Source organism: Lacihabitans soyangensis (assembly GCF_024343775.1).
GTDB lineage: Bacteria > Bacteroidota > Bacteroidia > Cytophagales > Spirosomataceae > Leadbetterella > Leadbetterella soyangensis.
In genome coordinates, this window is record NZ_RJUF01000177.1 from 1 (window position 1) to 108,529 (window position 108,529).

109 protein-coding genes and 5 tRNA genes are annotated in these 108,529 nt (G+C 37.8%); 38 read left to right on the forward strand and 76 right to left on the reverse strand.

All coding sequences use genetic code 11. From position 1 onward, the window contains the following. Window positions 1–221: 221 nt before the first annotated feature. Together EGI31_RS17845 and EGI31_RS17850 are read left to right on the forward strand one after the other, a co-directional pair. The gene (locus EGI31_RS17845; protein ID WP_255037274.1) at window positions 222–908 is read left to right on the forward strand and encodes a hypothetical protein; all 687 of its coding nucleotides are present in this window, start codon (window positions 222–224) and stop codon (window positions 906–908) included. A 152-nt stretch (window positions 909–1,060) separates the two neighbouring features. Further along, entirely contained in the window at window positions 1,061–1,516 is a 456-nt protein-coding gene (locus tag EGI31_RS17850; protein WP_255038517.1) for a DUF2147 domain-containing protein, read from the forward strand. Between the two features lie 48 nt (window positions 1,517–1,564). Here the strand turns inward: EGI31_RS17850 and EGI31_RS17855 are convergent, their stop codons facing one another. The 8 genes from EGI31_RS17855 to EGI31_RS17885 all read right to left on the reverse strand — a co-directional run bounded on the left by EGI31_RS17855 (window position 1,565) and on the right by EGI31_RS17885 (window position 8,101). Then, on the reverse strand, window positions 1,565–2,602 hold the full coding sequence (locus tag EGI31_RS17855) for a DUF6268 family outer membrane beta-barrel protein (protein WP_255038518.1): 1,038 nt from the start codon (window positions 2,600–2,602) through the stop codon (window positions 1,565–1,567). A 204-nt stretch (window positions 2,603–2,806) separates the two neighbouring features. Continuing rightward, a complete protein-coding gene (tsf, locus tag EGI31_RS17860) occupies window positions 2,807–3,640 on the reverse strand; it encodes a translation elongation factor Ts (RefSeq protein ID WP_255038519.1) in 834 nt (277 codons plus the stop codon). A 105-nt stretch (window positions 3,641–3,745) separates the two neighbouring features. Then, window positions 3,746–4,654, reverse strand: coding sequence for a 30S ribosomal protein S2 (gene rpsB, locus EGI31_RS17865; RefSeq protein ID WP_255038520.1), 909 nt, complete (start codon window positions 4,652–4,654; stop codon window positions 3,746–3,748). A gap of 172 nt (window positions 4,655–4,826) precedes the next feature. Next, on the reverse strand, window positions 4,827–5,213 hold the full coding sequence (gene rpsI / locus EGI31_RS17870; RefSeq protein ID WP_255038521.1) for a 30S ribosomal protein S9: 387 nt from the start codon (window positions 5,211–5,213) through the stop codon (window positions 4,827–4,829). A 25-nt stretch (window positions 5,214–5,238) separates the two neighbouring features. Continuing rightward, window positions 5,239–5,685, reverse strand: coding sequence for a 50S ribosomal protein L13 (gene rplM / locus EGI31_RS17875; RefSeq protein ID WP_255038522.1), 447 nt, complete (start codon window positions 5,683–5,685; stop codon window positions 5,239–5,241). A gap of 730 nt (window positions 5,686–6,415) precedes the next feature. Next, window positions 6,416–6,712, reverse strand: coding sequence for an O-methyltransferase (locus EGI31_RS25335; RefSeq protein ID WP_310586227.1), 297 nt, complete (start codon window positions 6,710–6,712; stop codon window positions 6,416–6,418). A gap of 6 nt (window positions 6,713–6,718) precedes the next feature. Then, window positions 6,719–6,907 (reverse strand): hypothetical protein, encoded by a 189-nt coding sequence (locus EGI31_RS25340; RefSeq protein ID WP_310586228.1) that lies wholly within the window; start codon window positions 6,905–6,907, stop codon window positions 6,719–6,721. Window positions 6,908–6,940: 33 nt separating this feature from the next. Continuing rightward, a complete protein-coding gene (locus EGI31_RS17885) occupies window positions 6,941–8,101 on the reverse strand; it encodes a 2-isopropylmalate synthase (RefSeq protein WP_255038523.1) in 1,161 nt (386 codons plus the stop codon). A gap of 256 nt (window positions 8,102–8,357) precedes the next feature. Here EGI31_RS17885 and pyk point away from each other — a divergent pair, with 256 nt between their 5' ends. Further along, window positions 8,358–9,812: a pyruvate kinase gene (gene pyk, locus EGI31_RS17890; protein ID WP_255038524.1), complete on the forward strand. Its 1,455-nt coding sequence runs from the start codon at window positions 8,358–8,360 to the stop codon at window positions 9,810–9,812. A 138-nt stretch (window positions 9,813–9,950) separates the two neighbouring features. Next, window positions 9,951–10,970 (forward strand): hypothetical protein, encoded by a 1,020-nt coding sequence (locus EGI31_RS17895; RefSeq protein WP_255038525.1) that lies wholly within the window; start codon window positions 9,951–9,953, stop codon window positions 10,968–10,970. Window positions 10,971–11,005: 35 nt separating this feature from the next. Here EGI31_RS17895 and EGI31_RS17900 read toward each other — a convergent pair whose 3' ends face one another. The 21 genes from EGI31_RS17900 to EGI31_RS17995 all read right to left on the reverse strand — a co-directional run bounded on the left by EGI31_RS17900 (window position 11,006) and on the right by EGI31_RS17995 (window position 26,538). After that, window positions 11,006–11,440 carry an NUDIX domain-containing protein gene (locus EGI31_RS17900; RefSeq protein ID WP_255038526.1) on the reverse strand — a complete coding sequence of 145 codons (435 nt, stop codon included), beginning with the start codon at window positions 11,438–11,440 and terminating at the stop codon, window positions 11,006–11,008. A 6-nt stretch (window positions 11,441–11,446) separates the two neighbouring features. Further along, window positions 11,447–11,893, reverse strand: coding sequence for a hypothetical protein (locus EGI31_RS17905; protein WP_255038527.1), 447 nt, complete (start codon window positions 11,891–11,893; stop codon window positions 11,447–11,449). Between the two features lie 9 nt (window positions 11,894–11,902). Then, window positions 11,903–12,367: a MarR family winged helix-turn-helix transcriptional regulator gene (locus EGI31_RS17910; RefSeq protein WP_255038528.1), complete on the reverse strand. Its 465-nt coding sequence runs from the start codon at window positions 12,365–12,367 to the stop codon at window positions 11,903–11,905. A 95-nt stretch (window positions 12,368–12,462) separates the two neighbouring features. Then, window positions 12,463–12,954, reverse strand: a complete 492-nt coding sequence (locus EGI31_RS17915; protein WP_255038529.1) for a DUF6702 family protein — start codon at window positions 12,952–12,954, stop codon at window positions 12,463–12,465. Between the two features lie 3 nt (window positions 12,955–12,957). After that, window positions 12,958–14,289, reverse strand: a complete 1,332-nt coding sequence (gene rseP / locus EGI31_RS17920; protein WP_255038530.1) for an RIP metalloprotease RseP — start codon at window positions 14,287–14,289, stop codon at window positions 12,958–12,960. 231 nt (window positions 14,290–14,520) lie between these two features. Continuing rightward, window positions 14,521–15,273, reverse strand: a complete 753-nt coding sequence (locus tag EGI31_RS17925) for a succinate dehydrogenase/fumarate reductase iron-sulfur subunit (RefSeq protein ID WP_255038617.1) — start codon at window positions 15,271–15,273, stop codon at window positions 14,521–14,523. A gap of 37 nt (window positions 15,274–15,310) precedes the next feature. After that, window positions 15,311–17,290: a fumarate reductase/succinate dehydrogenase flavoprotein subunit gene (locus EGI31_RS17930; RefSeq protein WP_255038618.1), complete on the reverse strand. Its 1,980-nt coding sequence runs from the start codon at window positions 17,288–17,290 to the stop codon at window positions 15,311–15,313. Between the two features lie 30 nt (window positions 17,291–17,320). After that, entirely contained in the window at window positions 17,321–18,100 is a 780-nt protein-coding gene (locus EGI31_RS17935) for a succinate dehydrogenase cytochrome b subunit (protein ID WP_255038531.1), read from the reverse strand. A 250-nt stretch (window positions 18,101–18,350) separates the two neighbouring features. Next, window positions 18,351–18,632, reverse strand: a complete 282-nt coding sequence (locus tag EGI31_RS17940) for a Txe/YoeB family addiction module toxin (RefSeq protein WP_255038532.1) — start codon at window positions 18,630–18,632, stop codon at window positions 18,351–18,353. Then, on the reverse strand, window positions 18,608–18,826 hold the full coding sequence (locus EGI31_RS17945; RefSeq protein ID WP_255038533.1) for a DUF2683 family protein: 219 nt from the start codon (window positions 18,824–18,826) through the stop codon (window positions 18,608–18,610). Before EGI31_RS17945 ends, EGI31_RS17940 begins: the two co-directional genes overlap by 25 nt. 93 nt (window positions 18,827–18,919) lie before the next feature. Beyond that, window positions 18,920–20,191, reverse strand: coding sequence for a serine--tRNA ligase (gene serS, locus EGI31_RS17950; RefSeq protein ID WP_255038534.1), 1,272 nt, complete (start codon window positions 20,189–20,191; stop codon window positions 18,920–18,922). Continuing rightward, window positions 20,179–20,352 carry a DinB family protein gene (locus EGI31_RS25345; RefSeq protein ID WP_310586231.1) on the reverse strand — a complete coding sequence of 58 codons (174 nt, stop codon included), beginning with the start codon at window positions 20,350–20,352 and terminating at the stop codon, window positions 20,179–20,181. Before EGI31_RS25345 ends, serS begins: the two co-directional genes overlap by 13 nt. A 23-nt stretch (window positions 20,353–20,375) precedes the next feature. Further along, complete coding sequence (locus EGI31_RS25350; RefSeq protein ID WP_310586229.1) at window positions 20,376–20,621, reverse strand: hypothetical protein; 246 nt, start codon at window positions 20,619–20,621, stop codon at window positions 20,376–20,378. Between the two features lie 2 nt (window positions 20,622–20,623). Beyond that, a complete protein-coding gene (locus tag EGI31_RS17960) occupies window positions 20,624–21,955 on the reverse strand; it encodes an aspartate kinase (protein ID WP_255038535.1) in 1,332 nt (443 codons plus the stop codon). Between the two features lie 75 nt (window positions 21,956–22,030). Further along, window positions 22,031–22,510 carry a 6,7-dimethyl-8-ribityllumazine synthase gene (ribH, locus tag EGI31_RS17965; protein WP_255038536.1) on the reverse strand — a complete coding sequence of 160 codons (480 nt, stop codon included), beginning with the start codon at window positions 22,508–22,510 and terminating at the stop codon, window positions 22,031–22,033. Between the two features lie 79 nt (window positions 22,511–22,589). Next, window positions 22,590–23,285: a tetratricopeptide repeat protein gene (locus tag EGI31_RS17970; protein ID WP_255038537.1), complete on the reverse strand. Its 696-nt coding sequence runs from the start codon at window positions 23,283–23,285 to the stop codon at window positions 22,590–22,592. Window positions 23,286–23,427: 142 nt separating this feature from the next. Next, entirely contained in the window at window positions 23,428–24,447 is a 1,020-nt protein-coding gene (gene pdhA, locus EGI31_RS17975; protein WP_255038538.1) for a pyruvate dehydrogenase (acetyl-transferring) E1 component subunit alpha, read from the reverse strand. A 47-nt stretch (window positions 24,448–24,494) separates the two neighbouring features. Continuing rightward, complete coding sequence (locus tag EGI31_RS17980) at window positions 24,495–24,779, reverse strand: 4a-hydroxytetrahydrobiopterin dehydratase (RefSeq protein WP_255038539.1); 285 nt, start codon at window positions 24,777–24,779, stop codon at window positions 24,495–24,497. 12 nt (window positions 24,780–24,791) lie between these two features. Further along, window positions 24,792–25,460: a hypothetical protein gene (locus tag EGI31_RS17985; protein ID WP_255038540.1), complete on the reverse strand. Its 669-nt coding sequence runs from the start codon at window positions 25,458–25,460 to the stop codon at window positions 24,792–24,794. After that, entirely contained in the window at window positions 25,457–26,209 is a 753-nt protein-coding gene (locus EGI31_RS17990) for a hypothetical protein (RefSeq protein WP_255038541.1), read from the reverse strand. Before EGI31_RS17990 ends, EGI31_RS17985 begins: the two co-directional genes overlap by 4 nt. Beyond that, window positions 26,206–26,538 carry a PadR family transcriptional regulator gene (locus EGI31_RS17995; protein ID WP_255038542.1) on the reverse strand — a complete coding sequence of 111 codons (333 nt, stop codon included), beginning with the start codon at window positions 26,536–26,538 and terminating at the stop codon, window positions 26,206–26,208. The genes EGI31_RS17990 and EGI31_RS17995 overlap by 4 nt, the downstream gene beginning before the upstream one ends. Before the next feature lie 94 nt (window positions 26,539–26,632). On the opposite strand from EGI31_RS17995, the gene recF reads away from it, so the two are divergent. Next, window positions 26,633–27,742 carry a DNA replication/repair protein RecF gene (gene recF, locus EGI31_RS18000; protein WP_310586230.1) on the forward strand — a complete coding sequence of 370 codons (1,110 nt, stop codon included), beginning with the start codon at window positions 26,633–26,635 and terminating at the stop codon, window positions 27,740–27,742. Between the two features lie 100 nt (window positions 27,743–27,842). Here the strand turns inward: recF and EGI31_RS18005 are convergent, their stop codons facing one another. Both EGI31_RS18005 and EGI31_RS18010 read right to left on the reverse strand, forming a co-directional pair. Next, window positions 27,843–28,625: an L-fucose dehydrogenase gene (locus tag EGI31_RS18005; RefSeq protein WP_255038543.1), complete on the reverse strand. Its 783-nt coding sequence runs from the start codon at window positions 28,623–28,625 to the stop codon at window positions 27,843–27,845. A gap of 3 nt (window positions 28,626–28,628) precedes the next feature. Further along, window positions 28,629–28,970, reverse strand: a complete 342-nt coding sequence (locus EGI31_RS18010) for a Dabb family protein (RefSeq protein ID WP_255038544.1) — start codon at window positions 28,968–28,970, stop codon at window positions 28,629–28,631. A gap of 181 nt (window positions 28,971–29,151) precedes the next feature. Between EGI31_RS18010 and EGI31_RS18015 the strand changes: the two genes are divergently transcribed. After that, a complete protein-coding gene (locus tag EGI31_RS18015) occupies window positions 29,152–30,657 on the forward strand; it encodes a ComEC/Rec2 family competence protein (RefSeq protein ID WP_255038545.1) in 1,506 nt (501 codons plus the stop codon). A gap of 5 nt (window positions 30,658–30,662) precedes the next feature. On the opposite strand, the gene trpB is transcribed toward EGI31_RS18015, so the two are convergent. The 4 genes from trpB to EGI31_RS18035 all read right to left on the reverse strand — a co-directional run bounded on the left by trpB (window position 30,663) and on the right by EGI31_RS18035 (window position 34,002). Further along, window positions 30,663–31,859 carry a tryptophan synthase subunit beta gene (gene trpB, locus EGI31_RS18020; protein WP_255038546.1) on the reverse strand — a complete coding sequence of 399 codons (1,197 nt, stop codon included), beginning with the start codon at window positions 31,857–31,859 and terminating at the stop codon, window positions 30,663–30,665. Window positions 31,860–31,921: 62 nt separating this feature from the next. Next, entirely contained in the window at window positions 31,922–32,557 is a 636-nt protein-coding gene (locus EGI31_RS18025; protein WP_255038547.1) for a phosphoribosylanthranilate isomerase, read from the reverse strand. Between the two features lie 40 nt (window positions 32,558–32,597). Further along, window positions 32,598–33,389 (reverse strand): indole-3-glycerol phosphate synthase TrpC, encoded by a 792-nt coding sequence (gene trpC / locus EGI31_RS18030; RefSeq protein ID WP_255038548.1) that lies wholly within the window; start codon window positions 33,387–33,389, stop codon window positions 32,598–32,600. A 34-nt stretch (window positions 33,390–33,423) separates the two neighbouring features. Further along, complete coding sequence (locus tag EGI31_RS18035) at window positions 33,424–34,002, reverse strand: Crp/Fnr family transcriptional regulator (protein ID WP_255038549.1); 579 nt, start codon at window positions 34,000–34,002, stop codon at window positions 33,424–33,426. Between the two features lie 74 nt (window positions 34,003–34,076). Here EGI31_RS18035 and EGI31_RS18040 point away from each other — a divergent pair, with 74 nt between their 5' ends. The 13 genes from EGI31_RS18040 (at window position 34,077) to EGI31_RS18100 (ending at window position 43,142) form a co-directional block, all read left to right on the forward strand. Next, window positions 34,077–34,637 (forward strand): RNA polymerase sigma factor, encoded by a 561-nt coding sequence (locus EGI31_RS18040; RefSeq protein WP_255038550.1) that lies wholly within the window; start codon window positions 34,077–34,079, stop codon window positions 34,635–34,637. Between the two features lie 12 nt (window positions 34,638–34,649). Beyond that, the gene (locus tag EGI31_RS18045; protein WP_255038551.1) at window positions 34,650–35,489 is read left to right on the forward strand and encodes a hypothetical protein; all 840 of its coding nucleotides are present in this window, start codon (window positions 34,650–34,652) and stop codon (window positions 35,487–35,489) included. Between the two features lie 5 nt (window positions 35,490–35,494). Then, on the forward strand, window positions 35,495–36,571 hold the full coding sequence (locus EGI31_RS18050) for an outer membrane beta-barrel protein (RefSeq protein WP_255038552.1): 1,077 nt from the start codon (window positions 35,495–35,497) through the stop codon (window positions 36,569–36,571). 418 nt (window positions 36,572–36,989) lie between these two features. Further along, a tRNA-Tyr gene (locus tag EGI31_RS18055) sits at window positions 36,990–37,075 on the forward strand. 16 nt (window positions 37,076–37,091) lie between these two features. Beyond that, a tRNA-Gly gene (locus EGI31_RS18060) sits at window positions 37,092–37,164 on the forward strand. A gap of 13 nt (window positions 37,165–37,177) precedes the next feature. Next, window positions 37,178–37,249, forward strand: a tRNA-Thr gene (locus tag EGI31_RS18065). A gap of 116 nt (window positions 37,250–37,365) precedes the next feature. Next, window positions 37,366–38,553: an elongation factor Tu gene (tuf, locus tag EGI31_RS18070; RefSeq protein WP_255038553.1), complete on the forward strand. Its 1,188-nt coding sequence runs from the start codon at window positions 37,366–37,368 to the stop codon at window positions 38,551–38,553. A gap of 688 nt (window positions 38,554–39,241) precedes the next feature. Further along, window positions 39,242–40,174: a sugar phosphate isomerase/epimerase family protein gene (locus tag EGI31_RS18075; protein WP_255038554.1), complete on the forward strand. Its 933-nt coding sequence runs from the start codon at window positions 39,242–39,244 to the stop codon at window positions 40,172–40,174. 111 nt (window positions 40,175–40,285) lie between these two features. Further along, the gene (locus tag EGI31_RS18080) at window positions 40,286–41,509 is read left to right on the forward strand and encodes a TCR/Tet family MFS transporter (protein ID WP_255038555.1); all 1,224 of its coding nucleotides are present in this window, start codon (window positions 40,286–40,288) and stop codon (window positions 41,507–41,509) included. Between the two features lie 48 nt (window positions 41,510–41,557). After that, window positions 41,558–41,628 (forward strand) — tRNA-Trp (locus tag EGI31_RS18085). Between the two features lie 40 nt (window positions 41,629–41,668). Beyond that, a complete protein-coding gene (gene secE / locus EGI31_RS18090) occupies window positions 41,669–41,860 on the forward strand; it encodes a preprotein translocase subunit SecE (RefSeq protein WP_255038556.1) in 192 nt (63 codons plus the stop codon). A gap of 15 nt (window positions 41,861–41,875) precedes the next feature. Further along, complete coding sequence (gene nusG, locus EGI31_RS18095) at window positions 41,876–42,427, forward strand: transcription termination/antitermination protein NusG (RefSeq protein WP_255038557.1); 552 nt, start codon at window positions 41,876–41,878, stop codon at window positions 42,425–42,427. Window positions 42,428–42,776: 349 nt separating this feature from the next. After that, entirely contained in the window at window positions 42,777–43,142 is a 366-nt protein-coding gene (locus EGI31_RS18100) for a T9SS type A sorting domain-containing protein (protein WP_255038558.1), read from the forward strand. 51 nt (window positions 43,143–43,193) lie between these two features. On the opposite strand, the gene gldG is transcribed toward EGI31_RS18100, so the two are convergent. Next, window positions 43,194–44,843 (reverse strand): gliding motility-associated ABC transporter substrate-binding protein GldG, encoded by a 1,650-nt coding sequence (gene gldG / locus EGI31_RS18105; RefSeq protein WP_255038559.1) that lies wholly within the window; start codon window positions 44,841–44,843, stop codon window positions 43,194–43,196. A 58-nt stretch (window positions 44,844–44,901) separates the two neighbouring features. Between gldG and EGI31_RS18110 the strand changes: the two genes are divergently transcribed. From EGI31_RS18110 to EGI31_RS18125, 4 genes are all read left to right on the forward strand, one after another. Then, window positions 44,902–45,402 carry a cupin domain-containing protein gene (locus EGI31_RS18110; RefSeq protein WP_255038560.1) on the forward strand — a complete coding sequence of 167 codons (501 nt, stop codon included), beginning with the start codon at window positions 44,902–44,904 and terminating at the stop codon, window positions 45,400–45,402. Window positions 45,403–45,463: 61 nt separating this feature from the next. Continuing rightward, complete coding sequence (locus EGI31_RS18115) at window positions 45,464–45,931, forward strand: DUF4293 domain-containing protein (RefSeq protein WP_255038561.1); 468 nt, start codon at window positions 45,464–45,466, stop codon at window positions 45,929–45,931. Window positions 45,932–45,944: 13 nt separating this feature from the next. Next, entirely contained in the window at window positions 45,945–46,871 is a 927-nt protein-coding gene (gene fmt, locus EGI31_RS18120; RefSeq protein WP_255038562.1) for a methionyl-tRNA formyltransferase, read from the forward strand. A 117-nt stretch (window positions 46,872–46,988) separates the two neighbouring features. Next, a tRNA-Pro gene (locus EGI31_RS18125) sits at window positions 46,989–47,062 on the forward strand. Window positions 47,063–47,201: 139 nt separating this feature from the next. Here EGI31_RS18125 and kbl read toward each other — a convergent pair. Next, window positions 47,202–48,386 (reverse strand): glycine C-acetyltransferase, encoded by a 1,185-nt coding sequence (gene kbl / locus EGI31_RS18130; protein ID WP_255038563.1) that lies wholly within the window; start codon window positions 48,384–48,386, stop codon window positions 47,202–47,204. Window positions 48,387–48,390: 4 nt separating this feature from the next. Further along, entirely contained in the window at window positions 48,391–49,341 is a 951-nt protein-coding gene (locus tag EGI31_RS18135; RefSeq protein WP_255038564.1) for an NAD-dependent epimerase/dehydratase family protein, read from the reverse strand. 186 nt (window positions 49,342–49,527) lie between these two features. Between EGI31_RS18135 and EGI31_RS18140 the strand changes: the two genes are divergently transcribed. The 3 genes from EGI31_RS18140 (at window position 49,528) to EGI31_RS18150 (ending at window position 50,837) form a co-directional block, all read left to right on the forward strand. Beyond that, window positions 49,528–49,989 (forward strand): Lrp/AsnC family transcriptional regulator, encoded by a 462-nt coding sequence (locus tag EGI31_RS18140; RefSeq protein ID WP_255038565.1) that lies wholly within the window; start codon window positions 49,528–49,530, stop codon window positions 49,987–49,989. Between the two features lie 420 nt (window positions 49,990–50,409). Continuing rightward, complete coding sequence (locus EGI31_RS18145) at window positions 50,410–50,634, forward strand: DUF8507 family protein (RefSeq protein ID WP_255038566.1); 225 nt, start codon at window positions 50,410–50,412, stop codon at window positions 50,632–50,634. After that, window positions 50,634–50,837, forward strand: a complete 204-nt coding sequence (locus EGI31_RS18150) for a PIN domain-containing protein (protein WP_255038567.1) — start codon at window positions 50,634–50,636, stop codon at window positions 50,835–50,837. Before EGI31_RS18145 ends, EGI31_RS18150 begins: the two co-directional genes overlap by 1 nt. 75 nt (window positions 50,838–50,912) lie before the next feature. On the opposite strand, the gene EGI31_RS18155 is transcribed toward EGI31_RS18150, so the two are convergent. From EGI31_RS18155 to EGI31_RS18210, 12 genes are all read right to left on the reverse strand, one after another. Then, window positions 50,913–51,368 carry a hypothetical protein gene (locus EGI31_RS18155; RefSeq protein WP_255038568.1) on the reverse strand — a complete coding sequence of 152 codons (456 nt, stop codon included), beginning with the start codon at window positions 51,366–51,368 and terminating at the stop codon, window positions 50,913–50,915. 193 nt (window positions 51,369–51,561) lie between these two features. After that, a complete protein-coding gene (locus EGI31_RS18160; RefSeq protein ID WP_255038569.1) occupies window positions 51,562–52,746 on the reverse strand; it encodes an MFS transporter in 1,185 nt (394 codons plus the stop codon). 193 nt (window positions 52,747–52,939) lie between these two features. Next, entirely contained in the window at window positions 52,940–54,046 is a 1,107-nt protein-coding gene (locus EGI31_RS18165) for an AEC family transporter (RefSeq protein ID WP_255038570.1), read from the reverse strand. An 81-nt stretch (window positions 54,047–54,127) separates the two neighbouring features. Beyond that, entirely contained in the window at window positions 54,128–55,303 is a 1,176-nt protein-coding gene (locus EGI31_RS18170; RefSeq protein WP_255038571.1) for a pyridoxal phosphate-dependent aminotransferase, read from the reverse strand. A gap of 22 nt (window positions 55,304–55,325) precedes the next feature. Next, window positions 55,326–55,799 (reverse strand): hypothetical protein, encoded by a 474-nt coding sequence (locus tag EGI31_RS18175; RefSeq protein WP_255038572.1) that lies wholly within the window; start codon window positions 55,797–55,799, stop codon window positions 55,326–55,328. A gap of 14 nt (window positions 55,800–55,813) precedes the next feature. After that, window positions 55,814–57,271 carry a SusD/RagB family nutrient-binding outer membrane lipoprotein gene (locus EGI31_RS18180; protein WP_255038573.1) on the reverse strand — a complete coding sequence of 486 codons (1,458 nt, stop codon included), beginning with the start codon at window positions 57,269–57,271 and terminating at the stop codon, window positions 55,814–55,816. 20 nt (window positions 57,272–57,291) lie between these two features. Further along, a complete protein-coding gene (locus tag EGI31_RS18185) occupies window positions 57,292–60,462 on the reverse strand; it encodes a SusC/RagA family TonB-linked outer membrane protein (protein ID WP_255038574.1) in 3,171 nt (1,056 codons plus the stop codon). A 748-nt stretch (window positions 60,463–61,210) separates the two neighbouring features. Continuing rightward, window positions 61,211–65,947, reverse strand: a complete 4,737-nt coding sequence (locus EGI31_RS18190) for a hypothetical protein (protein ID WP_255038575.1) — start codon at window positions 65,945–65,947, stop codon at window positions 61,211–61,213. A 10-nt stretch (window positions 65,948–65,957) separates the two neighbouring features. Further along, complete coding sequence (prmA, locus tag EGI31_RS18195) at window positions 65,958–66,782, reverse strand: 50S ribosomal protein L11 methyltransferase (protein WP_255038576.1); 825 nt, start codon at window positions 66,780–66,782, stop codon at window positions 65,958–65,960. 66 nt (window positions 66,783–66,848) lie between these two features. Next, window positions 66,849–68,018, reverse strand: coding sequence for a type IX secretion system outer membrane channel protein PorV (porV, locus tag EGI31_RS18200; RefSeq protein ID WP_255038577.1), 1,170 nt, complete (start codon window positions 68,016–68,018; stop codon window positions 66,849–66,851). 72 nt (window positions 68,019–68,090) lie between these two features. After that, window positions 68,091–71,396 carry a type IX secretion system sortase PorU gene (gene porU / locus EGI31_RS18205; protein ID WP_255038578.1) on the reverse strand — a complete coding sequence of 1,102 codons (3,306 nt, stop codon included), beginning with the start codon at window positions 71,394–71,396 and terminating at the stop codon, window positions 68,091–68,093. Window positions 71,397–71,453: 57 nt separating this feature from the next. Then, a complete protein-coding gene (locus tag EGI31_RS18210) occupies window positions 71,454–72,155 on the reverse strand; it encodes a SprT-like domain-containing protein (RefSeq protein WP_255038579.1) in 702 nt (233 codons plus the stop codon). A 119-nt stretch (window positions 72,156–72,274) separates the two neighbouring features. Between EGI31_RS18210 and EGI31_RS18215 the strand changes: the two genes are divergently transcribed. Together EGI31_RS18215 and EGI31_RS18220 are read left to right on the forward strand one after the other, a co-directional pair. After that, on the forward strand, window positions 72,275–72,544 hold the full coding sequence (locus EGI31_RS18215) for a hypothetical protein (protein WP_255038580.1): 270 nt from the start codon (window positions 72,275–72,277) through the stop codon (window positions 72,542–72,544). A gap of 1,092 nt (window positions 72,545–73,636) precedes the next feature. After that, complete coding sequence (locus EGI31_RS18220; protein WP_255038581.1) at window positions 73,637–74,155, forward strand: hypothetical protein; 519 nt, start codon at window positions 73,637–73,639, stop codon at window positions 74,153–74,155. On the opposite strand, the gene EGI31_RS18225 is transcribed toward EGI31_RS18220, so the two are convergent. From EGI31_RS18225 to EGI31_RS18280, 12 genes are all read right to left on the reverse strand, one after another. After that, the gene (locus EGI31_RS18225) at window positions 74,152–74,718 is read right to left on the reverse strand and encodes an anthranilate synthase component II (protein ID WP_255038620.1); all 567 of its coding nucleotides are present in this window, start codon (window positions 74,716–74,718) and stop codon (window positions 74,152–74,154) included. The genes EGI31_RS18220 and EGI31_RS18225 overlap by 4 nt on opposite strands. Window positions 74,719–74,723: 5 nt before the next feature. Then, window positions 74,724–75,176 carry a hypothetical protein gene (locus EGI31_RS18230; RefSeq protein WP_255038582.1) on the reverse strand — a complete coding sequence of 151 codons (453 nt, stop codon included), beginning with the start codon at window positions 75,174–75,176 and terminating at the stop codon, window positions 74,724–74,726. 74 nt (window positions 75,177–75,250) lie between these two features. After that, window positions 75,251–76,672, reverse strand: coding sequence for an anthranilate synthase component I family protein (locus tag EGI31_RS18235; protein WP_255038583.1), 1,422 nt, complete (start codon window positions 76,670–76,672; stop codon window positions 75,251–75,253). A gap of 472 nt (window positions 76,673–77,144) precedes the next feature. Then, on the reverse strand, window positions 77,145–77,492 hold the full coding sequence (locus EGI31_RS18240) for a c-type cytochrome (protein ID WP_255038584.1): 348 nt from the start codon (window positions 77,490–77,492) through the stop codon (window positions 77,145–77,147). Between the two features lie 129 nt (window positions 77,493–77,621). After that, entirely contained in the window at window positions 77,622–78,236 is a 615-nt protein-coding gene (locus tag EGI31_RS18245; protein ID WP_255038585.1) for a superoxide dismutase, read from the reverse strand. 544 nt (window positions 78,237–78,780) lie between these two features. Beyond that, window positions 78,781–79,221, reverse strand: coding sequence for a nucleoside deaminase (locus EGI31_RS18250; RefSeq protein ID WP_255038621.1), 441 nt, complete (start codon window positions 79,219–79,221; stop codon window positions 78,781–78,783). Window positions 79,222–79,402: 181 nt separating this feature from the next. Further along, on the reverse strand, window positions 79,403–80,311 hold the full coding sequence (locus EGI31_RS18255) for an ROK family protein (RefSeq protein ID WP_255038586.1): 909 nt from the start codon (window positions 80,309–80,311) through the stop codon (window positions 79,403–79,405). 44 nt (window positions 80,312–80,355) lie between these two features. Beyond that, complete coding sequence (gene yihA / locus EGI31_RS18260; protein ID WP_255038587.1) at window positions 80,356–80,958, reverse strand: ribosome biogenesis GTP-binding protein YihA/YsxC; 603 nt, start codon at window positions 80,956–80,958, stop codon at window positions 80,356–80,358. A gap of 11 nt (window positions 80,959–80,969) precedes the next feature. After that, window positions 80,970–81,386: a Fur family transcriptional regulator gene (locus EGI31_RS18265; RefSeq protein WP_255038588.1), complete on the reverse strand. Its 417-nt coding sequence runs from the start codon at window positions 81,384–81,386 to the stop codon at window positions 80,970–80,972. A gap of 1 nt (window position 81,387) precedes the next feature. Beyond that, complete coding sequence (locus EGI31_RS18270) at window positions 81,388–83,202, reverse strand: ABC transporter ATP-binding protein (protein WP_255038589.1); 1,815 nt, start codon at window positions 83,200–83,202, stop codon at window positions 81,388–81,390. Then, a complete protein-coding gene (locus EGI31_RS18275; RefSeq protein ID WP_255038590.1) occupies window positions 83,202–84,173 on the reverse strand; it encodes a gliding motility protein GldB-related protein in 972 nt (323 codons plus the stop codon). Before EGI31_RS18275 ends, EGI31_RS18270 begins: the two co-directional genes overlap by 1 nt. A 54-nt stretch (window positions 84,174–84,227) precedes the next feature. Further along, on the reverse strand, window positions 84,228–85,274 hold the full coding sequence (locus EGI31_RS18280) for a hypothetical protein (RefSeq protein ID WP_255038591.1): 1,047 nt from the start codon (window positions 85,272–85,274) through the stop codon (window positions 84,228–84,230). Window positions 85,275–85,335: 61 nt separating this feature from the next. Here EGI31_RS18280 and EGI31_RS18285 point away from each other — a divergent pair, with 61 nt between their 5' ends. Then, a complete protein-coding gene (locus tag EGI31_RS18285) occupies window positions 85,336–85,707 on the forward strand; it encodes a DUF3127 domain-containing protein (RefSeq protein ID WP_255038592.1) in 372 nt (123 codons plus the stop codon). A 56-nt stretch (window positions 85,708–85,763) separates the two neighbouring features. Here EGI31_RS18285 and EGI31_RS18290 read toward each other — a convergent pair whose 3' ends face one another. Continuing rightward, window positions 85,764–86,648 carry a carboxypeptidase-like regulatory domain-containing protein gene (locus EGI31_RS18290; protein WP_255038593.1) on the reverse strand — a complete coding sequence of 295 codons (885 nt, stop codon included), beginning with the start codon at window positions 86,646–86,648 and terminating at the stop codon, window positions 85,764–85,766. Window positions 86,649–86,899: 251 nt separating this feature from the next. Then, window positions 86,900–87,667, reverse strand: coding sequence for a triose-phosphate isomerase (tpiA, locus tag EGI31_RS18295; protein WP_255038594.1), 768 nt, complete (start codon window positions 87,665–87,667; stop codon window positions 86,900–86,902). 203 nt (window positions 87,668–87,870) lie between these two features. Here tpiA and EGI31_RS18300 point away from each other — a divergent pair, with 203 nt between their 5' ends. Next, window positions 87,871–88,293, forward strand: a complete 423-nt coding sequence (locus EGI31_RS18300; RefSeq protein WP_255038595.1) for a DUF4890 domain-containing protein — start codon at window positions 87,871–87,873, stop codon at window positions 88,291–88,293. 122 nt (window positions 88,294–88,415) lie between these two features. On the opposite strand, the gene EGI31_RS18305 is transcribed toward EGI31_RS18300, so the two are convergent. The 3 genes from EGI31_RS18305 to EGI31_RS18315 form a co-directional block, all read right to left on the reverse strand. Beyond that, window positions 88,416–89,138: a YebC/PmpR family DNA-binding transcriptional regulator gene (locus tag EGI31_RS18305; RefSeq protein WP_255038596.1), complete on the reverse strand. Its 723-nt coding sequence runs from the start codon at window positions 89,136–89,138 to the stop codon at window positions 88,416–88,418. 80 nt (window positions 89,139–89,218) lie between these two features. Then, window positions 89,219–89,842 (reverse strand): hypothetical protein, encoded by a 624-nt coding sequence (locus EGI31_RS18310; RefSeq protein ID WP_255038597.1) that lies wholly within the window; start codon window positions 89,840–89,842, stop codon window positions 89,219–89,221. Window positions 89,843–89,888: 46 nt separating this feature from the next. Further along, window positions 89,889–90,890, reverse strand: a complete 1,002-nt coding sequence (locus EGI31_RS18315; protein WP_255038598.1) for an NADP-dependent oxidoreductase — start codon at window positions 90,888–90,890, stop codon at window positions 89,889–89,891. A gap of 167 nt (window positions 90,891–91,057) precedes the next feature. On the opposite strand from EGI31_RS18315, the gene rpmG reads away from it, so the two are divergent. The 4 genes from rpmG to ftsY all read left to right on the forward strand — a co-directional run bounded on the left by rpmG (window position 91,058) and on the right by ftsY (window position 93,069). Then, window positions 91,058–91,240 carry a 50S ribosomal protein L33 gene (gene rpmG, locus EGI31_RS18320; RefSeq protein ID WP_255038599.1) on the forward strand — a complete coding sequence of 61 codons (183 nt, stop codon included), beginning with the start codon at window positions 91,058–91,060 and terminating at the stop codon, window positions 91,238–91,240. 58 nt (window positions 91,241–91,298) lie between these two features. Continuing rightward, complete coding sequence (locus EGI31_RS18325) at window positions 91,299–91,451, forward strand: DUF4295 domain-containing protein (RefSeq protein ID WP_255038600.1); 153 nt, start codon at window positions 91,299–91,301, stop codon at window positions 91,449–91,451. Window positions 91,452–91,628: 177 nt separating this feature from the next. Further along, the gene (locus EGI31_RS18330; RefSeq protein WP_255038601.1) at window positions 91,629–92,024 is read left to right on the forward strand and encodes an acyl-CoA thioesterase; all 396 of its coding nucleotides are present in this window, start codon (window positions 91,629–91,631) and stop codon (window positions 92,022–92,024) included. An 88-nt stretch (window positions 92,025–92,112) separates the two neighbouring features. Then, the gene (gene ftsY / locus EGI31_RS18335; protein ID WP_255038602.1) at window positions 92,113–93,069 is read left to right on the forward strand and encodes a signal recognition particle-docking protein FtsY; all 957 of its coding nucleotides are present in this window, start codon (window positions 92,113–92,115) and stop codon (window positions 93,067–93,069) included. Between the two features lie 86 nt (window positions 93,070–93,155). Here ftsY and EGI31_RS18340 read toward each other — a convergent pair whose 3' ends face one another. From EGI31_RS18340 to rocD, 3 genes are all read right to left on the reverse strand, one after another. Continuing rightward, window positions 93,156–94,115 carry a sugar phosphate isomerase/epimerase family protein gene (locus EGI31_RS18340; protein ID WP_255038603.1) on the reverse strand — a complete coding sequence of 320 codons (960 nt, stop codon included), beginning with the start codon at window positions 94,113–94,115 and terminating at the stop codon, window positions 93,156–93,158. A 65-nt stretch (window positions 94,116–94,180) separates the two neighbouring features. Further along, complete coding sequence (locus EGI31_RS18345) at window positions 94,181–95,452, reverse strand: DUF5690 family protein (RefSeq protein WP_255038604.1); 1,272 nt, start codon at window positions 95,450–95,452, stop codon at window positions 94,181–94,183. Between the two features lie 149 nt (window positions 95,453–95,601). Then, entirely contained in the window at window positions 95,602–96,843 is a 1,242-nt protein-coding gene (gene rocD / locus EGI31_RS18350; protein WP_255038606.1) for an ornithine--oxo-acid transaminase, read from the reverse strand. 136 nt (window positions 96,844–96,979) lie between these two features. Here rocD and EGI31_RS18355 point away from each other — a divergent pair, with 136 nt between their 5' ends. Further along, window positions 96,980–97,432, forward strand: coding sequence for an Lrp/AsnC family transcriptional regulator (locus EGI31_RS18355; RefSeq protein WP_255038607.1), 453 nt, complete (start codon window positions 96,980–96,982; stop codon window positions 97,430–97,432). Window positions 97,433–97,483: 51 nt separating this feature from the next. After that, entirely contained in the window at window positions 97,484–98,626 is a 1,143-nt protein-coding gene (locus tag EGI31_RS18360; RefSeq protein ID WP_255038608.1) for a cysteine desulfurase family protein, read from the forward strand. Window positions 98,627–98,757: 131 nt separating this feature from the next. Here the strand turns inward: EGI31_RS18360 and EGI31_RS18365 are convergent, their stop codons facing one another. Continuing rightward, entirely contained in the window at window positions 98,758–101,157 is a 2,400-nt protein-coding gene (locus EGI31_RS18365) for a penicillin acylase family protein (protein ID WP_255038609.1), read from the reverse strand. Window positions 101,158–101,407: 250 nt separating this feature from the next. Between EGI31_RS18365 and EGI31_RS18370 the strand changes: the two genes are divergently transcribed. Further along, on the forward strand, window positions 101,408–101,713 hold the full coding sequence (locus EGI31_RS18370; RefSeq protein WP_255038610.1) for an isoamylase early set domain-containing protein: 306 nt from the start codon (window positions 101,408–101,410) through the stop codon (window positions 101,711–101,713). Between the two features lie 88 nt (window positions 101,714–101,801). Here EGI31_RS18370 and EGI31_RS18375 read toward each other — a convergent pair whose 3' ends face one another. From EGI31_RS18375 to EGI31_RS18395, 5 genes are all read right to left on the reverse strand, one after another. Next, entirely contained in the window at window positions 101,802–102,938 is a 1,137-nt protein-coding gene (locus EGI31_RS18375; protein ID WP_255038611.1) for an ATP-binding protein, read from the reverse strand. Between the two features lie 335 nt (window positions 102,939–103,273). Continuing rightward, the gene (locus EGI31_RS18380) at window positions 103,274–104,629 is read right to left on the reverse strand and encodes a deoxyguanosinetriphosphate triphosphohydrolase (protein WP_255038612.1); all 1,356 of its coding nucleotides are present in this window, start codon (window positions 104,627–104,629) and stop codon (window positions 103,274–103,276) included. A gap of 3 nt (window positions 104,630–104,632) precedes the next feature. Beyond that, window positions 104,633–105,298, reverse strand: a complete 666-nt coding sequence (locus tag EGI31_RS18385; protein ID WP_255038613.1) for a TVP38/TMEM64 family protein — start codon at window positions 105,296–105,298, stop codon at window positions 104,633–104,635. A 1-nt stretch (window position 105,299) separates the two neighbouring features. After that, complete coding sequence (locus tag EGI31_RS18390; protein ID WP_255038614.1) at window positions 105,300–106,028, reverse strand: SAM-dependent methyltransferase; 729 nt, start codon at window positions 106,026–106,028, stop codon at window positions 105,300–105,302. Window position 106,029: 1 nt separating this feature from the next. After that, entirely contained in the window at window positions 106,030–106,959 is a 930-nt protein-coding gene (locus EGI31_RS18395) for a GDP-L-fucose synthase family protein (protein ID WP_255038615.1), read from the reverse strand. 67 nt (window positions 106,960–107,026) lie between these two features. Here EGI31_RS18395 and EGI31_RS18400 point away from each other — a divergent pair, with 67 nt between their 5' ends. Next, the gene (locus EGI31_RS18400) at window positions 107,027–108,001 is read left to right on the forward strand and encodes a toxin-antitoxin system YwqK family antitoxin (protein WP_255038616.1); all 975 of its coding nucleotides are present in this window, start codon (window positions 107,027–107,029) and stop codon (window positions 107,999–108,001) included. The last annotated feature ends 528 nt before the right edge of the window (window positions 108,002–108,529 follow it).

The window sequence follows — 108,529 nt, forward strand, 5'->3', positions numbered from 1 at the left end:
AGTAGTAGCTCAGATTACACATCTGCAAGATGAAGATTTAGACGACTTCATGGTTTTCTGTAAACCCACACAAGATTTTATACTCAACGCCACCGATTATGAGCTCACTTTTAAAATCCTTAAATGTCTAGGCGATTTCCGCAATACCCGAATTATCAGACGGTTGCGGTAGTGCTTTCTGAATTCTTTTTGCTAAATTTATGGTTTAAACACTATAAAATATGAAATCAAAAATTTACACTGTAGCATTTATTATGCTCATTTCCTTTGTGTCTTATTCTCAAAGCTTTATGGAGGGTTTTGACAGATTCTCTTCCAAGAAAATCGCCTACCTGACCTTGGCCGATGGTTCAAAAGTGGAGGGGGATATTGAAGATTTGGATAGAAAGAAAGGAAACATCTCCGAAATTACCATAAAAGTAGATGGAAAGAAAAAGACCTATAAGCCAGAACAAATAAAGGAAATGTATTTGCCAGCCTCGGGCTTGGATAAGTTCAGCAAACAAATGGAAGTTGGCACCAACCTTTCAAAAGATCTGAATAACGACAGAATTACCGATGGTTATGGATTTTTTGAATATACACAAGTTGATATTAAAGGAAAAGTACAGCCATTATTGATGCAGTTGGTAAATCCAGGATTTCATAACAAAGTGAGAGTTTATTTTAACCCTTTCGCAAGTGAAACCATGTCTGTAGGAGTGGGACCAATGAAAGTGGGTGGATTGGATAAGTCTTATTTTGTAAAAGTTGGAGATAAGCCAGCTTACAAAATTACAAAGGGTGATTATGACGAACAATCAAAAGAACTGTTCAAAGGCTGTGCTGCGGCTATGGCGGCTCTTAAGAAAGATCCAGACTGGAACAAGTTTGAGAGAATCGTTTACGTGCATTTTGGGTGCAAATAGATTCTCAAATTTGGATGTTTTGGAAACCTTCAAATTTTGTATTTCAAAGTTCTTATTAATTTTTAGGACAAATTTGCCATTAGAAATAGACACTTTTAAGGCAAAACTAAATGATACTAATTTACGTTTAGATTAAAACAAAATTTAAAATTATGCGATACACTTTAAAAACATTATTAATTACCACTTTATTTTATTTAACATCTTCTGTGCTTTTTGCCCAAAATGCCGATGCTGTTTTGGGTGTTTGGAAAAATGGTGAAGGCACTGGAATGGTGCAGATTTACAAGAAAGGCGAAAAATATTATGGAAAAATAGTTTGGTTAAAAGTTCCGAACGACGCTGATGGAAAACCAAGAACAGATGTAAATAATCCTGAGCCAAAGTTACAGTCAAGAACCTTAAAAGGTCTTGAAAACCTTAGGGATTTTGTGTACAAAGGTCAAAATAAATGGGAAGATGGTAGAGTCTATGACCCTAAAAATGGAAATGACTACTCTTGTGAAATGAAACTCATTGATGATAATACTTTAGAGGTTCGAGGTTTTATAGGTGTTTCGCTTTTTGGCCGAACAGACGTTTGGAAAAGACAAGTGAAAAAAAGCTAGTCTCACATAAATATTCATAAAAAAAGGGCAGATATTTTCTGCCCTTTTTTATGGACTTACAAAATTCAAACTCAAGTTGAAATATAAAGGATTTCCGAGGGTGTTAGTGAAGGTTGGAATTTCGTTTTTTACAGGATTTTGGGTCAAAAATCCGTCATATCTCCAGTTGTATCTCCAACCCGCTTGAGCTGCTAACCAAATAAAACCCTTAATTTGTCTTTCGAACGATATCCTAGGTTTCATTTCACCTCTTCTAAGATAGGTTTCTTTGTTGTTTATCTGTCCAACATAATATGTGTTTCCTTCTATTTCATAGCCCAGCATAATAAACGAACTTGGGCTGAAGTTTCTTCTTAAGTTGGCTTTTGCAGGTAAAACAGCTTCTACTCCCCAGTTTTTATTGAAGGTTTTGTTATACAGTATCGCCGGAACATGAATAACTTGTCCAGCTCGGTAAGTGCGGCTTACACCCAGTCCCCACATCAGATTATCGTCTTTTTTCCATCCATAAATGGCCACTCCACTATAGGTTAATCCCTTAGAGTTTAATTCACTAATATTTTTATAATTACCATTTAAGTCTGCACTTGCTTGCACAATTAGAAAATTCTTATTGTTGAAAGGCTTAAATATAGTGGTGTTTATGCCTGTGCTATTGAGGGTTTCTGTATTTTTAAAAAAATTAGAACGTTCTGGGTTTTCATATCTAATGCCTGTATTCCAGTACGTCAAGCCAAGGCTGACAATAACGTTAGACCGTGAAATTACTGGAGTATTAAAGGCTGCTCTCAGACCTGAAAATCTATTCACGTGGGTCTCAACCATGCGTTGGTTTGGGTTAGCTGAGGAACTTAGGTGTGTACCATTTGACTCAATATGGAATGGCAGCACTTGCTCATAACCTATCGAAACAAATCTTGTTGGTGACAAATAGTTCACTTTTTGTGTGCAGTAGGTTTTTATTACTTTTTCATCTGCATTGCCGAAATCATCAAAGTTAAAATCTTCCGTTTTGGTACTGTCTGTTTGTGCAAAGGATGAAAGCGAAATCGATGTAAAAAAAAAGAGCCCAATAATTTTATTCATTTCTATATGTTTTGGTTAGTATTTGTTGAAACACACTAAATTAATAGTTGTTTTCATTTTATTTTAAAATTCTGCTACGAAAAATGAATTTTTATATGTAATCGATGCAATTTTTGTTGTAATTCGGCAATCAAAAAAATGACCCCACAAAAAAATTTGCGGGGTCTACCATAAAATATAAGCTATCAGCCAAAAGCTAAAATATTATCCAATTTGAATTCTTTTGAAAGAAGAGATAGTCAATCCTTTCACAGTTTTTTCAAGCAACTGAGCGATAGTTACCGAACCGTCTTTCACGAATTCTTGGTTAAGCAAAGTTTGTTCTTTGTAGAATTTGTTCAATTTACCCAAAGCAATTTTCTCCAACATAGCCTCAGGCTTGCCTTCAGCACGAGCTTGCTCTTTACCGATTTCGATTTCTTTCTCTACGATAGTTGGGTCAACACTGTCTTTGTCTAAACCTACTGGCTTCATAGCTACAATTTGCATCGCTACGTCTCTTCCAAGTTCGGTTACGTCAGTGCCTCCTGTGTTTTCGAAAGAAACTACACCAGCAGCCTTTTTATTGCTATGGATATAAGCCACTACTTGCTCACCTTCTACGTGGTTGTAAGCTGCTACAACTATTTTCTCACCAATTTTACCGATCAACTCAGTGATATTCTCTTGAACTGATTGTCCGTTTTCAAGAGAAAGACCCAACAATGTTTCAGCGTCTTTAGCATGGTGTTTTACACCAGCTTGAAGAATCGCATTCGCAAGGTTTTTGAAGTCCTCAACGTTAGATACTGGCTCAGTTTCACAAGCTAAAGCCAATACTTTTGCACTTTTTCCGCTATCGCTAACATCTACCAATACAACACCTTCTGAAGTCTCGTTGTCAGCACGTTTTGCTGCTACTTTTTGTCCTGCTTTACGCAATACTTCCACGGCTTTGTCAAAATCTCCCTCTGCTTCTGTAAGGGCTTTTTTGCAATCCATCATTCCGGCTCCTGTTAATTGACGTAGTTTGTTTACGTCAGCTGCAGTAATATTCATTTTATATTATTTTTATGTAAATAAATTTTTTAGTCTTTTTTTAAAACGAACAGCCCAAAGCTATGCTTCGGGCTATTCTATTATCTTATCGAAGCGATCCGTATATTATGCCTCTGGCTCTTCGCTTGGTGCAGCAGCTTCCACTTCTGGAGTGGCCTCTGCTTCAACTACTGGAGCTGCTTCTTCAGCAACCTCAGCTGTTTTTACTCTTTTTCTTTTGCCCTCAGCAGCCTCGTCATCTCCTCTTGAAACTACTTCTCTAGCTGTATCAACTGCTCTTTTAGCATCTTCTTCTTCTTGCAAAGCAGCAGATTCTTTGTCAGTTTTTCTCTCAAGGATACCTTCTTCTATGGCTTTACCAATAGCAAGGGTAATCAATGAAATAGATTTGTATGCATCGTCATTAGAAGGGATAGCGAAATCTACAATCTCTGGGTTTGAGTTAGTATCACACATGGCTACTACTGGAATACCCAATCTCTTGGCTTCAGCTATAGCAAGGTGTTCTCTTTTGATATCAACAACAAACAAAGCAGCTGGAAGTCTTGAAAGGTCAGCAACGCCACCCAACAATTTCTCCAATTTAGCCTGCTCACGACCCAACATCAATTTCTCTCTTTTAGCTATGTTGCTAGCAGTAGTTTCGTCAGAAAGCATTTTGTCGATGTTGGTCATTTTCTTCAACGACTTTTTGATTGTCGAGAAGTTAGTCAACATACCACCTAACCATCTTTCAGTAACGAAAGGCATTTTTAGGCGTTTTGCTTCTTCAGAAACGATTTCTTGAGCTTGTTTTTTTGTAGCAACAAACATGATTTTACGACCTGAACGAACTACGCTTTTTACAAAAGCTTGAGCAGCTGCAAGGTTTTCAAGAGAGTGATTCAAATCGATGATGTGAATCCCGTTTTTTTCCATAAAAATATATGGAGCCATTCTTGGATCCCACTTACGAGTAAGGTGACCAAAATGTACGCCTGCATCTAACAGGTCTTTGTATTGAATTTGTGCCATTTCTTTTGTTTAAAAATGTTTTGAAAAAAATTGAATTTGCAGCACAGTACATCGGGCACGATAAGCACTGTCTGGACCAGTTTATTTTTGATTAATCCGATTTTAGATTTACGATTAAGTAAAAGTCAAATAGACCAATCTGCAATCGTAAATCCAAAAAATCGTAAATCGATTAACGTTTCGAGAACTGGAATCTCTTACGAGCTTTACGACGTCCGTATTTCTTACGCTCAACCATACGTGAGTCTCTTGTAAGGAATCCTTCTTTCTTAAGCGGAGGTCTGTTCTCAGTGTCGGCTTCGCACAATGCACGAGCAATAGCCATTCTGATAGCTTCTGCTTGTCCGGCGATACCACCACCTCTTACGTTAACTTTAAGATCATATTTTCCCGTAGCGTTAACTACACCAAAAGGTTGGTTCAAAATAATTTGAAGAACCTCTGTTGGGAAATAATTTGCCATCTCACGACCATTGATGGTCACGTCGCCTTTACCAGGCTTCATATAGATACGGGCAACTGCTGTTTTTCTTCTACCAACGGTATTGATTACCTGCATTTTATTTTAAGTTTTTTCGTTCTTATTAATTGATTTCGATAGTGGTTGGTTGCTGTGCTTGATGCGGATGCTCGGCTCCTTCGTATACATAAAGATTTGTATACAATTTGCTTCCCAAACGATTCTTAGGCAACATACCTTTTATAGCCATTTCTACTACTTTTCTACCATCCTTAGCCATAAGCTCTCTTGGGGTAGCGAAACGTTGACCACCTGGGTGACCAGTATGACGGGTATAAACTTTATCCGTCATTTTTTTACCTGTCAAACGAACTTTCTCTGCATTAATCACAATCACGTTGTCTCCACATTCAACATGAGGTGTAAACGAAGGCTTGTTTTTGCCTCTTAAAATATTTACAATCTGACTAGAAAGACGACCCAATATTTGATTGCTGGCGTCTATCACAACCCATTTTTTTTCTACTGTTTGGCGATTAGCCGATACAGTTCTATAACTTAATTGATCCACGAGTACTAATTTTTAACGTTAATTAATCAATTTATGAATTCAAAAAGAGGACCTTACCCAATCAGTTTGCTCTGTTTCAATTCAAATCTTTTCTAATTATAAGATGCTAATTTTAAGCACATAAAGCAGGTCGGAACTCCTACTTTTCATATAATTTGCTGGGCCTTATGAGAGCGGGCAGCACCCACAAGGCGGTATTTGGGGCTGCAAAGTTATGAAAAAATATTTACGAACCAAAATTTGTTACTGATTTAGTGGAGATTATGACTTTTTTTGATAAAATATTCAAGTCTAGGGAATTGATTTTAGTTCAAGAAGTATTTTGAACGTTTTGAATTTTACAAATATCTTTTTTAAATGTCGCCCTGCTTGGGCTTTAATTTGGAAGTTAGGTTTTCATTTTTACCAATATGCCGCCTCGATGAGGCTTAAATCCATCTCACAAAATTTTAAAAATGAAAAACCATAAAGTTAAAGCCCAGAGGGCTGATATTTTGGTAAAACAAAATTACAGCTAGATATCCAAAAGCCCCATCGGGGTGACATTATTTTCCTACAATTATTATCGAAATTTTGAGGAAAATAAAAGTCAATTTGAAATGGCAATGACTGTTTGGAGGCAATCTTTTTAATCAATAAAAATACCATTAACACTTTACACAAATAAGAATCCCCGTAGCCCATTGCAATTTGGTTAATTTCAGGTCAGTTCTTCTCTCCTAATAGTTTTCTAAATGCAGGGCCTTTTCGCGTGTCCTTCCGGCCAATTCTCCTGCGGAAGCATGTCGTCAATAATATATAAGCCACCGATGTTTAGCATTTCTAAAACTTCATCGAGCATCAGGTATTTTCCATGCCAAGTATCTGCAAAAATATAATCGAATTTTTGACCTAAGTTTTGGTTTACTCTAGCTTCCCCATCTACACATTCTAGGCTTAGGCGTGTATCGCTTGCAAGGAGTTTTTGAGCTATCTCTAGAAGTTTTGAATTATAGTCAATAGAAATCAGGCTGGAGTTTTTGTCCATCCCATCCTAAATCCAAGCAGTAGATAGGCCCGTTCCTGTACCGAGCTCTAGATATTTACCATTTGGTTTTGACGCTGCCAATGTTTTTAATAATGAACAAGTAAGTATGTCCGAAGGCATCGTAAAGCCCATATCCTTTGTGGCTGCATCTATGGTATAGTAAGCCACTGGAATATTCTGTATGTCAGATTCCATTATTTTTCTGAAGAAATGTGATAGGAGTTTTTTCTAAACCTCAGCCTCAGTAAGTTGTTTCATCAAAACCACCAAGTCTTTGTCATTTACTTCCTTGATTTTGTCGGCGAGCTCAAGAAACTGATCGTAGGTTTCGTCGATTTTGTCTTTGCCTACATTAAATCCTAGCAATGAAAGACGGTGTTTCAGTGCATGTCGGCCACTACGGGCTGTCAAAACAATGTCAGATTTATTAATGCCCACTTCTTGCGGGGTCATTATCTCGTAGTTTTGTGAGTGCTTCAAGAAACCATCTTGGTGTATGCCTGATGAATGTGCAAATGCATTTCGACCGACTATGGCCTTGTTGGCCTGTACAGGCATACGCATGGTTTTGGATACCAATTGGCTCAGCGGATAGAGCATCTCGGTATTTATATCTGTATGTAAACCCAAGTCTTTGTGAACCTTTAGGGTCATTACTACTTCTTCCAAAGACGTATTTCCAGCTCTTTCGCCTATACCGTTTATAGTTACTTCTACTTGCCTAGCTCCCGCTCTTATACCTGCTATGGTATTGGCAGTAGCCATACCTAGGTCGTTGTGGCAGTGCATAGAAAGTATGGCTTTGTCGACATTTGGCACGTTGTTCATTAAATAATCCACTCTGTCGTACATTTGGTGAGGCAACAAATAACCAGTAGTATCCGGAAGGTTCACAACGGTAGCTCCAGCTTTTATAACAGCTTCGGTCAATCTGGCTAAAAACTCCAAATCTGCCCTTCCTGCATCTTCAGCATAAAATTCTACGTCTTCTACAAAGCTCTTAGCATATTTTACTGCATCTACGCCTCTTTGTAGAATTTCGTCACGATTGCTATTAAACTTATGTAATATATGTATGTCTGAGGCACCTATTCCTGTATGAATTCTTGGTTTACGAGCGGGTTTAAGTGCCTCCGCAGCCACTTCAATGTCTTTTTTAACCGAACGGGTCAGTCCACAAACGGTTGCATTTTGTACGACTCTAGCTATGCCCTCAACAGACTTAAAGTCACCAGGGCTGGAGATTGGAAATCCCGCTTCGATAATATCCACTCCAAGTTTGTCGAGTTCTTGAGCTATCATTAGCTTCTCGTCAAGGTTTAGCTGGCAACCCGGAACTTGTTCGCCATCGCGTAGTGTGGTATCGAAAACATAGATTTTCTCGCTCATAGTTTTATCTTAAAATGTTTGGTACTCGTTCATAATGGAATACAAAATTAATTAAAATAGACATGCAGATATATTTTGTAGGGCCGTTATGGACAAAATAGGAATAATATGCTATTCAAATCAGAACAAACTGAAATTTTATTCTGTAAGTGTAAACTAATATTTTTAATTTTGTGGTTGAAACATCGAAATGTGGCGAATACCGAATCTTTTATCCAAAAAAGCATTCAATTCTCCGAAATTATTAATCTATTATATGAATAAAAGAACAAAAATTGTAGCAACGGTAGGTCCAGCTTCTGAATCCGAAGAAATGTTGGTGGCTTTGGCTCAGGCGGGTGTAAATGTATTTCGATTGAATTTTTCGCATGGCACGCATGAGGATCACAAACTAAGAATAGAGAAAATTAGAAAAATAAATACAGAATACGGTTTCAACTGTGCCATTTTGCAAGATTTGCAGGGGCCAAAAATCCGTGTTGGAGAGATGGTAGGAGGCAATGCAGGTGTGGATTTGATTGCTGGCAATAAGTTTGTTTTTACAAATGAAGATATCGTTGGAAATGCTGAACGTGCTAGTACGCCATACAAGGGTATGTTTCAAGACGTTAGCCTTGGTGACAGAATATTGATGGATGACGGTAAGCTAGAGGTAAGAGTAGTAAGTGTAGATAAAGATAAGCAGGAAGTTACTACTGAGGTAGTTTATGGTGGTCTTTTGAAACAAAAGAAAGGCGTTAACTTACCTAATACCAATATTTCGCAACCATCTGTAACTGACAAAGACTGGGCGGATTTGGATTTTGGCTTGGCAAATGATGTGGATTGGATTGCTCTTTCGTTTGTAAGAACTGCTAAAGAGATATTGGATATAAAAGAATATATCAAATCAAAGGGTTCATCGGCCAAGGTTATTGCTAAAGTTGAAAAACCCGAGGCCATTACTAATATGGACGAAATCATAGCCGCTACAGATGCAGTTATGGTAGCTAGAGGTGACTTAGGGGTAGAAATGCCAGCTGAAGAAGTGCCAATTATACAGAAAGTATTGATTCACAAGTGTCATTTGGCGGCTAAGCCTGTTATAGTAGCAACACAAATGTTGGAGAGCATGATAGAAAGTCCTAGCCCAACTAGAGCGGAAGTAGGTGATGTGGCCAACGCTGTATTGGACGGAGCTGATGCCGTTATGTTAAGTGCGGAAAGTGCATCTGGAAAGTATCCGGTGCTTTCGGTAGAAACAATGGCCAAAACTATTGCACATGTAGAGAAATTTGGAGATCCGTCTCGATTGTATTTCCGTCATCATACCAGAGTAACGGAGGCTGACTATGTTTCTGACGATAAAGACAACGATACAGTTATCATGATGGGTTGTAGAATGGCTCGCGATTTGAATGTGAAAGCCTTGATCGGTATCACCTCTTCGGGTTATACTGCGGTGAGACTTTCTCACCACAGACCAAAATCCAATATTTATATCTTTACATCAAATACTAAGCTTATGACGCAGTTAAGCTTGTATTGGGGCGTAGAGGTTATTGCATTAGAAAAAATAAAATATGCCAATTCTGGTGATATGCTCGAAGAAGCCAACAAATATTTGGTAACCAAAGGTTTGTTGCAAACTGGCGACAAATATATCAACACCATGAGTTTCCCTCTTACCGAAAACAACAGAACCAATACGGTTAGATTGAGTGTGGTGTAAGTAATTAAGCATTGATTCTTAAGCCCTCATTTTCATAGAAATGGGGGCTTTTTTATTATTAAATTTTCATTAACAATTCCTGAGTAAACCTTCCGCTACTTTTATGCATCTAATGTTCAAATTTAAACTTCTACAATTATGAGAGCTTTGGTGGTTTTTTTCGGAATGTTACTATGTGGAGCTTCAGCAACGGCTCAATATGACTATAACGACGAATATGGTTCTTCTTTTGATGGGCCTGACAGATATTTTTATGAGGATAACTTTGACTGGCGTTGGGACATCAGGGTGAGAATCTCAGACGGAATAGACAATGGTAGTCTTACTCGTAGAGAAGCCGACAGACTTTATAATAAGCTTGAGCGGATAGAAAGAAAAGAGTATGCTTACCAATCTGACGGTTTTCTGAGTGCTTTTGAGCAAGATGAAATCTGGGAGGATGTGGTTGACCTTAACAGATTGATTGGTATAGAACTTCGTGATTGGGACAGAACCTATTATGGCTACAGTCCTCGTGGTTTGAGTTTCAACGGATATTTACCTTGGTACTTTGGTTCTACCTACGATTTTTACCGTTTTGACAGAAGAGGTTATGGAAGCATCTCATTTGGATATCGTCCGAGAGCGTTTTTCCCAAGAAGCCATGTCTATTACAGAAACAGAAGCTACACTAGCAACTGGAACCATAGAAACAACAACTGGAATAGAAACGATAACTGGGACAGAGACAGAAGCTGGAATAGAAGTAACAATAGCAACAGAGATTGGAATAGCAGCCGTAGCAGAACCGAGGATAGGAACAACAACAGAAATAATAACTACAGCAGAGGTTCAAGATCTTCGGATAATAGAAACAACAGCAGTAGTAGAGATTCGAGGTCAAATGATAACAGAAGCAACTCAGGTAACTGGGGAAGTGGTAGCTCAAGAAGTGATGTTCCTAGCACAACACCTCAGAGAAATGGAAATAGTAGAACAGAAGCTCCAAGCACCTCATCGAGAGGACGTGAGAACAATAGGAGGGAGGAAATACTAACTCCGAGACCATCTACCAAAAGCTCGGACAATGGATCAAGCAGAGGCAATGATAGCGGAAGAAGGAGCCTTCCAGATAGAGGTAAATCAAACGATTCGGGTAGAAGAGGAAATAATTTCTAATAATAAAAATGGCGACTTTCGGTCGTCATTTTTGTTTAAAGCCAAGGCTGATTAATTTCTCCCAAAAATACTTGGTGGTCTTTTCCTTCTAAAAAATGTTCTTTTATTTGGGTTTTTATATTGGGGTATAGATTATAATTTTCTATGGTCTCAATTGGTAACCAACAGATTTCGAGAGCAGTTGTTTCGTTTGGATTGAGTTGTGGTGTACCAGAAACTACTTTGGCCTTGAAGACACAGTGCAAGGTATCTTTGTTTTGTTGATGGACCTCTGCCAAGAATAGTAAATTCTGGACCTCAATCTCCAAACCAATTTCTTCCTCCAATTCTCTTTTTAAGGCAACTTCTAGTTTTTCGCCAAATTCTAGATTACCACCTGGAATTGCATACAACAAATTGCCATTGTAATTGTATTTCAGCGTAAGTAGTTTATTGTCAGCTAGAATGATAGCCGAAGGTCTGGTTTTCATCAAAGCTTATCTTGAAAAATTATAACCTATTCCAAAGTTTGTTCTGAATACCCCGATGTCGAACTTTCTGCCTGCGTAGGGTGAGATTTCGAAGGCTATCTGAACCTTTTTATATTTCTCAAAAGGCATTAATCTCACCCCGAAGTTCATAAAATAACCTTCTAAAATATTGTTATTTTCTATGGCATTCAGATAATTCATCTTTACGCCTCCTCCCAAATAGGTTATGGACTTCGGTGTTTTTTTTAGATTTATTTCTGGAGAAATATCTGTGCTTAACGAAGAAAAGTAAGAGTTGGTTTGAAATTTAACATCTAACCAAACCGCCTTGGAGGGATTGGTACTAAGTCCTAAAATAGAATTGAATGGATAGTAAACCACACTTTGTGCATAGCTTGTGATACTCATACCGAACATCAAACCTGTAATATATAAACTGATTCTTTTGGGCATAATAAAAGATTAGTCAACAATGGCCAATTCAGTGTTCTTGGCGTCTGCAGCTGTTTTTTCTACGATTTCGTTGATTTGTTGAATCACCTCAAAAAAGGTTTTCAATTGTTCCTTAGACAAAGTCTCACTAAGTTTATTATTGAATTCAATTACCCCTAATCTCGCAAAGTTTCGTTTCTCTTTGCCTAAATCAGTTAAAAAAACGTTTACAAAGCGTTTGTCCACCGGATCTGTTTCTCTATAAATCCAACCTTTTTCTTCGAGTGATTTGAGCATTCTGGTTAAGCTTCTTGGTTCCATACCAATAGATGGACCAATTTTAGTAGCTGGAGTGCCTTTTTCTAAATCAATGTTGAGCAAAACATAGCCAATAGACATGGTCATATCCTCGCTGGCAGCATATATATTATACATGCGAGATATAGCATGCCAAACCCACTTTATATGAAAGTCTATGGTTTTCTCTTTTTTCATTTTACTCAAAGAATTCTAAATCTATAGTTTTGCAAAACTAAACATTTTTAATGTTATGCAAGCATACTATAAAGTTTTTGTAACGAAATAATTAATTAAAATGGCCAGGTGGAAATTCTGGTCTTAGAGTCAAAAACGATGGTTCTTTTATCGCTTCCAAAAATGATATTTACAAGATTGGTTTGGTCAGAAAACATCTCTTGCATGATATTATTATAAATTGTGTAGTTTTTAATGTTCTTACAATCAAATATTTCTAAATAAAGCCAAGTGGCGTTAGCTTCTTTTTCTTTCCCATAAAACTTTCCGAATTTTACGTCTTTGTCAGGCGATACTAGGGCCAAATTTTTGCGAAGATATTGTTCAATAAGTGGATCAACAACGTTTTCTGGGTCCTCTATTTTGACTAATTTACCTTTGTTAAAATTCGTCAACGTTAACTCTAAATCATCCGTAAATACTCGAACTGATAGTTCCAAAGACCCAGATTTTGGGTTATAGTTGATTTCGGTAAGTGATGTATGAAAATCGTGCTTAGGACTCCAATTTGTGTTCAGAAAACAAACAAGAAGTAGAATCCTAAGCATTTTTTAGAATAGTAGTTTTAGGGTGTCATTGAACAACACGTACACCATCAAGGCCAAAAGAATAAATGTTCCTATTTGTTGGGTGCGTTCCATAAATTTCTCTGAAGGCTTGCGGCCACTGATCATTTCATAAAGCAATACGATGACATGGCCACCATCTAATGCAGGAATCGGTAGAGCATTCATAAATGCCAAAGCCATAGAAAGCAATCCGGTAAGTGCCCAGAATTTTTCCCAATCCCATTTCGGAGAAAACATTTGTGCTAAACCTACTGGTCCAGTAAGTGCATTTTTAGGCGAAATATGTCCTTTGAAAATTCTTGCAAAACCATTGATTTGTTGAGGAATTACTCCTAATGCTTCTACTGAGCCAACTTTGAAAGCCTCTGGTAAAGAGTACATAGCCTTCGTTGAAGTTAGGAGACTTTTTGGGTAAAAACCTATGGCTGAATCTGCCGTAACTACTGGATGTATAACAAGGCTTGTGCCTTTTCTTTCAATTCCTAAGTCAACTTTTTTGTTGGCCGATTTCTTTATTAGTGGTTGTATTTGTTGATAATATGTAATTGGTGTACCATTAAAACTCACTATTTTGTCTCCACTTCTTAGTCCAGACTTTTCTGCTGGCATGCCTTTGGTTACGCGGTCAACTTCAAAAGGAATGATGGGATCTATAAAGTAGTTTTTCTGAGCAACTTTGTCTATTAGTTCGTTGGGTATTGGTATTTCTAAGGTTGTACTATCTCTTTCAACAGTAAACAGTACATTTTCATTGGTAATTGAGCCTCGCAATTCACTAAGCGTTTCATAGTCTTTACCATTTATTTTAGTGATTTTATCTCCTGTTTTTAGGCCAATTTTCTCGGCCATTGGGTAGGCAAATATTCCTCTTTTGTTTATTTCCTCTTTGGTGTAGTCTTCATCTCCCCAAACGTATTTTACGCCAGAGAATATCAGTATACCAAGAATTACGTTTACAATGATTCCTCCCAACATTACAAAAAGTCTCTGCCAAGCTGGTTTTGAACGAAATTCCCACGGCTCAGGCGTAGAAGATAGCTGTGAAGCGTCTTTGGTTTCGTCAATCATACCGGCTATATCTACGTAGCCACCCAATGGAAACCAACCTAGGCCGTATTCGGTATCGCCTTTTTTCTTTTTCCAAAGAGCAAAGTTTAGGACGTTGGGAAGTGGAAATAAAAAGTCAAAGAATATATAAAATTTATTAACTCGGATGTTGAAGATTCTGGCAAATATAAAATGTCCAAATTCGTGTAGTCCAACTAAAATCGTAAGTGCCAGCAAAAGCTGAGCGGCCATAATTAATCCTTCCATATTTTTTGGCTAAGCCTGATAGTTTGTCTTTGGTATCTAAAACGCAAAATTCGTTATAAAATTCAAATAATGTAGTATTTAGGAGCAAAAATGAGCGTATTTTCCTAGAATTTATACATAAAAAAACACCCACACCGGAAACCGACGTGGGTGTCTCGCTACTAAATCCACACAACTTTGATACAAAGTTAGTAAAAGATTTTAATGTAGCAACAGTTTTTAATTATTTTTTTAAACGCCTGTACTGCTTATACTTGCACCTAAAAATTCTCTATTTAATCTAGCAATATTCTCTAGAGAAATCTCTTTTGGACACTCTGCCGCACATGCTCCAGTGTTTGTACAAGCTCCAAATCCTTCGGCATCCATTTGGGCAACCATATTGAGGGCTCTTGACTCTCTTTCTGGTTGGCCTTGAGGTAACAATGCCAATTGAGAAACTTTGGCAGATACAAAAAGCATCGCTGAAGCATTTTTACAAGCGGCTACGCATGCCCCACAGCCTATGCAAGCCGCTGCAGCAAATGCCATGTCTGCTTTGTCTTTTCCAATAGGCAGACTATTGGCATCTTGGGCATTTCCTGTGTTTACAGATACATAACCACCTGAGGCTATTATTCTATCAAACGCCGAGCGATCAACCACTAAGTCTTTGATAACTGGGAATGCTTTTGATCTCCATGGTTCTACAACTATGGTGTCGCCGTCATTAAAGGTTCTCATGTGTAGCTGACAAGTGGTAACACCTTCAAGCGGTCCATGAGGTTGGCCATTGATATACATGGAGCACATTCCACATATTCCTTCACGGCAATCGTGGTCAAATGCTATCGGTTCTTTGTTTTCTTGTACAAGTTTTTCGTTTAGTACGTCAAACATCTCCAAAAACGACATGTCTGGCGAAACGTGATCAACTTTATATGTTTCTAAACTACCTGAAGTTTTGGCATTTTTTTGCTTCCAAACTTTCAGATTAATGGTCATATTACCTGTGCTCATAATTCAAAAAAAATTGAAATAATTATTTATAGTTACGTTGAGCTATTTTGATGTTCTCATATTTAAGCTCTTCTTTGTGCAGCTCCCATTGGCTTTCACCTTTGTGTTCCCAAGCTGCCACATACATATAGTTTTCGTCGTCACGCATGGCTTCACCACCGTCTTCTTGGTATTCTTCTCTGAAGTGTCCACCACAAGATTCGTTTCTATTCAATGCATCTATACACATCAACTCTCCTAACTCTATAAAGTCAGCCACACGGCCAGCTTTGTCAAGCTCAGGGTTGAATCCGTCTATATCACCCAAAACTCTAAGATCGCTCCAGAACTCTTTTTTCAAGGCTTGGATTTCAGCAATGGCTTCTTTCAAACCTTTTTCGTTTCTGGCCATTCCGCATTTTTCCCACATGATTTTTCCTAATCTTTTGTGGAATGATTCTGGTGATTGTTTTCCTTTGATATTTAATAATTTCTCAATTCTCTCACGTGTTGCTTTCTCAGCTTCTACAAATGCTTCATGATCAGTAGGAATTGCCTTGGTTTTAATTTCGGCCGACAAGTATGCACCAATGGTATAAGGAATCACAAAATATCCATCTGATAAACCTTGCATCAGAGCAGAAGCTCCCAATCGGTTGGCTCCGTGGTCAGAGAAATTGGCCTCACCTAAACAATATAGACCTGGAACGGTAGTCATGAGGTTATAATCTACCCAAACACCACCCATGGTATAGTGTACTGCTGGATATATCATCATAGGAACTTCGTAAGGATCTTCTCCCGTAATTTGTTTGTACATGTCAAACAAGTTACCATACTCCTCTTTTACAACTTCTTTTCCTAGGCGAATCAAAGTATCCAAATCAGGGTTTTCGATACCCAATTTTGTAGCCTCTGCTCTACCGTATTTGTTGATTAAGTTTGATTTAAAATCTAGATATACCGCCATTTTAGTAGCACCTACACCATAGCCAGCATCACATCTTTCCTTGGCTGCACGTGAAGCGATGTCTCTTGGCACTAGGTTACCAAACGCAGGGTAACGACGCTCTAAGTAGTAATCTCTTTCCTCTTCTGGAATATCGTTGGCTGCACGTTTGTCGTCTTTTTGTTTTGGAACCCAAATACGTCCGTCATTACGCAAGGATTCAGACATCAAAGTTAGCTTTGACTGATGATCGCCAGAAACCGGTATACATGTGGGGTGAATCTGCGTGAAACAAGGATTTGCAAATAATGCTCCTTGTTTGTGGGCTTTCCAAGCTGCAGTTACATTACTTCCCATGGCGTTGGTAGATAGATAAAATACGTTTCCGTATCCACCAGTACACAATAACACTGCATGTCCGAAATGTCTTTCAAGTTCTCCAGTGATAAGATTTCTTGCAATAATTCCTCGTGCTTTGCCGTCGATTTTAACAACATCAAGCATTTCATGACGAGAATAATTTACAACAGAACCCTTACCTATTTGTCTCTCAAGTGCCGAATAAGCTCCTAAAAGTAATTGTTGACCAGTTTGTCCGGCAGCATAAAAAGTACGTTGTACTTGTGTACCACCAAAGGATCTGTTTCGCAACATACCACCATAATCACGTGCGAAAGGTACACCTTGAGCCACACATTGGTCAATAATATTGGCTGAAACTTCAGCTAAACGGTGAACGTTTGCTTCTCTTGCTCTGTAATCACCACCTTTGATGGTGTCGTAGAACAATCTGTATGTAGAGTCTCCGTCGTTTTGATAATTTTTAGCTGCGTTGATACCTCCTTGAGCCGCAATGGAGTGAGCTCGACGTGGAGAATCTTGAAAACAAAATGTTTTGACCTTATAGCCCATTTCGGCCAATGACGCCGCAGCCGAAGCTCCGGCAAGTCCTGTACCTACCACTATAATTTCCAGACTACGCTTGTTGGCTGGGTTTACCAAAGGTACGGATGATTTATATTTCGTCCATTTTTCGCCTATTGGGCCTTCAGGCACCTTTGCGTCCAATTTTATTGTTGCCATTTTTTTATAATTAAGCTGAAATTATTTTAAAAAATAAAAATATAAAGGCATTGCTGCATATCCGATAGGAATCAAAACCGCAAAAACCCAAACTCCAATTCCTTTGATAAGTGGCGTATATTTTGGGTGACTCCACCCCAAAGTTTGAAACGCACTTTGGAAACCATGAAACATGTGGAACGCTACAGCAAACATAGATAGCACATAGAAAAGTACTAATAAGATGTTTTGAAATGAGAACGAAACTACACTGTATAGGTCCTTAACTATGATGGTTTTTGTTCCCGCAGCCTCATTTAACGATTCCACTTTTTTGGCTTCTTGAGTATAACCCGTTTCCATCATAGTTGTTTCAATATTTCCACTTGAAATTTGCTCAGTGTACTTTACGTATGGTAGTGCCTCATTGTGGTATTTGTACCAGAAGTCACTCATGTGTACCGCCAGATAAACCAAAAGAATGGTTCCCAAAACGGCCATGTTACGACTAAAAACATTCGATGAATTTTTAACTACCGCATATCCAACTGGACGAGCTTGACGGTTTTTGTAGGTTATGTACAATCCCCAAAAAGCATGGAATAGTATAAGTGCGTAGTTTACGTAAGAAACGATTTTGATAAGCGGAAAAGTGGTCATGAAAACCGCGTAGTTATTGAAGGCATAACCACCGTCGTTTTTAAACAATTGTAGGTTTCCGATGAGGTGTACTATCAAAAAAGTACATAAAAACAAGCCCGTGAGTGCCATTAGGAGTTTTTTACCTATGGAGCTTGTTAAGGTTTTTGTTAGCCAAGACATATTATATTTTTAAAATTTAAATAATAGTAAATACTTAGAAAAATCCAATTTACTTTCGAGGTTCAAATCTAACTCTGAAACCGTTTAGAATCAATATAAATACTGAAATTTATTGGTAAAATGATGTTGATTTAGAGCAAGTTCCTTTGACAAATCCTTACATGTTAGAACATTTTTTTGGTGCTAATGTTTTGGAATATCACGCATAGGCCAAAAAAAACCTCCAAGAAAAATCTTGAAGGTTCTGTTTCTATTTATCTGAATAATGACCAAGGGCAGAAATGACAATTACTAAAATTTCATTCTCTAAAACTCTATATACCAATCTATCTTTCTTATTGATTCTTCTAGACCAATAACCTTTCAACTCATGTTTCAATGGTTCAGGTAAACCGATGCCTTCGTAAGGGTTAACTTCTAATTGCTTAAAAATGGTTTCAATTTTTGTTATATCCGATTTATTGCCAGAAATGTATATTTTTTGTAAGTCTTTTTGAGCGGATTTTTCTACTCTGATAGTATACTTTCCCATATATTATCAGTGTCTTTGATAGTTATAAATTCTCCCTTATTTAGTGATTCCTCTCTATTTTTAATTTTTGAAATAAAATCGATATCATAACTACTCACTTCCCTATCTTCAAATTTAATTTTTAAAGCTTTGAGGAAGGCTTTCAAGGCATTTATGTCTTCCTTTTTTTCTGGGTAAGAAATAATAGCATGCATATTAAAAAGTTTAAGTATTTAAAAGTACAAAAATTTTAGGCTGATAAAATGATATCAAAAAAAACTTTCAAGATTTTTCTTTAAGCCATAGTCTTAATTTAAAACGTCAAATCCACAGAAAGCTTGAAGTACTTTTGGAACTTTTATTCCTTCGGCAGTCTGATTGTTTTCCAAAATAGCTGCCAATATTCTCGGCAAGGCTAATGCCGAACCATTTAAGGTATGCAAAAGCTTTGTTTTGCCATCAACTTTATATCTGAGTTTGAGTCTGTTGGCTTGGTAAGTTTCAAAATTTGATACAGAGCTGACTTCTAACCAACGTTCTTGAGCCGCTGAGTAAACCTCAAAATCGAATGTCAATGCCGAGGTAAAACTCATATCCCCACCGCACAAACGAAGAATTCTGAATGGTAACTCAAGTTTTGTAAGCAAACCTTTTACATGCTCTAGCATTTCCTCCAAAGCCTGATAAGATTCCTCTGGCTTACGAACCTGCACGATTTCTACCTTGTCAAATTGGTGGAGTCTGTTCAAACCTCTAACGTGAGCTCCCCAACTGCCAGCCTCTCTACGGAAACATGGTGTATACGCTACATTTTTTACAGGTAAATCATTGTCACTCAATATTACATCTCGGTACATATTGGTGATTGGCACTTCGGCGGTTGGAATCAAATAAAGGTCATCAGCGGTTGCATGATACATTTGACCTTCTTTGTCAGGCAATTGACCTGTTCCAAAGCCTGAGGCGGCGTTGATCACTATTGGAGGTTGCACTTCAAAATATCCTGCTGCTTCAGCTTCGTTCAAAAAGAAATTTATCAAAGCACGTTGGATTTTGGCTCCTTTGCCTTTGTAAAAAGGAAAACCAGCACCTGATACCTTATTGCCCAATTCAAAATCTATGATGTCGTATTTTTTTATCAGTTCCCAATGAGGCTGAGCATCAGCATGAAGTTTTGGTATTTCACCCTGAGAGAAGATATTTAAGTTCTCCTCTGGTGTTTTGCCTGCTGGTACACTTTCATGGGGCAAATTGGGCATTGTTACCAGCACCTCTTGAAGCGATACTTCCAATTCCTTCAGCTTTTCTTCAAGGTTTTTAGAAGTGGCTTTGAGTTCGGCAGTTTTACCTTTTATGGCTTCTGCTTCTTCTTTTTTACCTTCTTTCATCAAACCACCTATTTCCTTGGCCAAGTTGTTGGATTGAGCCAAAGTATTGTCCAATTCCAGCTGTGTGTCTTTGCGGTTTTGATCCAAAGACAAAACCTGCTCAACAGTTTCGGCGGCATTTTTAAAATACTTTCTCTCCAGACCAGCGATGGTGAGGTCTTTGTTTTCTTTGATGAAATTCAGTTGTAACATAATATTCTTCTATGATAGTTTATTTGTCCTAAGTGATAATTGAGATGGCCAACCAGATGAATCAAGAAATAATCTGTTTTCATCTCATAGCCAAATACATTGTCTGGGTAAGTTTGATTTAAAACTTCAGAATCCAAATTTGAAATTGTTTGCTTTACCATTTCTGTGGTTTCGTGTAATGATTTCAATAGATGGTCTTTCGTGTTTTTTCTGAAAACTCGGCTGGTCTATTTCTTTCATAACCAGTGTTTCCTAAAATTGCACCTATGTAATTGTTCAAATTTCCCAGTATATGTAAACACAAGTTTCCTGCCGAATTGTTGATGCCTTCGGCTTTTATCCAAAGTTTTTCTTCATCCGAATAGGCCTCAATTTCGGATTTTAATCTAATGAGATCTTTTTCGAAAACAGCAGAAAGTGAATTTTGCATTTTTATTCAAATTTAAAAAGCCCTTCATTCAATGCCTCCAAAGCGGCATTTTTGTCTTTTGTGTCAACCAAAATAGACATATTGTGCTCAGATGCTCCATAGGCAATCATTCTTACTGGAATATCTTTCAAGGCGTTCATAACATTTATGGCTATGCCCGCCTTGTCTGCCATGAAATTACCCACAATACAAATTATACTTTGGTTAAAATCATGAGGCTCAAGATCAGCAATTTGATTGAGTTCCTCGGTTATTTTGTCGAGATTTTCACTGTTGTCGATAGTCACCGCCACTGAAACCTCAGAGGTGGTAATCATATCTACAGGCGTTTTGTATTTTTCAAAAACCTCAAATACTTTTCTTAAAAAACCATAGGCATTCAGCATTCTGGTGGAATGAATATAGATGGCCGTAATATTGTCTTTGGCAGCAATGGCAGTGATTTCGGAGGTATGAGAAACGTCGGACTTTATCAATGTTCCAGGGGCGTTTGGCTCCATGGTATTTTTTAACCTTACAGGAACGCCTTTCATTTTAGCTGGCGTAATGGTGCTTGGGTGGAGAATTTTAGCTCCAAAGTAGGCTAGCTCGGCAGCTTCTTCAAAACTCAACTCACGCACAGGGAACGTACGCTTTACGATTCTCGGGTCGTTGTTGTGCATGCCGTCTATGTCTGTCCAAATCTGTATTTCTTCGGAAACCGTTGCTCCACCTATCAATGAAGCCGTGTAGTCAGAGCCACCACGTTTTAAGTTATCTACTTCTCCACGTGGATTTCTACAGATAAATCCTTGAGTAACAATTATTTGCTTGTCTGTTTGTTTAGACAATAAGTGCCCAAGTTTTTCTTCAATAACGGTCAATTCAGGCTCATTGTCTGCATCGATACGCATGAAATCCAAAGCTGGAATCAATACTACACTGTCGCCAACCTCTTCCATGTAAGCAGCGAACATTTGCGTTGAAAGTATCTCGCCTTGAGCAACTAATTCTTTGTCTTGCTTTAAAGTGAACGGGCTGATGTTAATCAAAGAAGTTATGAAGTCAAATTCAGTATCAATGATTTTTTGGCCTTTGGCTAAGCCTTCGGGCGTAGTATAAAGTTCCTCAATAAAACTCTGATAATGTTTTTTAAGACTTGAAATGTTTTCTAAAGCCTCAGAGTTTTTATGTTGTTTTATAGCTTCACCTATGGCCAAGAGACCATTTGTGGTACCAGACAAAGCTGATAAAACCACAATTTTCCTTGTTTTATCCTCTGTAACAAGGTTTCTGATTGATTTCATTCTTTCTGGCTTTCCTACCGAAGTGCCGCCAAATTTCCAAACTTGCATATTATATCGTTATATTTTTTCTTTTACCACAGAGTGTCACGGAGTTTTGCACAGAGCGACACAGAGATTTTAATTTTAAGCCAAACCCAACATCTTAATCGCGGTAATGGCGGCTTCGTCGCCTTTGTTGCCGTGTATACCACCGGCTCTGTCTAGGGCTTGTTGGTGGGTATTGGGTGTCAAGACACCAAAAATTACTGGCTTGTTATATTTCAATGAGACCTCGGTTAATCCGCCAGCTACAGCGTGATTGATATAGTCATTGTGTTTGGTTTCTCCTTGAATCACACACCCAATAGCTATAACGGCATCTATATCAGCCTTTTGTGCATATACTTGGGAGCCATAACTGAGTTCAAAACTGCCAGGAACGTAAACTTTCAACACATTGGATTCTTTTGCACCATATTTTACAAGCGTATCTATGGCTCCTTGGGCTAAAGGTTCGGTGATGTCATCGTTCCATTCGGCTACGATGACCACAAACTTTTTCCAACTGATGTCTGGTAAGTTTTCGGTTTTGAAAATACTAAGGTTTTTATGAGCAGAAGACATAATTCTAATGAGTAAATGATACAAAAAAGGGATAAACCTGATGGCTTATCCCTTTGATTTTTAATATTTTTAATCTCGGTTATTCGCCAATCTCGGTTTCTAGTCTCGATTTGTACTTTTTAGCCAAAAGGGTTTCTGTACCTGTAGGATATTTATTTATAAGGTCTGAATAAACCTCTACAGCCTCTTTTGTTTTCTTAGATTCCGTAAGAGCATTTGCCCACTTCATCATATATCCTGGAGTTGAGAATTTGTTAGGCTTGTAGTTTGAAGCTTTTTCGTAGTAGTTGATGGCGTCTTCGACTTTTTTAGTTTCCATGTAACAGTCACCAATAAGTGCGTAAGCTCTGCCTTGCAATACTTGGTCGTCAGACGAAAACTTATCCAATCTTTCGATGGCTTCAGCATATTTAGCTTGCTTCATCAAAGCTATACCAGCATATAGGCTTGCTAATTTACCTGCTTTTGTACCGCTGTAGTTGTCAGCTAAAGATAAAAGACCTTCGTTTCCACCTTTTCCTTTCAATGCTTGGTTTAGTGAATCTGCCTCAAAAGAGAAAACAGCATCATAAAGAGCAACTTGAGCTTCTTTTTCTTGGGTATCTGTATAGTATTTGTAACCGAAGTAAAGTGCTACAACTGCAATAATAGCTCCACCTATGTATGTAAGTAATTTTGAATTTTTTTCTAAAAGACCTTCATACTTAAAAAATTCCTTTTTTAGTGCGTCGGCGTTTTCTATAATTTCAATACCTTTATTCTCTTTATCAGCCATTTTTCTGTTGTTCAAAATTTTTGGAGTGCAAATTTATGAAAAACCTTCATAAAATTTATATAAAAACTCCTAAAAAATGTGCCAAAAGCATTTTGACACAAAAAAAAGACCGAAAAATCGGTCTTTACAGCGTTTTATAATTTTATTCTCTCAAGAACGGGTAGTCCTGCTGAACATAAATGTCCTCAAATGCTTCCTCAGGTTTTGGCCATGGAGATTCTTCCGCAAAAGTTACTGATTCATCTACCTGAACTTTGATTTTTGCATCAATGGCTGCAAGTTCCTCTTCAGTAGCTATTTTTTGAAATAAGATTCTATCCTTAATCAGTTCGATTGGATCTCTTTGCTTCCATTCGGCTACTTCTTCTTTGGTACGATATTTTTGAGGGTCAGACATTGAATGTCCTCTGAATCTGTAAGTTTTGAACTCCAAGAAAGTTGGACCATCACCTTTTCTAGCTCTTTCTGCTGCTCTACTAACGGCTTCGTGAACGATTTCTACGTCCATAGCGTCCACTGGCTCAGCTGGCATGTCGTAGGCTTCGGCTAGGGTATATAACTCTCTAACGTTTGAGGTTCTTTCTACAGAAGTACCCATAGCATAGCCGTTGTTTTCTACCACAAAAATCGTAGGTATTTTCCAAGTCATGGCCATGTTGAAGGCTTCGTGCAATGCACCTTGACGAGTAGCACCGTCACCAAAATAACAAATACAAACTTTGCCTGTGTTCAAGTATTTTTCGGCAAAACCCAGTCCAGCACCCATTGGTATTTGTGCACCTACAATACCGTGTCCACCTACAAAACCCACCTCTTTATCAAAAATGTGCATAGAACCACCTTTACCTTTGGTAGTACCTGTTACTTTTCCATATAGTTCGGCCATGATTTTTTTCGGGTCTGTACCCAAAGCCAAGGGATGACCGTGGTCACGATATGCTGTGATATACTTGTCCCCTTTTTCTAATGCCGATACCGCACCAGATGAACAAGCTTCTTGACCTATATATAAATGACAGAATCCTCTGATTTTTTGTTGACCATATAATTGACCTGCTTTTTCTTCAAACTTGCGTTGCAATTGCATAGTCTCGTACCAAAAGATGTATTGTTCTTTTGTGTATTTTACTTGAGCCGCCTCTTTCTTTTTGCTGGTTGCCATAAAGTTTTCGCTTAGAATTTTTTGGATTGCAAAAATAAGGATTAAAACTAAATAGAAGGAATATTATTGATAAAATCTATGTCTTTGGCCAAAAGATAGCATTTGTCTGATATGTTTTTCTCTTCGTGGTTGTTTACAGAAACTTCTACTTTGCTATAGTTGACAACAATTTCGGGATGATGGTTGTGTTTTTCTACTATTTCAAACACCTTCATGGTGAAATTAATCACTTCAGCGTAGTTTTTGAAATTGAATAGTTTGTGAAGTTTTCCATCAGTAATTTTCCAATTTGTTTTGGTTAACTCTTCGATTTGAATTTTCGTAATTTCCATGGATATTTTTGTTTATTTGAATGCCTCTGGATACTGATAACGAAGTTTTTCGTGTATTTGTTTGTGGGTGGAGAGCTCGGCCCAAGTGCCAATCAGTGAAAGTGTGCAAATTAAGGAAATAAAATAAGGATTGGTAAAAAAGGCGTTTTTGAAACTTTCGCTCAATATCAGATTATTGAGATTTAGGACAGAGCCGCTCATTGAAATCCATAGGGGTTGATATTTTTTCTGAATCAATTTTAGTTTTTCTTCACGGTTCATTTTCAACAATATAACGACTGCCACCAATGCTGTAATTAGAAAGTATGGTAGCACGAAATATTTGTATTGATTATGCTGCAAATTACTAACAATGAGGAATGTCAATGTAAATACTAGGAGTGTGTAAACAAGTTTTGGAAGTTTGAAGAACTCAAAAAAGTGCTTCCAATATTTTTTACGACTTTCTGAATAAGCAGCTTTGGCTCTTTCAGTTACGAAGTCTGAGAAGCCGAACAAACCGAAGTTTTTATATTTTGAAAGTAGTACTTTTTCGAAATCTTGGTTGGGAAATTGTTCCAACTCCGCCTCTATGGCTGAAGCAAGATGATCTACCAGTTCTAATTGAATATCATGGTATTCTACGTATTTTGCTTTTACGAAGGCTTCGATTCTTTGGATTTCGGTAACTGTAAGGGTCATGCTTTGAATATTTTAAAGTTTAAAATTTTCTTTTCAATGAAAAAATTTAATGTGGTTGATAACATTAGAATAGTCAACGTAAATACTATGCTCTGGCTTACCTTATCCATTTGAATTTCAAATAGTGTAACAAACTGGATGATAAAAATCAAAGCAGAAATAGGTATTAGGACTATTTTAAATACCGATACGGTTTTCAGGGAATAATCTGTAAATACCCTCCTTTTGGTAGAAAACAACGAACCTAATGTTGAGTGTTTAAATGCCTCAACTAAATTGGCTTTTTCAATAATGAATGCGGCTAAAAAAATATTCAAGGGGATACTGAACCCTTGTGTAAAAGATCCTAGGCTATTTAATTTGAAATTGATGGTTGCGTATGGCAAAAACTTAAAGATTAACAGACCGATAAGTAACCAGATTAGTATTTTTGAAGTTAAAAAATTATTAGCTAAATTTTTGAAATACTCTATTTTAATGTTTCTGTCGAAATACATTGCTTGTTGATATTCTAAGGCTTTTAAGCCGTAAAATTCTGAGATTTCGCCAAGCCTAACTTTCTGTTTGTAGGAATTAAAATTTTCATGGACCTCATTAAATGATTCCTCAAACGATTTACTTTCATTCATTTTATACTCTATTTCAGAGCAGAAATGATCGAACATTTCATCATAGAATTCTTTGAATGTAAGTTCACAAGAATTAAAATACTTCTCTATTTCAGCTATTTGTGAATCAGTCAGTTTCATGATATACTAAGTTTCGGGTTTAAGATTAGGTTTAAATTTTCGGCAAATGCTTTGAGTTCAGCTATTCTGTCCACTGCAACGGCATTTCCTTTTGGAGTGATTTTGTAGTATTTTCTTGTGCGACCATCCACTTTTTCGAGTTCGGCGGTTAGAACTTCCTCGGCTTCCAATTTATGTAAAATAGGATAAAGTGCTCCTTCGGTTATTTGAATATCGTCTTGAGTGAGTTCTTTAACTTTTTGCGTGATTTCGTAACCATACATTCTGCCATTGTCGTGTAACAATTTCAGGATAATGGTACTTAAACTGCCTTTCAGGTGCTGATTCATGATGAATTGATATAATTTGATACAAACATACATAATATTCTTATGCATCCAAATGTTAGGTATGCTTTTTTTAAGAAATTTATTTCAATCAAAAATGAATTTGACCAAACCGCAATTCTTCCGCACCTTTGTAGTCATTATGTATTTGCAAAAACTCCAGTTGTCCAATTTTAGAAATTACGAAAATCAATTTTATGAGTTTTCGGAAGGATTGAACTGCATTGTTGGTAAAAATGGAAGTGGCAAAACGAATCTACTCGATGCCGTGTATTTTCTGTCCTTGTGTAAAAGTTCTATACACAGTCAGGATGCTTTGAGTATTAAATTTGACGAGGATTTTGCTCAAATTGAGGGCCGTTTTGGGGAGGAGTTAATCACTTGCTCTATGCAAAGAGGTGGGAAGAAGTCATTTTTTTATGACAAAGTACCTTACGAAAAACTCTCAGAGCACATAGGAAAATATCCTGTGGTTTTGATTGCTCCTGACGACACAGACCTCATACGCGATGGTAGTGAGACACGAAGAAAGCTTTTTGATGGCATACTTTCACAAATTGACGCAGAATATTTAAAACTCTATTTGTCTTATAATAAATCACTTGACCAGCGAAATAGTTTGTTGAAACAATTTGCCGAGCATAATTATTTCGACGAAGATTTAGTGAGAATTTACTCGGATCAACTTTTGGCAACAGGCAAGAAAATATTTGAACTTAGGAATAATTTCGTAACACAGTTTTTGCCCTTGTTTAAGAAACATTATGACGAACTTTCAGACAACAGAGAAATGGTGGAAATCAATTATAACTCGGAGTGGGCGGATGAAAACTTTGAAGAGATTTTTCTAAAATCCATCGGCAATGATTTGGCAGCACAGAGAACCACCAAAGGAATACACAAAGACGACTATGAGTTTTGGATGGAAGGGAAACCCGTGAAGAAATTCGGTTCGCAAGGCCAACGAAAAGCTTTTATTATGGCTATCAGAATGGCTCAGTTTGATATTCTTACACAAATTAAAGGTTTTAAACCTATCCTTTTGCTAGACGATATCTTTGATAAACTAGACGAAAAGCGAATCAAAAAATTGGTTGAAATGATTGATAGCAAAGTCTTTGGTCAGGTTTTTTTGACAGATGCTCGCCCGAAGAGAACCAAAGAGTTGTTGAAAGGAATTGATGTAAGGTTTTTAGAAATTGGATGAAGTTTATTAGTGTCGGTTGTGAGGACACAACCGATGGCATTTTGATGTGTCGGTAATGCAGTGTCGGTTGTGAGGACACAACCGACTGCATTCAATTATTTCATAACAAAGCCCTATCCAAATGCACATAACCACCATCCACATGAATGAGCTGACCTGTTGTGTGACTCGAGCGATTTGACAACAGGAAAACCACCATATTTGCCAATTCTTCGGCTGTTGTCATACGTTTTCCTAGTGGAATTTTATCCTTTATTTTCTCTAATGTTTCATCAGGATTCGGCAAGGTTTTTATCCATTTGTCGTAAAGTGGCGTATAACATTCTGCCACCACAACAGAATTTACTCGGATACCATACTTCAACAATTCCACTGCCCACTCACGGGTTAGGGCGTTGCGAGCACCGTTGGCTGCGGCATATCCTGAAGTACCTCCTTGACCAGTTTCGGCGGTTTTAGAGGTTACGTTTACAATAGAACCCTTGGCTTCTATTAATGACGGCAGGCAATATTTCGCCAATAGATAATAATGTACAACGTTGCGGTGAAGTGAGGCCATAAAGCCCTCATAATCTCCATTTTCGAGGCCTATTCCGTCGTTGGCACCTGCATTGTTTACCAAACCATGTATCTTTCCAAAGCGAGCTAGAACTGCATCTACAGCTTTTTTGCATTCGTCAGGGTTCGAAAGTTCCGCCTCAACGGTAAATCCAAATCCACCAGCGGCGGTTACCTTTTCCAAAGCCAATTCGTTGTCTTTTGTATTTCTTCCGATAATTACCGGAAACGCACCTTCTAATGCTAACTGACTTACTATTCCTTCTCCAATTCCTTTCGCACCACCAGTAACTATGATGACTTTTTCTTTAAGATTAAGATTCATCTTTTATTTATTTTTTGCCCAATAATCCAAAACCATAACTTTGTCGAGATGTGGTTTTAAAACTTCCACAAAAGCCTTATGGTCAGGGTGAGGCAAGTAAATGGCTCTATCTTCTTCACTGCTGAAAGTCACAAAAAATACGTGCGTAAAACCATTGTCAAGACCTTCTGGACTGTTGTTGGTGCCCCATTCGTAGTCTTTTATTTGTTTGATTTTGCCCTTTAGTCCATGAAAAGCATCTTCCACTTTTTTTACATCTGCTGCCGAGGATGTTTCTTTGAATTTAAACATCACCACATGTCTTAATTCTTTTTTTTGTGAAAAACCAGAAGTTGAAATTGCCATAAATAACGCCGCGATTAAGAATGATTTGAATGATAAGGTGCTGAAAATATGCATGTTTGGGAATGGTTGAATTTTATTAAAAATATAATCTCAGCAAAAATAGAAATACCTTCCTTTTAATAAAATTAATTAGGAAGAAATAATCGTGGGATGTAGTTTTATTTATCAAAAAAACAAAAGCATGGCAAAGTTGGACACCTCAAAGTATGTGGAAGGAGTAAATAATTATTATTACACTTTTGCAGAATTTCCTGACGCTAAAGTCTTTAAAGATGAGAATTCAAAAGACTGGGTGCAGCACCTGCTATTTGGCGATTTTATACAGATTGTTGACCTAGAAATCAAAAACAACCGTGTAAAAGTAAAAGCCAGAAACAATTTTGGGTGGATTTCTGTGAGTAAAATCCGAAAAGAAAGAGTGCTGGAAGTCAACTTTATAGATATTGGCCAAGGGGACGGATGTCATCTGGTAACCCCTGATGATGAGCATTTTATAATTGATGCCGGTGAAGGGGACAATATGAATCGTTATCTCACTTGGAGGTTTAATTTGTACAAGAAAAACGTGCCGATTAAATTGGATTTCAAGGCTATTATCAGTCATGGTGATATGGATCATTATGGCGGTTTTCGTGATTTGTTCAAAAATAAGGCATTGCGTTTTTCGAATGTTTATCATCAAGGTATTGTAGAGCGACCAGAAGCTGGGAAGGTTTCTTTTGGAAAAATTGAGGAAGGTTTAATAACCGAATTGGTAAGTAATACCACAGAGATGAAAGCCATAATTACTGATCCGAACAAGTTAAGTGGCAAAGGATCTACTTACCCAAAAACCCTCGCCGAGGCATTAAAAAGCAATCCGAATGTAAATTTTAAGATGCTGAATATCGAAAACAATTACTTAGATGCTTTTACAGATCAAAATTTTGTAAATGGTAAGGAGTTTTCTATGAAAATTCTTGGGCCGATTCCTCAAACAAAAAACGGAAAGAAAGGTCTGAAATCAATCGACAAAGGCGGGAAGGACAAAAATGGACATTCGGTTATAATAAAATTGAAGTACGGAAATCTTCGGCTTTTACTTGGAGGTGATTTGAACGAAGAATTTGGTAAGATTATGCACAAACATTATGCTGACAATAATATCCTAGATGAGCTAATAGTTGATGCCGCCAAAGCCTGTCACCATGGTTCCAATCACTTTGATTTGGACTTTTTGAAAGCGGTAAATGCTGCCGCAACGGTTATTTCTAGTGGAGATGATGAGCCTTATTCTCATCCAAGACCTGACACTTTAGGAGCTTTGGGTAAGCATGGCTATGGCGATAGACCCATGATTTTTAGTACTGAATTGGCCAGGTCAAATAAGGAAATTACTTACAAAAATCTTATAAACTTGAACGATTGGGGAAAGAAAGTGGCCGATTTGAAGCTTCAACGAAAGGCTATCAACGACGGAAACGCTCCAAATAAAGCAGAACTTCTGAAAGAATTAGATGTAAAAACTACTGATATTCAAAAGGATATCAACTCATTTCTTACTCGTTTTGGTATGATAAATCTCCGTTCGGACGGAAACCGAATGATAATTGCTCAAAAATATGAACGAGATGCCCCAAGCGGCAAATGGGATATCCAGGAAATGGAATTTGATACCAATACGGGTCGATTTGAGCGAAAAGGGTAAAACTCCTATAAATGTTTCATGTAAGTCGCCAAGTCTTTGTCGCCTCTGCCCGATAGTCCTATCACCACCGTTTCGCCTTTTCCGGCTCCCAAATAATTGAGAACTGCCAATGCGTGACTCGATTCTATGGCTGGAATTATACCTTCCAGTTTGGTAAGCTCAAAGCCTGCTGAAAGCGACTCATCGTCTGTAATTCCGTAAAAAGTGGCCCTTTTGCTTTCCCATAAATGTGCATGCAATGGCCCGATGCCGGGGTAATCCAAACCAGCTGAAATAGAATGTGGCTCTACCACTTGGCCATCAAATGTTTGCATCAAAAGGCTCTTACTTCCATGCAATATGCCTGGTTTCCCCAGAAATGTAGTGGCGGCTGATTTTCCAGTTTTTACACCATGGCCAGCGGCTTCGGCAGCTATGATTTTCACGGAAGGTTCGTCTAAGAAATGGTAAAAAGTACCTGCGGCGTTTGATCCTCCACCTACGCAAGCTATCACATAATCTGGGTTTTCGGAGCCAGTTTGTTCAAAAAGCTGGGTTCTAATTTCCTCTGAGATGACTGACTGGAATCTCGCCACCATGTCGGGGTAGGGGTGAGGGCCAACTACCGAACCAATGATGTAATGCGTATCTGTCGGATTGTTTATCCAGTGTCTCATGGCCTCGTTTGTGGCATCTTTGAGGGTTCTTGAACCACTTTTTGCAGGTCTTACTTCTGCACCGAGCATTTTCATACGAGCAACATTAGGTGCTTGGCGTTCGATGTCGATTTCGCCCATGTACACAATGCACTCCAAGCCCATCAATGCACACATGGTGGCGGTGGCCACGCCGTGTTGTCCTGCACCGGTTTCGGCTACTATTTTCTTTTTATTGAGTTTTTTGGCCAATAATATCTGCCCGAGGGTATTGTTAACCTTGTGAGCTCCGGTGTGACAGAGGTCTTCTCTTTTTAAGTAGACATTGGTTTGGTATTTTTCTGAAAGTCGTTCGGCATGAAAAAGCGGCGTCGGACGACCCACGTAATCTTTCAGAAGACGTTGGAACTCCTCTTGAAAACTCGGTTCATACATGATTTTGAGATAGTTTTCACGCAATTCTTCTACATTTGGATAGAGCATTTCGGGAATAAATGCTCCGCCAAAATTTCCGTAGTATCCTCTTTCGTCCACCTGAAACGGTGAGTTTTCTTTTAGACTTTTCATTGTTTTTTTTTTACCGCCAAGCCGCTAGGACGCAAAGTTTTTGATTTTTTCGTCCAAATAACTCAATCAGGTTTTTTAATTTTTCTAAAAAGCTCTTTTAAAGCTCCAATATCTTTTTTTGCAGGGCTGAATTCGAATTTACTGTTGACATCAATTCCCACAAAATGCTTATTTTTTATTTTATCTAAATCTCCTAAATTTTCTAAAGAAATACCTCCTGCTAGCAAAAATGGAGTATCACCTTCATATTTATCTAAAATATTCCAGTCAAAAGCTTTTCCATGCCCACCATATCCGTCTTCTGCCTTGGTATCGAACAAGAAATAATCTGCAAAGTCTTCAAAATGAATGGTTTTCGAAAAGTCAAATGAATTGTCAACCGAAAATACTTTTATGATTTTTAAGCCTTCTTCTTTGAGTTTTTCACAAAATTCAACGGTCTCATTTCCATGTAATTGCACAAAATCTAGGTCGTATTCTTTTGAAATCTCAATTACTTTTTCGGAGCTTTCATTTACAAAAACACCAGTCTTCTGAATACTCCGAGGTAAGGATTTTAGGATTTCCCTATCCAAAACTTTTCCTGTAAATCTTGCCGATTTTTCATAAAATATAAAACCCATAAAATCAGGTTGTAGCTCTGCCAAAGCCAGAATATTCTGACTTTCTCGCATTCCACATACTTTGATTTTTAGCATTTTTTTAAGGTATTAAGGCACAAGTCATCAAGACAAAAGTTTACTTTATCAATTCCACGAATTCTTCTAGGGCTTTGGCTGGGTTGCTTGTTTTCATAAAATTTTCTCCCATTAAAAAGCCTTGGTAACCGATCGCTCTTAGCTGTTTTACGGTATCAGGGTGACTGATACAACTTTCTGATATTTTCACTTTGTCGTTGGGTATAAAATCAAAAAGCTCAATCGAGGCATTTACATTGTTTTCAGCAAAGTTTTTCAGATTACGGTTGTTTACACCTACTATATCCACATTTTGCATTGGGCTTTTATCTATTTCTTCTTTGTTGTGAACCTCCAAAAGTACCTCAAGGCCCAATTCATGAGCTTTTTTACTTAAAGATTCTATTTCCTCAGTTTCTAAATTGGCAGCAATCAAAAGTATCACATCCGCACCCCAAGCTTTGGCTTCATAGATTTGGTATTCATCAATCATGAAATCCTTTCTAAGTAGAGGAGTGCTCGGATTGTGCTCTCTGGCAATGAGTAAATCCTCTTTGAAACCTCCAAAAAACACAGTATCCGTAAGAACACTAATACCTGCAGCACCTGCTTTTGCGTAACCAGTTGTAGTTTCGGCTATACCCGCACCTACATTGATGTCACCTTTAGAGGGCGATTTTCTTTTATATTCTGATATAATACCGGTAGAATTTTGTGCCAAAAGTGCCGATTTTAAAGAAATGGTTTCTTTTTTAAAATATACCGAGCTTTGTAATTCTTCCACGCTCACCTTTTCTTTGGCTCTGGCTACTTCAATTTGCTTATTTTCTATTATTTGGTCTAAAATCGTCATCTCTGGTGTTTTTCTAACTACTGTTGACTTCAAACTAGGCTTTTTTTCTAACTCTACTCAAGGTTTCTGGCGAGAGACCTAAAAATGAGGCTATATATTTTTTTGGAGCCCTATCGTAAATGTCCGGAAACATGTCTCTGAAGGCATCGTTTCGTTTTTGGGCACTCATCATTCTTAAAAAGCGTACCCTTTCGTCATACATTACCAAGTACATTTCGGTCAATATCCGCCCAATGTAGTTCGCTTCTGGTACTGTATCGTATAACTCCTGCATCGATTTGTTTGTTATCGATATCATCTGAGAATCCTCCAAAAGTTCAATAGTTTCTACTGAAGGTGCCTTGGGGATATAACTGTGAGGTATATAAATGAACCCAAACTCCCCTACAAACCAAGATGTTACGTCGGTTTTGGTTTTATTTTCCTCAATGGTATAGTATGACCTTACCAGGCCTTTCTCTATAAAATACAATCTATCGTTTATTTCGCCGGCTTTAACCAGTATATCACCGGCTTTGCCAGTGTGCCTGGTGAGTCTCTTCAATAGCAATTTCTCAGTTTCCTTTTTTATAGGATGTATCGCTTTCAATGATTCCACAAAAGAAGTAAACATAAGTGTATATTTTTTTACAAATATAATGCAACCCTAACATAAAAAAATTGCATCTTGAGATTGAAACCGATTATATGGCAAAAATTTTATCACTTTTCGAAACTGAGTACGATTTGGCTAAGGCTCTCATTAAAGGAGATCCTTCGGCACAGCGTCTGTTTTATGAAAAATTCTCAGGCAAGTTTTTGGCCATTTGTTGTAGATATATCAACGACAGAATGGCCGCCGAAGACTTGATGGTGGAAAGTATGATGAAGATTTTTGACAAAGTGAGTCAGTTTGGTTTCAAAGGGAGTTTTGAGGGTTGGGCAAAAAGATTGGTCGTAAATGAGGCCTTGATGTATTTGCGAAGCCAAAAAATGCTGGAAGTTGGCTTAGACGATGTCGGTGAGTTGCAAAATTCTTACAGTCAGAATCTTGATTTTGAATCGGAGGAGCTTTTGAAACTTATACAATCGTTGCCAAATGGATATAGAACTGTATTTAATTTATATGCCATTGAGGGGTACAACCATCAGGAGATTTCGGAGATGTTGGGTATTTCGGAGGGACCGTCGAAGTCGCAACTAAGCAGAGCAAGGGTAATCTTGCAAGATCAATTAACAAAAAATGAAAGATACGGATATATCGTTTAAAAATATTTGAGTATGAATCCTATAGATGATTTTTTTCGGGAAAAACTAAAGAACCACGAGGTTACGCCAAGCGAAAGGGCTAATCAGTTGTTTTTGAGTAAATTAGAAAGTAAAAAAAAGAAGAAGCCTGTGCCTTATTGGTACTTTGCTTTGGCTGCCTCGTTGTTTATTGTTTCATTGGTGGGTGTCTATTATTATCATGGGCAAGATGATTTTCAGGCAGTTTTGACTACTACCGAAGAGCAAAATTCAAGTGCCGAAACTAACGAGAATAAAGATTTAGCTGAAGCTTCAAACCCAAAGGTGATGCAAGTTCAAAAAACCGGAACTCAACCTGCTGAACTGAAAAGATTGAACCTAAATAGTACTGGTGAAGATGCTTTTTCTTACAGTTCTGAAGTTGTTTCGACCAACGAAAAAATTGTGCAAACAGGCGAAAAGAAAGAGATGCAGGCAGTTGATAATAAGAAGTTGGAAGAGTTTTTTGAAACCGAAAATAATGTAAAAATGGCCATTGTTGAAGAGGCCAGACAGAACAAGCTAGAAGAAACCTTGATTTATTTAACACCTATTTTGGCTGTAAATCAGGTGAATACCTTCAAAGGTTCTCCAAACATTCCTGAGAACACCAAAACCAGTTCGGATGAGTATTTTTCTGATGACAAGTCGCTTGTAACGAGGGTTTTGGATGAAGTGAAGCATTTGAAAAAAGGCGAAAAAGTGGACTTTAACAAACTTGGATTTAAACCAATAGAGGAACTGGCATTAGATAAAGAGGGATTTATAGTATCAGAAACGAACCAAATTAAAGACAAAATAAACTGGATAAAAGCAAGATTAAACAACAATTAACATTTATGAAAAAGTTATTTTTAATTACATTACTCACAGGATATCAGGCGTTTTCGGCTGATCTTCCTAAAGACACAACCATTATTGAGTTCAACGACAAAGGCTCTAACAACAAAGTGAAAGTTATTGCTGGTAACAACAAGACCATTGAGCTGCCAAAGTCACTTAATCTCAATAATGTGCTGAAAGCAGTTGGAGTTGATTCCAACGAACGCGAGCGTGCTTTGGTGCTTATCTCCAACGGCGGTACCAAAAAAGATACTTTGTTAGTCTTTTCTAAAGAAGGTCAGAGAATCAAAATCATCACCAAGGACATAATCACGAAGAGAGACACCACTATAAATGACTTGGAGAAAGAAATGGAAAGGAGAGTGGAGAGAAAGGTGGAGGACGAGATAGAGTCGTATGATGACGACAACGATGACCACAAAGACAAGAAACCAAAGTCGCACAAGGATAAAAAGTTCTTTTCTAAAAGTGATTTTGGCTTGTACATTGGTCTGAATAATTTTGCCCATGCCAACGAAGCAATAGCACCTAACGAGCTGAACAGCCTTCGGACTTGGCAGTCGAGATACGTAGCACTTTCATTGCGTAAAAACGCCACACTAGTAAAAGGTAAAAAAGTAGATGTAGCCTTTAGTTATGGTCCTGAAATAGCCTGGTACAATTTTATGCTAAAAAATAGCAATGTGGCTAGAGAAATAGAGGTTAGGGGAAAAACAATGGTGGAGTTTGTGGAAAACACCAGAGAAACTGAAAAAAGTAAATTGGTAATGCCGTATGTGAATTTTCCAGTTTTGTTGAACTTCGGTTTTAAAGAAGATAAATTCAAGATTGGACTCGGCGGCTATGCTGGTTACAGAGTTGGTGGCTACAGCATGGAAAAATTCTCTAGAAGAAGCGAAGATAAAATAAAGGGTGACTTTGGCTTGAATGACTTTATTTATGGAGTTACTGCTGAGATAGGCAAAAAGAACGGAATGACTCTTTTCGTTAGATATGACATGAATAAACTCTTCAAAGAAAGTCAAACCAGTTTTAACGAAATTCAAGCTTTTAGCGTAGGATTTAGATTGTGAAATTTTCATAATAATTATCAAAAAAAGGGCGATAAGCCCTTTTTTTGTATTTAACATGTTTTCTGTTTTGATTCTATGTTATAAAAAAGCCCTAATCTGTCTTTTCTTATATTCCTATTATGATATAAAATATTTGCACGATCATGACTATTGAAAAAGTATTATAGAACCTAATTCAAATTTCCGAAATAAACAACCCAATATTTGCATTAAATTTAGTAGACTTTGAAAAAAAAAGATCAAGAGATACTCAATAATTCTAAATGCTCATAATAAGGTTAATATTGATTTTCTGAAGGGATAGAGAAGGAATATTCGAAATTTTCTTAAGAAATTTTCAGAGAAAGTTTTGTCAATATGAAAAAAGGTTCTACTTTTGCATCTCCTTTCGAAAAGGGCATGTTCTTTGATAGTATTTGGGGGTGTACCAGAGTGGCCAAATGGGGCAGACTGTAAATCTGCTAGCGTGAGCTTACGGTGGTTCGAATCCATCCGCCCCCACCAAAAAAAAGTGTTATAAGCGGGAGTAGCTCATTTGGTAGAGCGATAGCCTTCCAAGCTATAGGTGGCCGGTTCGAGCCCGGTCTCCCGCTCTGATTCCATAAAGCCTTTGTAGCTCAGTGGTAGAGCACTTCCTTGGTAAGGAAGAGGTCGGCAGTCCGATTCTGCTCAAAGGCTCTATACTGAATTTGGGCGTATTTTTTCGAATGGAAACGAGTTTCGAGTAATTGGATTTTCTGATTGCTCTTTTTTAGTAAAAACAATTTTGAACAACATAAATTTTATCAAATAAAATGGCAAAAGAAAATTTTGACCGTAGTAAACCTCACGTAAACATCGGTACAATCGGTCACGTTGACCACGGTAAAACTACATTGACAGCTGCTATCACTTCAGTTTTGGCCAACAAAGGTCTAGCTGCGGTTAGAGATTTCTCGTCAATTGATAATGCTCCTGAAGAAAAAGAGCGTGGTATTACTATCAATACTTCTCACGTAGAGTATCAGACTGCTAATCGTCACTATGCACACGTTGACTGTCCTGGTCACGCTGACTACGTTAAAAACATGGTAACTGGTGCTGCCCAAATGGACGGAGCCATCATCGTGGTAGCTGCAACTGACGGTCCAATGCCACAAACTCGTGAGCACATCCTTCTTGCTCGTCAGGTAGGTGTTCCTGAGCTTGTTGTATTTATGAATAAAGTTGACTTAGTAGATGATCCAGAATTACTTGAACTAGTAGAAATGGAAATCAGAGAGTTGCTTTCATTCTACAAGTTCGACGGTGACAACATTCCTGTAATTCAAGGTTCAGCTCTTGGTGGTTTGAACAACGAGCCTCAGTGGGTTGCTAAAATTGAAGAATTGATGGAAGCTGTTGATACTTTCATTCCACTTCCTGCTCGTGCTACTGACAAGCCATTCTTGATGCCAGTTGAGGACGTGTTCTCAATCACTGGTCGTGGTACAGTTGCTACAGGTCGTATCGAAACTGGTATCATCAACTCTGGTGATGCAGTAGATATCCTAGGTATGGGTGCTGAAGGTCTTAAATCAGTAGTAACTGGTGTTGAGATGTTCCGTAAGATCCTTGACAGAGGTGAAGCTGGTGACAACGTAGGTCTATTGTTGAGAGGTATCGACAAAGAGTCTATCAAAAGAGGTATGGTAATCTGTAAGCCAGGTTCTGTGAAGCCTCACACTAAATTCAAAGCTGAGGTTTACGTTCTTTCGAAAGAAGAAGGTGGACGTCACACTCCATTCTTCAACAAATACCGTCCTCAGTTCTACTTCAGAACTACTGACGTAACTGGTGAGATTTTCCTTCCAGAAAATGTTGAGATGGTTATGCCTGGTGATAACATAACTATTACTGTAAACTTGATCAACGCTATTGCGATGGACAAAGGTCTTCGTTTTGCGATTCGTGAAGGTGGACGTACAGTAGGTGCTGGTCAGGTAACTGAAATCCTTGAGTAATCGTCTAGATTAATCATATTAAAGAGAGCACTCCAGAAATGGGGTGCTTTTTTCGTGTTATAGGAGTTTCTGTTTGATTTTGTAGCTTCAATTTTTTACACCTGATTTTAATAATTGATTTTTATGACTTCTTTAGAATTGAAAACCAGAGTTTAAAGTAAGGGTGATGGCATGTGAGAAGATTCTCTTTTGAATTTAATTGAATTTGAAGATGGTAATCAGATTGTTGCAACTTTCAGTCAACCTCAAATTGACCAAATAGAAATTTCAAGGAAGGAAATAGAATCAGGAAATTTCATAACCCACACAGACTTTAAGGAAAAATTTGTTAAATGGCAAAGCAAATAGTTTGGTGAGAACTGGCGGTCAAACAGTTTCATGATATCTTAGAGTTTTGGGACGAACATAATAAATCGGATTCATACAGTTTAAAATTATATTCTAGGATAACTTCTGCTGTTGAGAAAATAAGTCTGTTTTCTGAAATGGATAAACCATCAAATTTACCTTTCATTAGAATTAAGATTTCTGGGAAATATCTTATTGTTTATGAATACCATGAACTATAAATTAGATTTTTGGCTATTTGGGCTTCTTGACAAAATCCTGTTAAGTTTAAAAAGCTTTTATAGAAACACAAAAACTAAAATTCTTTAGTTTATTTTTGCAATTATTCAACCCATTAATAATGAAACGTAGAGAAATTTTAAAGACGGCTCTTTCAGGAGCTGCAGTTACTTCAATTGGAATTGAAAGCCTAGCCTCTAAACCGAAGAAAAGCAAACATAATTTTACCTTTTGCCTAAACACCAGCACCATCAGAAAGCAAAACATTGGTTTGATGGCCGAAATCGAAACGGCTGCCAAAGTTGGCTTCGATGGGATAGAAATCTGGATGGGTACACTAGAGAAGTATGTGAAAGATGGTGGAAAACTATCTGAAGTAAAGAAAAAATCTGGTGACTTGGGTATTGTGATAGAAGACTCTATTGGTTTTGCCAAATGGATTGTTGATGACGAAACCGAAAGAAGCAAGGCCATGGAACAACTCAAACGTGAAATGGATATGTTGGCTCAGATTGGCTGTAAGCGTATCGCCGCTCCGCCATTCGGTGCCACTACTGGTTCAGATATCGATCTTAAAAAGGCCGCAGAACGTTTTCATAAAGTGGTTGAATTGGGTAAGGAAATGGGTGTTTTGCCACAATTAGAACTTTGGGGATTTTCAAAAAACCTTCACTTGTTTGGTGAAACATTGTTTGTTGCTGCAGAAAGTGGACATCCTGATGCCATAATTTTACCAGATGTTTATCATTTATTCCGAGGAGGTTCTCCTTTTGAGGCTTTGAGTATGATTGCGGGAAATAAAATGCAAATGTTCCACATGAATGATTTTCCTGCGAATTCTGATAAAAACACAATAACAGACGGTATACGTGTAATGCCGGGCGATGGTGTTGCTCCTTTCAAGGAAATTTTGGGTATTTTGAATAAAAAAAACACACCAATTGTACTTTCACTTGAGATTTTCAACGAAGATGTTTGGAAAATGGATGCTTTGGCTGCTTGTCAGATGGGAATTGATAAGATGAGAAAAGTGGTAAACGACGCCTTGGCCTGATCTTTAAGTTTTGTCAGATTTTCTTTATTAAGATTAAACTCTATGTTAAGAATCGGTTCATTCAATCCATTATCCTCAATTTTCGTATCTTTGTAGGATTAATCCTTATTTATGTCTGGCAAAAAGAACTCAAAGGCAATATTTTTCATACTTGTTACCGTCCTTATTGATGTAATTGGCATTGGTATAATTATCCCAATTATGCCTAGTTTATATCAAGATCTTACAGGAGGAACGGTGAGTGAGGCCTCTCAATATTCTGCGTATTTGGTTTTCATTTATGCTTTGATGCAGTTTATATTTTCTCCAATAATTGGTGGTCTAAGTGATCAATATGGTAGAAGGCCAGTGCTATTGATGTCTCTTTTTGGCTTTGGGTTGGATTTTATCTTTTTGGCATTGGCTCCAAATATCGGTTGGCTTTTTGTTGGTCGTATTATCTCAGGAATCGCTGGAGCGAGTTTCACTACAGCCAATGCGTACATTGCTGACATTACTGAGCCAGAAAAACGAGCCCAAAGTTTTGGTATGATAGGTGCTGCATTTGGTCTTGGGTTTATCATTGGGCCATCTTTAGGTGGTATTTTGGGTGAATATGGCACTCGTATTCCGTTTTGGGTTTCGGCAGGTTTAGCTCTTCTCAATTGGTTGTATGGCTATTTTATCTTACCAGAATCATTATTACCAGAAAACCGTAGAAAATTTGACATCAAAAGAGCCAATCCGATCGGTAGTTTACTGAATCTAAAAAAATATCCTTACGTTTTGGCATTGGTTTTGTCTTTGTTTTTGGTGAACGTTTCAAACTTTGCCACGCAAGGAACTTGGTCTTTTTATGGAATTGAGAAATTCGCTTGGTCGAAGTTGGAGGTCGGGTTGTCATTGGGATTTGTTGGTTTGATGGTGGCTATAGTGCAAGGAGGTTTAATCAGGGTTATTATTCCTAAATTGGGTCAAGAGAAGTCCTTATTCTTAGGTTTAGCAATAAATGCCCTTGGTTTGGCAGCCTTTGCGTTTGCATCTTCCTCATGGATGATGTACGCCATAATGGTGCCATTTGCGGTTGGTGGCTTAGCTGGTCCGGCCTTTCAGGGTATCATATCCAATCAAGTCGGAAAAAATGAGCAGGGTGAACTACAAGGTGGACTAACCAGCTTGATGAGTATAGCGGCCATTATTGGTCAACCATTGATGTTGGGATTATTTAGAACATTTACAAAAGAAAATGCACCGGTGTATTTTCCAGGAGCACCCTTTTTGATGGGTGGGTTGTTGTCTTTGATAAGTTTATTGTTGGTTTTTAGGACAATTAAGAAAGAAAATTTAAAGGATTAATTGCTCCAACAAAAAAAATAAACTAAATTTGCAGCCCGATTAATATAAACAGGTATAGTTTAAAGGTAGAACTACGGTCTCCAAAACCGTCGGTCTGGGTTCGAGTCCTAGTACCTGTGCAAAAATGACAATAGAACTGTCTGAAAAAAATAAAGAATTATGAATAGTTTAGTTCAGTTTGTAAAAGATTCATGGCATGAGGTTACCAATGAGGTTCATTGGCCAAAAATGAGTGAGTTACAAGCAAGTGCCACGCTCGTGTTGATTGCTTCTATTATATTTGCTTTAGTAGTAGGTAGTATTGACTTTTTGATTGATAACGCCCTAAGATTGTTGTATCAATCAATATAATTATAAATTCCCATCATGAGTGAATTCAACTGGTATGTAGTGAGAGCCGTTTCTCAACAAGAGAAAAAAATCAAAAACTACATTGAGAACGAAGCAGTAAGAAGGAAATTGACGGATTTTATTCCTGAGATTATGATTCCTTCTGAAAAAGTTGTTTCCGTAAAGAACGGTAAAAAGACTGTTAGAGAGAAAAATTTCTTCCCTGGATATATTTTGGTGAATGCTGACTTGAGCAATGGTGAAGTTCTTCACTTAATAAAGAGTATTCCTGGCGTTATTGGTTTTTTAGGTAAGAACGGTGGTGCTTCTATTGAGCCAGAGCCATTGAGACAATCTGAGGTGAATAGAATCTTGGGTGTTCAAGAGCTAAATTCTGAGGAAAGTGTTGATTCGGGTGTGTCTTTTGCTAAAGGAGAATCTGTTAAAGTTGTGGATGGTCCATTCAATGGCTTTGAGGGTACTGTAGAGGAAGTTTACGACGAGAAGAAAAAACTAAGTGTGAGTGTAAAAATCTTCGGAAGAAGCACTCCAGTGGAGTTGGGTTATCTGCAGGTGGAAAAAATGTAAATCTTGTTTTTAAAGATATATTGAAAGAGCCGATTCTTGAGAGTCGGTTCTTTTTGTTTTTAGTAAATCTATAGTACTTCTTTTAAATGATTTTTTGATTCGTCAATTTCGACTTTCTACAATTGCTTTTTGGTGTTTTTTCAATTTTAACCTTTCTTAACATCCTCCATGCAACGTTTGGTGAGGTTTTCACATCTATCATTCAAAGCTATTACAAAATAATTACCGTTCACATAAACCAATCGACCACTGATGTATAAATAGTACCTTGTAGTGCATAGTACTATTATCTTTGTATCGTTAATTAAATGAAAAGCTATTACAATTAAAGTTTAAAAAAAGTACAATTATGAAAAAGCTAGTTAAAACATTCGCGTTGTTGTTGATCTCCGTTTCAGTTTCTTTGGCTAATCCTAAGCCTCAAAGTTTCAAAGTTGGTATGTACAATGTTCAGAACTCTCACTCGCTAAAAGTTTTCGTTGAGAAAGAGAAGGGCGATAACCTAAGAGTAGAGTTGAAAGACAAAAACGGAGCGGTAATGGTGACCAAGTATGCTGATAAGAAAAGCAACAAAGCTGCCTACTGCTTCGATTTAGCCCAGTTGGATTCTGGTGCCTACCAGCTAGAAATTACGAACGACAAAGAGGTTTTTGTGAAAGACCTTAACGTGGTTAATACAGAGAAAGTGGAAGTAGAGAAAAAGATTATTTTATAAGTTTAGGTAATAAAAAAGTACAGAGGGCAGCCATTGGCTGTCTTTTGTATTTTATGCCTGGGCATATTTGTTCTTCACGTAGTAGAATCTCAAGAAACCAAATACTACCAATAGAACCAGTGGCAAAACGATATTAATCAACTGCCATTTGGTTTTTTGATTGTTTACTTTGAGTTTATCCAATGGCCTCAATCCAACGCTTTTTGATTTGGCGGTTAGTAAACCTTGCTCATCCAATAGATAATTAAGCGTGTTTATCACAAAGTCTTGGTTGCCATATTGGTGCTGTGAGAATCTGTCGAAACCCATAGGGTAGGGGTTGCCGGTTTTTCTATCAATTTCGTTCACTATAATATCTCCGTCTGAACAAACCAATATCTTCGTCGGGACCGAAGTGGTTTTTATTTCCGAATTCGTAAAACTCTTTTGAAGAATAGATTTAAACGTTCCTTCTATCAAGTAAGCAACCGTTTTTACACCGCCTTGATATTCCGTTTCATCCGTATCCGTGCGAGCCTCGTTGTAAGTGATTAGAGCAGGTGCGTTTAAAACTTTGGTATATTGCGAAGTCAATAAAAGTGGTGTTTTCTTCAAGCCATCGTTACCGTTTACAGGGTCTATACTTGCCGTAAATTTGGTATAAACCATGTCTATATTTTTGGTAATCAGGCTATTACTAAATTTGTTTATCAATGGAAAATATCGATATGGCATGGGTTGAATATTTGGTTTGTCACCCATATTGCCCACCACCATTGGTATTATGGCCGCATTTAGGCCGTCTTTTACTATGTTTTTATTTATTCTTACACCATACTTGAAAAGCATGTCATCAAGATTGACATCCAAAGGTTGGGCAAATGAACCTTCTAAACCCACAGAATCTACTTTCAGACCATCCACAAAAAACAACACTCGACCACCATTCATGATGTACTGGTCTATTTTGGCTTTAGTGCTGTCATCCACAGGTTTATCTGGCTTTGGAACTATCAAGGCATCTAGACCTGCAAATGATGGCGACTTTTTAGAGTCGATGATATACAAATCGTAATATTCTTGAAGTGTATTGATTAATCCCGCGAAATTGATAGGTTGCAAATTGGTAAATTCAGAAAGCAAACCAATTTTTTTCTTTTTGGTATTCGTCAATTTTTGAATGGCGGAAGCCAATTCATATTCCACATTTTCGTAAGATTGATTCAACTTGGTTTGCGAATCTTGGGCTAAATTGGCTTTGAGTAGCAAAACCGGAACTTCCTTGTTTTGATACCAAATAGTAGCATAGGGAAAAACCAAGTTCTCAACCTTTTTACCGTCTTCTTTAGCAAAAATATTGGTAGGCTGCATACCCTTTTCTACCAACTCTTTAAAAAGTTTATTTCGCTCGTCTTCAGATCCGTTGTAAGGGTTAATGAACTGATAGTCAATATTATCTTTTCCAAAATATTTGAACTCTACCAGAGTTTCTTTTACGGCTCTTTTTAGCCTTTCAAAACCTCCTGGAAGTCCTTCGCCATCAAGGTAAACTTTTATGATTACTTCGTCTTCGAGGTTTTTAAGTAGATTTTTGCTAGACTCTGAAATAGAATATCTTTTGTCGGCAGTTAAGTCTGCCCTAAAATAAACCCAAAAACCTAAGATGTTGAGTGCTATTATGGAGAGAATCAGAATAATATTGTTTTTCAATATTTTGCTCATTCGGTATTTTAAATTTGACCTAAAATTACGCTAAATTTGGCTAAAAATAAAGTTAGAAATGCAATCGGCAGATTATTGGATAGAAAAACTCGGGATGGAAGGTCACCCAGAAGGTGGTTTTTTTAAGGAAACTTATAAATCCTCCGAAAGTTTTGGTCAAAGGGGCCTACCTGAAAGGTTTTCGGGAGAACGTGCTTTTTCTACAGGCATTTATTTTTTGATTAAAAAGGGCCATTTTTCGGCTTTTCACAAGATCAAATCTGACGAAATGTGGCACTTCTATGAAGGTCATCCATTGGAAATCTGCTACATAGATTCGGACGCTGCTTTGAATTTTATAAAACTGGGAAGAGATTTTGAAAAAGGCGAAGTTTTTCAAGCAGTGGTCCCGGCCAATTGTTGGTTTGGAAGCTATTTGCCCGAAAGTTCTGAATATTCCTTGGTAGGTTGTACCGTTTCACCCGGTTTTGATTTTGAAGATTTTGAAATGGGCGATAGGGCAGACTTATTAAAACTTTATCCAGAATACAGCGATATTATCTTGAAATTAACCCATTAATCAAATACTTTGTCCGAAAACTGAATCTATATATTAGTTTTGTAAATATTTAAATTTTGATATGTTACAGAGAGTTCAATCGGTATTGTTGTTGTTAACAGCCTTAGCGTTAGGCGTATTTTTAGGTACTAATTCGTTTGTGAAGGCCATAGGTCCAAGTGAAAAAGTGGTGGTGAATCCATACCATGTTTTTCATCAAACCGGTAATTTAGCGAGTTTCAATAAGGACATTTATTACGTAGCTGTTTTGGGTGGTTTGGCTCTAATTCTTACCATTTTTACTATTTTTCAGTATAAAAACCGTATTCGTCAGATGCTTTTCGTTGCTCTGAACTCCCTATTGATTGGTGCTGCTTTGGCCATCACAGTATATCATATCCAGACAGACGCCATAAAACTCGGAAGTGGCGAAGGTACTTACGGCTTGGGTATGTGGGCCGCATTTGTGGCTTTAGCTGCCAATTGGTTAGCCAATAGATTCATCAAAAAAGACGAAAAGTTGGTGAAAGATGCAGACAGAATGCGTTAAAATCTAGAAATCAATGAGAATTATATTTATGGGTACGCCTGACTTTGCGGTGGCTACTTTGCAAAGGCTGGTGGAGAATGGTTTCGAGGTGGTGGCTGTCATAACTGCTCCTGATAAGCCCGTGGGAAGAGGTCAAAAAATGAGCGAGTCGCCCGTAAAGAAATATGCACTTTCTCAGGGAATACCTGTTTTGCAGCCTGAAAAGCTAAAAAACAAAGCTTTTCTTGAAAAATTGGCAACGTACAAAGCCGACTTGCAAGTGGTTGTAGCTTTCAGAATGTTGCCGGAAGCGGTATGGGCTATGCCGAAAATGGGTACCATAAATCTTCATGGCTCTTTGTTGCCGCAATACCGCGGTGCTGCTCCCATCAATTGGGCGGTCATAAACGGCGAAATCATTACGGGGGTAACGACTTTTTTCATTGAAAAAGAGATTGACACAGGAAATATTATTTTCTCCGAAAATATAGAAATCAAAGAGACCGATACTGCGGGCGATTTACATGATCGCATGATGTGGATTGGAGGAGATTTGATGGTGAAAACAGTTAAGGCTATAGCCTCAGGTGTCTATCCAAGTGTAAAACAAGATTTTTCGCAAGAACTGAAACCTGCCCCAAAGATTTTTAAAGAAACTTGTAAAATTGATTGGCAGCAAGAAGCAAAAAATATCTACGATTTTGTGAGAGGTCTTAGCCCTTATCCCGCTGCATGGACGATTTTGGACGGTAAAGTTTTGAAGATATTTGAAACAGAAATAGTAACTGACGAATTGCCAGAGTTAGACAATTTTGAATTCGAAGGTTTTACGCTCAAAACTGACCATAAGAAGAGTTTATTTATTCAGACTATAGATGGACATTTGGCCATAAAAAGCTTACAATTAGAAGGCAAAAAACGAATCACAACCGAGGAATTTTTAAGGGGTTATCGGTTTTGAAGGCATGATAATTTGAATTTTACAGATTCAGTTGAAAACTTTTTCTTTACAAAGGTTCGTTCGAGTGTTATTTGAAATCTTATAATTTTTATTTTTGCACATAATTTCTACGAAAATCGGGATGTAGTTCAGTCCGGTAGAATCCTCGTCTGGGGGGCGAGTGGTCGCAGGTTCAAATCCTGTCATCCCGACTTTACAAATATCAAGACACACACAAATTTTTAAGAACTAACTAAAATTGTGATAGTTGTCGTAAATCAGAATCTTTTGCAAAAAAAATGCTTAGTCTTGCAACTAAGCATTATGTATTCTCAATTTTTTAAATCTTAATCATATAACATTCAATTCTTTGCCGACTTTGGTAAATGCCGCAATGGCTTTATCCAAATGCTCTATTTCGTGACCTGCCGAAATCTGAACTCTGATTCTGGCCTTTGATTTTGGTACAACTGGATAAAAGAAACCAATGACGTAGATGCCTTCTTCCAATAATTTAGCAGCGAAACTTTGTGCCAAAGGAGCATCGTAAAGCATGATTGGGATAATCGGGTGCTCGCCAGGCAAAAGATCAAAACCCGCTTCGGTCATTTTTGCTCTGAAATACGCTGCATTTCTTTCGAGTTTATCTCTTAGTGTTGTAGATTTTTGTAAAATATCCAAAACTTTTATGGAAGCTCCAACGATAGCTGGTGCAAGTGTATTAGAGAAAAGATATGGTCTCGAACGTTGGCGAAGCATATCTACAATCTCTTTACGGGCGGCAGTAAAACCACCTGATGCACCTCCTAAGGCTTTTCCATAAGTCCCCGTTACGATATCAACTCTACCGATTACATTTTTTAATTCAATCGTTCCACGGCCAGTTTTTCCCATAAAGCCTGTGGCATGGCACTCGTCAACCATGACCATTGCACCGTATTTGTCAGCCAAATCACAGATTTTGTCCAACTGAGCAATCGAACCATCCATAGAGAAAACACCATCAGTTACAATAAGCCTTTTCTTGCAATGACTGGCCGCAATGAGTTGCTGCTCTAAATCTTCCATGTTATTGTTTTTATATCGGAAACGCTCAGCTTTGCACAATCTGATACCATCAATGATAGAAGCATGGTTGAGTTCGTCCGAAATAATGGCATCTTCTGCCCCCAAAAGTGGTTCAAAAACACCCCCATTGGCATCGAAAGCCGCAGCATACAAAATACAATCTTCTGTACCCAGAAACTCAGCCGTTTTACGCTCCAATTCTTTGTGAATATCTTGCGTACCGCAGATAAATCTTACCGAAGACATACCGAAACCATGCGTTTTTATGGTTTCGATGGCAGCTTCAAGCACTTCTGGGTGAGACGAAAGCCCCAAATAATTATTGGCACAGAAGTTTAAAACTTCCTTATTTTGTGTATTTATCGTAGCCGATTGTGGCGTAGTGATAACCCTTTCTGATTTATATAAACCAGCCTCTTTAATGGCCGTGAGTTCTTCCGAGTAGTATTCTCTGATGTTTTCAAACATGGTTTTATGCAAATGTTAATTGTTCCTGTAATTTTAAAATCATTGTTTCGGTGATATCCTTCAATGTGTAGCTTGATTGCCAAGCCCAATCGGCTCTCGCTTGCTTATCATCAATTACTTGTGGCCAAGATTCAGCAATTTGTTGTCTGAAATCGGGTTCGTAAGAAATAACAAAATTTGGAATAATTTTCTTGATTTCTGCCGCAATTTCTTCGGGAGTAAAGCTCAGGCCGGCCAAATTATATGAAGTGCGAGTTATGATACTCTCTTTCGGGGCTTCCATTAATTGGAGCGTTGCCTTGATGGCATCGTCCATGAATATCATCGGTAAGCGAGTGTCTTTTGCCAAAAAACAAGTATAGGGTTCGTCGAATACTGCCTTATGGAAAATATCAATGGCGTAGTCGGTGGTGCCGCCACCTGGTAAAGATTGGTAGCCAATAATCCCAGGATAACGCAACGAACGTACATCTAAACCATAGCGATTGAAATAATAATTTGCCCAATTTTCGCCGGTGGCTTTGCTAATGCCATAAACTGTACTTGGGTCTAAGAAAGTTTCTTGCGGACAAGTGCCTTTGGGTGCTGAATTACCAAAAACAGCGATTGAACTTGGGTAAAATATCTTATCAATGCTCTCGATTCGGCCTACTTCCAGCACATTTAGTAAGGCTTTCATGTTGATCTCCCATGTGCGAAGCGGGTCTTTTTCGCCATTAGCCGAAAGAATGGCCGCTAAATGATAGATTTGCGTGATGCCATGTCGAACCACAATTTCGTGTAGTTGATTAAAATTTGTGCCGTCTAATATTTCAAAATTGCCATTAAAGTCGGGTTTTTGATACAAATCAGAGGCAATAACTTGCTCGAATCCATATTTGCTTTGAAGAGCTTGTGTCAGAACCGACCCCAGCTGTCCATTAGCACCCACTACCAAAACCTTTATCGTTTTCATAGTTTTATTTGTTGATGAAGTGTATTTGTTCGAAGTAATATTTAGTTACAAAAGTATCAAATGAAATATTATGTTGGTTGAATGTCCTAGAAATCAGTAAAAATAGTTTACTTTGTCTATGTTTAAAGTGTTTTTTACTAAATAGTATTATATTTATACTTTGTATGAAATAAATTTTAGTGCATTATGGAGCAATTGGACGAAACCGATAAAATTATCCTGAGGATTTTACAAAAGGACGCAAAAAAAACGGCCAAAGAAATAGCCGGTCAGCTGAAACTCACACCTTCGCCGATTTATGACCGCATTAGGCGTTTGGAGAGTTTAGGATTCATAAAAAAATACGTGGCTATTTTGGGTAAAGACCTAATAAACAAGTCGGTAACCTCCATTTGTCAGGTTTCTATGCGATACCACAATGAGACTTTTATTGAAAATTTTGAGCAGGAAATTCAGAAATTAGAAGAAGTACAAGAATGCTATCACCTTGCCGGCCAAGTTGATTTTGTTTTGAAAATCCACGTGAATAGTTTGGAAGAATACCACGATTTTATCAAATACAAACTCTCAAAAATAGAAAATATTGGTGTACTGAACAGCACTTTTGTATTGAAAGAAATTAAGCATAGTTCTGAGTATTATATTTGAGATGGAGAATTGTTGGTGGGCAATTTAATATTAAGTTACAATGATTTTTGTATTCTTTTTACTAGGGTTGAGGTTTTAGATTTGATTCAAATGGGAAATAGGTACCACGTTTCCCAAACGTAGTAACTAATTTTTGAGAATGAAATTTGTATTTCTGCTATTGAAAAAGTCGATTTACTTTATATACGCTCTAGAAACGATTCTATTGAAAAAGTTAGCAGATTGGAAATTTCTTAAATCGGTCTGAGGACCGAAATCTACTTGCACTTATTCTTAAGACTAAGCATAGCTTGGCTTATGATAATAATCTTTTGATTTTTTTCTAAAACATTGGAAGCTGAATGGAAACCTTTTATATTTAGGTTATTCAGAACATTAAGAATAATGATTTGTAACAAATATTAAATAATAATTAATAGTATGGAATCAACCACCAAATTGAATTCAATGCAAATGTTTATGCTGAAAATATTTGATAGACAATTGAACAGCAAGCAGGAGCAAGAAATAAAACAGCTCTTGGCGGAATACTTTGCGAAGCAAATAGATGAGGAAATGGATGTGATTGTTGAGTCAAGAAGTCTAACGCAAAAGGACCTGAATAAGGCACTTAGTACACACAAACGCACCAAATATGCTCAGTAATGAGAATAGTTATTGACACCAACTGTTTACTAGTAAGTATTCCTAAATTTTCAGAAACAAGGTGGCTTTTTGATGGCCTTCGTTCGGGTATTTTTGAATTTGGAATTACAACAGAAATTTTGGAAGAATATGAAGAAGTTATCGGTGACTTCTATTCACCAAATGTAGCATTAAATGTTGTGGAAATATTTGAATTTATCTGAAGTCGGAATTACTTTCGTGCTTATTCAAAGGGCTTATCACGGTGATATTTTAAAGAGATTTTATATTGGTTAAAATTAGAACTCTATATCTCCAAATTTACTAAATCTTGAGGCCCATGTGAAAAAATCTCCAGTAAAATTACCGTTGCCAATCAATTCATTTCTAAGTGTTTCTATGTTTTTTGATTCTATATGTAGAGACCAGTTATTTGTATTAACTTCGTCAAACTCCCTTAATAAATTGAATAATAGATTATCGATGACATTCAATACTAATTTGTCTAAAAGTTTCAATTCTTGGCTTGATAAATTAGAGAATAAATTGCTTTTGTCTTCTTCTAACTTATTTAAATCTGAATTTATACTTCGATTTTTAGTTTTTTTGAAATCTTCGTCCTTGTTAAAAAACGCAAGTTTTTCACGTTCTGTAATATACGATTGAAATGTTTCATCACGTAGTTTCTTAATAATCAATTCAACTAAAAGCATCATTTCATTGCTTAATTCATATGTAGCTTCAAATTGGTTCATAATATTTTTTTGATGTTCCAACACATAAAATATGTATCAAAAAGAATATAAAAACTATTGATAACATGCTATATATGAGGGTGGTTTTTATTGAATCGTAAAACTTATTCTAATTCGAAAGTATGCCCAATTCATTAATTTGACAAACATTTTCAAAAAAGTTAAAATTTAATCAAAAAACTAATATCCAAATTCACCTAACCGCCTTCAACCGAGTAACCATCACACTAATCATCAAACCAAAAACAGCAATTAGTAAATAAGAAATTCGAAGATTGAATACTTCAGATACATAGCCAATCATGGGTGGACCCAATAGAAAACCAAGGTAGCTAATGCTTGAAATGGAGGCCAACGCTGTGCTGGCTGATACGGTTTTGTGGCTTCCGGCAAGGCTAAACACGTTGGGAATGTTGGTTGAAACACCCAAGCCTACCAAAAGAAAACCTAAAGTGGCCGACGGTACATAAGGGAATAGTATGGCTATCAAAAGACCTGCGGCTATGAGAAGGCCGTTGATTTGCATTAATCTTCTTTTTCCAAAGGCAGAAACCAATTTGTTTCCTATGAATCTGCCGGCGGTCATCATGACCATAAATGCAGCATAGCCTAAACTCACCCAACCGCCTGTTGCACCTACGATGTCTTTGAAATATACACCGCTCCAGTCAAACATGGCTCCTTCGCAAGACATGGCAAAAAAGCCAATTACCCCCAGCGATAATAAAAAGGAATCAGGTTTTGTGAAAAATTTCTTTTTCTCTTGGGTGGTATTAACCTCTTCTAGAAGGTAACGCGAGTTTACGACAGTAGCTAAAATAGATATGGCCGAAACTATAAGAAAATGATTGGTGGGAGTTACAGACAGCATTCCCATAAGTAAACCTATCAAAGCACCCACAAATCCGGCCAGACTCCAAGAACCATGTAAGGACGCCATAATAGGCCTATGATACATTTTTTCGGCGGTTACGCCTTGGGTATTGATGGCTATATTACTAAGGTTACCTGCTACTCCGAAGAAAAACAAACAAAGTGCAAGTTGAAATGGACTGCTGGCCAAGGATAGCATGACCATACCGATGGCATAGAATGGAGGTGCGAACCTCATGATTCGTTTGCTTCCATATTTGGTGGTTAAGTAGCCTGAAAATGGCATGGTAAGCATTTGTCCAGCTGGAAGAGCAAAAAGAATAGAGCCCATGGCTCCGTCGGAAAGTTGCAAGGCAGTTTTGATGTCGGGTATTCGGCTGGCCCAAGATGCAAAACACAATCCTTGAAAAAAGTAAAATGCTGAAACAGCCCATCTAATGCGAGACCTTGTAGATTCGATATTGGTGGCTAAACCCCTATCTAATTGCTGACTTGCTATTGTCATGATTTTCAAATGCTAAATTGTACTCAAAATTAATTCTTAGCTATTTGTTTTATGCCAATAATCAGGCCGAATGTTAAGACTTTTGGGTTATATCAAATTGATTATGAGAATGTTTATATTTTGAGTGGATAAAAAATCTGGTATTAGAAACAAAAAGGGCTTCCAGAATCGAATCTAGAAACCCCTTTTGATTTCAGTTTTTAGCTATTGTATTTGAGAAGCGAAGTGAAAGTTTGCTGATGAATATCGGAATGACTGCTATGGCAATCATCAAAATACCCATGTAAATCATGGTAAGGTTATTTGCAAAGAAAGTTCCGAAAGACAGAATTCCTAAAATCAAACCTGAAGAGAAGGGTAATGAGAAGGCTAATATCAATACCGCGAATTCTATGTTAAAGGTCCGTTTTTCTTTTGCGATTTCGAGATTATCCTCTTTTAGATTAAATGCTGAAATGTGTGCAAATGGCCAAAAACTAGCCGAACTTAAGGGTACCACCAAGGCCAAAAGCATTAGGTTGGGGTCATGTATTCCCAAAATAGCCACTAACAATGCACTAAATAGGATGCTTATTCCTGCTCTAAAAAATAACAGCGACACGATGATGCGTTTTTTGCTTTGTTTGAGTTGAACGGCCAATCCTATAAATAACAGAATCAAAGGAGTCATCATGGCACTCGTTTTGTCAAAAATATCAGTTACCAAAGTTGGGAGGGTTTTGTAACTCACATTGAAAACCAAAAGTAAAATGGCCACAATCATAATAGAGTTGATGGGCTCTTTCACCATACTCAAAAGCAAGCTTTTAATCTTTGTCCAAGCATTGGCATTTTCGTTTTTGTTGAGTTCCAGAAACATGTTCAGGGCTATGATGTAAAGGAAAATAAGCACGAAAAACTTATTGCCAACATCAGCCATAGCGGCAATGGCGAGGCTTTTTTCCCCAAGAAATTCTGCCACAAAAGGAAAACATGATAAACCTGGTGCGAGCGAAGGCATCAGCATTTTTATGGTACGACCTTTCGCAGAGTTTTTATCAATGTTGAAAAAACCGAGGATTGGTGGAATCAAAAAATACAAGAAGAAGTTAAAAATTACCGTAATTAATGGCACCATGGCTAGTGTGGAGTCTAGCGGAATTTTCATCAAGGCTATAAAGATGGTAGAAGGTAAGGCTACTGTGAGCACCATTTCCTTAATTCCACCTACCATGTCGTTGTTTTTATATTTTGCTTTAAGAAAAATACCTAGCAAAATAAGAAAAATGAGCGTTAGAGATTTTTGTAATGCCTCGTTCATCACTGAGAGTCTTAAGAATGTTGTTGAAAAATCGAGCTGCAGCCTAGGCCACAGCTCGAGTATTTATTTTATAAGATAGGGTTAACTCAATTCGGCAAATCCTTTGGTAAACATCTTCATTTCGTCCATGGTACCAATACTTACTCTGCAATAAGTTTGGTTTTGGATGTCAAACGAACGTACACCTACACCTTTATCTGCCATCTTTTTGAGCATTTCTTTTCCGTTCATTTTGATAGGGAAAAGGATAAAATTGGTGTAAGAAGGGATATAAGTATAGCCCATTTTGGTCAACTCGCCATAAACATATTCTTTTGCTTCGGCATTGAGTTTGATGCTCATGTCTTGGAATTCTTTGTCGTCGATGGCTGCAGTAGCACCCAATATAGATGTCAACGAAATTCCCATTCCGCCTCTCGTGATTTTATTGATAGAGTCAAGGAAACTTGGTAATGCAGCAATGTAACCCACTCTGATGCCAGCCATACCCATAACTTTTGAGAATGTACGGGCGATGATTACATTTTTCTTTTGGCTCAACAACGAAACCATTGATTCTGTTTGACCAGCGGCTAGCTCTAAGTAAGCCTCGTCAATGAAAATCGGCACTTTTTCAGACACTCTTGAGCAAAAGTCAATCAATTCTTTGCCTGAAGTCAAACTACCCGTTGGATTGTTTGGATTGCAGATATAAACCAATTTGGTGTCTTTGTCAATGGCTGCCTCCATGGCTTTGAGGTCATGTGACCAGTCTTTTTTACAAGGTACAGCCTTCCATTTTGCACCTACAGACTCAGCCACTCTGATAAGCGACATATAAGTTGGGTCGGCCGAAACGATGTTTCCGCCATTCATAAACAATACGATGGCCACTTTTTCTAACAAATCAGAAGAGCCAGGTCCCATCATGATGTGATCTACTGGCACACCCTCTTTTTTCGAGATTTTCGAAATCAAGTCTGACATTTCTTTCCAAGCGTAACGATTGCCGCCCGCTACGGACTCCTTAATGGCGTTTTGAGCACTCATAGGAGGTCCGTAAGGGTTTTCGTTGGCATTTAGTTTGGCTTTAATTATAGGAGGGGTAAGTGATTCTTCAAGAAAATGCTCACGCATAAAAGGACTATAAATAAGTCTATTTTTGGCGTCAACCTTCAAGGTTGTGGCTGCAAATGCACCCTGCATAAGGTGTGGAGCAATACCTAGGCCGCCCAAAGTAAGTAGTCCGTTCTTCAATAAATTACGTCTGTTCATCATTGTTTTGCTATTTAAAGTTTGATTATTTACCAGTGATTATGAAATATTTCGAAAATGGAACCTCTTTGTAAATTCCTGATGCCGTTAGTCTTACAGAAGATCCAGCCTTTGGAGCGGCCACTCCTAAAGATGCCCAAGAGGTGGATAATACTGCCACACCTTTTGCATCGGTTGAAACTTCTTTGATTACTGCTCCTGAACGTAGTTTGAAAGTGATTTTCACGCCAGAAACAGGGAGTGAGTCAATACCCACTTTGTAGTCAAGAATACCTGTTTTGTCCAACTCAAGTACCCTAAGGTTGACGCTAGCATCTGAAGCCACTAGTGCTGGAACACTCGGTTCTGTTGTCATTCCACTTGAGAGAACTCCATCACTTCCTTGTACTAAAAGTAGAACTGGTGATACAACTCTTGCCACGAATGGGTCAGCTTTTTCGCAAGAAGCGAAGCTTGCTCCCAAAAGTGCTATTACGAATATGTTTATTAATTTCTTCATGATTTTTCTATGATTTATTTTTCTGACCACCAAAGTTTTGCTTGCATGTCGTCTTTACCAATTAGGCTTATTCCGGCATCTAGTTTGGTTTTGTTCAACGAATACTCTGTAGTTGGGTAAGGCAATCGGGTTGGAATTACACCGTTGTTTTCAAAAACTGCTCTTGGATCTTTTGGTGGCATAACTGGGAAGCCCGTTCTGCGATATTCCGTCCAAGCCTCTACTCCCTGTCCGAAAAGGGCAATCCATTTTTGATCTAGGATTTTCTCTTTGCTAACTGGCCCTACCGTAGTAAAGTAGTCAGCAGGCATAGTAGCCCCAAATTGTCCAAACGAAGCTGTGATACCTTTTTTGAAATAATCGTCAGCAATTCCTGATATGTCTCCGTCTATCGCAGCTTCCGCTAAATCAAGTAGAAGTTCGCTGTAGGTCATCAGAACACTGGGGGCACTAGCTTTGGTAAAGTAATTACCTAGTGTAGCTGCCGAACTCAAATAGGTGGTGGCAATGGCATCTGGTAATCCGTTTGGAATTCCCTCATAAACACCTTTCACTGGAGTACCGAATACCGCTAATCTGGTGTCTTTAAGAGCCAAAAGTTTGTCAACAACAGTCTTGCTTAAGTTCCAGTCTGTTCTTCCGCCTACAATCATTACCTCGTTGAACTCGTTGTTTGAAGGACGAGAATCTGTATTTTTCAACACTGCATTGTCATCATTTGAGGTAAAAATTGGATACGTTGAAGGGTTACCAAGAATTTCTGCTAAAACTGCCTTAGATTCAGCGGCTTTTTTGGCGGCTTGTCTGTTGGCTAATCGTACTCTTAATGAGTTCGCAAATTTCTTCCATTTTAAGATATCACCGTTGTAAAGTATATCACCCGAAACGGCTGGACCTCCTACTTTTAGTTTTTCGTTTGCTTCTTTCAAATCTGCCAAAAGACCAGAATATACCACCTCCATACTGTCGAAAGATGGATTGTAAACGGGCTCAGCGGCCGAACCTTTTATGGCTTCTTTGTAAGGAATTGGTCCGTAAAGATCTGTCAACAATGAAAAAGTCCATGACCTCATTACCAAGGCAATTCCCTCGTAATTGGTATTTGGCAAGTTTCCGTCGGCCTTAGACTGCTCTACAATTCTTTGGAAATTTACCAGTCCATCGTTATAAAATGACTTCCAGGTATTGTTGTAAAAAGTAGGTGTTATACCATAATTGTCGCCTTCGTTAGAGTAAATATTACGAGATAACTGCTGCACCCAAAGCATGGCTCCGTCAATATTTAATCTTTCAAAACGGGCATTGCCTCCCCAGTAGCGGTCTACGCTTCTTTCAATTGCATAAGGCAACAAATACTGTGGGCTGATGTTTGTAGGGTTGTTTGGGTCGGTGTTCATTTCGTCGAAACCGTCGGTGCAAGAGAAAATGCTCAAGCAAAAAACACCCAGGAATATCAAACTTTTATTTTTCATAATTCTGAAATTTTAATTGATTAAAAACCAAGATTTAGATTGAAACCTAAGCTTCTTGAATTTGGCAATTCGCCATAAGCAAAACCTTGAGAGTTACCTCCGAATCTGTCTACTTCAGGGTCGATATGCGGCGTGTTTTTAAATAATATGGCTAGGTTTCTACCCACTACTGAAAACTTCGCACTTTGGATTTTTAGTTTTTGAGCAATTCTGTCTGGTATTTTATAGCCAAAAGACATCTCTCTCAACTTCACGTAAGTGCCATCATGTATAGATGCCTCGTGGAATCTTCTTGGATTGTTAAAACCATATAGTTGATTGGCCGCTACTACTACATCATTGGCAACATAATTAGGCTTTTCGGCTGTTCCGATGTTCATCACACCTGTACCGATAACCCCTTCTTCTCTACCAATGGCCGTTTCTTCGTATTGGCCGGTCCATCTGGCTGTACCAGTACCCTCATCGAACAAGTCGCCACCTATTTTAGCATCTACTAAGGCACTCAATACAAATCTTTTGTAGGTAAATGAGTTACTAAATCCACCTGTCCATTTTGGTTGTACGTTGCCTAGTATTTTTGGTGTATTATCTACAACTGGTAATCCGTTGTTGTAAACCACCTGACCGTCAGGCGAACGAACGAATCCAATACCGAAAAGTGTACCGTACGGTTGACCTACTTTGGCTATAGAGATAAGACCTCTTCTTTCTTGTAAAGTGTAAGTGTCGAGGCCTTCGGCGAGCTCTTCTACCAAGTTTCTGTTTCTTGCATAGTTTAGACCGATCTCCCATTTCAGTTTACTGCTTGAACTCAATGGAGAACCCGAAAGAGAAATTTCTACGCCCTTATTTGATATTTTACCAGCGTTCAATATACGTTTGTCATATCCACTTGCTTTGGAAATCTCTACTCCAAGTATTTGGTTTTTAGTAGTTTGGTTGTAGTAGGTTGCATCTAACGATAGTCTATTTTTCAAGAATTTCAAATCTAAACCAAACTCTATACCTGTTGTGATTTCTGGCTTTAGTGTGGCGTTTGAAATCGTCAAGTTTTCGAAATACTGAGGAACGCTACCGTTCCAAGAACCTGCTGCTCTAAAGGTTTGTTCTAGTTGATAAGGATCGGCGTCGTTTCCTACTTGTGCCCATGATGCCCTCACTTTTCCATAAGATAAAATAGGGTTTGAAATCGAAAGCAAATCTGTTAGAACCGCACTGCCAGAAACCGAAGGATAAAAGTATGATCTATCGATTGAAGGTAATGTGCTCGACCAATCGTTACGTGCCGAAACATCTAAGAATAAAGCATTCTTGTAGCCAAACTGAGAGGAAGCGTAAACACTTTGTACCTCTGATTCAGTAATTGTACTGGCTACAGTGTTTTGACTAGGATTCGAGTTTCCAAGATTATATACACCATCCACTACCAATTCTGCAACGTTGGTGAAGTTTCTTTTATAGAAATTCGTTCTTTGTGCTCCTCCAGCTGATGCTACCAAAGAGAAGTTTTTACCAAACATTCTGTCGTAAGTCAATAGGAAATCATGGTTGGTTTCTTGGCTTCTCAATACTTCCTCTGAGTATCTTCCTGGAGTTTTGTTTCCGTTTCTTACTCTTTCGAAGTTATATATGTTGGTTCTAGTATCAGTCCATATGTCTGTGCCTGTTCTTATTAAAGCCTTTAGGTTTTCATTGATTTTTATGTTCAATGAGATGTTGCCCACAAGTCTATCTTTGTCGTTAATATTTGGTAATAATTCGTTTGCATAGAATGGGTTAGTGAAGAAAGTATGCTGCCAGTTTGGTGGGTCACTGTCTGGAAGTCTACCGGCCACAGCTCTTTGAATATGCACGCCCGTGTAATCCCTCCAGTTAGCAAGCTGATCCCAAGAAACATGCCTGTGTGACCAAATAAATTGGTCTCCACCTGTAAAGGTTCTGTTTCCACCCGATTTAATATACTCGCCAGAAGTGTTTACTGACAAGAATTTGTTGATGGTATAGGCCGAGTTGAGCTTGAAGTTGTTTCTGTTGAAACCATTGAACGCAGCTATACCTTTTTGAGTGAGGTTAGAGTAACTCATTCTGAAGCTTCCTTTGTCGTTTCCACCTGAAAGGGCTATTGAATTGGTAGCGGATGTACCCGTATCCCAAAATTCCTCCCAGTTGTTGGGTTGTGGAGTTAAAGGAGCCACGTCTTTACCTGTCCACCATTGTCTAACTAATCTACCATCCATTGGTGCACCCCAGCTTTCGTCAGTTCCATCCGTTCCGGTGGTTCTACCCGGAATAACCGAGCCGTAAGCTGCAGCATATTGGCTGTAGGCGTCTGGAGCAATCACACCACTCCAACCATCTGAATACCAAGTTCTGTAGCCATTTCCGCCACCGTAAATGTCTTGAAAATCAGGCTTTACCAATGGTCTTTCTACTGTGTAGTTGGTGTTGAATTCTATACCAAGTCCTTTGGTGCCAGCACCGTTTTTGGTGGTAATCAGGATTACGCCGTTTGCGGCTCTTGAACCATACAATGCCGCGGCATTGGGTCCTTTAAGTACTGATACTTCTTTGATGTTATCTGGATTGATTTCCGAAATACCACCTCCAAATTGTTTGTTATTATCTTGTTGTAAAGGCACACCATCTACCACAATGAGCGGTTGGTTGTTACCCGAAACCGACGAAGAACCTCTGATTTGGATAGTTGAGCCACTTCCTGGGCCTCCGTTAGCACTTATTCTTACACCAGCTACTTTGCCTGAAAGGGCATTGGCCACATTAGTAGATCTCGACTCTGTCAGATTTTCGCCTTTCACTTCTTGTTGTGAAAAGCCCAACGACTTTTTTTCTCTTGAAATACCCAGTGCAGTTACGACTACCTCGTTTAGAAGTTTAGAATCTGTTTCCATCAGAATGTCCAGGGTAGTTTTAGATTTTACTGCCACTTCCATAGGTGTAAAACCTATAGCACTAAAAACCAAAACGGCATCGGGGTTTGTCAATGTAACAGAGAACTTTCCTTGAGAGTCTGTTACGGTACCTTGGCTGGTGCCCTTTACTAATACGGATACGCCAGGTAGAATGCCATCAGACACTGAGCTGACGATGCCCGTGACCTTTTTCTCTTGTGCCATCATGAGCACTGGTGCGAAAAGAAGGATAAAACTTAATCGTAGAATTCTCTTCATCTTTTTCATTGGTTAACAGTTTAGATAATAAATGCCACCATCGCCATAGCGAATGCAAAACTCCGACCGCTCAGTGTTAGATAGGCTAAGCTTCGGTGGCAAAGTCTTCAAATGGTTTGAGGTCATTTGACCTTACCCACTTTTAAAATCTTATTAAATTTATTGTCGTTGTACTGACTCAAAGAGCCCTTAGAAATCCGCTTATATTTAGTTGTGTCAAAAAAGGATACCTTTTAAATATTCACTTTCTGCGGTCGGAAATGAATACTTGAAGAATTATAAATATTGTAATTTTTTAATATTTATGTACCAATATTAATGAGGTGAATTTTATTTAAAAAATTATTTTAAATAAAAAGAGGACTAAATTTGAATAATATTGAAATAGGTAAACTAAAAATCAGTTTTGTTCAATATTGGAAGAATATTTTAAGAAAATTCAAGAATTCTTTATTGGGTTCTTTTTTTAAATTGGACAATTTTTAAACTTGTTTTTTATGATTTTCAAAAAAATATAGCAAAGATGTCAAATATTAAAACATATTTTTCTCATTTTTTCAAAAAAATAGAATAAAAACCGATTTTTTGAAACATGTGTACATTTTAGTCAGATTTGTATTATTTCTATGGATGTTTTTAGATGAACCAAGAAGCGATTGTGCTGAAATAGGTATTATGAACCATAAAAATAACGCCAAAATCCTAATAGGTTTTGTTGTTTTTTTGAGCAAGTAAATAGTGACAAATCTTAGAATCCCTCTTTTTCTTCCTCTTTCTTGGTAGGAGTTTTTGTGCCTGGTGCGGTTGGGAGTTTTGCTTTTTCTGAAGGTTTTTTAGCAACCTCTGATTCTTTGATACCTCTGTATACCTGTAGGAAACGTTTCCTGAATTTCACAGCTTCAGCTGTGTCCATAAACTGCACGTCAGATTTTTTTTCTTTTCCTCCTGCAGTTGGTGCATTTAGTATTTTATTGATGTCTTCGTCGGTAGAGACCATTCCCATGCTACCATTCCTGTAAACAAAGTAGTACCAGCTACTAGGTGACAATTCAAAAAATACGTGAATTTCATCACCCGTTTGCGGGCTTTTTGCAATCTCTACATAGCCTTCTGTCATGGCGTTGATATCTACATCTCCGATATTGGATATGCCTATTTTTCCAATGCTGTAATACGCATTGCTGATTGGATTCCATTTTAGGTTTACATCGGAAAGTACCAGGGTACTCAAAAACTTCATGGAGTGCTTAAACAACGGAACGTGTTCTTTTGAGCTTTTTGTTTTGTAGGCATCAGCATCTTTATATCCAACATATTGGGCCAGTTTGGAAATAAAATAAGGAGACTCAGGTTCTATTGCTGGGTCACTGTTTCCAGCATCCAAATTGGCTTTTACGATGTTCCCACCCAACTTCTGGGTCGTAGGTATGGAAAGTGGAAACTCAAATTTCATCATCGTAGAAAACTGATATTTCATAGAATCCATCGACACATTGGCTATACCTACTGTTTCGAATATTTTTGAAGGTAAGCCGAGGAGGTTGAATTTTCCTTCAAGTGCTATTATTCCTTTTTCGTCATAAAACTCATATTTGTTACCTATTGCATTATCATCTGCCAAACTCACCACAAATTTTTTGTTGGGTTCATCTCTTTTGAAAACACCCGTAACAGCCATAACGTCTAGGTCATCCTCTGATTTTTTTGCTGATAAAAAGGTTGGGTAAATGGCATCCATTTGAGCGTTGCTTTTCAGGTGTAGCCCCACATGAAGCGGCTTTCCGCCGTCTTTGAGAGTTTCGTCTACATTGATACTGATGGCCTCTGACTTGTTACCGCTGTAGTTGATCCAAGAGCCGCCCAACATGGGGTATTTTTTGAGGTCGGGTAATACTTGGCCATTTAAAGATAGATTTTTGAAAGGAGCCAACATTGTTATTTCTCCCTTATATAGCATTTTTGGAGATAAATAAACGCCATCTTTTTCCGACACTTTGGCTCTGGCAATGGTAGAAAGTTTATTCGAAGCCTTTGAACTCAACAAAGAGCCATCGGCAGTCAATTCGGCAAATTCAAAATTACCCAGTTTGATGTTAAAGGTATCGGCACTTACATTGACAAATTGGTAATCAGCATTCCCAGCAAACGATATTCTAGAGTTTATTTTTACCGTAGCTTTTGTTAAATTATGATATCTGTTCAGCGTGTCAGCTATAATTTTGGCGTTGGTAAATTCTTCTAACGTTCCATCTTTTTTAACAGCAACAAGGCCTTTATTTGGAATAATGGCGGCATCGGCAGAGTGGATTTCGTTTACCCCCGATATTTTCAAGTTCAGATTTGCAATGTCGTAAATAGCAGCAGTTCCATTGAATTTCAGGCCATATTGAGAGGTAAGGGTAGATGTGAACAAGGAACTTTCTAGTGCCCCTTCCATGGTTATTTTTTTCTCTTTTATGTTCCAAGTGGCTTTGTCGATGGTGGTGGTGTAAGACGAATACGGAAATTCTAACACAGAGCTTTGAGAATCGCTAAAATCACTGTTTTGCGAGGCAATGTTCACCACGGATTTTACTATGTTGAAATCTACACCCACTTTTTTGCCAGAAAATACAGGTTTCCCACCCGTTTCAGCTGATTTGATATTGAATGTTCCTTTGTCGGCAAGGAATCCTGCTTTATTAAATTTGAAGTTTTCGGATTTCGTATCGGAGTCGGCTCTATCCAATGTTCCGTTTCCGTAAAGCCCATTTTTCTTCAAAATTATGTCTCCTTTGAGTACAGATGAGCCTGCATAGAAGTTGAAACCTTTGGCGGAGTTTACTAGCATACTATCTTCTTCAGGACTCCAGAGCATTTGATACTCCGAAATCGCAACCTCGGGAAAATAAGAAACGGTACTGTTGGTTTCTATGATTCTTCCGGTTTCGCCCTTGGCGGTTAAATAATCATCAAAAAACTTCACTTCTGTGGCTTTAAGCTTACCGGCTAGGTGGGTTATTTCGCCCGAAGTTTTTATACCTCGTTTGTTCAAAACTATTTCTGATTCCGTTTTTATGGTGGTTTCAGTTCCATAAAGTTTATAAGGAGTCTTGGCTTTGTGCACAATTCCCATGGTGCTGTCGGGTAATACTACCAAGTTTTCTGGCACGGCCTTGAAAATGTTTCCCGGAGTAAACGTTCCTGCAAAAACAGGATTAACAGCATTTAGACTGTCAATATTCAGGCTCGCAGCTTTAAATACCACATTGTCCTCATATTTCTGAATTCTACCCTTTTCGCTAAAACTAACAGTTACACCACCTGGTATATTGAGTTTCGGAAATTCATCCAGTTTCTTACGACCCGACTTGTTATTTGGGCTGTTCAAGTAAAGTGTTCCTGTCTGTCCATAAACAAAATGAGCCCCAATCTCGTTTTTACCACCTTTTTTGAAGCTTTCAAGAGGAATAAAGGTGATGGAATCTATTCGTTGAAGTTTAACTAGGAAATTTTCATACTCCACTTCAAAATCGCCATAGAATTTGAAGTTCTTCACTACTATTTTTCCATTAAATCTGAAGACTTTGTTGCCGACAATCTTCATACTTTGGTCGGCTGGAACAAAACTGATGCCCAGCGAGTCGCTAAGTTTGAAGTCCTGCGTGCCTTTTATGTCCAAAGCCTTGGATTCTAAGTTTATAGATGCATTTCCAGAGCCGTTTCCTGATGCTAATGATGACAATACCAAATCGTCAAAGTCGGTTTTGCCGTTGAACGACAAGAAATAATGTTGGCCTTTACGGCTTAAGGAATAAATATTTTTATAGGGATCATAATCAAAAAAGCCCATTTGGTTACCAATCAACATACCATTGCTGACCTGAAAACGCTCTTTTTTGGTGATGTTCATCATTTCTTCAATGGTGAAGGCATTGACTTTTTTTCTTGCGAAAAGATTACCGGCTGCTATCAAAGGATTAAAACCCGAGGCAGTACTCAATGCTCGGACACGGTCAGGATTGTAATAATTGAACGACTCAAAAAGTGCGGGAATCTCCGTTTTGCCAGATACTATATAAAAGTCCATTTTACCACCACTTAAATCCCACGACATGGCGTCACAGCGGATATCTACCTGGTGAAAAGTATCAGAGTACATGCTTGACCTGAATCCACTTTTTTGGAGTTTGTTGAGTTGTAAATGGTTTTTTTTCAGGCTGTATTCCATCCTTACGGCTGGATGTGATACCGAATCATTGCCAAATTTGGTCAAGAAGCTAACTTTATCAGAAGTAATGAGCGAGTCAGTCACCGTGACGCTTCTACCAATTACCACGAACGTGTTCTTTTGGTTTTTGTTAGCGGTAAGTTTGGTGTAAGGATCAAAGGCCGACCCTGTTGATATTTTGGATCCTATTAGCGTGTATCCACCAATGTACTCGTAGCTTGGAATATTCAGTACGAGCTCTGCATCGCTGTGGTATGATTTAAACCTCGGATAAGTGGAAGGTTCATTTTTCTGCCTTTTCTCTAATTTTATTTCTAAAACTCCTTCTACTGGTTTTTTTAAAATATTCTGGTGTTCAATTTTTACTTTGTCCGCCAAAAGCTTCCCATTGTTTGATTTTAGATGGTATTTGTCAAAACTTGCTTTGGCGTTTTCGTTTGCTGCTAACCAACTTAGCTCACCGTTTTGTCCTACAAAAACGCCATTTATGAAATCATAAGCTCCTGATGTTTTGTTGATTACTATTGAGTCAGAAGGACTTATAAGCACTAAATCGGCATTTTCGAATACGATATGCATTCCCTCTATTTTAGGAATTTTTACCAGAACTGCGTCTTGGGTATTAGTTCCTGGACTCACATTCAGTTTTGGGTCATTCCAGGGGTCATATTCCTCTACTTTTTCGTTTTCACCCCATCCAATATCCTCCTCTTTGGTTTCTTTTTGGGCAGGCTCAGTTATTGTCAAACTAGGGTTAAAGAAGTCTTGTTTTTTGTCAAAAAAAGCAAACTTATATTGGCCATTTACAACCCTCACTTTGTTGAAAGCCGAGGTGTAAACATTACTATTTTTGAAGAAAGTGTTGAGTTGGTACAATACCTCGTTTATGGTCTTCGTGTTTTGTGGCTCTAAGGTTTTTCTTAGGTATTGTGTAAATGTGGCCAATGCGGAGGCATCAACATTTCCTGATTTTTGGTAAGACTGCAGAATATTGGTAGCATTGAGCAATTCGAGCGGCTTAATACCTTTCTTGGTTAAAAATTGTATTAAGGCCACTGCCTCTGTTTTGGCTTGTTGGTCCAAAGAATTTTTGAAGAAAGTCGAAAATTCGCCCATTGGAGCTTTGGCATACGCACCTAGTTGTTTTTCCATTTGTTTTGGAAAATCCACTATGAATTGCTCAGGTTCATTGGCCAGAACAAGTACCTGACCTTGGACTTTTGAGAAGAACAGTGTGCTAATGACGAATAGTACGATAATCGGCTTTAAGTGCATAGTATTACGCTCAATGTTTTCTAAAAACGACTGCTGCCCAGTTATTCTTACTTATGTGCTTTATTTTTTTCAATCCATTTGCTTCTGCTTTTGCCTGAATATCAGCTATATCATGCTCATAGAAGCCACTTAACAGTAGATAATCGCTTGTGAATGTTGCATATTTTGGTATTTCCTCCAAAAGAATGTTTCGGTTGATGTTGGCCAAAACAATGTCGTACACTTCAGCTTTTTGAGAGTCAATTGTTCCTAAAGATATGGTTACTAGGTCAGTATGGTTTAGCTGAATATTTTCTTGGGTGTTTTCTACTGACCATTCGTCTATATCAAAGGCGTGGATTTTGGTTGCTCCAAGCTTGGCTGCTAGTATGGCCAAAATACCCGTTCCGGTGCCTACATCCAAGACACTTTTATCCTTATGGTCAATCTCCAGCTGCAATGCCATCACTTGGGAAGTGGTTTCATGGTGGCCTGTTCCGAACGACATTTTGGGTGTAATGACTATTTCGTGCTCGTATTGCTCACCTGCAGGTTCATGAAATGTTGCTCTGATATAAACTTTATCTAAGACCTCGATAGGTGAGAAATTGGACTCCCATTCTTCGTTCCAGTTTTGTTTTTCTATTTTTTTAAGACTGTAACTCATGGGCGTTTTTTCGGCATAAGTTTCCATTAATTGTTTGAGGTCTCGTTCTTGAAACTCACTCTCAAGCACATAGGCCTGAAGCCCTTCGTCTGTTTCTACAAAAGAATCAAAACCAATTTCTGCCAGTTCGGCCATTAGTATTTCAGAAAAATCAGGCTCTACGCTCAGGGAAAGTTCAAAATAGTCCATTTTCTTTGGTTTTATATAAATACAAAAAGCCCGACATCGGGCTTTTTGGTTCGGTATTAATATTTTTTATTCTTCTTCGTCTCCTCTGATTTCTTTCGATTTCAGGTTTTTAGTTGGGATTCCGATATTCAATGAAATCCTCCAAGTATTGGCCAAAGGATTACCTGCTTTAGTGGGTATCAAATAGGCCATATCGAGCTTGTAAATGTCTTTGAGTGTAATTCCGAAACCTGTCGTGAAATATTGACGAGCTCCTTTGTTTCCAGACTCATAGAAATATCCTGTTCTTAAGGCTATCAAGTCAGCATAAGAATATTCTGCTCCAACTGATCCCATTACTTCTTCTAGCTCTTCCTGAAAACCACCAGGGGCATCACCCCAAGACGAAAACATGGTAGAGAATATACTTTTCTCACTTATAGGTGTGTTAGGTTTCGGTGTCGGAACCAACAATTTGTTCAAATCTATCAGGAAAGTGAAGGTGTTCAAATCATCTGGCTTGTGAGATATTTTTGTGCCAAATTTTATGTTGGCTGGTATAAAGTATTCACCAAAACCATAGTTTACCTTACCACCCAAATTCTGCAAAACTAGGCCGTAATCAACATCTAGTTTTTTCGGTTTGTCCGTATTTTTATCTGTTGGTCTGGTTTTGTTATAGTAAAATCCTAAATCTATGGCACCTGTTCTACCAGGTTTGCCGGCTTGGCCGTTCACAACAGTATTACCGACCAAGTTAGAGTTGATAAACTTCAAATTCAAACCCATCGAAAAATCTGAGTTGAGTTTTTGGGCAATTCCCAGAGCCAAACTAAATTCTTTTGAGTGAAATTCTTCCAAGTAGTCGCCGAAAATGTTGGTAAACTGAATATCCCCTTGGTCAAAATAAGTCACACTTGCACCTATGGTTTGCTTGTCACTTACCTTGTAGTATCCGTTGGCACTCATGAGTCCCATGTCTTGCACGATGTCTCTCAACCACGGTGCATAGGAGAAACTCGCCCCATATTTATTGTCCACGAAGGCTAACTTTGAAGTGTTCCAATACATGGCGTTAGCGTCTGGAGCCGAGGCAACGCCGGCATCGCCCATGGCGGCTGATTTTGAATCAGGCGTTAGTGTAAGAAACGGCACAGCGGTGGTTACAACTTGGTAGTCTTTGGTTTTAGTTTGAGCATGGACAAGAGAAGAAATCATCAGAAGAGTGAAGATTCCTAAAAGCGACTTTTTATTCATATATGAGGTATTCACGAATTCTTTTTTTCTAATTTTCATCAAAAAAGTGTTCAAAATAATAAATTTTTATTGTCATTTCCAAAATATTAATCTCCCAGAGGTCTGGGTGGTTTCGTTTTCGGAGAGTGACAAAAGATTCAGTTTATAGTATAGTTGGTTCGATACATTGCTGTTACCCTCAAAATCCAGTCCAAATTCTATTTTTTCATCACAATTTTTACAAGATTTTTGATGATCAACAACAGTTCTTCCGTAAACATCATAAATCATCAAATGGGCCATTATATCGTCTCCGAGTCTATTGTGTTTAAAGATCAGATTCGTATAATTTGAAAAGGGATTCGGATAGTTTAGGTAATTTACTATCGCAAATTCCGGCTTTTCAACGTTAAATTCAAACGTTTTCTCGGTCTTATTATTATAGCTATCAAAGACTATAAATTTCATTTTATTTTTTCCTGAAGGTAAACTTCCCACAAAAAAATTGATAATTCCTTGAAAACCACCTTCGGTTAGGCTCAAAAGTGGGTTAGCCTCAATGACCAAGGTGTCGTTTAAGATTATCTGTGTACGGTGGTTTTGGTCAAAACCTGATATATTGATAGCGTTTTCGTCAAATACTTCTATCGATAATGTTTGGTTTTGTTTTTGACTAATTTTTACCTCAGGCCCAGTATTATCATCAACTTCAGGATTTGTGAGGCTCGTTATTTCAAAATCATTAAAAAAACCATGTGCGTTTGCGGTAGAATCTTCATTGACCGCGTAAAAAGTTATCATTCCTTTACCCGTACCTTTTATTTGGTCTTTTGGTAGAATAATATTTGCCAAAAACTGTCCATCCTTTAAATCATATAATCCTTCAAATATTTTGTTATCAGGAGATTGGTATTCAAATGCCGGTCCATCAGAAAACGTCCCTAATGTTTTCATTTTCTGAGCTTTATCAAAGACAGCAACTTTTATTTTTCCTGAAAAAGACTTACTTGTTTTGCCGATAATTTGTATTTTTTCCAAGGCTTTCCAGGTTTGGCCAACAGGATCAGAGCCGTTTGCTTTCAGAAGTTCTATACTGTTCTTGAACTCTGGAATCGGCTGAGAAGGATCCCCTAAAAGGCTAAAATTACGGTTAATTTCGCCTTCGAGTGATTGGTTTTTAGTCAGAACAAATAATTCTCCGAGTGTTTTGGCCTTGGAAATATTGTTGTAAAAAGCACTATTGATTCTTTCGTTGGTGCTGGAATATACGGGCCTTGTGGTGGTTAACAATGCTATACATCCGCCGGCGGGGTTTAGCAGAGCGAGCTCAGCACCAGATACCAAAGCTGGGTTATCAAATTTGCCAAATTGGCAAGTGGCAGTAAAAAATATCGGAAGTTTGGTCGGATTTCGGAAATTTTGAATGTCGCCAATTGTCAGGAGTTTTTCGTTTGCCCAGCCGTCTTCTGATCCATGGCCGTTATAATTGAGCAAGAAAGTACCGTTTTTTATCGCATTGGTTAATGCCTCTGTGGCTTTAGGTGCTGTATTGTCCTTGCTTATTTCGTACTGGTCGAGGTATATTTTGTCTATTTCAAAACCTCCGTAGGCCGCCTTCGAAAGCTGGCCAAGTGCCTCGGCGTCTTGTTGATGTATGTTAAAGTCGCGGTTGTCTGCCACATAAGTTATTTTGTTTTTCCAATTGCCTGTGGCTACCTCAGCCGATTGGTAGTTAATAATTTTACTAATGATGCACTTGGTTTCAAAAAGTGTTTTGGCAGGTAACCGGCCAACCGCAATATCCAATGTATGGTCGTTGTCGCGGTTACTTATCCAGATATTCCGTTGGCTGAATCCTTCTGCCCAGTGGCCCTCGTGGTCTTCAAGAAATCCAAAATAGTCGTCAGATGAAAAACTATAAATGGGTTCCAAGGACTCCCTAGACTGGTAGGTCGGGACAAGATTTTTGGTATCGATATAGGTGATTTGATTGTTATTTTTATAGTCAAAGGTGGCATCGCCAATGAGTAACAAATGTTTAAATTCCTTTGGGTTTTTTAACCAAAAATGGCGACATAAATCCCTGATGGCCGTTGGGTCAACCTTGCCCGAGCTAAATTCGTTGTAGATTTCCTTGGTGCTAAAGCCCAGAACATCTAAATTCCGTGTTTGTTTTTTGAAAAGAATCAATCTTTCTACCTCATCCTTGAATTTTTCGGGATAAACCACCAGCAAGTTGGGAGAGGTATGGTCGGCTATGCTTTGATTGAGAACTTTTTCAGAAAAGGTTGGGTTTTCTACATTCTTTTTGTTGAAAACCAATATTTTATCGATATTTTTTGTGGTAGAAATGCTAAAATTTCCATTAGCCGTTAGAGCTATACTTTTGGGTAAATAGGGATTGCTTATGTTCCAAATTTCCGTATTTTGGTCTGTTTGAGATATTTTGTAAGTTGCTTCTTCGGTTTTGTTTAATTTCCAAAATGTGATTGCGTTATTGGGGTCATATTTCAAGGTTCGTTCATATTGATATTCGTAAAAATCGACATAAGCCCCAGCATTAGCCGATCCAATAGTACTCAAACTCAGCCCAATGTTGAAGGTTGTATTTTTGGGTAAGATTCTGTTAATTTCTGTAAGGTTAGAAACACGGTTATATCTTGCAAAATTATCAGCAGAATTGTAAAGTGAACGGGCTAAAGTATATTTGTCAACACTTCGATTGTCAATTTTGAAGTCCAAAGTTTGGTCACTTCTCCCCATGCCCAACAAGTTTATGGTCAGGGAAATAGCTGACTCTGCATCAGGAGTGGGTACCTCATAAGATTGCGAGTTATAGAAAAAATCACCGAACCATTCCCTTCCTGAGGCCAAAAGGTTTTTACTTTCTTTTTCTACATAATTATAGAAGGTAAGTTTTGAAACTGAAGTACTACCAGAAGACGAGGGTGGTAAAGTTTCTAATTTAAGAGCATCTTCTTTGTTGAAATTTATGAAATAGAAGTTTTCGTTGGAGTAGGGATTGAGTTTATGTTTTATTTTGGTACTTGTGGAGTCGTAATACTCTTCATGCGGAGATTCTCCGTAAAAAAGGACTTCGTCGGATGTATCTATCTTGCGGTCAGTGTCATTGCATTTAACAGGTATTTGTCTCAAGTCTTGAATTCTTTCGGCACTGTTGGCTTGAGGAAGGGCCTTTATGGTACCAGTAAAAATGCGAATTTTCTGTGGATCTATTGATTTGAAATTGGCCACATTTTTTTTTAGAAATGCATGGTCTATTTTGTAGATTCCTGATTTTGAGATACCTACCTTTATCCATTCACCCTCCGACAGTACCGATTTTTGGCCAAAAAGGCCAAAACTGCTAAGCAAGAATGCGGTTAGAATAAATCTCATAAAGGGTTTATAGTACGTCTGTTCAAAAACGTTTTTAGGTGAGTTTTGGTATCAAAATCAGTCAATTATTTGAATGGGGGCGTAGGATGCTATGGTGTATCTTTTTTTTGAGGTGGTGCATTCTACGAGCGTTCTAGTTCTTCGATTTTCTATTTTTTTATATTTCTTATTTTTAAAAACAAAAACCCTGCCTGTTGGTAATTCTGAAAGTACATGACCCTCAACGTTTTCATTTTCTTCTAAAATACCCAATACTCTCACTAACTCTGGGTCTTTGGTAGACGATGCCGCTGGATTCACCATGTGTCTTTTGAGAACTTTTAGTATTTCTTCAGGAAACACTTCAGTTGTCAGCAAAGGAGCCATTAATTGGGTAAAGGTGGTTTTCCATTCCACGCCATGCGGGGCTGGCCGCTTTCTTAACAATTTGGCCTTGATAGTTACATGTTGATGTGCTATTTCATGTATCAAGGTTACCAAAAAAGAGTGGTAATTGGAGTCGGTATTGACAGATATATAATGCTGGTTGTCTTTAAAACGATAGTTTCCGAGGCATGTTTTTCTGGACCTTGAAATAGCGAAATTGAAAGGATGCTCTGTCCAAAGTCTCATGACATAAGGAATAGCAGCCTTCGGAATCTTCGCCGATAGCAAATTTTCAAGTTTTGCAGATGAGGTCTGTACCGTAGAAACTGGTTTTTTCTTTAAAAAGCCAAACAACAAATTATTAAGCGATATTACTGTACAAATATAAAGCATTCAAAGCTTTCTGTAGTGTTTTTACTAAAAACCGTAAAATAAAAAACTAAGTATTTATATGATTTAAATCCTTTTTTAATTCTGTTAAAGCCCTAATATTGAAGTAAAAAACTAAAAGTATGAAAAAAATATTAGGTCTAGGAGCACTTGTATTGAGTATGAGTTCATGTGGGTCAAAGTTGGTGGATCCTTTGGCGGGATGTGAGAAAGCATCAACTAAATTTTCCAATGCTGCCACTGCTTTTTTTACTGATTTAACCAGCAAAAGCAAATGTGAGGCTTTTAAAAGTTCAGCTTCAAATTATCTCAAGGATTGTCCTACTTTGTCTGTTGCCGAGGTCAAGGAAGCCAACGATTCCATAAAAGATCTCGATTGCAACGATTTGTAAATAAGAGTAGTTAGTTTTAATATTCATAATTGGGAAAGCAAGTATTATTCTCTAACGTTGGATATTTAAAACCTACCTAGTCATTTGAAAAATTTTGTGATTCAGAACATAAATTGGGTACTTGGTTTTTTGGACTCGTAATAATAATTATTTTTTGAAGTTCTTAGGTTAAAAAAGTTTTCATTGGCCATTGAATATTTCTAATTAACATTTAGTACTACTTAGGTTCAACTTGGTGAATTTTAAGTTCAGCCAATTTATTTTTTGGTATTTTATTTTTATCACGGTTGATTTTGCTTTCGTTAGTTTGTTTACCTCAGAATTAATGATTTTAGTTGGCATGGGGTTTTATTTCATGGCCGGATTCGTTTTTAGCTTATTTCTCAAAAAGTTAACTATAGCAAATATGTTCTGCAGTTTACCAAATTTAATTACACAGATATTTTCACTTTTAATGGTATTGGTGATAGATTTTAGCGTGATAGATGATTATTTGTTATTCTTTTTTAGCTTTTTTGTGATTATACCGAGTATTGTGCATCTACTTTCGATTAACAATTTGTTATTGGTTATTGAATGTAAAGCCAAGCTTTCGATCATTATCTCATCATTGCTACAAGCTTTTAATGATTTCGTCGGTGTAATTAAATTTTTTAAGGTTGTATTTATCCCAAATTTTTTTTGGTAATTTTCATTTGATTTTCGGCAATTTTTATTTTGTTGAGACTATGCTTACTTTAGATAAAATTCAAATACTTGCGGCTGAAAGGATAGTCTTTTTAAATACATAGTGGTGTTTATTTTGTATCGTTCGATGTTTTGTTCTAAAGATTTCAAATAATATTTCCATACTATAAAAATATTAAAAGTCTTTTTGATGGAGACTCTCAACCTTACCTATGAACTAAAATGAAACGTACTTTTGACAAATTTAATGTCTATCTTCATCTTCAGATGTTGATTTTATATTGTATTTTATGCATTGCCAAAATTTTCTTCCAAATACATTTTAACTATTTTGTCCAGTGCTTAATATTGATACTTTTAAACTATATCTTACTTTTTCCTTTCTTGAAAGAATACTTATACAGTATGAAGTCTAAGGTCTTATTGTATTTTGCTATTCTTTCAGTGGGTGAGTTTTTTATTATTTTTAATAAGAATGTCATTTTCCTAAAACTGGGCATATTTTTTTATCTTTTATCAAAGTTTATATTACTTCTGCTTTTAAAAAATAGCCTTAAAGATTTTCAACTAGTTACAATTTGGGATTCTATCAAAATTATAGGTCCACAACTTGTTTCTTTTGCTTTAGGATTCTTGATTTATAACAATGCAGACTTAGATATATCACTTTCGGTATTAGTCATAATATATGCTGTACTTTCAGCCTTAATTTTCAGTTATATATTTTATTTTAAGAATTTCGTTGGTATGAGATTTATAGTTATTGGCCTCATTCTTATTACTATACACGAAAGTTTTGGTGGATTAAATTTCTTTAATAGTTACATTGATAAAGATTTTGTCATTTCTTTTATTCTTATTTCTGCCGGAAAATATTTTTTGGGGCTAGGTTTTTGGAAGTCAAGAATTGCTTCTCAACATTAGCTTTTCATCCAGTTTTCCACCATTTTTACGCCGTGTTCTGTCAAATAAGCCTCTGGATGAAACTGCACTCCACGAATATCATATTTTTGGTGTGCTTCTCCCAAAACATAACCTTTTTCGTCGATAGCGGTAATTTTTAGGTCAGTAGGCATGGTTTCAGGGACAACGGTCCAAGAATGATAACGGCAAACTTCAAACGAATTCGGTAATCCTTTGAAAAGCAACTCGTTTTCATCTTTCACGACGCATTTGGTGGTAACACCGTGCAGCACATCATCCATGTTATGTAGTTTTGAGCCGAAAGCCTCACCAATGGCTTGATGACCCAAGCACACTCCGAAAATACTTTTGGTGGTTTTATATTCGGCCAAGAGATCCATCATTATACCTGCTTCTTCCGGAATTCCTGGTCCTGGAGAAAGTAAGATTTTGTCGTATTTTTTTACTTCCTCTAAAGCTATTTTATCATTTCTGATTACGTCTACATCTCCACCCAAATCTTTTAGGATGTACACCAAATTATATACAAAAGAGTCGTAATTGTCTAATACTAGTATTTTCATCATTTTCATTTTTTTTTCTTCTTTCCTTCTTCAGACATTCTCCATTCTACCGCTCGTGTCATTGTTTTTATACTTTCGGCTTTTCTAAATCTCAAAGCACTCCAATCTTCGTCTATAGCCACCATTCTTACAGGTTCGTAGCCTAGGTCACCCATAGCTTGCCAACCATTGTCCCTATTAAACTCGCATTTATATTTTTTGGAACTGCCTTTGGGATAAACAAACCAAAAAAGACCATTTTCTTCCATTTTAGAATCAACCAATGTGCCAAATTTAATAACTTCATCAAGTTTGGTACAGAAAATTAGAGCAAAATCTACTTTGGTTTCGTCGAGTGATTTTTTCACATCAATGTGCGTTTTAAACTCTTCCCACATTTCGTCCAGATCTTTTGGAGCGTTCAGTATTACCAAACTTTTATGCTCTTTATAATTTAGTTTTTTAAGTAAGGGGTTCATATTAATAATGTTTTTTTCGTCAAAATTAAATGTGATATCTAACTCTACATTTTCGTCCTTATTCTGAATTATTATCAAATTTGACCTGCCATTTCTATTGCTTTTCTCAAGGCTCCAAGCTTTAGATGAATCTCGGCCATTTCGGTTTCTATCACAGATTTGGCTACCACACCCATCCCGGCTTGAAAAAACAGCGTGTTGTTTTTGCTTAGGAATGTACGTATTGCTATGGCATGGTTAAAGTTGCCTTTAAAATCCATGAAACCTATTGCACCTCCATAAATACTTCGGTTAGTAGGTTCCATTTCGTTTATCAAACTCATGGCCATATGCTTTGGAGAACCTGAGAGTGTTCCTGCCGGAAAAGTATCTGCCACCAATTGCAATGGATTTGTGCCTTTAGTCATATGTCCGGTTACTTTAGATACCAAATGAATCACATGACTGTAAAACTGTACTTCCTTGAAAATGTCTACTTGTACATGGTCGGAGCTACGCGAAAGGTCGTTTCTGGCAAGATCCACCAACATCACATGTTCGGCAGATTCCTTGGGATCGGCGTGTAATTGGCGGGCCAATTCAGCATCTTTGGCATCGTCGCCTGTTCTTCTAAATGTACCCGCTATCGGATGAATTTCGGCTTGTCCGTCTTTTATAAATATCTGTTTTTCAGGACTTGATCCAAAAATATGATAATCGCCACCGTCAAAATAAAACAAGTACGGGGAAGGATTTATGCTACGCAATGCCCGATATACATTGAAGTCATCTCCAGTAAATTCTTGCGAAAATCTTCTGGAAGGTACAATCTGAAAGACATCTCCACGTAGACAATGTTTGATGCATTTTTCAATGATTTTAACCATATCGGCATCATTGATATTGGTTTGTTCTTCGCCTTTTTTAGAGAAATTGCTAGAGGTTCTTTTTGGGTTTTTTACATAAAACTCCAGCGTATCTAAACCATCTTCCTTAAATTTCGACTCCTCGCCTTCTTTGGCATAGGCGTGCTCAAACATAAAAAGCTCGTCTTTGAAATGATTGACAGCTATCACATACCTATAAACTCTGTACAATATTTGTGGAATAGCTGTTTCTTGACTTTTTTCTTGAATTTCTATATCCTCAAAATATTCTACTGAGTCGTAAGTGATATGTCCGAAAAGTCCATTGGATATAAACGAATGCTCACTTTCTGATGGCTGGTATCTACTGGCAAAAGTTTGTAAGGCATTCACAGCCTCCTTTCTTGAAGCTAGTCTAAACTTCTCAGTGCTTCCATCTGGAAAAGTTTGCGTAATTTCATCATTATCAAGGATAAATGACGCAATGGGATCACAGGCAATATAACTGAAACTATTGTGCATGGCGTGATAATCGGCACTTTCGAGAATCACGGAGAGCGGGAATTGTTCTCTTATTCTTAGAAAAATACTCACCGGAGTGAGTGTATCGGCCAACAATCTTTTGCTTCTGGTAGTAATATTAAATTTCATAATTCATTGTTTCTTTTCGATTTCCTTTGACATTGATGAGCCATCGCAGTTCTCTCTTTATTATTTTTTTAAAATCCTAATCATTATATTGTTGCCTTTGTGGTTCAACAGAGCCGATATTTCGGCGGCTGAGCGGATCCGACATTTCGGTGGCTGAGCGGATCCGACATATCGGCGGCTGAGCGGATCCGACATATCGGTGGCTGAGCGGATCCGACATATCGGTGGCTGAGCGGATCCGACATATCGGTGGCTGAGCGGATCCGACATATCGGTGGCTGAGCGGAGCCGAAGCCACAAAAAAAACGGCTTGCCGTTTTGAACAGCAAGCCGTAATTATGTAATAAACCACATAGCGGAATGTTGCTCAACTCAAAAGAGAAGAACGCCACCAACCTTTATTTGCTATGCTGTTTGATAATTTCATGTCGCAAATGTAGCCATGAAATTTATAATTCAAAATATTTTAAAATTATTTTTCTAAAAGACCATCAGTAACCCATTGCTTAAGTTTGGCAATGTTATCGGCTGACAATTTCATTGTGCCGTTTCGAGGCATAAAACCTGTAGTGCCTGGTTCTCTTTGTACGCGATCCAGTATCGTAATTATTTTTGACTGAGCTACTGCAAACTGATCCCATTTGTTGGGATTGGCTCCTCCAGCCAAATGGCATGGGGAACAGTTTGTTACCAGTATTGTTTTAATGTCTTTGTCGTAGGTTATTTTAGCCACCACAACAGGTTCATCTTCTTTTTCACAACTGCTAAAAATAGCAAGTGAAAATAAACATAGTGCAAGAGTTTTTGTGAGTTTTTTCATTGTTTAAAGTTTTAGATTAACAAACGGGATAAGTTAATAACCGTAGTACGCATCATATTAAGAAAAGGTTGTAAACAAAAAAAGGGCAGACAAATGTCTACCCTCCTTCAAACTTTAAACATCTAAATTTTATTTTTTTGCTGCAGCGTATCTTGCTTCTACGGCATTCCAGTTTACCAATGTCCAGAAAGTATCTACATAATCAGGACGTTTGTTTTGGAACTTCAAATAGTAAGCATGTTCCCAAACATCCAGACCCAACAAAGGCGTTCCTTTTACCTCTGCGATATCCATTAGGGGGTTGTCTTGGTTTGGAGTAGAGGTTACAGCTACAGTGCCATCTTCTTTAGCTATTAACCATGCCCAGCCCGATCCAAATCTCGTCGTTGCGGCTGTTTTAAATGCTGCTTTGAACTCATCAACTCCACCAAAAGCTGCGATGATAGCCTCTTTTAATGGTCCTGAAAGATTACCGCCCACACCTTGTGGAGCAAGAATATTCCAGAATAAATCGTGGTTATAATGGCCACCTCCGTTATTTCTTACTGCTGGTGATGCTTTACTTATATTTGCCAAAATTTCTTCAATTGTTTTGTTTTCCAAATCCGTACCAGCTATAGCCGCATTAAGATTTGTAACATAAGCATTGTGATGACGGTCATGATGAATTTCCATTGTCATGGCGTCAAAATGTGGTTCCAATGCATCATTGGCGTAAGGAAGGGGTGCTAATGTAAAAGCCATAATTGTATTTCTTTAAACTTATTTTTCGATCTATAAATGATAAACATCAGTTTTTTAAAATGTGTTCGAAAGGGATGAAAAAAATAGAAAAAATTGGCTTGGTTCGATATTTTTATGAGATTTTCAAATAGATACGTGGTTTGTCTTCAAAGATATTATGCAATCCTTTTCATTTTTCAAGATGTCGCGGAATAGGTATAATATAAATGGCGATAACTTATATAAATATATAGTTATCGCTGAATTGTAACTCAGAAAATAACGGTATCTATTAATTTTAGAACAGATGTCGCTAATTACTTCCAAAAGAATATGAATATGATTTATTTTTATGAATAAAAATGAAGGAATTCAAATAGTATTCTTTCTCTTTTTTTTATTCTTCATTTGGCTTAGAAGTATTGATTTTATAAATCAAATATGCGATACCAACCACAAAATGAAGAATGACGATGGCAGCTATGATGTACGCTAAAGTCATTTGTTTTTTCTTACAAAAATCAATGAAAAATGAGGTTATTCAAATGATAAATGTCACAAACACTCAGTTTCTTAGTTTTTTAAAAAAACTTTTTAACATTGCCTCAGATTCAGATTGTAGAATACCCCCAATTACATCAGTTTTGGGATGTAGAATGGGCTGATTGATAAGTGTAAAACCCTTTTTCTTGTCATAAGCCCCAAATATTACTCGCTCAATTTGTGACCAAGCCAAGGCTCCGGCACACATAACACAGGGCTCAAGTGTTACATAAAGCGTGCAGTTTTTGAGATATTTTGCAGCCAAAAAGTTGGAAGCTGCCGTTATGGCCAATATTTCGGCATGGGCCGTTACATCGTGCAGTTGTTCTGTTTGGTTTACTCCTTTTCCTATGATTGTTTTGCCTTCGGCCACCACTATGGCACCGACAGGTACTTCGTCTTTTTCATAAGCATCCATGGCCAAATCCAAGGCTTTTGCCATGAAATATTCGTGTGAGTAAATGGGGTAGGAGTTTCGAGCCAAGGGAATAAAATTTTCAAAATGAACGAATAAGCTTTGCCTTTGACACAATACAACTATTTTTAGTGTCTTTGCGACCTAGCGGTTATATCAAGGATTGAAATTAATAAAAAAACGCCTCAAATGTTTAAAAATGAGGCGTTTGCGATAATATTTTTGAAACTTAAAAACATAAACTAGCAGCACCCAAAAGACCAGCGTCGTTGGCCAATGTTGCTCTTTTTATGTCCAGCGTTTTCATATAATAAGGTGTTAGCCAATATTTTAATTGACGATTTACAGCAGGCATAATATATTCAAACGATGCCGATAAACCACCTCCAATAAGAATGGTGGTGATGTCAAGAATTCTAATCATTGATACCAATCCGTCACCCAACAAAGTTCCTACAACGTCGAATATTTGAAGTGCAAGTACATCACCATCAGAAGCAGCGGCTACCAATCCTGTGGTAGAAATAGAGCCGTCACTTGGAAGTCTTGTTTCTCCTTTAAACTCAGCACGCATTTTGTTGGCTAGGTCCAAAAGCTCGTTTTTGCCTATGTTTCTTTCTAAAACCTTGCCGTTTATTGATGGCATGTGACCAGGCTCCATGGCATTACCGCCACCGCCTTTAAACACCAGTTTGTCTATGATGGCTGCACCGCCTACGCCTGTACCAAGTGTTACAAATATATAATCTTCAGGTAGTTTTTCTTCTCCAAAATAATATTCGCCTAAGGCTGCAGCATTGGCATCATTTTCCAAGAAAAAATCATGCTCGGGGAAACGTTTTTTCAAAAGCGGAATAATGGGAGTACCGTCGGTTTCGGGTATGGCGGTTATTTCCATCAAGGTTGATCTGTCACGAGAAATAAGTCCAGGTACACCTATGCCTATTTTTTTAACCTCGGGGTTTTCTTTAAGTTGAACGGCTATGGCGTCACCCAAATTATCTACAAAATGACCTGTTGCCCTCCAAGAACCGGTGTCGTGGCTATAAAAGTTTGTAATATTTCCAGTTTCGGCATTCACAATGCCCATTTTAACATTTGTCCCACCAACGTCTATTCCCAAATATTCTGTAGCCATCCCGATGATTTATAAAGTTTTCTGCAAATATAAATTAAAATAAATTAATAATTAGGGAAGATGATCTCTTCTATTAATCCTAATATTTCTGTTTTGCCTGTTTTTCTTTCTGAAGAACTTATAAAGTACTCGGGTAATATCTGCCAGGTTTCTGAAAGTGCACCCATAAAATCGGTAATGTTCTTCTGTCCTTCCATGGTTTTTACTTTGTCAGCTTTCGTGAAAACTAGCTTCAGAGGAACCCCGTTTTCACCTAATTTTTGTATAAATTCTAAGTCTTTTTTTTGTGGTGAAAGTCGGATATCTAACAAAACAAAGACATACAGGAGGTTGGGTCTTTGGAGCAGATAGTCCCATGTCATTTTTTCCCATTTGGCTTTTTCTGAAACTGGTACTTTGGCGTAACCATAGCCAGGCAAATCCACCAGATGCCATTTGTTATCAATCAAAAAGTGATTGATAAGTTGGGTTTTTCCTGGAGTTGAGGATGTTTTTGCAAGGTTTTTAACACCGGTTAGCATATTAAGTAGGGAAGATTTGCCAACATTTGACCTTCCTATAAATGCTATTTCGGGCAGATCATCTTGAGGGCAATTCTCTACCCTAGAGGCACTTTTATTAAACTTTGCTTCTTTTATTTGATACATTTTTGTTGTTTTTAATTGCATTTAGGGCAAGTACCTTGCACCAAAACGTTGATTTCTTTTCGTTGATAACCTTCTGGAAGAATGATTTCTGGAATCAGGAATTTTTCTAAACAGAAGGTTTCGTTGCATTCCGAACATTTGAAATGCACATGGTCGTGGTGGTGATGGCCCGAGGCACATTGGTCTTTGCAGAGGGCATATTTTACGCCGCCGTTGTCGTCCAAAATCTTATGAATAATGCCCTTGTCTAGAAATGTTTTGAGCGTGCGGTATATGGTAACTCTATCAAAACCATCCGTGAGGTAGGTTTCTATATCGCCATGTGAAAGAGCTGATGATTTTTGAAGAAAACCATTCAGTATATTTTCACGGGTGTCGGTATGTCTGAGGTCATTTTGGCGTAATATGCCCAGTGCGTTATTTTCCATTTTATCCCATTTCGTAAGAAACTACGTCAAACTGCATTTTTACCAAATTTGCATAAATTCCCTCGTTTTTCAAAATCAAACTTTCGTGGGTGCCAGATTCGGCTATTTGGCCGTCTTTCAAAACATAAATTTGGTCGGCGTTGCGGATTGTGGCCAATCTATGAGCAATGATAATAGAAGTACGCCCTTTCATGAGTTCGTTTAGAGCATCTTGCACCAATTTCTCCGATTCTGAGTCCAAGGCACTAGTGGCTTCGTCTAGCAAAAGTATGGCTGGATCTTTTAATATCGCCCTCGCTATGGCTATTCTTTGTCTTTGTCCTCCAGAAAGTTTTATACCTCGGTCGCCCACTATGGTCTCGAATTTATCTGGAAATTTCTCAATAAACTCTAGGGCGTTGGCTTTTTGTGCTGCTTCTTCTACCTCTTTTAGGTTAGCTCCAGGATTTCCATAAGCTATGTTTTCGAATATTGTACCACCAAACAAAATTACTTCCTGTGGTACTATGGCTATGTTTTGACGTAAGAACGTGACATCTTGATTTTTGATATTCTGGCCGTCGATGAGTATTTCGCCTTGAAAGTCAGGGTAGAATTTCATAAGCAACTGAACTATCGTTGACTTTCCAGCTCCTGAGTGCCCAACCAAAGCTATTTTTTTGCCTGCCTCAATTTCAAAATTTATACCTTTAAGAACCTCTACGTCTTTTCTAGAAGGATAACTGAATTTTACATTTTTGAACGATATATTACCTTCAATAGGATTCAAAACCTTCTCTTTCTCTATATCTACTTCAGATTTTTCTTCCAAGATTTCTAATATTCTTTCTGAAGCTCCTACCGTACGTTGAAGTTGAGCATACAAGTCGCCAAGGCCACTCATAGATCCTCCGATGAATATGGTCAAGGTAAGAAATGTAATCAGGTCGGCTATCAGAATTTCTTTTTCTATGACCAGATTTCCACCAAACCATATCACTAACACTATTCCACCGAAAAGACCAATAATGAAAAAAGTGATAAATCCACCTCTGAGGGTAGCGGCTTTGAGTGCCAAAGTTACAGATTCCGCAACAGATTTTGAGAATCTTTTGGACTCCAGTTTTTCGTTGGTAAATGCCTTTACGATAGAAACGGATTGCAATGACTCTTCCACTATGACGTTAGCTTCGGCTAACTTTTCTTGCACTTTTTTGGAGATAGATCTAATATATTTTCCAAAAACCAAAGCTGCTATCACGATTATCGGGAAGGTGGCCAACATAAACAAGGTCAATTTCCAAGAAATATAAACCAACATAGCTATACCGATTACTAAAGTAGCCACTTGCCTGAAAAACTCTGCCAAAGTAGTGGAAAGCACGCTCTGAATAGCCGAAACGTCTGATGTAATACGGCTCATCAGGTCGCCTACACGGTTGTTTTCAAAAAACGATATGGGAGAAGTAATGAACTTATCGTAAACGATTTTACGAATATCGGCGGCTGTTTTTTCACTCACAATAGAGAAAAAATACACCCTAAAAAACGAAAAAATGCCTTGTGCCACCAAAATTAAAGCAAAAAATGCGGCTACTTGGTTGATGGTATACTGCGATTTTCCCTCCATGACTTTGGTCATTTCGCCTATCAATAGCGGAAAAACCATGGTAGTTACCGTAGAAAATACCAAAAACAACATACCTATGATGTAAGTGTTTTTGTAAGGTAATGTAAATTTGAAAAGAGCAATCGCTTTTTTCAATCCGTCTTTACTTAGTTTTTTTTTGTCTTCGGGTGCCAAATCTACTCCAGCACCATGTCTACCCTTCGCCATTATTCTTTTTCTATCTGTCCTCTGTATTTCGACTCCCTCAGGATGTCCCCTGGCTTGTCATTTGCCATTAATTCTTGAAACGTTACTTTGGGGTTTTCGGTTCGGTAACGCTGGATTATCCTCCAACCCAGCCATTGTCCTATTCTGCCTGGGCATTTTGGGCCTATTTCTGGTACCGATGGTCTCTCTCCAAAATACTTCTCTTTGAGGTGTGGATTAGGATTGTACAATAGATTTTTGTCTACCACATGGGCCCAAACCAAATCCTGTGCCTCCCAGGTTTCGGTGAGTTCTTGTTCTGAATACCCAATGATGAGCGAATCAGCCGTATTGGGCAATATTTCTTTTGTGAACTCTAAAGATTTTCCAAAAAACAGCATGTCAGCCAAGAAAGATTGGTCTTTAGGGTCGAGTTTGTTGTAAGAATTGGATAAATATCTAACCACAGTCGGGACAATATATTCCTTGGCATATCTTTTCAATATGTAGTTGGGTTGGTCAGGTCTGTAAAGTGCTTTTGGGCCAAGAAATGATTCTAATGCAATGATTATCAAGGTATCAGAAACAAAAAGGTCATTTTCGAGGCCAGTAAATGTAGTGACAACTTTTGGCACTTTGAACTCTGGATAATTAGATTTTATATTGGCAAAAGCACCTTCAAATTCCTTCTGAATGTCTTCCAACTCACCGAATTCTTTCTGGGTTTGGTCGTAGAGTTTGCGGGTTTCTGGGTGTGAAGCCAAATAGTACATGTGCGACACAAAGGCCGTATCATCTGGAAATATTCTGTAAAGCGACTTAACAATGTTTTCGTTGTTTTGGAGCAAAGTGAGCATTTCGGGTTGACTTTTTACCGCCATCAGCTCTCTTTCAAATCGTCGGATTTTTACTTCTACATCGGGTTTGTTTTCGCCGCAGGAGCTAAGAATAACTGCAATAACTGCAATTATCAGTAGGAATTTAACACGCATTTTGTAAGATTTTTTGTAATCAAAACGCAAATTTAGCTATTTATTGTCTCAAAATCACTTGATATTCTGGTTTTCAACAGGTATTTGAGTTTTGACTAAACAAAGATATTCTATTCTCAAAGCCAACTCATGGATTTCTGACTTCCAGAAAATCTGTGACCACTGATTCTTAGCAATGAGTCGGGTGGCAGGGTTTTGAAAAGGTGCAAATGGAGCCCCAATGAACGAGTAAAATTGCTTTTCGGGGTTTAAATCTACATCGATTTTATTTCTTTTTTCTCCAAATTTTAAAAGAGCCGTTTCCAAAAGCATTCTAAAAAGTACGCTTTTTTCTTTTGTCAATAAATCTTTCGAAATACGAATCAGTTCTGGCTTTCTTTTATCCAGTTCGGGAAAGGAGAAATCGGCCATAAAACGTGCGTAGTGATAAATTATGAGTGCGGGATGTCCGTAATGCCGAGCTATATGGAATGGATTTTTGGTGATATCGTTTACAGAATTACTGATGAATTCCAGTGTGTTTTGGTCTGTTTGGTCAAGGAGTATTTGCTGCTTGAAAAACAAATACATCATATTCAGCAAAGCACAAACGTCTTGTTCTTTTGGCATATTTTTACCAAACCAAGTGCTGTAGATTTTGTCATTCTTTGACCCTCGATATTGGTCTGTAAATTCTGCCAAATGATTTTTTAGCCAAACAGTCTGTTCTTTGGAATAGTTTGATGCCAAATAAATAAGTGCAGTGTCGTCTATGTCGTCCGGAAGTCTGAAATGGTCAAATCTTCGCATGCATCGCCCGTTTGGGAAATGACCAGAAGGCTTGGTCTTGTAAAAATTGTAGGTCAGACGGCCGTCTTTGTTTTGATATTTCGCAAATTCGGCCTGTATTTGGGATTCTATTTTTTCAAAAATTACTTTTTGTTCTTTATTCAGATATCGAGAATTCTGTTGCAGGATAAAAAGAGTGGAGGCTGAGGCAAAAATGTTGTCGTCGGCTCTTTTATAGCCCCAAAGGTCATTTTTTCGGACTGAAAAAGCGGAATTAGAGGCTTTGACTTCGCTCATTTTTTTGGCAATTTCCGAAATTATTACGCTTATCATTTTTTAAACCTACTTATCGTTTTTATATTTGTATAGAATTTATACAAAAATACATAATACGATGGAAGTTTCTGGAAATATCAAAGTAATAAACCCTGAGCAGCAAGTAAGCCCCACTTTTAAGAAAAGAGAATTGGTAGTAACTACCGAAGAGACTTATCCTCAGCACATAATGATAGAGTTTACACAAGACAAATGTGATTTGTTGAACAGCTATGCAGTTGGTGATGCCGTGAAGGTGTCGATAAACCTCAGAGGAAGAGAGTGGCAAAGTCCGCAAGGCGAAACAAGATATTTCAATAGTATACAAGGTTGGAGAATAGAAAAAGAAAGCGGAGCTACTTCGGCACCTGCGGCTTCTACTTCTTCAGCACCAGCTACGCCAGCACCGATACCAGCTGCATTGGAAGGCGAAGACGATTTGCCGTTTTAATATTTAGAAAAGATATTTTTTTGAGAAAAGACATGCTGCGAAGTGTGTCTTTTTTGTTAGTCAGTTAGTAAAATTTGAACAGCCAAAGAATGGTATTTTCCCTTGAAATTTTTATGATTGCTAGACCACGGTGATTGTTTTTGCCATTTAGAATTCTTCAAATAAGTCCATCCAAAGTTTTCTTTTTCGATATTTCCACCAAACCAAGGCGAATATTCAGTACTTTTTATCTTTTCTTTTTTGCCTACTTCGTAGTATTCAGAGACAAATTTGTTTTGCTCAACAATTAACCACTCTGCTCCAACGAACAAGCCACTTTCTGGAAAACGGATATTTAAATTTTCTACATTGATTTCGGTGATTTTTTTGCCTTTCGCACAAGTTCCTACAATATTTTGATTGTAATAAAATTCGGATGGTTCGCCTTTATCGTTTGGTGTGTATAATCTTATGTTAAAGATTGAATTTTTTATTTCGCTTCGAGTAACAATTTTGATTGATTTTATAAATCTCGTGGTAGAAATAGACTCGGTGTAAGGTATATACTTGGCGGTTATTTGCGGTAAACCACGATTGGCAAAAAATGCATCCACCTTTTTGCTGTTAAATTTTACTATCGATTTAGAATTTTTATTTCTCCTCGGTTTAACCAAAATCTCACCTAAATCAATAATCTGTTGTTCAAGAAAAATAGTTTCAGGAATTTTTTCAGCATTGATTTTTAGCATTTTATAGCCAACTGCTGAGAAAATCACAACATCATTGGTGTTTAAATTTGGCAAGGAAAATTCTCCTTTTTCATTGGCCGAAACTCCGATGTTTTGATTTTCAACCCCAATATTTACGAAGGAAATGGGTTCTTTGGTTTTAGAGTCTTTGACAGTGCCTATTATTTGAGCGAAGCTTAGCTGGTGGATAAATAATAAAATGAGGATTCTCATTAATAAAGGTTTTTATGTGAATACTAAAATTACAAACGATTTTGGATTTAGGAAATTGCTTGTTTAAATTAAGTAGTGTCTCTTTGATGGTTATTTTTTTTATTGAAATTTGCTTAGACGCAATCGAATTATTAAAGTCACATTTTTCTTTAATTTTTTTTCTAATCAAACAAAAAAGCCAATGCTGTTCGCATTGGCTTTTTTGCCGGCCTGACCTTCGGTCCTGACCAACTTCTAATATATCTTCTTTCTTACGCCGGAAACGACTTAGAGATATCTGTAAAGTCTCTTGACTTTAGCGATGCTCCGCCAACAAGGCCGCCGTCAACGTCGGGTTGAGAGAACAATTCTACGGCATTGCCTGCACCTACGCTACCACCATAAAGGATCGAGATTTCGTCAGCCACTGTTTGTCCATATTTGCTTGCCAAGTGGTCACGCAATATTTTGTGCATTTCTTGTGCTTGTGCTGAAGAAGCCGTTACGCCCGTACCGATAGCCCAGATGGGTTCGTAAGCGATAACTACTTTTTGCAAAGCCTCAGCCGAAAGATGAAAAAGGCTGTTGGTCAATTGTCCACAAACAAAATCGAAGTGAATCCCTGCCTCACGCTGTGCCAAAGTTTCTCCACAACAGAATATCGGCGTTAAGCCTTCAGCCAAAATAGCGTCCACTTTTTCTGCTATAAATGCATCCGACTCACCAAAATACTCACGACGTTCTGAGTGTCCAATGATGACATATTTTACACCTACAGATTTCAACATCTGCACTGAAACCTCACCTGTGTAAGCACCAGAAGGTTTTGGGTGGCAGTTTTGAGCTGCTATTGATACTTTAGATGAATTCACTAATTTGGTAAAACTACTCAAATAAGGAAACGGAACGCCCAGTATTACGTGAACATTCGGGTTGTTCATCTCGTCGTTTACCATATTTACCACTTCTGACAAAAGGATTTGGCCTTCTTCAAAAGTTTTGTTCATTTTCCAGTTACCAGCGGCGTATTTTTTTCTCATTTTTTACTTTCGTTATATTTCAAAAATCGCACAAAGATAGCCTTTTAAGGCTAAAAAGGAAAACAAGCGTTTTGAAAATGTTAGAAATTCGGGTTTTATCAGAAAGGCCTATGATTTTCTTGTTTTAATGTTTTTTAACATTTAGATTCTAAACCTTATCGGAGCGAGTAGGTCAAAGCCATATAACAAATAAAAAAACAATTATGAAAAAGTTAATTATGTCTTTGGCCGTTATTTCGGCTTTATCAGTTGGTGCTTTTGCCCAAAAAAGTGGAAACGAAGTTGGTAAGCGAGAATTTAATCCTGAAAAAATGGCTGAAAAGCGAAGTGAAAGACTCAAGGCTGATTTGAAATTGACGGACGAGCAATTTGCGGCTGTTACCAAGCTCAACAAGGAGTCAGTTGCCAACCGTGAGGCTGAACGTAAAGAATTGAAAGCCAAACATGACGCAAAAAAGTCGGCTTACAAAAACGAAATGAAAAAGATATTGACTCCAGAGCAATACAAAACTTTCGAAGAAAAATTGGCCACTAACGAAGCTAGGAGAAAAGAAGGAATGCGAAAAGGAAGAGGTGGAAATCATGGCGGACCACACCACGGAGCACGTCCTGAGAACAAAGGGTAAATCAAAAAAGGTCAACGGAAACGTTGACCTTTTCTATATTTTTTCAATTTAAAAGTAATTTAACCGAACCTCCCGATAGCTATCGGGACGTCAATCAAAAATCGGAGCAATCGTCAATGGAATTACTCAATCACCATATTGTGATAAACGTTTTGTACGTCATCGTCTTCGTCAAGTTTTTCTAGCAACTTGTCCAAATCAGCCGCCTCAGCTTCGGTTAGTTTTTTGGTGTCTGTGGGTATTCTTTCAAAGTCGGCGTGGAGTAATTCCAAGCCTTTTTCTTCTAGGAATTTCTGTATGGCTCCGTAAGCGGTAAATTCACCATAGATATTTATTTGGTCATGTTCTTCGTCCAAAAACACATCATCTGCTCCGAAGTCTATCAATTCAAACTCCAGCTCCTCTAAATCTACTCCAGGTGTATTTGCAATTTTGAAAATACATTTTCTCTCAAAAATAAAGTCCAGCATACCGTTGGTGCCGAGGTTACCGTTGCATTTTGTAAAATAGCTTCTGACATTGGCCACTGTGCGGTTGTTGTTGTCGGTTGTACATTCTACCAATACCGCCACGCCGTGCATTCCGTAGCCCTCGAGTACCATTTCTTTGTAGTCTTCTTGGTCTTTTGAAGAGGCTTTCTTGATAGCATTTTCCACGTTGACTTTTGGCATGTTGGCCGCTTTGGCGTTTTGAATTACCGCCCTCAAACGCGAGTTTGTACTTGGATCTGGACCACCAGATTTTACAGCCATCACGATGTCTTTGCCAATACGTGTAAACACCTTGGCCATAGATGACCAACGCTTCATTTTGCGTGCTTTTCTAAATTCAAATGCTCTTCCCATAGATTTTCTGAAATTTCAAGGTGCAAAATTAACTAAAATCGTTACGATTTCACATTTGCAAATGAATTTTTCAAGATTCTTTACTTTTGTGCTTGGTAGGGTAAAGCTCCAATTAGGTTCTGAACGGCTCGTACTGCTAAGTCCTGGGGAGAGTCCATTCTGTTACTGATATCTTGAAAGCTCTGATTTTGCCAAAGTAGTCCGCCAGAGTCTGCATCTATAAGTTGGAGTTGGGTATTCATGCCGTTGCGGCCAGCAAAATTTCTCATCGAAAACTGCATTTCGGTTTCGCCCCAAATGACGGCATCAACACCCAATAAGCGAGCAAGTTTGCCTTTATCAATTGATTTCAATTCTGAAAACCTAATGTTTTCCGACTGGAGTGTTCTGTTGGTAGTTAAAAAATCTTGAACTGTTATACCCCATTTTTTTTTCTCGGCTCTCCTTGCAAGTAAATTGAAGGTAGTTTTTTGTAGGTCTAGGCCTGCAATTCGCTCCTGCTCGGGCCAGTTTCCTTGTCCTCTACCTCTACTGATAGATTTGTATTCTTCATTAAAAGTAACTTTTAGTGGCAATACCGCTACTCTTCTGTGCATTTGGAGAGCTGAGTTGGCGTTTTCTGCTAAAAAACTCTGATTGGTTTTGCAGCCTATTATATTAAAAATAATCAAAAAAGCGGCCCCGAGTTTTAAAAAAGTGTTCATTTCTGATTTTTTATTTTGTGAATATATAACGTTTTATGCCACCAAATTATGCATCTACCTCCAAAACCATTTTGCCTGTGTTTTCTCCCGCAAAAAGCTTCATAAGTGTCTCTGGGAATGCTTTTATGCCGCCTTTTTCTACCTGAAAATTGGCATTAAGTTTACCTTCCAATATCCACCCTGCCATTTCTTTGGCTGCTTCGCCATACCGAGCGGCATTGTCGAAGACCACGATTCCCTCCATTCTAGCTCGGTTGACCAGCAATGAGAGGTAGTTTTTTGGTCCTTCTGGCTTGGTAGCATTATATTGTGAAATAGCCCCACAAATAACTATACGGGCTTTTTTGTTGATTAGCGTCAAAACGGTATCTAATATTTCGCCACCCACATTGTCAAAATAAACATCTACGCCGTCCGCACAAACCTCTTTGAGGTTTTTTCTTAGGTTTCCTGCTTTATAGTCTATGCAAGCATCAAATCCCAGTTGGTTTACCACATAATCACATTTATCTTGCCCACCAGCAATGCCCACCACTTTACATCCTTTTATTTTGGCTATTTGACCAACCACACTTCCCACTGCTCCCGCGGCTCCTGAAACCACTACTGTTTCGCCTTCTTTAGGCTGGCCCGTATCTAGCAAACCAAAATAAGCCGTGAGACCCGACATACCCAAGGTACCTAGATAGGCCGGCAAAGGGAAAATTTTTGGATCAACTTTTACAAAGTCCTTTCCTTCAGAGATTGCATATTCCTGTACGCCAGTGGCAGTACTCACAAACTCCCCAACATGATATTTGGGATTTTTTGAAGCCACCACCTCGGCAATGGCCAAGGCACGCATCGTATCTCCCAACTCAACCGGTTTTATATAGCTTTTGGAGTCGTTCATCCAGCCTCTCATGGCTGGGTCTATAGAAATGTATTTGGTTTTGACCAATACCTCGCCTTCTGCTATTTCAGGAACGGCCATGGTTTCTATTTTCCAACATTCTGAGGTAGGGGTGCCTAATGGCCTTTGGTTAAGTATTATTCGGGTGTTTTGCATCGGTTTCGTTGATTTTGAATGCAAGCATAACAATTTTTACTGAGAAAAGTACAGTTTTAAAACGATTCTGTTTTTTATCGTAAATAATTTAGATAAAGGTTTTTGTAAAAAGAAAAAAATTAATATCTTTGCAGCCCGATTTAGAAAAAAGATAATATTTTATAATAATGGCAAAGAAAGGAAATAGAGTTCAGGTTATATTAGAATGTACCGAGCACAAGACCACAGGTCAGCCAGGAATGTCGAGATACATCACTACCAAAAACCGTAAGAATACTACGTCGCGTTTGGAGTTGAAGAAGTACAATCCGGTATTGAAAAAAGTTACAGTACACAAAGAAATCAAGTAATTTGTTTGAAAATGGCCGCGGCCAAAGTCGAACATCAAACATTTAACATAAAAATACAATGGCAAAGAAAGTAGTTGCGACCCTTAGGGATAAATCAGCGTTGAAGAGTTTTGCGAAAGTTATCAAAGCTGTAAAATCAGACAAAACTGGTGCTTATTCATTTAAAGAAGAGATGGTTGCTGTTGACAACATCGCTGAAGCTTTAAAATAATAAGTTTTCAAAGATATTTATGAAAGCCTTGCCGTTTCGGTTAAGGCTTTTTGTTTTGTATAACATTTTATTTCTCAATGTGGTGGCTGAGCGGAGCCGAAGACACTTGTGCCGAGTTGTGAGTACCGAGTTGTGAGTGCAGAATACTGAGTGCTGAGTAATTAGTTTTTTAAAGAAGTGAAACCCAGAATATACCAACATATTGTAAAAGTTGCTGAGGCTGATATTGATGAGCTGAATCATGTGAATAATGTGGTGTATTTCAATTATTTACAGCAAGCGGCTATGGCTCATTGGTACACTTCAGTGCCTTCAGAAATATCCGATAGTATGCGATGGGTAGTAAAAAAGCACGAAATTGAATATTTCAAGCCTGCTTTCTTAAAAGACGAAATAATTGTCAAAACGTGGGTCGATAATTTTTCTGGTGTTACATCAGATCGCCATTATGAAATCTACAAAGACGATATTCTACTTGTAAAAGCCCGCACACTCTGGGTTGCATTAGATCCTATTTCTATGCGACCTAAGCGTGTTCCTTCTGATTTGTGGGAGAGGTATTTTGGGGAGTGACCAGTAATTTCTACATGCTATAAGAAACTAAATACCAACAAACGGAATTTATTTGATAAATTTGCGTACAACACTCAATCTCTGATAAATGGGCTTATTTGATTTTTTTAGTAAGGAAAAAAAGGAAACACTCGACAAAGGTCTGGAAAAATCCAAAACCAGTATTTTCGATAAGATTTCAAAGGCAATTGTGGGTAAATCTACGGTTGATGAAGAGGTCTTGGATGAACTTGAGGAAATTTTGATAAGTTCTGATGTGGGTGTGGATACAACTATAAAAATCATCAAACGTATTGAGGCTCGGGTGGCTAGAGATAAATTTACGAATACTGCCGAGTTGGATGTGATTCTTAGAGAGGAAATTGCTGAACTTTTGCAAGAAAATAATTCTCAAGATGTGCAAAATAGCTTCGAAACCGAAAATTTACCAAAACCTTTTGTGTTGATGGTGGTGGGAGTGAACGGTGTCGGAAAAACTACAACTATCGGGAAATTGGCTCATAATTTTCAAAAAAACGGTAAAAAAGTGGTGCTTGGTGCTGCAGATACTTTTAGAGCTGCGGCTGTGGACCAACTTAAACTTTGGGGAACAAGAGTAGGCGTGGAGGTGATAGACCATGGCATGAATACCGACCCATCTTCAGTAGCTTATGATGCCATTAAAGTGGGTGTAGAAAAAGGGGCAGACGTAATAATTATTGATACAGCGGGTAGATTGCATACCAAAGTTAACTTAATGAATGAGTTGGGTAAGATAAAACGTGTGATGCAAAAGATTCTTCCTGAAGCTCCTCACGAGGTAATGTTGGTTTTGGATGGTAGCACCGGCCAAAATGCCGTAATTCAGGCCAGAGAATTTACCAAAGTAACTGAAGTTAATTCATTGACCATTACGAAATTAGATGGAACTGCTAAAGGTGGTGTTGTTATAGGTATTTCAGATGAATTTAAGATACCAGTAAAATACATTGGTGTGGGCGAAAAAATGGAGGACTTGCAGGTATTTAATAAAGTGGCCTTTGTGGACTCTTTGTTTAAGAAATAGATGTCGTTTTTATATATTAACCAACAAAAAAGCGGATTCTGAATCCGCTTTTTTGTTTACTACTATTATTTACTATAGAGAATAAATTATTTTAATAGCTTCTCAATCAGTGCCTTAGTTGCTTTTATGCCTTCATCTTCTGATAGTTCTGTGCCTTCGAACTCTATGCCGATATTGCCTTTAAAGCCAGCGTCTGTAACTATTTTCATGATTCTGGCGTAATCCATTTCTGACTCGTTACCATCTTTTCCGAATACGTGTGTTTTTGCACTTACGCCTTTGGCATATGGCATCAGTTCGGCTATTCCTTTGTATCTGTCATATTCTTTTAGGCATCCATCGGGGCCTCTTTCAATGCAGAAGTTGCCAAAATCTGGAAGTGTTCCTACGTTTTCCATATTGACGGTTTTCATAACACCCGCTAACCAAGAGCCGTCTGAAGAATACCCACCATGATTTTCAACAACTACATTGATTCCTTCTTTTGCTGCAAATTCGCCCAATTTTTTAAGGCCATCTGCTGCATTTTTGGCCACTTCTTCAGCGGTTCCTGTTCCGGCAGCATTTACTCTGATTGTGGCTGCTCCTAAATATTTGGCTATTTTAACCCAATCGTAATGATTTTCGACGGCTTTTTGTCTTTCTACAGAATCGGCATTGCCCAAGTCTCCTAAGGCATCACACATAATTAAACCCACTTTTACGCCGGCATCGTCACATTTCTTTTTGAAACCTTCCCAGTATGCCATGTCTTTGGCTTTAGAGAAATAGAAAGTATTCACCAGTTCTATGGTATTTACACCGTATCCAGCTGCTATTTTCGGGAAATCGTCGGGGTGTAGTTTTCCTTGTAAAAGAGAGTCTGGGTTTTCTTTCAAAAGTCTTCCAAAAGCTGCCCAGTCGCCATTGAGAGCATTTCCAAAAAAGCTTTTGTGGAGCGACCATTGTGCCAATGAGATATTTAAATCAGGTTTTTGTTCGGTTTCTGACTTGCAACCCACTAGCGTAGCAGTGCCTAAAAATAGACTAAGAATGATTTTTTTCATGAAATTAAGATTGAATTTTGATGATAATAATACAAATATAGTTGAGAAAACGTAAATCACTCATCCTATTGTTTTGCAGTTTGTGCGGCTTTCTTTTTAAAGTAGAACATTGAAACTAAAACCATCAGAAAATAGGAAACCGCCAAAGCGTAAGAGCCATAAATGAAGAAGTTTACATTGGTAGTTTTATTCTGGAAAAAGTTTTTGTAGAAAAGTACTAACAAACTTCCAAAATAAGCATAATAGTCTGCCAATGTTATCATAAATCCTACTGTTCCGGCGTATTTGAAGGCAGCTAACATACGTTCAAAATATATACTATTGCACATAGAATAAGCCACATACGCTCCAAAACCCACACTTATAAGCCAAAGGATAGGATTGATGATTTGCATCTGAAATAACATGGTGGAAACACCGATGATGATAGCACCCAGTAAAAGTAAACTTTGAATTACCAAAAAGGCTTTTGCGTGATTTTTAATCCATCGCATAGAGGCCATCAGCAATAGGACTACGATTGCTATCGGTATTTCGGTTTTGGTAAAAAGTGCAGTTTGACCACCATAGCCCAATTCTTGGAGAATTTCAGGCATGAAATTGTCTCTAAATTCGCGATAAGCCGTGAGTAAAACATAGGATACAATAAATAAGACCAAACCTATTCCGAATTCCTTTCTGAAGGCTTTTCGGTCATTTTTGTTCATAGGAAGCCTTTCTACTCGGTCATGTTTGTCGGCTTCGCTGGGTCTGGGGATTTGAGCCAAAAACCAAACTGAAATAGCCAAAGGAATGTACATAATAGAATCTGCCACAAAAGGCATAAGGAATTCGGACACGTCAAAACTGTTCAAAACCCATTTTCCAATGCTTTTTGCAAAGCCAGAGCCAATAATAAAAGATGCCGTGAGTGCGGCCACAAGCAAATCGGTACTTTTTCGTCCCTCTAAAAAACCAAGAATAACTCCGTAAAACAAACCTAGGGGTAAACTTCCCAGAAAAACAAAAATTAGATTGTAGGGAGCTGGAGTCAGTCCAAAAAACAGCATACAAATCCAAGAAAGTCCCGTGAAAAGTAACAATCCTTTGGCTCTATTTTCAGGTTTCATTTCTGAAACAATCTTTACGCCAATGCCTTTCGAAACTGCAAAACCCAATACTTGAGCAGTGATTATAAGTATCTTAAAATGTATGCCCCAGAAATATAATTCCTCAAAAGTAGCAGCAGTGTAGGCTCTACGAAAGGGGTAAAAGCACAAATAAGTACAAAATGCTGCTACTGCTGCAATGAGCGTTTGAACTGAGTTGGGAAGGTTTGAAATTCGTTTTGAGAGCAATTTTAAGGTTTTTGAATCTTCAAATTATGAAAATTTCTGCTCTGTTCAAAATGTAAAGCGATTTTTCAAATCGCTCAAAAATAAAGATTTCAGCATTCAATGGAATCAATTTCCCACGATTTGAAAATTCGTGTTACGAAAAACGCACATCATATCTCAAATGTAGAAATCGTATTCGTAATAATAGCCACACACTCTTGTATTTGTTCTTCAGAAATCACCAATGGCGGTGCAAATCGTATTTTATTTCCATGAGTAGGCTTAGCCAAAAGTCCGTTTTCTTTTAAAAGCAAACAAATATTCCAAGCCAGCTCTGAATCTTCGGTGGTGTTTACTTCAATGGCATTTAGAAGTCCTTTTCCTCTTACAAGCGTCACAATTGAGCTATTCTCAATGTATTTATTGAGTTCGGACCTGAAAATTTCTCCTAAAAATTCAGCTTTTTCAGCCAATTTTTCATCCAAAACTACTTGAAGTGCTTCTTTGGCAACTTCGCATGCAAGAGGATTGCCACCATAAGTAGAACCATGTTCACCCGGTTTTATACATAGCATTATGTGGTCATCTGCCAGAACAGCTGAAACAGGTAGTACACCGCCAGAAAGAGCTTTTCCAAGAATAACAATATCAGGCCTAACCTCTTCATGGTCAACACAAAGCATTCTACCAGTTCTAGCAATCCCAGTTTGAATTTCATCAGCTATAAATAGGACATTTGCGGCCTTACAAAGTTTAGCTGCCTCTTTCAGGTAGCCTTTTGCAGGAACTTTTACACCTGCTTCGCCTTGAATAGGTTCTACGATAAAGCCCGCCACAAAAGGATCTGAAATTAATGCATTTTCAAGAGCTTCAATGTTGTCGTATTCGATTACATCAAATCCAGGCAAAAACGGCCCGAAACCAGTACGGCTACTAGGGTCAACAGACGCTGAAATTACCCCTAAAGTACGTCCGTGGAAGTTTTGACTTGCAAACAATATTTTAGCTTTTCCTTCTGGAATACCTTTTTTCTCATACGCCCATTTACGGCAAAGTTTTAAAGAGGTTTCCACGGCTTCTACGCCTGTATTCATCATCAAAACCTTGTCGTAGCCAAATAGTTCCGTGATATATTTTTCAAAAACACCTAATGAAGCACTGTGAAATGCCCGGGACGTTAAGGTAAGTTTTTTAGCTTGCTCTGTAAGTGCATTTATAATTCTTGGATGACAATGTCCTTGATTTACAGCTGAATATGCAGATAGGAAATCAAAGTAACGTTTTCCTTCTACATCCCAAACAAAAGGGCCTTCGCCACGCTCCAGTACCACTGGAAGTGGGTGGTAATTGTGGGCTCCATGTTTTTCTTCGAGTTCAATGAACGATTCGGTCTTGGTGATTTCGGCTGTCATAATTCTGATATTTTGTACAAAAAAGTTGGTATTTCTTTATATTTACAAAAAGTTGATAATAATTTTTATTTTTGGTTTTAAAAAGTAAATTATTACTTTATTTTTAAACTATATAGAAAATTTGATTTTTTAAATTATGGAATTGGACGAATACGACAAACTGATACTGAAGGAATTAGAGAAAGACGGTAGAAAGCCTTTTTCTGACATTGCTAAGAAAATGGAGATTTCGAACACCATGGTGCATCAACGGGTGAATAGAATGCGGGCAGAAGGTATTATTAAAAAAATGGCCCTCGAATTGGACGAACGTAAAATGGGCTATGAATGGAGTGCCTTTACGGGTATTATTCTGAAAGAAGATTGTAATTCGGAGATTATCATTGATGCTCTCAAGGAAATTCCTGAGGTGGTGGAATGTTATTATATTACTGGACAGTATACCCTGTATATTAGGATAGTAGCTAAAAATAGCGAGCACATGCGGAAGGTTTTGTACGAAAAAATTGACCATATTCCGGGTGTGTTGAAAACCGAGTCACTCATAGATTTTGGACGGGCATTTAAAAGAAATGTACCAATTGAGTGATTCGTTTTGCTTAAAAAAAGTACTTTTGCACAAAATTTCATCTTCAAAATCATGTCTAAAAAGATATTTCTTGACAACGCCGCCACCACACCCCTTGACCCAGAAGTTTTCGAGACTATGCTTCCTTATTTTAAAGAGCACTTTGGCAATCCATCATCTATACATTCGCATGGGAGAAAAGTAAAGTCGGCTTTAGAAACTGCTAGGAAATCGGTTGCGGCAATTTTGAATACCTCCCCTGGTGAAATTTTCTTCACTTCAGGCGGAACTGAGGCCGATAACACTGCCATCATTCAGTCGGTCGAAACTTTAGGCGTCAAACATGCGGTTACTTCTCATCTGGAGCATCATGCGGTTTTGCACACCCTAGAAAATCTGGCGAAACTGGGTAAAATAGAGTTGACTTTTTTAGAAAATGATGCTGCTGGAAATTTAGACATTGATAGCCTCAGTGGAATATTGAAAGATAAGCCAAAATCCTTGGTATCGCTGATGCATGGAAATAATGAAATTGGTAATTTGTTGGATATCAATCGGGTAGGAGAGATTGCGAAGCTACACAATGCTGTTTTCCATTCGGATACCGTGCAGACTATGGGACACTATACGTTTGATATGCAGGCACTTCCTATAGATTTTGTGGTTGCTGGGGCTCATAAATTTCATGGTCCAAAAGGTGTTGGATTTTTGTATATCAATGCCAATTCAAAAATAAATCCGCTCATTCATGGAGGGGCTCAAGAGCGAAATATGCGTGGAGGTACCGAAAATATTTATGGAATTATTGGCTTGGCCAAAGCTTTAGAAATAGCCAATGCAAACCTCGAGAATCATAAAAACCATATCAAAGGTTTGAAAAGTAAAATGAAGGATTTGCTACAGGAAAAAATTTCGGGAATAACTTTCAATGGAGCATCTGGAGATATTGAAAACAGCCTTTATACGGTATTGAATGTAAGTTTTCCACCACATCCTGACAACGAAATGCTACTTTTTAATCTTGACATTGAAGGTATTTCGTGTTCGGGCGGAAGTGCTTGCTCAAGTGGTACAAACCTCGGTTCGCATGTATTGAACGCTCTCAAAGCCGATCCAAATCGAGCCAATGTCCGTTTTTCGTTTTCTAAATACACTACTGAAGAAGAAATAGTAAGAACAGTAGCAGTTTTGGAGGGATTGTTTGCGAGTAAATAGTCAGAATTAGGATTCTTAGATTCTAGGATTCTTTTAAAGTTCAAAAATGATTGTTATCAACATTTTTGCAGTTCATAAGTAATATCCTTTAATCCTATCAATCCTAAAAATCCTAGTCAAGACAATTTATTTCACGGCCTAAAAGTCATCTTCCCGTAAATCATCTTTTCGATATCTTTTCTATTGGTGAGTTCTGGTCTTTTGCCTCCTTTGGCAAACATTTCGGCTTGGTCGTCATATCTTTTGCTCATGAAATAACCACTTTGTCCCGTTGGATTTACACTTTGAGCGGCTTCTGGATTACCAAAATCTATTATTCTACGTAAGGCTGGGCCATAAACTACTTTGTAGGTTCCTGTAGAGTCCATGTGAAAGTCAAGGTTGTTGATGGTCTCTCTGCCGCCATTTACGGGAATCGGACCCACATTAAACCATTTGCCGATGACAGGTACTATCCCAAGCGGATGCTTGTGCTCTATGGTGTGTACTTTTCCCCATTTCCATTGAGTTTTTTCATTGCCTAGTTGGGTTATTAAGTCCTTATTGGTAAGGTTAATAGCTTTCAGGATTATTTCTTTTCTGGTTTCTTTTTCATTGGTTTTGATGTTATCCCACCATTTTGAATTTTGATTTTTAAGAAAAAATTCGGTGTTTCTTTTCATCGCAAAATTATGCTCGAACGAGGTAAAAACATCAGGGCCAAGTTCATCCAAAAAAGACAATTTGTAAATATTATAAAGTAACTTGTAGAACACCGTTGGTTCTATGTTTTCTAGTTCATGAGTACCATCCCATTTGTTCAGAATGGTTTTTAGTTCCTTTCCACCGGTTTGAAGTTCTGTGTCGTTTAACCCAGCAAAAATGCTGTTAATCATACTTGGATAACTGCTACTTTTTACATCGTTGATTACTTTTCTTACCTCTTCCTCTGTCCAATCATTTTTATCTGTAAAAATCAATTCTTCAATTCTTTTTGCTCTATTGGCCGGTACGTAATAGCCAGGAACAAGGCCGTTGCCCATATCATCTGGTTGATTGTTAGCCGTGTACAAAGCTCCTCTTTCAGGGTTTAGAATTTGTGGATTTAGTTTAAAGTCATACCAACCTCGTGGGTCATCAAGTCCGGTAGAGCCATCTAAAATCACTTGGGGATTAACGTGCTTAGGTCTGATCGGTAATTTGCCTGCTGCCCACCACGCAATATTTCCTTGGGTGTCGGCCCACATAAAATTAAGTCCTGGAGATGTTAGCGGGGCGACTGCCTTTGCCATATCAGCCGCATTTTTTGACTTGCATATATTATAAAAAACATTCAAATGTTGCGATGGAAACTGATGATACACCCACCATAGGGCTATCGGGTCTTTGATGGTTTCTATGTTTTTAAAAGCACCATTCAGTAAATATCCATGTCTGGTTTTCTTTACTTCTAAGACCACATCCGACTTGTCTTTTACTTTTATAATCTCTTTTCTGATTTTAATATTTTCCCAAGTGTCTTTATATTTTACCTGATTTGGATTAGCAGGATTTAAGGTTTCCTTGAAAAAATCGGCATCGTCGTTCTCAAACATGGTAAGTCCCCAGCCTCCTTGGTCGTTGTGGCCAAGAGCAGGAACTGGAGTTCCAGCCAAAAAATTACCATAAATCTTGAAAGTTGGGCATTCGAGATGGGCTTCGTACCAAACGGATGGTTGTGAAAATGCAATGTGTGTATCGTTGGCTAATATCGGTTTGCCCGATTTTGTCTTTTTACCAGAAATTACCCAGCCATTGGAGCCATGAAAAGGCGGGAAAGCCAAATCTTGGTTCATTTTGGTCAATTGATTGTGCATCATTGCTAAGTTTTTAGCAGCCAAAGCACTTCTTTGAACCGGAATTTTGTAGTTAGAATCTGGCCATGCTGTCAATACATCTTTAAAATAATCTGGCCCGAGTCTATTCATAATGTCTGTAGAAACAGCTTCGGAACCAAAAGCACCCACAAAAGTATAGCCCATGTAGCCAACAATTATTTCCATATCCTCGAGGGTGAATTCTGTCTTCGGAATACCCGCTATGGTAAATTCAATTGGCGTCTTACCGTTTTTGATGTATTGATTTATACCTTTTATGTACGCTTTGGCGGCTTTTACGAATGGCGAATTAGGATCTTTGTAAGTGGTGGCCAATGTAAGTTTGGCATGTTCTCTGAAGCTTAAGGTTCTGAAGAACTTGTCACTTTCTAAAGCAGGTTCTCCAAACAATTCTGAAAGACGGCCGTCTGCCAATCTTCTGAGTACTTCCATTTGGAACAATCTGTCTTGGGCATGTACATACCCGAATGAGTAGAAAAGATCTTCTTCGTTTTGTGCATAAATATGTGGAATGCCGTGGTTGTCATACAAAACTTCTACTTCAGATTTTAAGCCGGGCAATGAAAGGTTAGCATTAAGATCGGGTTTTAGATAGGCCAAATATCCATAAATACTGGCGGCCAAGAGAATTATAAAGCCGAGTGCAAAGAAAATTATTTTCTTGAAGGTCTTCATTGATTTGGTTTTAAGGATGATAGTTCAAAATTATGAAATTAATTCATTGTATAGTGCAAATTTGGATAAATCGAAAAAGAGAACATTTTGAAATTTTAAGAACTTTTTAAGTTTCTTTTGTCGAAATATTTGAATACATCAATATTTTTGTTGTACTTTTTCAAGAATTATGAAAATTAAGGCACTCATAAACATACACTTAAAAAAACTATAGTAGTAAATTTGCAATGTAATCAAACGAAAATTACCTATGGCATTAGCTAAACAGTTTTTAAAATCGAAGCCAGTTTGCAAAGTGACTTTTGAATTGGCTCCAGAACAAGTTCAGGGAAATCAGGTTTTATTATTAGGAGATTTCAACAATTGGGATTCAGAAGGAACGCAGTTGAAGAAACAAAAAAATGGATATTACAAAACGACAATAGAATTACCGGTAGGCACAGAGACTCAGTTTCGTTACTTAGTGGATGGCCAAAACTGGATCAACGACGACGCTGCTGACAAATATGTTCCTTCGGGAGTTTCAGCAGATTTAAACTCTGTTGTTGCGTTATAAAAAGTTTTTTATTTAAGGTTGAATAGATTTTAAAAATAGCGATCATTTGGTCGCTATTTTTTTGTTTAAACGGGATTTGTTCTTTCTGCTAATAGGGATAGACAGTCAAAAACGCCATAAAGTTTTCTTTATTGATTATTTGGGAAGATTTCGGTCTGTAGTTTTCCATAAAAATTGGTGGAAACTTCACCTTCTCTTTAGGATTCCATTTGAATTCGAACACATACAATTTTCCGTCAATTTCCTCTACGTAATCAATTTCGGCTTTGTCTTTGTTTCTCCAAAAATAAGTCTTTCCGTAAAAGCCATGATAGGCGAGAAGTTTTTTTCGTTCCATTATCAAGAAGTTCTCCCAAAGTGCACCAATATCGTTTCTGGCAGTTATGGGACTGAAGTTTGAAATTAAGGCATTCCGAATACCATTATCATAAAAAAACACCTTCTTCTTTTTATTTATTTCGTTTCGTAAATTTCTACTAAGCGTACCTAATCTGTATATTACAAAAGATTGTTCTAGCAAGTGTATATAGCTTTCAATGGTTTTTACGTCTGCTCCAGCCGTTTGTGAAAGTTCGCTTAGTGACACTTCGTTTCCCACTTGGTAGGCCAGTGCAGTTAAGATTTTCTCTAGTATCTGTGGTTTTTTTATGCTTACTAATGCCAAAATGTCTTTGTACAAATAGGTGCTGGTTAAGTTTTTCAGAATTTCTTGAGCATCTTTTTGATGGTTTACCACCTCGGGGTAAGTACCGAATACCAAATAGCTATTCAGGTTTTTTAATATTTCTAGATAATTGGTGTGTTGTAAAAGCTCCTCTATCGAAATGGGGTAAAGGTTGTATTCCCATTTGCGGCCCGTTAATGGTTCTTGGGTAAGATTGGCTATATCCAGTGACGAGGACCCGGTGATGATTAGCTGATATCCTTCCTCGGCATCTATAATCAGTTTGCAAATGAGGTCAATGTTTTCAATTCTTTGAGCTTCATCAAGCAAGATAAGTTTTTGATTTCCAAAGCTTTGTTTTAGAAAATTTATGTTTTCTAGTTTCCAAAGATTTTGAGTTTCTATTTCGTCGCCATTGAAATAGGTATATTTCTCATTTATGTTGTTCGCCAGATTTTTGATTAAAGTAGTTTTACCAACTTGTCTGGGTCCAAGTATGATGATTGCTTTCTTAAAATCTATCCTATTTTTAAGTTTTTCTTCAAGAATTCTCTTTATCATTTCGCCTTGATTTTGACCCAAAATTATTCAAAAGTTATTTCAATTCCCAAAATATCGCTATTTTTAAGGATTCAATTCCCAAAATATCGCTATTTTTAAGGATTCAATTCCCAAAATATCGAATAATGCTACTGCGAATGCACGAATGTTTGATTGGAAATTAAGTTTTATATTGGAAAGGGATTCTCAATTATGCACCATCAATTTCACCTAAAAGACCACTCCGTTGTCTGAGCGGAGTCGAAGACAATTACCGCAATGTCACTTCGGCTCTGCTCAGTGACCGTATTTCGGCTATGTAATTGACTGTGTTTCGGCTTCGCCCAAGCTGAGCATTAACCAAACTCCGGTGTCTGAATACCGCGGAGTTTTCTGAACAAATCCATGGCGTAAACGTCTGTCATGCCCGAGATGAAATCTACGATGGAAAGTAAGTTTTGATAAAGTGTATTTTCTTTTGAAATACAGAATTGGCTCGGGATTAATCGTAGGATTTTTTGAGATTTAGCCAAATCGGGCTGCATCAATGCTCCTACAAAATCTTCAAGAAGACCATAAATAACATGATATCCTGCCAATTCTTTTTCTACGACCGATGGATGATTGTATATTTTCTGAAACGAAAGTTGGTCTATTTTTTTCAACTGAGCTATCGAAGACTCGTCTATCAAATCTATGAGAGATTTGTTCAATGTGCCGTTCAAAAGTGCTTCTTCGTTTTCAAGGAAAACTTGGGTACATTTTCGAGTGAGGTTGTTTACCAACATCGCCCTTAAAAGTGAAAGTTTCTGACTTTCGTCGACAATGGTTTCCAGTTTTTGTGTGATGTAAAGATAGCTAGCCTCGTTTATAAATAAAGGCAAAAGCAAATCCTGAGCTTCTTGAAAAGAAATGACGTGCAACTTAAAGGCGTCCTCCAAATCGATGATTCTGTAACAAATATCATCGGCTGCCTCTACCAAAAACACATAGGGATGGCGTGCATAGACATTTTTCGTATCGTCAAGTCTTTTAATGCCCAGCTCTTCCACAAGCTCTTGATAATGTGTAATTTCAGAATCAAAAAAGCCAGATTTCTTGGTACCCAAAGATTTTTTGTCGAATCCTGAAACCGAGTCTGTAGGATATTTGATAATGGAAACCAAGGTAGTATAAGTCAGTTTCAGTCCCGCTTCTTGGAATAGTGTAGTAAGTATTCTAAAAGCATTTGCGTTGCCTTCGAATTTTATCAGGTCATGCTTTTGATTTTCGGTGATGTTACTGCTTACTTCATTTTTTACAAAAAAATCACTGAAAAAAGTACGAATGGCTTCTTCCCCAAAGTGTCCAAAAGGAGGGTTGCCGATATCATGAGAAAGGCAAGCCGTTTGAATAACATCAGAAAGCTCAAATCTATAAAAATCGTTGGCGTTTGGGGTAAATTTGTCTTTATGTTTGGTGGCCAAAAGTTCGCCCACAGCTTTTCCAAGCGAACGCCCAACAGAGGCCACTTCTAGGCTGTGCGTAAGGCGATTATGCACAAAAAATGCTCCTGGCAAAGGGAAAACTTGAGTTTTGTTTTGCAAACGCCTAAACTGTGAAGAGAATATTACGCGATCGTAATCACGCATATAGTCGCCCCTTATTTCGTCTCTGGCGTGGGTATTTTGCGAACCCAGTCTTTTGTTAGAATATAGTGTTTGCCAATCCATTTTTTACATTTTTATTGCTTTCCTAAAATAATGTGTAATGCCCCAAACAGACACAATAATGAGTAAAAGTACCAATATTTTAGAAAAAAGACCTTCGTTTGGGTTTTGTATGAGTGTTTGTATTTCTTTGGCCTGACTGCCTGTATACACTGCCAAGAGTGTCCTTGGTAGCATACCTCCAAAACCTCCAAGTAGTATGTTTTTGAGTTTTGCACCCGATATAGCAAAGGTGAGATTGGTCAAAGCAAATGGCAAAATAGGAGAGAGTTTAGCAAAAAATATGATTTTCAATTCATCATTCCTGATGTTTTTCAGAAGGTTTTTTACTTTCTCATTTTTCTCAAAATAAGCATCTATCCATTTGAAATCTAATACTTTATAAAAAACATATATTAAAAATATCGCTCCGAAGTTAATTATTAACAGATAGGGGATAGCTTTAAAACTCATGAAATATCCAAAAACTATAGCCAAAAATGTTGGAGGACAAAGTGCGATGGTGGCCCCAATTGTTAGAATTAAAGTTAAAACTAACCATTCAAAAACACCAAAAGTAGAAATCGTTGACTCGTATTTAAGAAGATAATAGCTTAACAATGAGGTACTAAAAAGAGGAAGCAACGTAAAACCAACAAAACTCAGAATAGACGGAAGTTTGGAGGTTTCCATATCAATTCTTTTTACAAATCATTATCATTCTGTCAGAAACCAAGTCTTGGTAAGGATTGAGGTCATAATCTCCATAAACTGCTGTCAAAGTCAAATCTGCTTTTTCAAAAAAGTGCCTAAAATCCTCCAAGAAAAGCAATTTTACCCTTTCCTCATATTGATGTTGGTCACCCTCAGTTTCAAAACTTATGTTTTTGAAAATATAGCCAAACTCTATTCTTTTGTTGATATTGAAGGTGATATTATCAACCGTCTTTTGATAATGTGAGTTGAAGCCCTCAATGGCCTTGCGACTATTCATGTAGTCCAACACCAAGGTTCCGTCGGGTTTTATATTTCGTGCCATTGCTACCACGGCTTTTTGGTTTTCTTCCTGATTTTCGAAGTAACCAAAGCTTGTAAAGAGGTTCAGCATGACATCGAAAAACTCAGGCTGAAATATCTCTCGAATATCATGCTCATGAAATTGAAGTCGTTCGTTTTCATAGGCTTGTGCATGCCAAATATTGTTGGGCGAAAGATCCAAACCTACTACATCAAAGCCTTTGGAGTTGAGGTAAATGGCATGACGACCTTTGCCGCAGGCCATGTCGCAATATTGCCAGTTGGTCTTGAAATCAAGTTTTCTAGACAGGTTATCAATAAACCTTTGGGCCTCATTTTGTCCTCTACTTTTGTATAGAATATGATAAAAAGGCGTATCAAACCATTCTGCAAACCACTCTGCCATATTAAGAGTGCTGGGCTTTATATTCTTTATACACCAGGGCTATTCCGTCTTTGAGTTCGATAGAATGTTTCCAGCCCAAGCTATTCAGTTTACTTACGTCCATCAGTTTGCGTGGTGTGCCGTCAGGTTTTTCAGTATTCCATATTATTTCACCTTCATAACCCACTTCGTTTTTGATGGTTTCGGCTAATTCTTTGATGGTCACATCCACTCCAGTCCCGATGTTTACCAAGGTGCTATCGTTGTAGTTTTCCATCAGGTAAACACAGGCTTCGGCCAAATCGTCGGCATGTAAAAATTCACGCATAGGTGAACCCGTTCCCCAGAGTTCAACACTCGATTTGTTCTCGAGTTTTGCTTCATGAAACTTACGAATCATGGCAGGTAGAACGTGCGAATTGTTGAGGTCGTAGTTGTCATTTGGGCCATAAAGATTGGTTGGCATCACCGAAATAAAGTTACAGCCATATTGGTCTCTGTAAGCCTCACACATTTTTATGCCTGCTATTTTGGCAATGGCATAAGGTTCGTTGGTAGGTTCTAGAAGACCTGTCAGTAGATAATCCTCTCTTAATGGTTGCGGGGCAAGTTTAGGGTAAATACACGATGAACCCAGAAACATAAGTTTTTTTACCCCAGCCAAATAGGATCCATGAATCACGTTATTTTGAATCTGCAAGTTTTCGTACAAAAACTGCCCTCTATAGGTATTGTTGGCTACTATTCCTCCCACTTTGGCCGCTGCCAAAAAAACGTAGGCTGGTTTTTCGGTCTCCAAAAACTCCAAAACTTCAGTTTGTTGAGTAAGGTCTAATTCTTTTGAAGTTCTGAGCAAGAAATTTGTAAAACCTAAACTTTTCAGTTTCCTGACTATAGCCGAACCCACCATTCCGTTGTGGCCAGCTACATATATTTTATCGGATATTTCCAATTTTTTGTTGAAATTTACGTTTTGAAAATTCAAATTGTTCACAAAAGTACTACACAGGTATCTTATAATGAAACGAATTCTATTCTTATACATTTTACTGCTTGGATATGTGTCCCATGCTATTGCTCAGGACATCATTCCGAAGCCCAAAACCAAGGCGGAAAGAAAAGCGGAGCGGAAAAAAATGACCTTGGAGGAAAGAATTGAGGACGTGGTGCCGCTAGATGTAAACTTACCAAAAGCTAATGTAAATCTCCCCGGAGATAACAAAATAAGCTCAGTAGAAGACGCCAAGAAGTTTTTGAATGAAACAATCCCCAACTTATCAAGCGATGTAAAAGCCAAAAGTAAGAAAGCCAAAAAAGCTTTAGCTAAGGCCAAGGCGGAGGTTTTTGACGGAAAGAGTTTTGAGAAAATAGCCATCGACAAAAGGGTTTTTAAAAGAGGTTCTGGTAGCAGATTGGTGTATCAAGAGTTTTATGTTTTGAAAACTTATCAGAAACCGAGTCCCTACCACAGAACCTTGACTTGGTTTGATGATAAGAACAAGAAGTTTGTGGAGGCATTGACGCGTGACACCAAAACCAACGTTTTATTGCACGGCCCCTTCAAAGAGTATCGTGGAGAAACGCTCGTGAGGGAGGGATTTTATTATTTAGGTGCAAAGCATGGCCGCTGGCTGGAGTATGACAAAGACTTCAACCTTTTGAATAAGGAGTATTACGACAAAGGATTTTATAAGGAGTCGGAAATTACCTTTTATGACGCTGACAGTATCAAGATAAAAGAAATAACACCTAAAATTTATGGAAAAATTACTGGTGCTTATTGGAAATTTTATGAGGATGGTACCACTGCCGAAGAAGGACACTTTGATGAAGGTAAGAAAGTTGGACGTTGGGTTGAGTTTTACCCTGGGGGCAACCGTAGGAAGAAAGTGACGCAGTACCCGAAAGATATTTTTGACAATTCTGAGCCTTTCGTTATGCAAGAATATAGTGCAGATGGCAAGTTGATTTATGATAGTACTGCTCCGAAATGAGGTTTTTGTTATGGTATTGAGGCACAAAGGCATCAAGACATAAGTTATTCAAGTCTTCATTTACTTAAAATCTTCATTTTCTTCTTGTTAAAAATTGAAATTGATATCTAACATGAAGGAATTAAGAAATGAAGGACATTAAGAGCTTCATTTGCTTAAACTCTTCATTTTCTTCTTGTTAAAAATAGAAATTAATATCTAACATGAAGGAATTAAGAAATGAAGGACATTAAGAGCTTCATTTGCTTAAACTCTTCATTTTCTTCATATTAAAAACCACTACTTCATTTTCAACAAAAAAATAAACTTATTCGAGATTTCTGTATTTCTTTGTAAACCAAAGAAAATCATCAATGAAAAGATTATTAATTCTACTTGCGAGTGTTTCGCTATTTTTCTCTTGTAAAAGCGAAATTGATATCTAACATGAAGGAATTAAGAAATGAAGGACATTAAGAGCTTCATTTGCTTAAACTCTTCATTTTCTTCTTGTTAAAAATAGAATACTCCTGAACTTAAAAATGGCCT

Bases quoted from the DNA above. Each gene is read 5' to 3' on its own strand.
- EGI31_RS17845 (WP_255037274.1), top strand. From the start codon at position 222: ATGAAATCAAAAATTTACACTGTAGCATTTATTATGCTCATTTCCTTT.
- EGI31_RS17850 (WP_255038517.1), top strand. From the start codon at position 1,061: ATGCGATACACTTTAAAAACATTATTAATTACCACTTTATTTTATTTA.
- EGI31_RS17855 (WP_255038518.1), bottom strand. From the start codon at position 2,602: ATGAATAAAATTATTGGGCTCTTTTTTTTTACATCGATTTCGCTTTCA.
- tsf (WP_255038519.1), bottom strand. From the start codon at position 3,640: ATGAATATTACTGCAGCTGACGTAAACAAACTACGTCAATTAACAGGA.
- rpsB (WP_255038520.1), bottom strand. From the start codon at position 4,654: ATGGCACAAATTCAATACAAAGACCTGTTAGATGCAGGCGTACATTTT.
- rpsI (WP_255038521.1), bottom strand. From the start codon at position 5,213: ATGCAGGTAATCAATACCGTTGGTAGAAGAAAAACAGCAGTTGCCCGT.
- EGI31_RS25335 (WP_310586227.1), bottom strand. From the start codon at position 6,712: ATGGACAAAAACTCCAGCCTGATTTCTATTGACTATAATTCAAAACTT.
- EGI31_RS25340 (WP_310586228.1), bottom strand. From the start codon at position 6,907: ATGGAATCTGACATACAGAATATTCCAGTGGCTTACTATACCATAGAT.
- EGI31_RS17885 (WP_255038523.1), bottom strand. From the start codon at position 8,101: ATGAGCGAGAAAATCTATGTTTTCGATACCACACTACGCGATGGCGAA.
- pyk (WP_255038524.1), top strand. From the start codon at position 8,358: ATGAATAAAAGAACAAAAATTGTAGCAACGGTAGGTCCAGCTTCTGAA.
- EGI31_RS17895 (WP_255038525.1), top strand. From the start codon at position 9,951: ATGAGAGCTTTGGTGGTTTTTTTCGGAATGTTACTATGTGGAGCTTCA.
- EGI31_RS17900 (WP_255038526.1), bottom strand. From the start codon at position 11,440: ATGAAAACCAGACCTTCGGCTATCATTCTAGCTGACAATAAACTACTT.
- EGI31_RS17905 (WP_255038527.1), bottom strand. From the start codon at position 11,893: ATGCCCAAAAGAATCAGTTTATATATTACAGGTTTGATGTTCGGTATG.
- EGI31_RS17910 (WP_255038528.1), bottom strand. From the start codon at position 12,367: ATGAAAAAAGAGAAAACCATAGACTTTCATATAAAGTGGGTTTGGCAT.
- EGI31_RS17915 (WP_255038529.1), bottom strand. From the start codon at position 12,954: ATGCTTAGGATTCTACTTCTTGTTTGTTTTCTGAACACAAATTGGAGT.
- rseP (WP_255038530.1), bottom strand. From the start codon at position 14,289: ATGGAAGGATTAATTATGGCCGCTCAGCTTTTGCTGGCACTTACGATT.
- EGI31_RS17925 (WP_255038617.1), bottom strand. From the start codon at position 15,273: ATGACCATTAATCTGAAAGTTTGGAAGCAAAAAAATGCCAAAACTTCA.
- EGI31_RS17935 (WP_255038531.1), bottom strand. From the start codon at position 18,100: ATGTCTTGGCTAACAAAAACCTTAACAAGCTCCATAGGTAAAAAACTC.
- EGI31_RS17940 (WP_255038532.1), bottom strand. From the start codon at position 18,632: ATGGGAAAGTATACTATCAGAGTAGAAAAATCCGCTCAAAAAGACTTA.
- EGI31_RS17945 (WP_255038533.1), bottom strand. From the start codon at position 18,826: ATGCATGCTATTATTTCTTACCCAGAAAAAAAGGAAGACATAAATGCC.
- serS (WP_255038534.1), bottom strand. From the start codon at position 20,191: ATGTTACAACTGAATTTCATCAAAGAAAACAAAGACCTCACCATCGCT.
- EGI31_RS25345 (WP_310586231.1), bottom strand. From the start codon at position 20,352: ATGGTAAAGCAAACAATTTCAAATTTGGATTCTGAAGTTTTAAATCAA.
- EGI31_RS25350 (WP_310586229.1), bottom strand. From the start codon at position 20,621: ATGCAAAATTCACTTTCTGCTGTTTTCGAAAAAGATCTCATTAGATTA.
- EGI31_RS17960 (WP_255038535.1), bottom strand. From the start codon at position 21,955: ATGCAAGTTTGGAAATTTGGCGGCACTTCGGTAGGAAAGCCAGAAAGA.
- ribH (WP_255038536.1), bottom strand. From the start codon at position 22,510: ATGTCTTCTGCTCATAAAAACCTTAGTATTTTCAAAACCGAAAACTTA.
- EGI31_RS17970 (WP_255038537.1), bottom strand. From the start codon at position 23,285: ATGGCTGATAAAGAGAATAAAGGTATTGAAATTATAGAAAACGCCGAC.
- pdhA (WP_255038538.1), bottom strand. From the start codon at position 24,447: ATGGCAACCAGCAAAAAGAAAGAGGCGGCTCAAGTAAAATACACAAAA.
- EGI31_RS17980 (WP_255038539.1), bottom strand. From the start codon at position 24,779: ATGGAAATTACGAAAATTCAAATCGAAGAGTTAACCAAAACAAATTGG.
- EGI31_RS17985 (WP_255038540.1), bottom strand. From the start codon at position 25,460: ATGACCCTTACAGTTACCGAAATCCAAAGAATCGAAGCCTTCGTAAAA.
- EGI31_RS17990 (WP_255038541.1), bottom strand. From the start codon at position 26,209: ATGAAACTGACTGATTCACAAATAGCTGAAATAGAGAAGTATTTTAAT.
- EGI31_RS17995 (WP_255038542.1), bottom strand. From the start codon at position 26,538: ATGAATCAGCACCTGAAAGGCAGTTTAAGTACCATTATCCTGAAATTG.
- recF (WP_310586230.1), top strand. From the start codon at position 26,633: ATGAATTTGACCAAACCGCAATTCTTCCGCACCTTTGTAGTCATTATG.
- EGI31_RS18005 (WP_255038543.1), bottom strand. From the start codon at position 28,625: ATGAATCTTAATCTTAAAGAAAAAGTCATCATAGTTACTGGTGGTGCG.
- EGI31_RS18010 (WP_255038544.1), bottom strand. From the start codon at position 28,970: ATGGCAATTTCAACTTCTGGTTTTTCACAAAAAAAAGAATTAAGACAT.
- EGI31_RS18015 (WP_255038545.1), top strand. From the start codon at position 29,152: ATGGCAAAGTTGGACACCTCAAAGTATGTGGAAGGAGTAAATAATTAT.
- trpB (WP_255038546.1), bottom strand. From the start codon at position 31,859: ATGAAAAGTCTAAAAGAAAACTCACCGTTTCAGGTGGACGAAAGAGGA.
- EGI31_RS18025 (WP_255038547.1), bottom strand. From the start codon at position 32,557: ATGCTAAAAATCAAAGTATGTGGAATGCGAGAAAGTCAGAATATTCTG.
- trpC (WP_255038548.1), bottom strand. From the start codon at position 33,389: ATGACGATTTTAGACCAAATAATAGAAAATAAGCAAATTGAAGTAGCC.
- EGI31_RS18035 (WP_255038549.1), bottom strand. From the start codon at position 34,002: ATGTTTACTTCTTTTGTGGAATCATTGAAAGCGATACATCCTATAAAA.
- EGI31_RS18040 (WP_255038550.1), top strand. From the start codon at position 34,077: ATGGCAAAAATTTTATCACTTTTCGAAACTGAGTACGATTTGGCTAAG.
- EGI31_RS18045 (WP_255038551.1), top strand. From the start codon at position 34,650: ATGAATCCTATAGATGATTTTTTTCGGGAAAAACTAAAGAACCACGAG.
- EGI31_RS18050 (WP_255038552.1), top strand. From the start codon at position 35,495: ATGAAAAAGTTATTTTTAATTACATTACTCACAGGATATCAGGCGTTT.
- tuf (WP_255038553.1), top strand. From the start codon at position 37,366: ATGGCAAAAGAAAATTTTGACCGTAGTAAACCTCACGTAAACATCGGT.
- EGI31_RS18075 (WP_255038554.1), top strand. From the start codon at position 39,242: ATGAAACGTAGAGAAATTTTAAAGACGGCTCTTTCAGGAGCTGCAGTT.
- EGI31_RS18080 (WP_255038555.1), top strand. From the start codon at position 40,286: ATGTCTGGCAAAAAGAACTCAAAGGCAATATTTTTCATACTTGTTACC.
- secE (WP_255038556.1), top strand. From the start codon at position 41,669: ATGAATAGTTTAGTTCAGTTTGTAAAAGATTCATGGCATGAGGTTACC.
- nusG (WP_255038557.1), top strand. From the start codon at position 41,876: ATGAGTGAATTCAACTGGTATGTAGTGAGAGCCGTTTCTCAACAAGAG.
- EGI31_RS18100 (WP_255038558.1), top strand. From the start codon at position 42,777: ATGAAAAAGCTAGTTAAAACATTCGCGTTGTTGTTGATCTCCGTTTCA.
- gldG (WP_255038559.1), bottom strand. From the start codon at position 44,843: ATGAGCAAAATATTGAAAAACAATATTATTCTGATTCTCTCCATAATA.
- EGI31_RS18110 (WP_255038560.1), top strand. From the start codon at position 44,902: ATGCAATCGGCAGATTATTGGATAGAAAAACTCGGGATGGAAGGTCAC.
- EGI31_RS18115 (WP_255038561.1), top strand. From the start codon at position 45,464: ATGTTACAGAGAGTTCAATCGGTATTGTTGTTGTTAACAGCCTTAGCG.
- fmt (WP_255038562.1), top strand. From the start codon at position 45,945: ATGAGAATTATATTTATGGGTACGCCTGACTTTGCGGTGGCTACTTTG.
- kbl (WP_255038563.1), bottom strand. From the start codon at position 48,386: ATGTTTGAAAACATCAGAGAATACTACTCGGAAGAACTCACGGCCATT.
- EGI31_RS18135 (WP_255038564.1), bottom strand. From the start codon at position 49,341: ATGAAAACGATAAAGGTTTTGGTAGTGGGTGCTAATGGACAGCTGGGG.
- EGI31_RS18140 (WP_255038565.1), top strand. From the start codon at position 49,528: ATGGAGCAATTGGACGAAACCGATAAAATTATCCTGAGGATTTTACAA.
- EGI31_RS18145 (WP_255038566.1), top strand. From the start codon at position 50,410: ATGGAATCAACCACCAAATTGAATTCAATGCAAATGTTTATGCTGAAA.
- EGI31_RS18150 (WP_255038567.1), top strand. From the start codon at position 50,634: ATGAGAATAGTTATTGACACCAACTGTTTACTAGTAAGTATTCCTAAA.
- EGI31_RS18155 (WP_255038568.1), bottom strand. From the start codon at position 51,368: ATGAACCAATTTGAAGCTACATATGAATTAAGCAATGAAATGATGCTT.
- EGI31_RS18160 (WP_255038569.1), bottom strand. From the start codon at position 52,746: ATGACAATAGCAAGTCAGCAATTAGATAGGGGTTTAGCCACCAATATC.
- EGI31_RS18165 (WP_255038570.1), bottom strand. From the start codon at position 54,046: ATGAACGAGGCATTACAAAAATCTCTAACGCTCATTTTTCTTATTTTG.
- EGI31_RS18170 (WP_255038571.1), bottom strand. From the start codon at position 55,303: ATGATGAACAGACGTAATTTATTGAAGAACGGACTACTTACTTTGGGC.
- EGI31_RS18175 (WP_255038572.1), bottom strand. From the start codon at position 55,799: ATGAAGAAATTAATAAACATATTCGTAATAGCACTTTTGGGAGCAAGC.
- EGI31_RS18180 (WP_255038573.1), bottom strand. From the start codon at position 57,271: ATGAAAAATAAAAGTTTGATATTCCTGGGTGTTTTTTGCTTGAGCATT.
- EGI31_RS18185 (WP_255038574.1), bottom strand. From the start codon at position 60,462: ATGAAGAGAATTCTACGATTAAGTTTTATCCTTCTTTTCGCACCAGTG.
- EGI31_RS18190 (WP_255038575.1), bottom strand. From the start codon at position 65,947: ATGCACTTAAAGCCGATTATCGTACTATTCGTCATTAGCACACTGTTC.
- prmA (WP_255038576.1), bottom strand. From the start codon at position 66,782: ATGGACTATTTTGAACTTTCCCTGAGCGTAGAGCCTGATTTTTCTGAA.
- porV (WP_255038577.1), bottom strand. From the start codon at position 68,018: ATGAATAAAAAGTCGCTTTTAGGAATCTTCACTCTTCTGATGATTTCT.
- porU (WP_255038578.1), bottom strand. From the start codon at position 71,396: ATGAGATTTATTCTAACCGCATTCTTGCTTAGCAGTTTTGGCCTTTTT.
- EGI31_RS18210 (WP_255038579.1), bottom strand. From the start codon at position 72,155: ATGCTTTATATTTGTACAGTAATATCGCTTAATAATTTGTTGTTTGGC.
- EGI31_RS18215 (WP_255038580.1), top strand. From the start codon at position 72,275: ATGAAAAAAATATTAGGTCTAGGAGCACTTGTATTGAGTATGAGTTCA.
- EGI31_RS18220 (WP_255038581.1), top strand. From the start codon at position 73,637: ATGAAGTCTAAGGTCTTATTGTATTTTGCTATTCTTTCAGTGGGTGAG.
- EGI31_RS18225 (WP_255038620.1), bottom strand. From the start codon at position 74,718: ATGAAAATACTAGTATTAGACAATTACGACTCTTTTGTATATAATTTG.
- EGI31_RS18230 (WP_255038582.1), bottom strand. From the start codon at position 75,176: ATGAACCCCTTACTTAAAAAACTAAATTATAAAGAGCATAAAAGTTTG.
- EGI31_RS18235 (WP_255038583.1), bottom strand. From the start codon at position 76,672: ATGAAATTTAATATTACTACCAGAAGCAAAAGATTGTTGGCCGATACA.
- EGI31_RS18240 (WP_255038584.1), bottom strand. From the start codon at position 77,492: ATGAAAAAACTCACAAAAACTCTTGCACTATGTTTATTTTCACTTGCT.
- EGI31_RS18245 (WP_255038585.1), bottom strand. From the start codon at position 78,236: ATGGCTTTTACATTAGCACCCCTTCCTTACGCCAATGATGCATTGGAA.
- EGI31_RS18255 (WP_255038586.1), bottom strand. From the start codon at position 80,311: ATGGCTACAGAATATTTGGGAATAGACGTTGGTGGGACAAATGTTAAA.
- yihA (WP_255038587.1), bottom strand. From the start codon at position 80,958: ATGTATCAAATAAAAGAAGCAAAGTTTAATAAAAGTGCCTCTAGGGTA.
- EGI31_RS18265 (WP_255038588.1), bottom strand. From the start codon at position 81,386: ATGGAAAATAACGCACTGGGCATATTACGCCAAAATGACCTCAGACAT.
- EGI31_RS18270 (WP_255038589.1), bottom strand. From the start codon at position 83,202: ATGGCGAAGGGTAGACATGGTGCTGGAGTAGATTTGGCACCCGAAGAC.
- EGI31_RS18275 (WP_255038590.1), bottom strand. From the start codon at position 84,173: ATGCGTGTTAAATTCCTACTGATAATTGCAGTTATTGCAGTTATTCTT.
- EGI31_RS18280 (WP_255038591.1), bottom strand. From the start codon at position 85,274: ATGATAAGCGTAATAATTTCGGAAATTGCCAAAAAAATGAGCGAAGTC.
- EGI31_RS18285 (WP_255038592.1), top strand. From the start codon at position 85,336: ATGGAAGTTTCTGGAAATATCAAAGTAATAAACCCTGAGCAGCAAGTA.
- EGI31_RS18290 (WP_255038593.1), bottom strand. From the start codon at position 86,648: ATGAGAATCCTCATTTTATTATTTATCCACCAGCTAAGCTTCGCTCAA.
- tpiA (WP_255038594.1), bottom strand. From the start codon at position 87,667: ATGAGAAAAAAATACGCCGCTGGTAACTGGAAAATGAACAAAACTTTT.
- EGI31_RS18300 (WP_255038595.1), top strand. From the start codon at position 87,871: ATGAAAAAGTTAATTATGTCTTTGGCCGTTATTTCGGCTTTATCAGTT.
- EGI31_RS18305 (WP_255038596.1), bottom strand. From the start codon at position 89,138: ATGGGAAGAGCATTTGAATTTAGAAAAGCACGCAAAATGAAGCGTTGG.
- EGI31_RS18310 (WP_255038597.1), bottom strand. From the start codon at position 89,842: ATGAACACTTTTTTAAAACTCGGGGCCGCTTTTTTGATTATTTTTAAT.
- EGI31_RS18315 (WP_255038598.1), bottom strand. From the start codon at position 90,890: ATGCAAAACACCCGAATAATACTTAACCAAAGGCCATTAGGCACCCCT.
- rpmG (WP_255038599.1), top strand. From the start codon at position 91,058: ATGGCAAAGAAAGGAAATAGAGTTCAGGTTATATTAGAATGTACCGAG.
- EGI31_RS18325 (WP_255038600.1), top strand. From the start codon at position 91,299: ATGGCAAAGAAAGTAGTTGCGACCCTTAGGGATAAATCAGCGTTGAAG.
- ftsY (WP_255038602.1), top strand. From the start codon at position 92,113: ATGGGCTTATTTGATTTTTTTAGTAAGGAAAAAAAGGAAACACTCGAC.
- EGI31_RS18340 (WP_255038603.1), bottom strand. From the start codon at position 94,115: ATGAAAAAAATCATTCTTAGTCTATTTTTAGGCACTGCTACGCTAGTG.
- rocD (WP_255038606.1), bottom strand. From the start codon at position 96,843: ATGACAGCCGAAATCACCAAGACCGAATCGTTCATTGAACTCGAAGAA.
- EGI31_RS18355 (WP_255038607.1), top strand. From the start codon at position 96,980: ATGGAATTGGACGAATACGACAAACTGATACTGAAGGAATTAGAGAAA.
- EGI31_RS18360 (WP_255038608.1), top strand. From the start codon at position 97,484: ATGTCTAAAAAGATATTTCTTGACAACGCCGCCACCACACCCCTTGAC.
- EGI31_RS18365 (WP_255038609.1), bottom strand. From the start codon at position 101,157: ATGAAGACCTTCAAGAAAATAATTTTCTTTGCACTCGGCTTTATAATT.
- EGI31_RS18370 (WP_255038610.1), top strand. From the start codon at position 101,408: ATGGCATTAGCTAAACAGTTTTTAAAATCGAAGCCAGTTTGCAAAGTG.
- EGI31_RS18375 (WP_255038611.1), bottom strand. From the start codon at position 102,938: ATGATAAAGAGAATTCTTGAAGAAAAACTTAAAAATAGGATAGATTTT.
- EGI31_RS18380 (WP_255038612.1), bottom strand. From the start codon at position 104,629: ATGGATTGGCAAACACTATATTCTAACAAAAGACTGGGTTCGCAAAAT.
- EGI31_RS18385 (WP_255038613.1), bottom strand. From the start codon at position 105,298: ATGGAAACCTCCAAACTTCCGTCTATTCTGAGTTTTGTTGGTTTTACG.
- EGI31_RS18390 (WP_255038614.1), bottom strand. From the start codon at position 106,028: ATGGCAGAGTGGTTTGCAGAATGGTTTGATACGCCTTTTTATCATATT.
- EGI31_RS18400 (WP_255038616.1), top strand. From the start codon at position 107,027: ATGAAACGAATTCTATTCTTATACATTTTACTGCTTGGATATGTGTCC.